The sequence below is a fragment of the Streptococcus oralis subsp. dentisani genome, assembly GCF_002096335.1.
Lineage (GTDB): Bacteria > Bacillota > Bacilli > Lactobacillales > Streptococcaceae > Streptococcus > Streptococcus oralis_Z.
The window spans coordinates 1-115,343 of sequence record NZ_NCUW01000029.1; the positions used below are offsets into that span (position 1 = coordinate 1).

Genomic DNA, 115,343 nt, shown 5'->3' on the forward strand with positions numbered 1-115,343 from the left:
CCTTATCTGCCACAAATCCAGTTACTACTGGTGTACCTTCTTGTGCCAATTCTTTCGTAGCTGGTGTCCATGGAGTGAAAGTCTTTTCTCCAGTAACAGCATTTACCTTACCTGTACGTGTGAAGGTTGCTTCTTGAGTTACTGGGGCTTTCAGAGCTGGACGACCTTCTGGTTTACCATCTGCGTATTGGTACTTGATCGTACGAGTAACCTTGTTGTTCAGCTCAGCTGGATTCGTATTGTCATCCAAGCGAGGAGTTACAACAACTGTCCATGTTTGATCTTGTGTTTTATCTTTATCAAACGTCTGACCATTTGGTTGAGTGAAACCATCACTTACAAGTGTGTAACCAGCTTGTTTCAATTGTTCGATACGAGCTACTGTTGAGTAAGATACTGGTTCACCTGACTTACCAGTCACAGAGTCTGTGTAAAGAGTCTTAACTGGCACACCGTTCTTACCATCTGTTACGTACTTGATAGAGCCGCGTTGCTCATCCAAGTTATACTTGACAACCTCTTTTGAATCAGGAGAAGTAGGAGTTACAGTGATAAGCGGAACTGATGCTCTATCTGGAGTAAATCCTGTAATGCCAGGAGAAGGCACTTCTGGAAGAGTTCCACTTCGTCTGCTCCAAGCGCCTGGAGTTTCAACACCTGTCACTTTGTTCACAGAGACTTGTCTATTAAATGATGCTGGTTGAGTGACAGTAGGAGGAAGCGCTGGACGTCCTTCTGTTACACCATCACCATATTGATATTCAATAGTACGAAGAACTTGTTTTGTCTCGCTTCTTGTCTCAATACGTGGAGTTAGGACAACTTCCCATGTTTGATCTACATTATTATTGCTGTCAAATCTTTGACCTCCAGCTTTAGTAAAGCCGTCGCTAACAAGATCGTACCCTTGTTGCTTGAATTCATTGATTTTATCAGTTGTTGTGTAGTTTACAGGTGTATCTGATTGGCCTGATACGTTATCTGTGTGGAGCGTTTTAGCTGGAACACCGTTTCTACCATCTGTACGGTAAACGATAGTTCCTCGTTGAGTAGCCGGTGCATAGCTTACAATTTCACGCCAGCTTGGATCTGTTGGTGAAACAGAAGCTGAATTTACACGTGGTTTACTTGGTGTAAAGCCTGCTACTTCTGGGCTGTCAACTGCACCCACAGTTTGACGACTTGGTGTCCAATTGCCGTATGTCTTTTGACCAGTCACTGGGTCTTCTGACACTTGACGAGTAAATTGTACTGTTTGCTCAACCGGTTGTGGAAGTGCTGGACGATTTCTAGTCACACCGTCTTCATATTCGTAAGCGACTGTACGAGTAACATCCTTAGTTTCAGTTGTTACTTTCGGATTATTCTTACGGTATGAAACGATTTCACGCCAGCTTGGGTCTGTTGGCGAAACAGAGGCTGAATTTACACGAGTTTTATTTGGTGTAAAGCCTTTAATTGCTGGTGTATCAACCGCATCTACAGTTTGACGACTTGGTGTCCAATTGCCGTATGTCTTTTTACCAGTCGCTGGGTCTTCTGACACTTGACGAGTAAATTGTACATTTTGTTGTACTTCACGTGGAAGAGCTGGACGACCTGAAGTCACACCATCTTCGTATTCGTAAACTACTGTACGAGTGACGTCTTTTGTTTCAGTTGTTACTCTTGGCGCAATCTTGTCATAGTATACTGTTACATCACTTGGGGTAGAACCTGGATTTACTGTAAGCCCTGGAACTGTCGCTACATCTGGTGTATATCCTGGTACATTTAGAGAATCTACAGGCGCAAAATTCTTAGATGAAGGGCTCCATGGACCTGGTCTACCACCTGTCACAGTACGAGTGAACTCAGCTGTTTGAGTGTAAGCTGGCGGAAGTGTCGGTCCTGTCACACCTGGTTTATATTTATAATAAATAGTACGAGTGACTGTCTTCTTTTCTGTCTTCGTATCAGTTGCACCTCTACGATAAACGTAGGTTACAGTACCGTTTGTTCCCCAGTCAGCAAGAGTTCCTGAAGGTGGCAAGCTACCTCTCTTCATTCCAATGAAACCATAGCCAGGGATTGATTTTTGTTCAGTAGTATAAGCCTTACCTTTAAAGGCACCTTGTGGGTAGGTTACTGTACCTTCTGCAAGTTCTCGACCTTGCTCATCTTCATAACGTACATCGACAGAGGCACTTTGATAGAAGTCAAAACGCTTGATTTGGAACTGTTGCAAGTTCTTGTAGTTACCAGTCGTCGCTGTAACCACCATGGACATCAATTGTTCTGGAGTGGAAACTTTCTTCTTCCATTGCTTGATACCAAGATTACTTTCGTAAGAGACAGTTAATTCCTTGGTTACACCGTCATACTGGATAGCAAATCTGTGGAAACGACCATCTAGGTCACTTGAGTCTAGACGTTGAGCACTACCAGCGTCTGTCTCAGCCCACCAGCGCTCATATGTGCCACTAGGTCCGAAGAGACCACGAGCACCAGGAACTTGTTTATGAGTGGTATTTACCCAAGCACCGAACTGTCCCAGACGAGGATCTTCAGCCCAACCATATTGGAAAGAGTCGGTATTGCTAGTGTCAAAACGATTACCTTTTGGCGGTGTGTGGACGTTCCAGAAAGTATCCAGTTTGAAACCATTTGCGTTACGCAAACCACCGATACCAAGGTTACCACCATCAGCACCTAGGTCTGTTGTATTCCCTGTGTGGAAGGCAAAACCGATACCATCGGCACCATAACGTTCCTGCGTCTTGCTACCTAGGTTAACCCCACCAGTCAGCTTAAAGCTTTGGTTCATATTGATCTTACTCTTCAGACTGAAGTTACCTGTCTTAGAGTTTTCATCTGGAGTAAGGGTTACGATACCATCGTATGAATTATAGGTAGCTGAACCATTCAATCTAAAGTAATCAAGGAAGTTTTCCTTTGTTACAGTTGTTTTCCCTGTTTGTGGGTCAAACGAACGGAAGCCGCTTTCTCCAGATTTACGGAAGTCAGCATAACCTTTATCTACTTCGCGTTGAGCAGCAGCCAATGTAGAATTTGCTTCGCTTCGTGCTACAGCAGTTGAATTTTGACCAGCAGTTGCCAAACTAGCAGCCTGACTAGTTGCTTTTTCAATTGAAGACTTGCCAGATTCTGCAGTAGTAGATTCTGCTACAGTTTCAGATGAAGAAGCAGTTGATGCCGCTACAGATGTAGCTTCAGACTTAACTGCAGAAGCAGCTGATTGGCTATTTGCAACTGAAGCTTCAGATACTTGTGAAGTTGCTTCTTTTAAAGCAGCCTCGCTCTTTGAAGCCACTTCTGGTTTCACAGCTTTATCCGCCACTTGGCTAGATGGGGTTTCAGAACTTGCTACAGTTTCTGCGGCTGAAGTAGCATCTGCAGCAGACTTAGAAGTATCTGGACCTGATTTCCCCTCCGATTCTGGTACAGTCTCCTTCTTCTCTGTAGAAGTGCTTGGGGAATCTGTTTTAGCCAGTGTGTTGGCTGCAACAGCGTTCCCGCCCAAGAACATGAAAGCTGCGACGGCTACGGAAGCCACACCTACATTAAACTTACGCACTGAGTATCGAAGTCGTTTCTCAGCACTCGCTCTGTGTAATCTGCGTCGCGCATTTTTATCCATGAACGTTTCTCCTTGTTTTAAATATAGTCCAACCACCTACTATGCAATATTCTAATCATTCGATGTTTTAAACATATAATAATATGTGGTTGTTGATTATAATGCCAAAGTTTTGACATCAAACCATACTCATCATTATACCCGTTTTTTCCCATTATATCAAGAGTTTTGCTATTTTATTTTCCATTGTAACGAAAGTGTAACATCGTGTTGCAAACTTCTAAATGCATGTTTTATACCCAAAAATGCATAATCCTTATTTCTTCAAAAATGACCTGTCTGCTTCTTGCTACAAAAATCGAAAAGAAACGACCTTCCGAGGCAAAAGAAAGCCCAGTCTAGCCACTGGTTAAAGCACTTAACTCTAGCGCTCTTCTCACTTTTGTATACAAAACCGAAACGATCTTCTCCAAAATCACTCTTTTTAATCCAGACATCATGAGCCAACATCTATCTCCAAGGCTTCCGACAGGGGCAATTTATTTCCATTTTTCTAATAATTTAAAATATTTAGACTTTTTGACTGGACTAGAAAAGACTAAAAGAAAAACTCACCCAACAAAAGGTGAGACAAAAACAAGACTGAAGTTCTAAGAATCAAATAGTTTCTTTCTGCAAGGTTTGAATGATAAGGAACCATTTTTTTAATTGATAGTCTGCATTTAGCATGAATAATCTGTGAGGCACAAAATAAATCAACAAGGGTAAGAAGTAGACAATCAAAAAAGGACGTTCTACATCAAGAAAATAATATCTATCCTCTGTTTTTAGTATGCGATATCGAAGGTTTTTTAGCCAAGGGCTCTATTTCAGCTTTTTTAAACATTTATATAATACCTTTCGTAACGTCAAATAAAGCGAGAATTCATCCGTTTTAAAACGTTGATAAAGATTCGTTTTCCTAGCGTAATCTAATCGTACTTGCACTTGCTGAAGAAGGTTTTGCTCCCCTGTTTCCTATAGTAATAGAGTCTCACTCATATTTCTTCTCCTTGTCTTCTACAAATACCACTTTCCCTTGTTCATACTTCCGCACGGCTAACAACCAGCGGATGGGATTGTTTTGGAATAAGAAAAGGTACAACAAGGCAGGAAAGAGACCTATCAATAATGAAAATAAAATTTGTGCGTCAAATTTCTCCTGCTTTATAAATGAATTTATAATATTTAGTATGGTAGCAATTCCTATAAATGCTAAAAATAGAATTACTAACTGTATTATTAGAAAAACTATCATTTTCCCAAACGTCGCTTTTTTCTTGCTGAAATTGTCCCAAATCAGATTTGAATCAACGGCTTTCGCAAACTGTTGAGGACTTGCCCCCTGAACCTGCTTCACTTCTTTATACAAGGCCTCTTCCATCATCCATATAAAGCCAAAGCAGACAAAGAAGTGGGTAGCGATATAAGGCGGAACCATCCAACTACTGTATCGAAAACCTGAAAAAGCTGGTATAGCTACCATTCCCCCTATTAAACCTATGAAGATAAAAACCAACATCAAAGGAATAATAGCCTTATTGGTCTTCCTAGCCCCTTCCGTATTTAACAAGACACTCTTATCGGCTACCAGAGCCTCTTTTGTTCGCGTGTTATAGTAAACGGCCTTATCACCGCTCTGTCCAATAAAAATTATTTTTCTCACCTTTTATCTCTCTTTCATTCCTGCACCAAAGATGATTTTGCCTACTAACAGCTTCGTTAGCTGTCTAGGGCTGTTATTAGTCACATCAAACACCTTTAACATGACCTCTTATAACATCGGCGCAAACAACTGGACAATTTCCTTAATGAGGCTTTGGTACCAACTTGTTTTTATTGTGTGCGGATAGATTTCTCGAGAAACTTTAAAAATCTCTTCGAAGTCCTTCTCAATATCTATGATGGACTGTGTTCTATAAAGTAAAACGGCATTTTCATAGTGGTGAAGCAAGCTGCGATAGTCAAAATTGATGGTTCCCACTGTTGCTGCTTCTCCATCGACAAGCATTTGCTTGCTATGAAGAAATCCGGGACTGTACTCATAAATGCGAACTCCCGCAGATAGCAAATCTGGATAGGCTCCGCGAGTAACCAATTGGATGACCTTCTTATCTGGGATATATGGCGTCACAATTCGCACATCTACCCCTCTCAGAGCTGCATTTTTGATACTTTCAGTCAGATCATAGTCAGCAATCAGATAAGGAGTCGTGATATAGACATAATCTGTAGCTTGATTGATAAGGTTTTGATAGACCGTTTTCCCAACCTGGGATCGGTAGATAGGTTTTGGCCCACTACTATAGGGAATGCAAAGTCCCATCCCATCTTTGGGTTGATTCTCGAGATGGTATTGATCAAAATCACTAATCTCTCCACGGTTGATATACCAAGTGGATAAAAAGAATCTGGTAAAAGCCTTTACAGCCGACCCATCCAACCGAATACCGCTATCCTTCCAATAACCAAAGCGTTCGATATGGTTGATGTACTCATCTGCCAGATTGACACCACCTGTATAGGCAATCTGCCCATCGATAATCATGATTTTACGGTGATCACGGTTGTTATAGGCGACGGTCAAGCGTGGAATCACCTTGTTAAATTTATGGGCTTCAATCCCTCGTCCACGAAGCTGGATGGTATAATCTCCAGGCAGGGTAGCCATACAACCAATGTCATCATAGAGGAGTTTGACTTCTATTCCTTGAGCAGCCTTTTCTTCCAAAATCTCTAAAATGCTGTTCCACATCAAGCCTTCTTCGATGATGTAGTATTCGAGAAAGATAAATTTCTCAGCTTTCTTGAGGTCCTCTAGCATCCGACACCACATACTTTCACCAGAGGCAAAAAATTGTGTATCCGTTCGATCATAGACATCTGCGTTCGTATCCATACTGAGGAGGGATTTGATGACGCCATAAGCAGACTTGTCTTGTTCTTTTAATTCCAAACGGAGGGCTCTGCTATTGTCCTCTCGGTCAACCATTGATTGAAGTTGCTTTAACTGCTTGAGCTCTTTTTTAGATAGACGGCGTTCTCCAAACATGATATAAAGTAGGGGACCAAATACTGGAACAAAGGCTACTAACAGCCATGTCACCTTGCTTTCCGGATTCATAGAACGATTGACAATCGATACAATAGTCGCCAGACTCACCAAAATAACTAGGATAATCCAGAGAATCGGAGCCATTCGACCTAGATAGAGAAACAAACCAAAGACGATAAACAACTCTGCCAACATAATGGTAATACTAAAACCATACTTAGACATGAGTAGTTGCATTTTTCTAGCTGTCATAATCCCCTTCCTTTTCTAACGTTCTCCCTCACCGCTTGATAAACGAATCTTTCTACTAGTATACCTCAGTTCAGGGGGAGATGGCAACCGTTTACTCTTGATACAGCAAACTAGTTTTAAATGCAAATAATTATATAGCTACAATTTCCTGCCCTACATCATGCCAAAAAGAACTACCAAAATGATAGTTCTTTCCAGCATTATTTAACTTCTTTTTCATTTTAAAAATTAGAAGAGTTCTTTGTAGAAGGCAATAGTTTCTTCTAAGGTTGGCATAAATGGATTTCCTGGTGCACAAGCATCGATCAAGGCATTCTTAGAAAGGTAGTCAAAGTCAAAGTCTTTTTCTTGGATACCGAGTTCAGTGAGTTTCTTCGGAATGCCTACTGTTTCAGACAATTTTTCAATCTCAGCGATAGCGTAGGCAGCACATTCTTCATCAGTTTTCCCTTCAACATGAAGACCCAAGGCCTTGGCTACATTGCGGAAAGCTTCTGGTACGCGTTTGGCATTTTCACGTTCTACAACTGGAAGAAGCATGGCACAGCAGACACCGTGCGGTAAATTATACACTGCACCGAGCTGGTGAGCCATTGAGTGAACGTAGCCCAAACCAGCATTGTTAAAGCTCATACCACCGAGGAAGATAGCATTGACCATCGCCTCACGCGCTTCAATATCATGGCCATTTGCTACGGCACGAGGGAGGTACTCCTTGATGAGTTCAATGGCTCCGATAGATAGTTTCTTGGTTACATCATAGGCACCCGGTGTTACCAAGGCTTCGACAGCGTGGGTAAGAGCGTCCATACCTGTTGCTGCTGTCAATCCTTTCGGTTTTGAAAGCATGAGTTCTGGATCATTGACAGAGATGAGGGCCAAGCTGTTCTTATCTACCATTACCATCTTGACTTTGCGTTCTTCGTCAGTAATCACATAGTTGATAGTGATTTCTGCAGAAGTTCCAGCTGTTGTATTGATCGCAACCACTGGCAACCCTTTTTTAGCAGACTTGTGAAGACCTTCGTAGTCCTGCGGTTTTCCACCATTTGTCGCAATGATAGAGATACAACTAGCCGCATCCTGAGGAGATCCTCCCCCAAGACTAATGATGAAGTCACAACCATGCTCTTTCAAAGCAGCTACTCCGTCTGTGACGTTCTTGCAAGTCGGATTTGGCTCCACATCGCTAAAGATCACATATTCGATCCCTTCAGCATCTAATGGTTTTAGAACTTTAGGTAAAATGTCACTGCCTTCGATGAACTTATCTGTTACCAAGAGGGCCTTCTTATACCCCAGTTCCTTAATATACGGACCTACTTCATTTACAACACCTTTACCAATAAGGTTAACTGATGGAACGTAAAATGTAGCCATATGCTTTTCCTCCTGCGCCTCTGCGCTATTTGATTATTTACCATAAGTATACGATCTTAGTACAAGTTTTACAAATATTTGTAAGCGTTTTAAGTAAAAAATCAGTAAAGAAGCACTGGTCACGTTTTAAAACAAAAAAGTTCCAATAAGACGAATTTCATCTCATCGGAACTTTAACTTAATCGTTATTGCTTAGTTAGGACGACTCGGTCAGATGCCTCACGATCCATATCATCGATAATCATTTGATTACCATTAACCGTGTAAATTTTGACATCATCACCGATAATGACACGTTGATTTTCTGGCTCAAAGCTAACTTGCTTGATTTCATTATCTCCATCTGGCTCGACCTCAGTCCAGGTACCAGTTTTACCTGTTACAACAAGAGTGATCTGGTCATTCTCATCTTTTCCAGTATAGGCACCATCGATGTTAGTAGGTTGAGCTACAGCAGTGTCCTGACTTGAGGACGCCTGTGGTTGGCTAGCACTTGTAGTAGCACTAGAAGATGACTCTTGTTGAGTAGAGGATTGCTGAGCAGATTGCTGGGTAGGTGCTTGTGTCTTAGTTCCACAAGCTGCTAGAAGACTAAGAATTGCTAGGGAAGCAATAGAAAGTGTGAATGTTTTTATTTTCATAGCGATTTCCTTTCTTTTATGCCCATATTTTGCTGGAATCGTTTCCAGATATTACCTCCTGTCCCCAGTATAGCAACTTAAACCTAGAAGGTCAACTAATCCCATCGCTTCCTACCAAACTTGCTCGTACTTCCGAGATAAAATAGAGCGAGCCCGTCACGAAAAGCAGGTCCTGGTCATTGGCCTTTCCTTCAAATTCTTTGATAAAATCACCATAAGAAGAAATTAAATCGTAACCTGCCACATCCTTCTCATCCAAAGAACCTTGGTAGTCAAAACCTGTCACCTTAAGTTCCACCTGAGGCAACTGCTCAGATAGATAACCTAACATCCCTTGATAATCTTTGCGTTTAAGGGCACCAAAAAGGATACGGACTTGATAACCTTGTTGGATTTTCTCTTGGATAAACTCTACCAAACGGGTTAAGGCTGGAAGATTGTGAGCCCCATCTAGGTAGATTTGCGGGCGAATCCGTTCCAATCGACCTGCCCAGTGAGTTTCTTGCAAGGCCTGTCTCACAAGCTGTTCATCGACTTTTTCCTCTCTTGACGCCATAAAAAGTAGAAAGCTTTGTAAAGCCAAGGCGGCATTTTCTTGCTGGTAGGCGCCTTCCAAACCGATTTTAAGCTGGGAAAATCTTGCTAGTCTACTTGAAAAATCTCTAGCTTTCAAGGTGAAATCTTGCCCAGCTTGATAAAGGTCTACAGCTAACTCTCTTGCTCTTCTTTGACAGACAAGCTCAGCTTCTGGAGCAAGCTTAGCAATGACTGCCTTCTTTCCAGTCTTGAAAATACCAGCTTTCTGCTCTGCTATTTTCTCCAGACTGTCCCCCAAGGTCTCCTGATGATCTAGGCCAATGGAAGTAACAACTGCAATCTCTCCAGTTACCACATTAGTCGTGTCTAGTAAGCCACCAATTCCCACTTCTAACAGAACTAAGTCCACGCCTTTCTCTCTAAAATAGGCCAAAGCAATCAAGGTCAACAGTTCAAAGAAAGACAATTGATCATGTGTCTCCAAAAGAGCTTTTTCCATCTCCTTGACTTGGTTCGCTATACGGATAAAGTCTTTATCTGCGATCGGTTGTCCATTGATACAGATTCGATCATGGATGCTGATGATATGAGGAGAGGTAAAGGTGCCAACTTTTTTACCATGAGCTACAAACAATTCCCTCATGAAGGCAATAGTTGACCCCTTGCCGTTAGTTCCTGTTACATGGATAATGGGATAAGTCTTCTCAGGATTCCCTAGCAAATCCACTGCTCGCTGCATTCGTCCAAGTCCAGATCTAAAGTTTAAACCAATTCGACTATGGAGCCATTCTTCTACTTCAAACATATATCTCCTTAACAAAAATCCAATCAACTATCGCACCAAAGTATGACTGCAAATAAAAAGCGAGGTCGAGACAAAAATCCCGACCTCTTACCTGGTTAGCTAATCACTAGCTACTATAAATTTCAATGTGGACTAAAAACGTCCGCTGGATGTTCCAACTCTCTCCAATTTCTGGAAATTGGGCTGATACAGTCTCTGAGATTACCTGCGTTTCTAATTTCTAGCGCAGGGCTAAAAACATCCACTGGATGTCTTTACTCCTCCATATAGGTGTTGAAAACTTCTTCAATCATATTCCATTCGTCTTCTGAGTCTTCTGGAATTGGTTGCAATTCGCCCTCTGTTCCGTCTTCATTTTCATTGAATGAGTATGCTTGAATCTCAACTTCACCATTTTCGTCTTCTTCTGCATTAACTGGCACTAGAAGGACATAGTTTTTACCAAATTCTTCCTTACCGTCAATTGTCAAAAGGATTTCAAACAAGGTTTCATTACCTTGGTCATCTACTAGTGTAATCAATTCACGTTCTTCGTGGTTATGGTTATGATCGTGTGACATAGTTTCTCCTCTGTCTTAAAATTTTCTATCTAAATAATTTTGCAAAATCAGCTGGGCAGCTAATTTATCAATGACTTTTTTTCGCTTGTTGCGACTGATGTCTGCCTGCTCAATCAGCATACGCTCGGCTGCAACTGTGGTCAGGCGCTCATCTTGATAGTCTACTGGTAAACCAAAAATCTCTTCTAGTTTTGCTCCGTAGGCTTGACTGGCTTCTACCCGCGGACCGCTGGTATTATTCATATTTTTAGGCAAGCCCACTACAAAGCGTCCCACCTTATAGCTCTCAACCAATTCCTTGATGCGGTCAAAACCAAACTGACCCTGTTCCTCATTGATTTGGATAATTTCAAGGCCCTGAGCTGTAAAACCTAGTGGGTCACTAATGGCAACGCCTACCGTTTTTGAACCAACGTCCAATCCCATAATTCTCATAGATTATAGATCGACTCCTTGTCCTTTAAGGTAATAGCGCACCAATTCTTCAACAATTTCATCACGCTCGTACTTACGGATTTGATTTCGCGCATTGTTGTATCGAGGAACGTAGGCAGGGTCTCCACTCAATACATAACCCACAATCTGATTGATCGGATTGTAGCCTTTTTCATTCAGAGAAGCATAGACGTCTGTCAACGTTTCACTAATTTCCTTCTTATTGGAATCATCCAATTTAAAACGTACAGTTTCTTCAGTAAATCCCATTCTAACACCCTCTTTCCTTAGAATAGTACTATTATAGCATATTTCCTTACGTTCCACAATTAAGTCCGTCTATTTATTTGGATTTTCTATTGTTCTGTCGCTCCATTTGCTATTCTATCTTCGATATATTGGCTTGGTTCATTTTTCAAAAGAGTCTCTAAGCCAATATTCTTTAGATATTCTACTTGCGCCGCCTTTTTGACATCTAAAATTTGAAAATCATAAGTCGTCGTAGTTTCCATCTCTGTCTCGCTGATTAGCTGAGTTTCAACCGTAAAACCTTCTAACTTACGTGCTTCTTGGAGACTTTCATCTTTCTCCTCGGCTTCCGCGAAGGCTTTCTTTGTAGCTTCAAGACCGTGATCAGCGATAAAGGATTTCAACTCCTCACTTAAGGGCCGTGTCTGCCGGATAACCAATTTTAGAAATTGCTTCCCTCTATAAGTAATTGTTTGAGTTTGCTTAACGCCCCCTTCTGACTCAGGGAGAAGTAAGGTCTTGGTTACAACCGTGTTCTTCTCGGCATTATCTAGAACTGGCAGGGTAGACTGGAGTTCTTCTGACGACGTTGTTGAAGCAGCAGTTGTTCCCTTCTTTTGACCACAACCAACAAGTAAAAAAAGGAGGGCAAACGCACTGATTACTATTTTTTTCATATTTCCTCACATGATTTTTAGATAAAAATGAACAAGGCTAGGAGATACCCCAGCCTTGATGTTTATAGAGCTGCACGCAAACGTGCCTCTGCATTTTCTACATTACGGACAGAGCGTGGTAAGAAAGCACGGATATCATCCTCTTTATAGCCGACTTGCAGGCGCTTCTCATCCACAAGAATCGGGCTCTTTAGAATCCGCGGTGTTTCCATGATTAAGTTGAGCACTTCATTGACACTCAAATCTTCGATGTCAACTCCCAAAGCTTTCGCATAGCGGTTTTTTGATGACACAATACTAGCAATTCCATTTTCTGTCTTTGTCAGAATATCAAGTAATTCTTCTCTCGTAATTCCTTCTTTGCCAAGATTTTGTTCTTTATAACTTAACTGGTGGGCATTGAGCCAGGTCTTTGCTTTTTTACAGCTGGTACAACTGGAGACTGTATAAATTTTAATCATGTACCTACCCCTTTCGCTACATGTTACTATCAGTTTAGTCTATTATACCATAAAAAACATCCGACTTGCGACCTATTTTTAAAAAAATTTAACTTTTTTCGCGATTTTCGAACTTTTTTCTTGACAAATCCAATTTATAACCAACTTTTAAATTTTTTGATATACATTCGTTTCACTACTGTAACACTGATCATATAGAGAACGATTATCAAGAGCAAAAAAAGGAAATAAATTGGTTTCAAAGGGATTAAACGAAGGATGCCGGCGATTGAAGAGTAGGGAAGGAAAGTCACAAAACTGGCTGCTAGCAAGGTTGTCCCAAGAACAAACCATGACGGACGACTTTGTAAGAAAGGAAGTTTTGCTGAACGAAGCATATGAATAACCATGGTTTGGGACCACATAGATTCAATGAACCAACCTGTCTGGAACAAAATGATAAAACTAGTTGCCGACTCTGCTCCATGAACATAGGCTTGACCTGTCGCCATTGGAACAATGACAAAATAGAGCAAGATAAAAGTCAAAATATCAAAGACAGAAGAAATTGGCCCCATCCAAATCATAAAACGAGTAATGGACTGAGCTTCCCACTTATGAGGATGCTTCAAAAAGTCTTCATCCACATTATCAAATGGCAAGGCAACACAAGAAAGGTCATAGACTAGGTTTAACACAATCAAGTGAATGGGGGCCATGGGAAGGAAAGGCAAAAAGATACCAGACACCAGTAGAGACAGAATGTTCCCGAAATTAGAGCTGACCGTCATCTTGATATATTTGGTCATGTTGGCATAGACTTTGCGCCCTTCAACCAGCCCTTTTTCAAGCACCATCAAATCCTTATCTAGCAAAATGACATCAGCCGTTTCTTTGGCAATATCTACTGCTGTATCAACAGAAATCCCCACATCTGCTACTTTCATAGAAGGGGCATCATTGATCCCATCTCCCATATAGCCGACACAATGTCCATTGGATTTGATTTGTAAGATGATTCGTGCTTTTTGATCCGGAGAGAGTTTGGCAAAGACAGTCACCTTCTCAACTGCTTGGGCCAACTCTTCGTCCGTCAGGGCGTCAATATCAGAACCCAGCAAGATTTGATCAACGTCTAAACCAACTTTTTCGCATACTGCTTGGGTCACCTTTTCATTGTCCCCCGTCAAGATCTTTGTTTGAACGCCGTGTTCTAACAAAGCTTGAATAGCAGGTGCTGCTGATGGTTTTGGTGGGTCTAAGAAGGCAAGATATCCTGTTAGAATCATCTCTTTTTCATCTTCAACGGAGTAAGCAAAACCTTCTTTTAGACCTGTTTTATAGGCAACTCCCAAGACTCGCAATCCCTGTTGATTGAGTTGATCCACTTCTTTTAAGATTTCCACTCGGATATCATCCGTCAGAGGACTAATATGGCCTTGATATTCCACTTGGGTTGAAATCGCAAGCATCTCCTCTAGGGCACCCTTGGTTACCAAGCTAACAACTTCGTTTTCATCCTTAACGATGACACTCATCCGTCTGCGTTCAAAATCAAAGGGCAATTCATCTATTTTTTGGAAGCTAGTATCCAAATTTTGTAGAATAGCGTGTTCTTTAGCTTCTTTTTCAGTTCTACTGATAATGGCACGGTCCATTAAATTTTTCAATCCCGTTTGAAAATAGGAATTGAGGTAGGCTCGTCTCAACACAGACAAATCCAAATCCCCATGTATATCCAAAGGATATTCAAGGACGATTTCGTCTTGGGTAAGGGTTCCTGTTTTATCCGTACACAGGATATCAATAGCACCTAGGTCTTGTATGGCATTGAGCTTTTTAATAACGACTTTTTCCTTTGCCATGATAATGGAGCCTTTAGCTAGACTGGCCGTGATAATCATGGGAAGCATCTCAGGTGTGAGCCCGACGCCCACACTCAAGGCAAATACGCCAGCTTCTAACCAATCTCCATCTGTCAAACCGTTGGAAAGAAATACGATGGGGACCATAACTAACATCAAACGAATTAAGAGCCAGGAGATGCTGTTCATCTCCCGCTCAAAAGAGGTCGGCTCATCATAGGTATTGAGGGTCTGCTCGATTTCTCCCATCATAGTGTCATCACCGACCGCTAGAATCAAAGCTTTGGCACTTCCTGATATCACATTGGTTCCCATAAAGGCGAGCGCTTCTGCTTCTAGCAGACTATCAAAATTTGACTGATTCATTTTTGACAAGGCTAGTTTTTCAATCGAATCACTTTCACCTGTCAAGCCAGACTGTTGGACAAAGAAATCGCGTGATTCAATCAAAAGGAGGTCTGCTGGAATCATATCCCCAGCACTCAACTTGACCATATCTCCAACGACCAAATCCTCAATCGCGACCTCTAAACTCTGTCCTTCGCGAATAACCGTAGCTGTGTTCACAATCATTTTTGACAGATTTGTCGCAGCTTTGTCGCTCCGTAATTCTTGAACAAAGCGTATGCCACCAGATATTAAAACGAGAACGACGATGATGATAGAGGTTGTCGGATCCTCTTGTCCAGGTTTCGCCAACCAGACATTGGTCACCATGGAAATCATTGCAATGACCAGCAGGATGATGGTAAATGGATTGATAATAGATTCGTAAATCTTTTTGAGGATACTGTCTTCTTGACCCTTGGTGATGGTGTTTTCACCATATAGGTCACGATTTTTCTCAACCTGCTCCTCAGTCAAGCCTGTTAGACTTGTCTTGTAAAAAGATAGAGTTTCTTTTAGAGGTGTGTGAATAGCTGTTGCTAATCTTTCTTTTGTAGTTTTCATTGGTTTCTCCTATCTGTATGAATGATGTGTTTCATACACAGAGACCAATCACTTTATAAGGGCAAAACGACACAAATCAGCGATTGGCTGTGTATGTGCGGTTCTGGGTGATCGTCAATTTGCATCGTCTGTCTCCTTTCCCTGTTCTAAAACAGTAGAAAATCCTGCCATAAAATGGCAGGATTAAAAAACTAATTATCTGTTTTTTCGTTCAAGCTTTAACTCCATAGGGCAATGAAATGAGCTTAGTCTTGGCCTTCGCGACCAGGACTGTTGACCAACGAGTAGTGTCTCCACTGCTTTGCGGTAGTCATCCGTATCCCTATGGTAGCCTCACCTACCGTTTTCGTCTATCAGTATAAACCTTTAAAATATAAAAGTCAACGATTTATCTCGTTTTTTAGATAACAATCAATTCTTTCGGAGCTAGAGTCAATAATTCGCAACCTGTATCTGTAATGAGGATATCATCCTCAATCCGAACGCCATATTTTCCTTCGATATAGATGCCTGGTTCGTCAGTCAAGACCATACCAGTTTTAATGACTTCTTTCGAAGTTTGGCTAAAGTAAGGCTCTTCGTGGATATCAAGTCCGATACCATGGCCGATGCCATGGGTAAAGTAGTCGCCATAGCCTGCCTCGATGATAATATCACGAGGGATTTTGTCAAAGTCACGGAAACCTAAGCCAGCCTTAGCTTGATCAATCAGAGCTTGGTTGGCTTTCAGAACCGTATTGTAAATCTCTGCTTGCTCGTCACTGACATGGCCTAGATAGATGGTCCGTGTCATATCACTGACATATTGGTTGTAGAGACAACCAAAGTCCATGGTCAGGGTTTCACCCTTTTGGATGACCTTGTCACTAGCCACGCCATGTGGCATAGCAGAGCGGTAACCCGAAGCGATGATAAAGTCAAAGGAAGCTCCTGAAGCACCTAGTTGGCGCATACGGGCATCTAAAAAGTTCATGACAGCCTGCTCTGTCGTCTGACCAGGCTTAATAAAGTCCAGCACGTCTAGGAAGGCTTGGTCAGAAATCTGGCAGGCCTTGCGAATAGTCGCGATTTCTTGCTCATCCTTGATCATGCGCAGATTTTCGATAAAGCCTGTCATCGGAACCAACTCATGACCAGCAAACACACTTTCCAGCACCTTGAAGTAAGCATAGGAAATTTCATCGTCAAAACCGATTTTTTGGAGATTATCGTCCGCTATAATTTTAGCAATCTCACCAACTGCATCACGCGTTTCAACAATATCAAATCCTTGAACTACGCCCTTGGCAATCAAGGTATAACGAGAATCCGTCAGAAAAATCCGACGCGACTTGCTGATAAAAACTGTCGCTTCTGTCCCACTGAAACCAGTCAGATAGTAAATATTCTTCAGATTAGTTACTAAGACAGCATCACACTCTGTCTGTTTTAAAGCTACTTCAAATTTTTCAACTCTTGATAACATGAGAGAACCTCCGTAAATGATTTAATTTATTATAGCAAAAAAATATCGAAAATAATACAATCTATATAGTTAGGATTAGATAAAATTGACTTTTGAAAGCGCTTAATGTATAATTTTTGTTAACCAAGAAAGAATGAGGTAACGATATGAATAAAACTGAATTACTGTTACAAAGACTAGATGAGATTGGTCAGTCTCTAAAAGATTCGAAACAAGCACTAGCTTTGCTGGCACTTGGTTCTTGCGGAACAGAAAGAGAACGATTGGATCAGTACTCAGATTTAGACTTCTTTGTTATTGTAAAAGATGGCTACAAGAAGGCCTATATCCAGGACCTAACCTGGTTAAGTAATCTAGAACCAATTGCATTTCACTACCAAAATACAGTGGACGGACATAAAGTTCTATTTGAAGATGATGTTTTTTGTGAATTTGCTGTCTTTGAAGCTCATGAACTAGTAAACATTCCCTTCTCTGAAGGCAAGATTATCTGGAAGGAGATCAGTTTTGATGAAACAATCTGTCAGCCACAAAGACTGCCATCAAAAGAAAACAGAGACCGTGAATGGCTGTTGGGAGAAATTTCATGTAATCTATATTTAGGGCTAGGTCGCTATCAGCGAGGCGAAAAATTAGCTGCTTATGATTTGATCCAAAACAGATCCGTCAAGCTTTGGACTGAACTAATCAGTTTGGAAACAACTTCTAAATCTAATTTTATAGATATCTTTAATACCAACAGACGATTTGAAGAAGGTTATCCAAAGGAAGCCAAGCAATTGCCTCACTTTTTGCAAGGTTACGAACGCATTTCTGAGTCTGCTCAAGCACTCCTAGAATATCTGGATAAATACTATTCTCTTAACCCATTTATAAAAGAAAAAATTCGTAATTTATTATAAAAAAGACTCTGCCTAAAAAAGCAGAGCCTTTTAAATCTTATTTTAACTTTCCTTTTAGATACTGGCCAGTATAGCTAGCAGAGTTTGTAGCAACTTCCTCTGGTGTACCAGTAGCAATAATCGTTCCACCACCGACACCGCCCTCAGGTCCCAAGTCGATGATATGGTCTGCAGTCTTAATGACATCCAGATTGTGCTCGATGACAAGTACTGTATTGCCATCGTCTACAAAACGAGCCAAGACCTTGAGCAAGCGAGCGATATCCTCCGTATGAAGTCCTGTCGTCGGCTCATCCAGAATATAGAATGACTTACCTGTTGAGCGTTTGTGGAGTTCACTAGCCAACTTCATACGCTGGGCTTCTCCCCCTGAAAGGGTTGTAGCTGGTTGTCCTAGCGTTACATAGCCCAACCCTACATCCTTGATAGTCTGGAGTTTGCGTTGAATCTTAGGAATGTGTTGGAAGAATTCCACTGCATCGTTAACGGTCATATCCAAGACTTGCGAGATATTCTTTTCCTTATAGTGAACTTCTAGGGTTTCACTATTGTAGCGGGTTCCGTGGCAGACTTCACAAGCCACGTATACATCTGGCAAGAAGTGCATCTCAATCTTGATAATCCCGTCACCTGAGCAGGCTTCACAGCGACCACCCTTGACGTTGAAACTGAAACGGCCCTTTTTATAACCACGAATCTTAGCTTCGTTTGTCTGAGCAAAGAGATCACGTATATCGTCAAAAACTCCTGTATAGGTAGCTGGGTTGGACCTCGGTGTTCGTCCGATTGGGCTCTGGTCAATATCAATCAGACGATCCACATGCTCAATCCCTGTAATGGTTTTAAACTTCCCAGGTTTGTCTGAATTGCGGTTAAGTTTTTGAGCAATTGCTTTTTTGAGAATACTGTTGATTAGGGTCGATTTCCCTGAACCGGATACCCCCGTCACTGCGATGAATTTCCCTAGTGGGAAGCGAGCTGTGACATTTTGTAAGTTGTTCTCACGCGCTCCTGTCACCTCGATAAAGCGGCCATTTCCGACACGGCGCTCAGCCGGTACTGGAATGGCACGTTTACCTGACAAGTACTGACCTGTGATGGACTTGCTATTGCGAGCCACTTGCTTAGGTGTTCCTGCAGCGACGATTTCCCCACCAAAAACACCAGCACCGGGACCAACGTCAATCAGATAATCCGCCTCGCGCATGGTATCTTCGTCATGTTCTACCACGATGAGAGTATTGCCCAAGTCACGCATTTTTTTCAAGCTGGCAATGAGGCGGTCATTATCCCTCTGGTGAAGACCGATGGACGGCTCATCCAGAATATAGAGAACACCTGATAGGTTGGATCCAATCTGGGTCGCCAAGCGAATGCGCTGACTTTCTCCACCCGAAAGGGTCCCTGCTGAACGTGACAAGGTCAGATAATTAAGGCCCACGTTATTGAGGAAGGTCAAGCGATCCTTTATTTCCTTGAGAATGGGACGAGCAATGATGGCTTCATTTTCAGATAGAGTCAACTGGCTGACTAGTTCCAAGTGATCTGCGATAGACAGGTCCGAAATCTCCCCGATATGTGGCCCTTGCTCACCACCCACACGAACAGACAAGGCCTGATCATTGAGACGATAACCGTGACAAGTTCCGCAGGTCAGTTCATTCATATAGAGACGCATCTGGGTGCGGGTGTAATCACTGTTAGTCTCATGGTAACGACGCTTGATATTATTGACAACTCCCTCAAAAGGAATGTCAATATCGCGCACACCACCAAATTCATTTTCATAGTGGAAATGGAATTCCTTGCCATCCGAGCCGTAGAGAATCAAGTTCTTATCTTCTTCTGACAAGTCCTCAAAGGGCTTATCCATATCCACTCCAAAGGCTGTCATGGCTTGCTCTAGCATGTTTGGATAGTAGTTAGATGAGATAGGATTCCAAGGTGCCAAAGCCCCCTCACGTAGCGTTTTGCTGGCATCTGGCACTACCAAATCAATATCCACCTCTAACTTGATACCCAAACCGTCACACTCACTGCAAGAACCAAAAGGAGCATTGAAGGAGAAGAGACGAGGCTCTAACTCTGGTACGGTAAAACCACAAACTGGACAGGCATAGTGCTCAGAGAAGAGCAATTCAGAGTCGTCCATGGTATCGATAATCACATATCCTTCTGCGATACGAAGGGCGGCCTCAATTGAGTCGAAGAGACGGCTACGAATGCCCTCCTTGATGACAATACGGTCAACCACGACATCGATATTGTGTTGCTTGCTCTTAGACAGCTCAGGCACTTCGGTCACATCATAGACTTCCCCGTCCACACGGACGCGGACATAGCCATCTTTCTGAATCTTTTCAATGACGCTCTTGTGTTGACCTTTTTTCTTGCGGATGACAGGGGCCAAGATTTGCAAGCGTTGACGTTCTGGCAATTCTAAGACCTTATCAACGATTTGCTCTACAGAAGAAGCCTTAATAGCCCCATGTCCGTTGATACAGTAAGGCGTCCCCACACGTGCGTAGAGAAGACGCAGATAATCATTGATTTCAGTCGTCGTCCCAACGGTCGAACGAGGATTTTTACTGGTCGTTTTCTGGTCGATGGAAATAGCTGGGCTGAGGCCGTCAATGGCATCTACATCTGGTTTTTCCATGTTGCCCAAGAACTGACGAGCATAGGCAGACAAACTCTCTACATAGCGCCGTTGTCCCTCCGCATAGAGGGTATCAAAAGCTAGACTGGATTTCCCAGAACCTGACAAGCCCGTTACGACGACTAGCTTGTCTCTTGGAATCTCCACATCAATATTTTTTAGGTTATGGGCACGCGCCCCATGAATCACAATTTTATCTTGCATCTTTGTTCTTTCTAGTCCATTATTGCTTTCCATTATACCAAAAAATGTGAAATTCTATTACCCAAAAATCTGTTTTTATAGTATAATAGTACGGTGCAAAAAACCAAACACTGAATAGTAGGAAAGGATAGGGGATATGAAACAAGTTTTTCTCTCAACAACAACTGAATTTAAAGAGATCGACACGCTTGAACCAGGTACTTGGATCAACCTCGTCAATCCTACACAAAATGAATCACTGGAAATCGCCAACGCCTTTGATATTGACATTGCCGACCTCCGAGCACCGCTCGATGCGGAAGAAATGTCTCGTATTACCATCGAAGATGAATACACTTTGATTATCGTAGACGTTCCAGTCACAGAAGAAAGAAACAACCGCACCTATTACGTAACGATTCCGCTAGGGATTATCATCACCGAGGAAACCATTATCACTACTTGTTTGGAATCCCTCCCTGTTCTTGATGTCTTTATCAATCGTAGGTTGCGTAATTTCTATACCTTCATGCGGTCACGTTTTATCTTTCAACTCCTTTACCGCAATGCCGAACTTTATCTAACTGCCCTTCGTTCCATTGATCGCAAGAGCGAACAAATCGAAAGTCAACTGCATAAATCCACTCGAAATGAAGAATTGATTGAACTCATGGAATTGGAAAAGACCATCGTCTATTTCAAGGCCTCACTAAAAACAAACGAGCGCGTAATCAAGAAATTGACCAGCGCAACCAGCAATATCAAAAAATACTTAGAGGACGAGGACATACTCGAAGATACCCTGATTGAAACCCAACAGGCCATCGAGATGGCAGATATCTATGGAAACGTCCTTCACTCTATGACAGAGACCTTTGCCTCTATCATTTCCAACAACCAGAACAACATCATGAAAACTCTGGCTCTCGTGACCATTGTCATGTCTGTCCCAACCATGATCTTCTCAGCCTACGGGATGAACTTTAAGGATAATGAAATCCCTCTGAACGGTGAGCCACACGCCTTCTGGTTAATCGTCTTTATCGCCTTTGCTATGAGTGTCTCGCTCACTCTCTATCTCATCCATAAAAAATGGTTCTAAGAGGAATCCCTATGTCTCAGATTGATTTACAAAAACTAACTAAAAAAAATAAACATTTTATCCATATTGCCACACAACAGTTTCTCAAAGATGGCAAAACAGAGGCTGAAATTGATGCTATTTTCAACGAAATTATGCCAGAGATTCTTAAAGAACAGTCTAAGGGGGTGCCTGCTCGTACCCTTTACGGAGCACCAACTCAATGGGCTCATAACTTCACTTTGAAGGAACAATATGAAAAAGAGCACCCAAAAGAAAATGATGATCCAAAACTCATGATTATGGACTCAGCCCTTTTCATCACTAGTTTATTTGCGCTCATCAGCGCCCTTACAACAACCATCTCTCCCGATCAGTCTGTCGGCTATGGTTTAATTACTCTATTGTTTGTGGGTATCGTTGGAGGAATTGCCTTTTACTGGATGTACCACTTCATCTATCGCTACTATGGTCCCGATGTAGAGCGTAGCCAACGTCCTCCATTCTGGAAATCAATCCTCGTTATCCTGGCTTCTATGGTCCTTTGGTTGGCAGTGCTCTTTGGAACAAGCTTCCTACCAACCAACCTCAATCCTGTCCTTCCTCCGATTACACTTGCCATCATCGGAGCAGTGCTTCTCGCTCTTCGCTTCTATCTCAAGAAACGTTTCAACATCCGAAGTGCAAGCGCGGGCCCATCACGTTATTAAGAAAAGTGAAAAGCTATGGCATATAGTCAATCTTTAGCTCAGCAGATTCGCAAAATTCTAGCACTTAAACTTCCTCCCCAAATTTTCGAAGAAGAGTTAGAAGAAAAGAAACTGTTTGGTGGCCTGGCCTTTATGATTCGTGGGAAAATGGTCCTTACAGTCAGTTCCAGAAAAGACGAGCTGGTTATGGTGAGAATTGGCAAAGAAATGGAAAAGCAAGTTCTACCCCGAACAGGAGCTCGTACTACATTGATGAGAGGGCGACCTTATCATGGCTATATAGACCTAGATATCGAAGGTCAAAAAGAACTGCCTTACTGGATTGATTTAGCTCTCCCCTATAATCAAGAGTTGACCAAGTAACTCATATCTAGTGAGATTAGAAAAACGAAAAGCAACTGCACAAGCGGTTGCTTTTTTCACTTGCTTTCTTGAGATTCAATAGCACTTCTGAGTCTGATTCTTATAGTTTTCTCTCATCTTTTGTGATAGAATAGGCTCATACTCAATGAAAATCAAAGAGCAAACTAGGAAGCTAGCCGCAGGCTGTACTTGAGTACGGCAAGGCAAAGCTGACGTGGTTTGAATTTGATTTTCGAAGAGTATCAATCTATTTCTAGGAGGATGAGATATGGTTTCTACTATTGGTATTGTTAGTTTGTCTAGCGGTGTTATCGGAGAGGATTTTGTCAAACACGAAGTCGATTTGGGTCTCCAACGTCTCAAGGATTTGGGACTCAATCCTGTCTTTTTGCCCCATTCGCTAAAAGGTTTAGACTTTATCAAGGACCATCCTGAAGCACGTGCAGAGGATTTGATGCAGGCCTTTTCGGATGATAGCATCGACATGATCCTCTGCGCCATCGGTGGGAATGATACCTATCGTTTGCTACCTTATCTTTTTGAAAACGATCAACTTCAAAAGGTTATCAAACCAAAGATTTTTCTTGGCTTCTCGGATACCACTATGAATCACCTTATGTTGCATAAACTAGGGGTCAAGACTTTTTATGGGCAATCCTTTCTAGCAGACATTTGTGAATTAGACAAGGAGATGTTGCCCTACACCCTCCACTACTTTAAAGAACTGATTGAGACTGGAAGAATCTCAGAAATCCGCCCTAGCGACGTTTGGTATGAGGAAAGAACTGACTTCAGTCCCAAAGCTTTGGGAACACCTCGTCTCAGTCATATAAATACAGGTTTTGATTTGTTACAAGGAAATACCCAGTTTGAGGGAGAAATCCTCGGTGGTTGTCTTGAGTCTCTCTACGATATTTTTGACAACTCTCTACACGCAGATAGCACAGACCTCTGCCAAAAGTACAAACTTTTCCCTGACTTATCCGACTGGGAAGGAAAGATTCTCTTGTTAGAAACAAGCGAAGAAAAGCCTGAGCCGGAAAACTTCAAAAAGATGGTACAGGCTTTGAAAGAAACTGGGGTATTTGAGATCATTAGTGGACTCTTGGTCGGAAAACCTATGGATGAAACTTTCTATGACGACTATAAAGAGGCACTATTGGATATCATTGATAACAATATCCCGATTGTCTATAATCTAAATGTCGGCCACGCAACACCAAGAGCCATTGTGCCCTTTGGCGTTCATGCTTATGTGGATGCACAGGACCAAGTCATTCGCTTTGACTATAACAAAAAATAAACAATTTCTCCATTTTTGTGCTTTTGTATTGATTTTCGTTACAATTTGTGTCTGAATTTATTGCATTTCGCTAATTTCTATGATATCCTTTTGAAGGAGGTATATATGACTAAACAAAAAATAAATCAAATTGTCGGTTCAATCGGGGCCTTTATCGGAATTATTGTATTTATCGCCTACATCCCACAAATTTTTGCCAATTTACAAGGCAACAAAGCTCAACCATTCCAGCCTTTATCCGCAGCAGTATCTTGTTTAATTTGGGTTATTTACGGGTGGACAAAAGAACCTAAGAAGGATTGGATACTAATTATTCCAAACTCAGCTGGCGTTGTCTTAGGTGGACTGACATTTCTCACTGCACTATAAAAATTACTAGCATATAATCAAAAAGCTGAGAGGAATTTCTCAGCTTTTTCTATATTCTCAGATAGTTAGACGCTTGGACTCACTAACTTCCGCTTTTCCACTCACAATCATTCTCATGGTCATCAACCAGACCTGCAGCCTGAAGAAAAGACAAAACTGCAACGGGGCCTGTAAACTTGAAGCCTCGTTTTTTGAGATCTTGAGATAACTTTTCAGATAAGGCTGTTTTAGCAGGTGCTAGGTGATAGTCAGGAACATCATTGATGATGGTTTTCCCCTCAACAAAGGACCAGAGATAAGCGTCAAAAGAGTCAAAGGTTTTCTGGATTTGTAAAAATGCTTGGGCGTTGGCACGCGTCGCAAAGAGCTTGGCACGATTTCGGATAATGGCTGGATTCTCTAACAAGGCTTCCAACTCCTCATCTGTCATCTCAGAGATACGATGTGCTTGGTAGTTGTAAAAGACTTCTCGGAATCCTTGACGTTTGTTTAGTACCGTTTCCCAAGACAGACCAGCCTGATAAGTCTCCATACAGAGCAGTTCAAAAAGAGCGCGGTCGTCATGAAGGGGTTGGCCCCACTCTTCATCATGGTAGGCTACATATAATGGATTGGTCATCTTGACCCACGAACAACGTTTTGGCATATTATTCTCCTATTTCACCAACATTTTAAGGGCCGACTTGATATAGTTCTCAGCTGTATCTGTCGTTCCTTCAAAGAATTTCTTGATTTTCTTAAGTTCGGTCGCCTTGTAACCCAGTGCCAACATGGCTTCCATAGCTTCTTCCAGTTCTTGGTTTTCAGCGCTGGTTTGCACTGCCACCTTGGCAGGAAGGTCATCACTAGTCACAACTACCTTGCCTTCCAAGTCTAGCACCATCTGTTGGGCTGTTTTCTTGCCAATTTTAGGGAACTTGGTCAAGTAGGTGATGTTCTTAGTCTCGATCGCCTGAACCAAGCCAGCATTGTCATCGGCAGCGATAATAGCAAGAGCTGATACCGGACCAATCCCAGAGACCGAGATTAGACTAAGAAAGAGTTTCTTCTCATCTTCTGAGCGAAATCCATAGAGCAGATGAGCATCCTCACGGACAACTTGGTGCACATAAATTTGAGTTTCTTGATTGACCTGACCTGAGTAAGCATAGGGATTGGCTACATGCAAGATATATCCGATACCGTTGGTTTCAAGAACGATGTATTTGGCAGTGATTTTGGTAATGATTCCTTTTAGATATTCGTACATAGTTTTTCTCCATTATTTTGCCTATCTAGTATACCATATTTACCCAAGACAGATGGCAACAAAAGGTGCAACCTCTGGTTGACAAATAGTACAGGAGATTGTATTCTCATTATAAGTAAAAATTGTTAGGATAGAGGTAGAAAAAGGAGGATAGAATGATGAAACTCGCAGAAAAACTATTTGAGCTCAGAAAGGAAAAAGGTTGGTCCCAAGAAAAGCTAGCAGAACAAATCAATGTTTCTCGGCAAAGCATCTCCAAATGGGAGTCTGGACAAGTCCTTCCTGAGATCGAAAAAATCATTGAATTAAGCAAGATTTTTCAAGTGACAACTGACTATCTACTTCTGGATGAAAACTCTGAAAAAGGTTCCACAGCAGTGACCTTGGAAGAAGACAAGGACAAATACTATAAAGATGTTAAATCCTTTGGTCTCTGGCAAGTGATTTATATTTTCGTCTTGGCTCTGGCTATCTATCTCTTTTTAGCCGGTTCTAGTTTCCCAGCTGAATTCACTGCCTGGATTTGGCTGACCTTCGTTCTCTTGATTGCGTCTGCAGTTGCTATCAACAAGGCTCTCAAAACCAAACAACGTTATCTTGATAAAGTGATTGGTCTTGAAAAAACTTCAGAAGAAGTCAATAGCAAAAAGTGACGGAGATGGAAGTATCCAACCATCCTTTCTTTTAAAAAAGCACAAGCAACCTTGCTTCACAACTTATACAAAAATTTCCATGATAAAACGCATAATACCAAGGCTTTTGAATACCTGATATTACGCGTTTTTTCTGATTTTAAACACTTTTGATCAGCTTCCCTTACTCAGCATGGGTTGTCTCATTTGCAAAAGAAATAATCGCTTCTTTGAGCTCATCTCCACTGAGTGAACGGAATTCTTCAATCTTTTGATCAATGGCTTCTAGCGGCATCACGTTTACCTTACCAACGAAAATCTTGTCCATAACTTGGTTATCAACCAATTCGGTCGAAACCAAGAGTTCTTCATAGAGTTTTTCACCTGGTCGGATACCGACCTCAACGATTGGAATTTCACTTTCTGTATGCCCACTTAGAAGCACCATTTTCTTGGCTAAGTCATAGATCTTGACTGGTTTGCCCATATCAAGGATAAAGACTTCTCCATCCTTGGCATAAGCGCCAGCATGGATTACTAGACGGCTGGCTTCTGGAATGGTCATGAAGTAACGTGTCATACGGAAGTCTGTCACCGTTACAGGGCCACCTTCAGCAATCTGACGTTCAAAGACAGGAATCACGCTACCACGACTACCGAGAACATTCCCAAAACGAACTGCACAGTAGGTTGATTTGCTACGTTGGTTAAATCCAGTGACAATTAACTCTGCCACGCGCTTGGTTGCGCCCATAACGTTCGGTGGATTGACCGCCTTGTCAGTCGAAATCATGACCATCTTAGGTACTTTGGCTGCATCAACAGCCTTGGCAACATTGTAGGTTCCGAGGATATTGTTCTTGAAGGCTTCTTTTGGATTGCGCTCCATCATCGGAACGTGTTTGTGAGCAGCAGCATGGTAAACAATGGCTGGTTTGTACTGCTCAAACACCTGCAAAAGACGGTCATAGTCCTGAATATCTGCAATAACAGGAACATAATCAATCCCTTGGAATGTACGGATCAATTCATGATAAACGAGATAGATTGAGTTTTCACCATGTCCAAGCAAGACAATACGCTCGGGATTGAAGCGACTAACCTGGCGACAAATCTCCGAACCAATCGAACCACCTGCTCCTGTCACCAAGATAGTCTTACCTGTAAGCTCTGCACCAAGACGGGATTCGTCGAGACGGATTTCCTGACGCCCCAAAAGGTCTGTGATGTCAATTTTCTGGAAACCACTACCTGGTTGGTGAAGTCCCTGAACGACTGTCTCAACCTTGGGCATCTTGTAACATTTGATACCTAGTTTATTACACATCTGCAGGATACGTTCGTACTCTGATGGATCAAGCGAAGGGATGGCTACGATGACGCGCTCGATTTGGTGGCGTTTGGCCAAGTCAGGCAGATTGTCATAAGAGCCCAAAACTGGGATTCCACCAAGTTTTTGCCCTTTTTTCTTTTCATCATTGTCCAAAATCCCTACTAACTCAAGGTCGCTAGTCGGATGTTGGTAGCTGTTCATAAAGAGGGCGCCACCATCACCAGCACCAATCAAGAAAGTACGGCGGTGTTCGCCATCCCCACTTCCCTGCTTGCGCTTAGAATAAATCAACTGCCAAGTGATACGAGGGAGTAAGATGAGAAAAGTACTCAATAAGATAAAGAGTATGATGAACCGGATAGAAAATAGAGGAAGAAAAGCGTAGCAAATTCCATAGGAAAACACACTACTGAGCATCACTCCGAAAAAGATTTTCATAAAATCCGTAATCTTGCTGTAACGACTAATACTCGCATTGAGCCCCCAAAATCCAATCATGATTTGATAGAAGAGGAAGGCCAAACCAGTATAGATAACATAGTCCACAGGCGCTGGGTTAATCAAGCCATAAAAGAGAATGTAGGACACAATGATGGAAACCACCATACTAACAATGTCAAATACACCCCAAAACACCTGTTTTTGCTGTTTATTTAAAATTTCAACCAGATCAATCACGTAATCTGTTAATTTTTTATTCATAGGAATTTACTCCCCCTTAAAAGAATGCAAATAAATATATTGTTATTATAACATTTTTTGGCTGTTTTATCTTTTACAAGCCTACTTATTTTTTCTTAATAATTTCACAAAAATAAACTGACGTACAAAACCTGGACAAAGTGCGACGACCGCCTGAATAGCAATGCTTTTCGCATATTCCATGTAGGAAATTTGGCCTCTTTCAAGCATGCGTTGACGAGCTTGACGATAGAGTTTGAGGTAGCGCAAACCGCCTCGACGCTCAAACATCCCTGCGCCCACACGAACCTTACACAAGATTTGATCCAAGTTTCCAGTCTTAGCTCCTGCGGCAATCATATTGAGCCAGAGAAGGTCATCTTCCATATAAAGCCCATCTTCGTAGTTGCCCGCCTTGAGAACCATATCCTTCTTGAACATGACAGTCATGTGGTTGAAGGCACTTCTCATCCTTTGGTAAGCCACAATATCTGCGTGCTGAGTTGGAACACGACGGTAAGACACAATCTCGTCAGGATTGTCAATAAATTCTGCAATATGTCCACCTAAGAGATCTAGATTTTCCTCTTCCATTAGTTGGACTTGCTTTTCAAAGCGGTCAGCTACCGCTATATCATCTGTATCCATGCGAGCGATGATATCGTACTGACACTGTAACACACCGTATCGAAGAGCCAAACCTAAACCTTGATTTTCTTCTAAGGGGCACCGTTTAACTGGAATCTCTGACTGAGTTTCCACTTCATCTAGCACCTGATAGAGTTCTGGTGTAAGAGGCCCATCCTCTACGAGAACAATCTCACTTGGTTTCAAGGTCTGGTTTTGAACACTTTTGATGGCATCTCTCAAAAATGTCGGATTTTCCTTTACATAGACCGACATTAAGACGCTGATTTTTTGCTTTTCAGACACAGTTTTTCTCCAATTTATAGATTTCCTTCCACTATTTTATCACAAAATTTCCTAGTTTCCTATTTTTATCTCAAATCAAGAAAAATTCTAGTAAAGAAATCTGTCCCTTTTCACTCTATTTTCAGTTAAATCGTTCTAGCTTTCTTAGCAGTCCTCTCCTTGACATTATAAGGAAAAAACCTTAAAATAAGCTGTTATTAAAATCATCTTATCGAGGTTTTTATGAAAAAACGATCACTCTTTTTTGTTCTAGGAATTGTCTTAATCGGGACCGTTTTACGCTCTCCTTTTACTGCTCTGCCAACTATTTTAGGAGATATTGCTCAGGGATTAGGAGTCGAGGTCAGCTCTCTCGGGATTTTAACCAGTCTCCCTCTCTTGATGTTTGCTCTTTTCTCTGCTTTTGCAAGCCGCTTGGCACAAAAAATCGGGTTAGAGCACCTCTTTACTTACTGTCTCCTCCTCTTAACTGTTGGATCTGTCATTCGAATTTTCAATCTTCCCCTTCTCTATCTAGGAACTCTGATCATCGGAGCGAGCATCGCCATTTTCAATGTACTCCTCCCAAGTATGATTCAGGCAAATCAGCCTCAAAAAATCAGTCTCCTAACAACGCTCTATGTCACTGCCATGGGAATTTCGACAGCTATCGCTTCTTATCTTTCTGTCCCTATCACCCAAGCTAGTTCTTGGAAGGGCCTCATCCTCGTTCTCAGCTTTCTCTGTCTGGTCACTCTGCTAGTCTGGTTACCAAATCATCGCCACAACCACCACCTAGAAAGCCAAAAAGAAAAGCAAGTCAAAAAGAATATTCTAAAAAGTAAAGATGTCTGGGCTATCATTATCTTTGGCGGGCTTCAGTCCTTGCTCTTTTATACAAGTATGACCTGGTTGCCAACTATGGCTGTTAGTGCTGGTCTTTCTAATAGTGATGCGGCTCTTCTGGCTTCTATCTTCTCGCTGATTAGCATTCCTTTTTCAATGACTGTTCCAAGTCTGACGACTCATCTGTCAGATGGTCATCGTCGAATCATGCTGGCAATTATCTCTATCGCTGGTATGATGGGAATTGCCATGCTCTTGTATCCAGCCAATAATTTCCTCTACTGGTTAGTCGTCCATCTCTTGATTGGGACATCCTGCAGCGCCCTCTTCCCCTACCTCATGGTTTGCTTCTCACTTAAGACCAGCTCGCCCGAAAAGACTGCGCAACTCTCAGGTCTGGCACAAACAGGGGGCTACATCTTGGCGGCCTTTGGTCCCACCTTGTTTGGTTATAGTTTTGACCTTTTCCAATCTTGGATTCCAGCTGTCCTTGCCCTTCTAGCCATTGATATCATCATGACTATCTCACTCTTTATGGTAGATCGCGCGGATAAGATTCTTTAATTATTCTAAAATACTTCTCAGATATAAACAATGCAAAGCCAGACTCTGTCTGGCTTTTTAGGCTTTTCTATCAAGAAAAAGCGCCATCCATCTGTTAGCAGAAAGATGGCATTTTTGATATAATAAGATGTATAGAAACTAATTCTCATGCGAAAAATAAATTAGTTTATAAGATAGCTACTATTTCAAGCGAGGTACATAGAATGGATGAACAGAAATATAATTTGGAAGAGAGTTTAGCAGAGTTAGATAAGCTCTTTTACTTATCAACCAAGGAGACAGATAAGACTGCCTGTGAAGCTCTAGCAGAAAAAGCAAGAATAATTTATGAACAATATCCTGAATCAGAAGACATTGCGTTGCGGTATGCTGGGATTTTGGTTAATTTATCAACCAAGCAAATTGAGTTGGAAGAACTAGAGACCACTGCTGAAAAATTAGAGAATTTACAGCAAAAATTCCCTGAATCGCATGATATAGTAGAAGCATTGGCCAGGATTTTGTTCAATTTATCAATCAAGCAGACTGAGCTGAAGGAAATCGAAGCTACTGCTGAAAAATTAGAGAAATTGCAGCAAAAATTCCATGAATCGCCTGATATAGCTTTGCCGTATGCTAGGATTTTGGTTAATTTATCAACCAAGCAGACTAAGTTGAAGGAACGGATGACTACTGCCGAAAAATTAGAGAAATTACAGCAAAAATTTCCTGAATCGCATGATATAACAGAAGCATTGGCTATGATTTTGTTCAATTTATCAATCAAGCAGACTGAGTTGAAGGAACTAGTGACTACTGCCGAAAAATTAGAGAAATTGCAGCAAAAATTCCAGGAATCGCCTGATATAGCTTTGCAGTATGCCATGATTTTGTTCAATTTATCAACCGAGCAGACTGAGCTGAAGGAAATCGAAGCTACTGCTAAGAAATTACAGGAATTGCAGCAAAAATTCCCTGAATCACATGATATAGCTTTGCAGTATGCTCAGATTTTGGTTAATTTATCAACCAAGCAGATTGAGTTGAAAGAGCGGGAGGCTACTGTTGAAAAAGTACAAAGCTTGCAACAACAATTCCCTGAATCACATGATATAGCTTTGTATCATGCCATGATTTTGTTCAATTTATCAACCAAGCAAACTGAGTTGAAGGAACTAGAGACTACTGCCAAAAAATTAGAGAAACTGAAGCAAAAATTCCCTGAATCGCCTGATATAGCTTTGCCGTATGCTAGGATTTTGGTTAATTTATCAACCAAGCAAACTAAGTTGAAGGAACTAGAGACTACTGCTGAAAAATTACGAGTCTTACAGCAAAACTTCCCTGAATCGCCTGATATAGCTTTGCCGTATGCCATGATTTTGTTCAATTTATCAACCAAGCAAACTAAGTTGAAGGAACTAGAGACTACTGCTGAAAAATTACGAGTCTTACAGCAAAACTTCCAGAAATCACATGATATAGCTTTGCAGTATGCCATGATTTTGGTTAATTTATCAACCAAGCAAACTAAGTTGAAGGAACTAGAGACTACTGCTGAAAAATTACGAGTCTTACAGCAAAACTTCCAGAAATCACATGATATAGCTTTGCAGTATGCCATGATTTTGTTCAATTTATCAACCGAGCAGACTGAGCTGAATAAACTCGAAGCTACTGCTAAGAAATTACAGAAATTGCATGAACATGAACACTTCCAAGAATCTGAAGAAATCGCTTTTATATACGGCATGTTCTTAGCAATCTTATTTAATCATCAAACAGAGTTGAGTGGACGTCGGCAAACCACAAAAACAATTAAAAAACTCTATAAAAAATTTTCCAAATTTATGATACAAAATTTTGATGATCTATTTTTTAGTAATGATAATGTCTGTGATAGTGAGAAGTACATGCTATTCAACTTTATCCTAAGAGAAGGTCTTTTAAAGAATACTAAATATGCTATTTTACAAAAATGGGCAGAGCGTTATAAAGAAGATTCGAGTGAACTAAAGAACTTGCTATCTATTTATCAACTTGTTCAGAAAATCAAGTATCAACTGGGATTAAAAGACTCAGATAAAAATCAGGTACTTAAATTCGGCCATTACACCAAGGGAAGCACTCTCCAAATTATGTTAGATCAAGAGGAGAATGATAAGAAGGATTTTTCAGTATCTGGGAAAACTCGTTTGTATAATGCTAATTATATGAATGATCCTGAAGAAGGAATCGTCATAGAACAGATATTGGGCTTAGATAGACGTGATGTTTTGGAACCAAGCTCATGGTTCTTAATGAGCTTTACAAACAAAACGGATGATTTGGCCATGTGGTCCCAGTATGGTGACGATGCCAAAGGTGTTTGTCTGGTACTTCGAGAAGATGATTTTTCTAGATTTACTTCCTTTAATGATGTTTCTTGGCGTAAAGAGGCCATCCCCTTAGTAGAGACAATGAATAAGATAGAATCTACTCTCTCGTACGATTTAAAAGGCTCACCAAATGAATTAAATAATATTAAACCAACTGTAGCTGTTAAAGATGAAGGAAAAAGATCGAAATCTGAAAAAAAAGAGAATGTACAAAAAGGGAATAGTGATTATCTCTACCGAATTGCCTATGTTAAGCATATAGAGGAAAATTTAAAACTAGAACGAACTGAACTATTTGAGAAGTCGGAAATAGAAGAATTAGAAAAATTGTTGAATAGTTTAAAAGAAAAACTAGATATCGGTTCAAAAGTCACGGAGGAGAACTATCAAAAAGCGATTTCTGACTGTATCGAAGAAATTCGCTACTTATTTAAATCTGTCGATTACAAATATGAAAACGAACTTCGTATCTTACGCTATGCTAATCTAGACCCAAGTAATAAGGAAATCAAAATTGACAAAACCTCTGGAGTAGGTAAACTTTATATAGAACGAAAAAATTCAATTCAAATCGGTGAAGTCATTTTCGGTCCTAAGTTTCCGAATCCTGAGTACGTGACTCCTTTATTGAAACTTTTGGATAAGAAAATTAAGTATAAGAAATCTATGATAAAATTTAGATAAAGACTGACAATACCCTCTAAACTTCTAGTTTTTACTAGGAGTTTTTTATATATAAAATTTTTACACATATTTCTTGACAGGGCTTTCATATTGAGATACAATATATTTGAAAAGAGTATATATAAAATTTTTATATAATATAAAGGAGGTTTCCCATGTACTTCCCAACATCCTCTGCCTTGATTGAGTTTCTCATCTTGGCTGTACTGGAGCAGGGGGATTCTTATGGTTATGAGATTAGCCAAACCATTAAGCTCATCGCCAATATCAAAGAATCTACGCTCTATCCCATTCTCAAAAAATTGGAAGCCAGTGGCTTTCTGACCACCTACTCTAGAGAGTTTCAGGGGCGTATGCGCAAATACTACTCCTTGACCAATCGGGGCGTAGAGCAGCTCATTACTCTAAAGGAAGAGTGGACGCTCTATACCGACACCGTCAACGGCATCATAGAAGGGAGTATCCGCCATGACAAGAACTGACTATCTGACTCAGTTAGAAACCTATCTCCATAAACTACCTGAAGTCGACCGCATCGAAGCTATGGACTACTTTAAGGAACTATTTGACGATGCAGGTCTAGAGGGCGAAGAAGAGCTCATTGCTAGTCTAGGAACACCAAAAGAAGCGGCTCATGATATCCTCTCTAACATCCTCGATAAAAAAGTCAATGAAGCCCCTGCTCAAAAGAATGACCGCCAACTGCTACACATTGCCCTCTTGGCCTTACTAGCAGCCCCTATCGGAATCCCTGTTGGAATTGCAATTATCTTGACCATTATCGGGCTTTTTATCGCAGCGGCCGCTGTCATTCTAGCCTTCTTTACCGTCTCTGTGACGGGTATTCTGCTGGGCGGACTCTTTATCGTAGAAAGTTTTAGCATCCTAGTAGAAGCTAAATCTGCCTTTATCTTGATTTTCGGGGCTGGTTTACTTGCCATCGGTGCTTCTTCTCTTGTTCTACTAGGCATCTCCTATGTGGCTCGTTTCTTTGGCCTCCTGATCGTCCGCTTGGTACAATGGATTCTTAAAAAAGGAAAGAGAGGTGACAGACATGCGTAAATTGACAAAAGGATTTCTCATTTTTGGCGTGGTTTCTACGATCCTTGGTTTTATCATGATAGTTGCAGGCGCCCAGTCCAATGGTATTCAAAGTTTGCTTGCCATGTCAAAAGACCCCGTCTATGACAATCGTATCGAAGAAGTAACCTTCGGAAGTGAAGTGGAAAAACTTGATTTGACCCTTGAGGACCATAGCCTAACCATCACAGAGTCTGTAGATGACAAGATCCATATCACCTATCATCCTTCGGTGTCTGGTCGTCACGATTTGACTACTGGTATGAGTGACAAAACACTGAGCGTCACTGACAAACAAGCCTCCCAACATCGTTTTCTCGGTTCAGGAATCGAAAGCCTACTTCGTATTGCCAGCAGTTATTCTCACCGTTTTGACGAAGTCATTCTCTCCCTCCCTAAAGGAAGAACTCTGAAAGCAATCACCGTTTCAGCTAATCGTCGACAGACCACTATCATTAATGCTACCCTTGAAAATGCGACCCTCAATACAAACGGATATCTCCTCCGAATTGAAGGAAGTCGTATTAAAAATAGCAAATTCACAACACCTCATATCATCAATATCTTTAAAACAGAACTGACAGATAGTCAGGTTAAGACGGAGGGGGGACACATCTATGCTGAAAATATTCAGGTTCACGGTAAGGTTGAGCTAGACTCTCATAACCACTTAAGACTCTTTCTTTCTAAGACAGAATTCGATCGTATCAATCTAGATATGTCTTCTAAGCATGGCGGTATTTATCATAATGCACAAAGAGAACACCCTCGACAAAGAGAAAATGAACTTACCAACCCCTACAAGACAGACAAAGCAGATGTCAAGGACCTGCTCATTATAAAAGCCAATCAGGATATCTACCTAACTAAGGAAGAAGAATACTCTACTCCACCTAGAAATCATTGACAAAAACGCTTTCATCTGCTAGTCTAAAGATAGAAAATGACCATAAAAAAGGAGGTTCCACCATGACACAAGAATGGTTTGAAAGTGCCGATCTTGAGAAAAAATCACCTCAGACGAAATCGGAAATCCAGCCCGACCAACCAGAGACTTCGGAAACTGTGGAAACTGAACCACAAGCAAGCCAAGAAACTCCGGTCTCACCTAAAGAGTCGGAAAAGCATGAGGAGGAAGCTCCCGAAATGACTGAGGAAACCCAAACCGAGGAAGAGGGAGAAGGGAAAGCTGAAGAGGAACACAAGCAAGAAAACTCTGTAAAAGAGAAAAGCATCCTCAGCAAGGCTTTAGATAGTCCCTATATCCCAGACATTGACCCCCGCAAAACTGCTCGATTCAAAGAAGAAATCGCACTATTTTGGTCTTGGTTGCTGGATGCTATCCAAGAACCAACTACTAGCAAGACTACGGACCAAAAGCATCGTTACAGTGTCTTTGCCCTACTCACCTTGCTATCTTCGATTAATCTTTTCTTTAGTATCTATCATATCAAGCACCTCTACTATGGCTATATGATTTCTATTGCTAATAGTTCTCCTAACCAGCTTCCACCTTTAGATCTCTTTGCTGGACTTTCTATCTTGGTCGCTAGCGCTCTATTTTACTTTTCCATCATTTTGGGAGGCTTTACTGTCCGACGTGTGCTGGATCAGGAGAGTGACTTCACATTCCAAGAAGCCTTTGATCGGTATAGCCGACTCTTTGCTATCCCACTTGTCCTAACAGCTCTAGCAAGTTTCTTTGCACTCTTTGGTGGCTTGCGATTTGCTGGCATCCTCACTCTTCTAAGCCTGGCCATCTTTGCCCTTGCAAATCTCTTTGTGATTAGCAAGCCAAGTAAGACCAATAGCCTCGACCCATTTTATCGTTTCTTACTAGCTGTCTTACTTGATGGCGCTATTCTCTTACCCTTCTTCATTGCAGAGCTCGCACTGACAGTAGACTACCTTCGCATCCTGACATTCTTTTAACCAAAATCCCTGCCATTTGTTAATGACAGGGATTTTTATGCTTACTCTTTTTTAAACAAGGCCTACTCGATGCTTGCCAATTCCTCAAAATCTTTTCCCAGAAAGGGCTGTACTTCCAATTGATTGGCATCTAGTTGATGGTAAAATGCTGTTGGTAGCGACTCTAGGAATTTTTCGTAGTCTAGACGAGCGATGGATTCGTAGTCTTCTGCTTTGGACCCATCACCAGAAATCGTCACTAGGTCAATCTCCCAAACAAGTTCCTTGCCTGCTAGCTGCTCAGTATAGGATGCTGGTACAAAGGGTTCCTTTGGCAAGATTGTCTTGACTCCTTGGGCTAGGTGGTAGATACCGTGCACCATGCCTTGGGCGTCTGGGTAAAATTTTACACTGGCAAGGTAGGCATCAGAGCCTTGAACCTTCTTGACCAGCTCTTCAAAACGTGCCAATCCATCCTCAGCCAAAAAGCTCTCGAGGTATTCCTTATTGAGATAGATAGGGGACAAGAGCCCTTGGCAATAGACTAAACGAGCCGCCTTATCAGCTAGATAATTCTTGATCATTTCTCGGAAATAAGCTTCAAAGTCAAATCCTTCTAGTCCTTCTACTGCCTCCCCCAACTTGCTCGATAGAGCTTGGAGGAGAGTCTCTACAATCTCCCAGTCCGCTCTAGTAAGGAAATCTGGAATCACCACTTGATAGCCTTTTCGACTATCCGCATAGTTCACTTTGAAGAGAAATTGCGACTTACCAACAACCCCACACTCCATGTATTCGAGACGATTGAGGGGCTGACGGAGATAGACGGCATCATAACTATGCGACTCCAAGCCCTCTACCAAGGCCAAGATGGACTTGGCAGTCAAGACCTCCTGTTGTCCTAGAATGCTTTCTTTATTTGGGATAAAAAATGTTTTCGCCATAACTGGCCTCCTTTGAAATCGTTTACATACAGTATACCCTATTTTCCTGAAAGATACAGAAACAAATTTTAGATTTTTAGATAAAAAGCATAGAAAAACAGCCCCTGAAAATTGCTTGACATTCGGCAGACTAAAAGTAATCGGTATTCACACACCCTAGAAATGCAATAAAGACGACCAAAGGAATCGTCTTTATTTTCTGTAAGTAAATTCTATATAGCTTATACTGTCCTTATCTATATTGCTATCCGACTTTAATTTTGTAGCTAACTGCCATGCTTGTTCAAAATATTTTCTAAATACCCCCACCAATTTCTTTCAAAGAATATGGATAAGATGCATAAGATGATGAAACAAAAATAACCTCTTCCTTATCAATTATTACAAATTGAATCTTTGAAAATTTTATTTTTTCTTCCTTATTATCAAAGCATCTATACGAATAATTGGAATCGTAACTTAGATGTTCAAGCATTTCGTCTATATTACGCTTATAACTAAAGGTAAGTATTTCTTTATAATCTCATATATCTTTTTATGATTGTAGATCTTTTTAATTTGCTTATCAATTTAATTGCCTATATGTTCCTTCTTAGCATCATTTCTTCGTATAGGATTTATTTTCATAAAATCTTGCTAATTAAAGTCATAAAATCAATACATATTCTGAGAATATATCTGAATTTCATAGAAAAGCAATGAATAAACTTCTAAGAAAGCAAAAACTCATTCTGAGCTCTTCTTACTTTTTATCCTGCTGTGCCATCTCCTGATTGTAGGCCAAAGCTAGCTTGATCCAGTAAGACAATTCCTTTTGTGCTTCGCCATCTAAATCAATATAGCCATGATAAAGCCTGCCCTTCATCACTGTGACACTGGCACCATTTTTAGGCAGGACCTGCTTTTCCAGTTCCTTACCTATGCGGACCATGACAAGCTCTTGACCTCTCGAACTCACAGTAACGGTCATCTTACCACGGACCATAAAAGCCAAACCACCAAACATCTTCTTCTCTTCTACCTCTTCTTCAAAAACACGAGGAGAAAGTTCAGTAGCTAAAATGGTACGAATCTGTTGAGCCAAAGATTTACTATATGCCATCGCTCTCCCCTACTTCATCATCACATCCCAGCCGATACCAAAACGGTCAATCAAGCGGCCATAAAACTTAGCAAAAGCTTGATTCTCTAGAGCATAGAGAATCCGTCCACCTTCAGCAAGCTTAGCAAAGAGCTCATCGGCTTCTTCTCTACTATCTGGGCTCAGAACCAACCATTGATTGGGCTGAGGGTTGCTAGGAATAGATAGGTCATTAAAAACACCTACATCCTCACCATTCAGGGTTAAGTTTTCCGTATCTAAGGCAATCCAGGCAATCTTATCTCGTTTTTCTGCAGGAAGGTCTGCTGGATCCATCATCTCACTGGCTCGGACAAGTCCCTTTATCTCTGTCTGAAAAAGATCCGCATAGAAACGAAAAGCTTCTTCGGCCTGACCATTAAAACTTAAAAACACGTCTAATTTCATTATTGTTCCTCCAATTGTTTATAACTGAGAATAAATCTCTAGTATCAGTTTATCAATTAGGATAAAAATTTTCTTATTCTCAATTGCGCTTGTTTGGCTAGGGAACGCATGATTAAAACTGGAAGATTAACTGTAATAGGTGGATCACTGGGCAAGGGCCTGCGCATGCTGATTTCCTCTTGATAGATGCTATCGCCTGCAAAAGTGAGAGGCTCATCGCTGCCCCAGCGAAAGTTATGCTTCAAGACATAGTTTTTAGTTAGGCGTAAATCCTCCAGCAATTCACAGGCCAAAAGATAGTAGCGACCATCGGGTACATTTTCAAAAGTAAACTGTCTCTCCTGACTCAGTGCTACTCCGATAACCGGCTCTTCTTTGGGTATTCGGGTTTTGAACAGTCCGACACAGCTAAGGCGTGGTTCATACCCTTCAGGATAAGATAGCGCCACAGTCAGCCTATTGCCACTTTTACAGTCGGGATCCTGATGTAACAAAGCTCCCTTCTCATCCAGCTGTTTTACCATAAAATCATAAGCCTTGGTTGATTCTTGGTAGTATTTTTTAGGCGAAAGTCCAGTATGCCGCTTAAAAGTATTGGAAAAACTGCCTAGACTATCATAACCAGCTTCCATAGAGGTCTCGGTCACATTTTGCCGGCTTTCTACAATCTCCTGAATCCCTTTTTCCATCTTAAGAGCTTCCACATATTGCTTGATAGAAAAACCCATCTTTTTCTTGAAAGTTCTGGATAGATGGAAAGGACTATAATGGAAATGCTCAGCCAAATCGGTCAGACTCAGCTCTTCATCTGCATGCTGACGCAGATAGGCTGCCACTTCTTCCATGATAGCTTTAGACATAGACCTGCTCCTTTCCCATTTATTCAACCCCATTATATCACATCAAAAAGAAAGGACAAAAAATCGAAACCTTAATAATGAAAATCTAAGCTTCAAATAAATAATGAAAAAACTTTAGACGCTTGAAGCATCTAAAGTTTTTGGTATTTACTCTGCGATTACTGAGCTACCACTGTTTCCAAGCTTTCACCGATAGCAGCTAGGCGCTCGATTACTTCTGCTTGTGTCAATTCATTTTCTGAAACATAGCGGTTGCGTGGGTGAACACGGCACTCGTGTGAGCATCCACGAAGGTACTTGTCTTCATTTTCTTCTGATGTCAAGATACGACGGTTACAGAAGGGATTTCCACAGTTGACATAGCGTTCACATGGTGTTCCATCAAACCAGTCTTTCCCTACGATGGTTGGGTTGACATGGTTGATATCAACTGCGATACGCTCGTCAAAGACGTACATTTTTCCATCCCAAAGCTCGCCTTGGACTTCTGGGTCTTTACCGTAAGTTGCGATTCCTCCGTGCAATTGGCCGACATCTTTGTAGCCTTCACGCACCATCCAACCTGAGAATTTCTCACAGCGAACGCCACCTGTACAGTAAACCACGACACGCTTGTCCATGAATTTTTCCTTGTTGTCACGGACCCATTGTGGCAACTCACGGAAGTTGCGGATGTCTGGGCGGATAGCCCCACGGAAATGTCCTAGATCGTACTCGTAATCGTTACGTGTGTCAAGAACCACTGTATCTTCGTCAAGAAGGGCTTCTTTGAACTCTTTTGGAGACAAGTAAGCACCTGTAGTTTCAAGTGGGTTGATGTCGTTGTCGAAGTCGTTGTCTTCCAAACCAAGGTGGACAATCTCTTTCTTGTAGCGAACAAACATCTTCTTGAAGGCTTGTTCATTTTCTTCGTCAATCTTGAACCAGAGGTCTTCCATTCCTGGGAGGCTGTGAACGTAGTCCATGTATTTTTGAGTTGTTTCGTAGTCACCTGAAACGGTTCCGTTGATTCCCTCGTCAGCGACTAGGATACGACCTTTGAGGCCGATTGATTTACAGAAAGCCAAGTGGTCTGCCGCAAATTGCTCTGCGTTTTCAATTGGAGTATAGAGGTAGTAAAGTAAGACACGAATATCTTTTGCCATAAGATTTGTTCTCTTTTCTATTCTTAAATTTTCAGAATTTTTCATTCAACTATACTAGTATACCCACTTGGGAAAACGAATGCAATTTATTTGACCGGAAATTGTAGAGAGACCTGCCACTGCACTTCATCAGTAACCATAGCGAATCGCAGATAATTCTCTCAATTTTTTTATTTACATCCTAAAAATCACTACCTCCCCTAGGAAACTAGGGAAGGCAGTGATCACATTTTTAGGAATTAGGAATGAATACACGAAATCAGTTTGTCTTATGATTTTTTGTTTTTCAAGAATTCGTCGTATTGTTTTTGCATTTCGTTCAATACTTTTTCGTAGGCACCTTCAGATTTCAATTTTTCCATCAATTCTGGAATTGCTTTATCTGGGTCTACAGTACCAGTGTTAATAGCTGTATCGAATTGTTGCATTGTGTTAGAAATTGCTGAGATTTCAGATTTCACACTATCAGTGTTAAAGATGAATCCAAGCGCTGGAGATTCTTTAGCTTCTGCCAATTGTTTCTTAGAATCTGCAATTTGTTGGTCTGTAACGTTTTCGTTGATGTAAAGGATCCAGTTGTTACCAGTGTTCCAACCTGACATGTGAGTGTTTCCTTTATATCCATCAAGGACGCGGACACGGTTTTCTTTACCTTCAACTTTTTCCCAGTTCTTGCCTTCTGGACCGTAAACAAGACCGTTCAAGAGTTCTGGGTTCGTGTTCAAGAGGTTCAACACTTCCATTGATTTTTCTTTGTTCTTAGAGTTGTTTGAGATGACAAAGTTAGCAACTTGTGTTGTTTGGTTTTTCTTGATAAAGTTAGTGATTGGTTTGATTTGGATATCTTTGTTAGCAACACGTGAAAGCAAGCTGTTACCGTAGTCAGCTGGTCCTACTGTTTCTTCACGAACGAACCAAGTATCTTGTTGAAGGTCAAATGAAGTGTCGCTTGTTGCTACGTCTTTTGGAATGTATCCAGCTTCATAGAATTTGTGAAGAGTCTTCAAGTGTTCTTTGAAACGAGGTACTTCGTAACGGTTTACGATCTTAGTAGTGTCTCCTTCAAGGTCGATAACAAATGGAAGTCCATTTGGTACTGGGTAGTCAAAGTTATCAGATGGGATAAAGTTCTTCGTAACCGCAAATGGTACTACGTCTGGAGCTTTTTCTTTGATTTGTTTCAAGACTGGTTCAAGTGTTTCGTATGAAGTGACACCTGAAATGTCAATGCCATATTTGGCAAGAAGAGCGCCGTTGAAGGCAAAGTTTTGAGATGATGCAACGTTAGCTGCAACTGGTACTGCATAGATCTTACCGTTTACAGTGTTCCCTTTGATGTAAGCTGGGTCAAGTGCTTTGTAAAGCTCTGCTCCTTCTTTTTTATACAAATCAGTCAAGTCAGCATAAGCACCTTTTTGAGCATTTACGACATAGTTAGATGCAAATGCGATATCATAATTTTCTCCAGATGATGTGATAACAGACATTTTCTTATCATAGTCACCCCATCCAAGGTATTGGATATCCAATTTAGCACCGACTTTTTCCTCGATGATTTTGTTTGCATTTTCTAGCAATTCATCCAAGTTGTCTGGTTTGTCACCGATTTGGTACATTTTGATAACAGGTTTTTCACCTGAAGCTGAGTCAGCAGCTTTTTTGTTGTTACCTGTAAGGTTTCCACAAGCAGCAAGACCAGCAGCCAAAGCGACTACGCTAGCAGATGCAAAAGCATATTTTTTCCAGTTTTTCATGATAAAAACTCCTTTTTTTATTTTTAAACTTATAAACGATTTAATAATTTGTAACTTCAGTCCACTAAGATGAAGTTGGGAAGGGAGAAACGGTGTTTCTCAGCAAGTGCTATTCTTTCACACCACCGATCGTCAAACCTTTAACAAAGTAGCGTTGGAAGAATGGATAGAGAATCGCGATTGGAAGGGTTGCAACGACAACCATAGCCATACGACCTGTTTCTTTTGGTAGAGCAACTCCCAGTTGACCAGATAGGCCGACTGCTTTTGCGATGTAGTCCATATTTTGCTGGATTTGCATGAGCAAATATTGCAATGGATACAAGTTGTCACTCTTGATATAAAGAAGGGCGTTGAACCAGTCGTTCCAGAAACCAAGAGCTGTCAAAAGCGTGATGGTTGCGATACCTGGAAGTGACAATGGTAAACAGATCTGGAAGAAGATCCGAGCTTCGCTGGCACCATCGATACGAGCGGACTCCAGAATGGCTTCTGGAATGGTCTTCTTGAAGAAGGAACGCATCAAGATGATATTGAATGGTGAAAGGAGCATGGGAACAATCAAGGCCCAAACGGTATCACCAAGTTGAAGCAGGCGAGTGACCACGATATAGCCTGGTACCAAACCAGCATTGAACAACATACTAAGAAGAGCGAAGATCGTAAAGAATCTGCGGTACTTAAAGGTTGTACGTGAGATGGCGTAGGCATAAGTGGTTGTAATGAAGACGTTGGTCACTGTTCCGACTACGGTTACAAAAACTGAGATAAAGAGCGCTTGGAGGATCTTATCTTTAAACTGAGCTAGGAACTGGAATCCATCTACACCAAACTTCGAAGGGAAAAAGCTATATCCATACTGGAGAATGCTCTTTTCGTCTGTCACTGAAATAATGATAACGAAGATAAAGGGCAAGATACAAGAAAGAGCAATCAAACCAGAGATGATACTAAAGAAGATATCCGCTTTCTTACTAAAGGAGTGAATGCCGACATTATCGATTTTTTCTTTTTTAATTTTCTTTTCTGCCATATTCTCCTCCTTTCTAGAATAAAGCTGAGTTTGGATCGACTCGTCTTGCAAGCAAGTTTGATAGGATAACCAGTATCAAACCGACAACGGATTGGTAAAGACCGGCTGCTGAAGCCATACCGATATCTGCTGTCTGAGTCAAACCATTAAAGACATAGACGTCTAGTACGTTGGTTACATTGTAAAGCTGACCAGCATTGTGTGGGATTTGATAGAAGAGACCGAAGTCTGCACGGAAGATATTTCCGACTGCAAGGATGGTCAAGACTGTCACAAGTGGAGTCAACTGAGGAATGGTTACGTTGCGAATACGTTGCCACTTGCTAGCCCCGTCCACTGTTGCTGCTTCGTAGTAGGTTGGGTCAATTCCCATGATTGTCGCATAGTACATGACACTGCTATATCCAAAGCCTTTCCAAATACCTAGGAAAAGGAGAAGGTATGGCCAAATTCCTAAGTCAGCGTAGAAGTTGACTTCCTTCATACCAATGGATGTTAGGAAATGGTTGAAAACCCCTTTGTCAATGTTTAGGAAGGCATCTGTAAAGAAACTGATGATAACCCATGACAGGAAGTAAGGGAACAACATAGACGTTTGGAAAATCTTAACCATTCTCTTAGAGCGAAGCTCGCTGAGGATAATGGCAATCCCTACTGATACAATCAAACCGATAAAGATAAAGCCGAGATTGTAGAGAACGGTATTACGAGTGATGATAAAGGCATCTTTTGAACTAAACAAGAATCTGAAATTATCTAACCCGACCCATTTACTATTCACAATACTATCTATGAAACCATTACTGGTCATATGGTAGTCTTTAAAGGCGACCACATTCCCAAATACTGGAATGTAAAAGAATAGAATCAACCAGAGTGCCCCTGGTAAAACCATCAAGAGAAAGATCCAGTTATCTCTCAAGGTCTTTGAAAACTTTTTCATAATTTCCTCCCTTTTTATTCCTAAAAACTGATTTCATCGAATTTTTAGGTTTGATAACGATTACATTATTAGTATACTCCTATTTGAAGGTCAGGTTAAACTACTAATTATAGAAAAAACTCCACAAATTATTTTATGTGGAGAAGTTTTTTATAAGAAATAGGTTTCACGAGAAACATTCTGACTCGGAAAAGATGCCTTTAGGTCGTATAAATCGTCGAAGCTGTCGCAATGGTGTGCCACTGGTTGGCTGTTGTAGCTGCGAAGTCCTTGTCTCCATAAAAATCGTTGAATGGTAGGATTTCGACTTCTAATTCTTCGATGCGGTCAAGCTGACCTGCCAGATAAGTCTCGATACGACTTTCTGCTCGCTTGATGCGTTGCAAGAGTCCGCCCATACGGATATCAACTGTATCCAAGCCAAATACCTTATTTTCTTTCATCCATTGGTGGCTAAATAGTTTGTGGAAGGTTTCTATCTCACTTCTGAGTTTTGGTAATTCTTCTCTGGCGATTTGCTGCAAGCGGACTTTGTCACCGGCTTTGTAAGCTTCTCGGATGCGTCGTCCCACATCCACTTTACTGCTTAAAATCTGGTTCAACTGAGCCTGAGTTTCAAAGAGATAGGCATAGTTCCCAGCTTTTTCTTTAATGTCAGAGAGAATCTCAGCTGCCTGAGCGAAGTGAGGTTTGTCCTGTTCAGGTGTCATGTGCTGGTCAAGGATTGGGCAAAGAACATCCTGATAAAAGACATAGCGGTTGGGATTGATGCCACTGAGATTGTCTGGTAGATCTGGCAAGAGATTGGCTAGGTCAATCTGCATAAAATCCTCAACCGAAAGACCTGTATTAGTCTTAAAGTGAGCAGACAGACAGTCTAGGTCATTGCGATAGCTGAGTTCTGCCCAAATTTGCAAGCTTGGTAGGATAGAGAACTGGGCTGTTTCCCCACCATTATCCCCCCAACCCGTCACGATGACTTCTTTGATGTCATTGGCACGACAGGCTTTATTGGCCTCTATAGCAATAAGACGGCTGAAATGGTTGTTGGGTGTGAAACCAATCCACTTCCAAGCTCCCCCTGCAAAGGCAATATCTTGGCTAATCTTGTGATGGTTGTGGAAGTTACGGTTGTACTTTTCTTCGCTGTCTTGATAATAATCCCAGTAAACCAAGGTTACACGGTCTTTGAGACGGTCTAGGTAGACACGGGTTTCCTCAGGAATTTCCACATCACGGTCGTACTGGCCATCTGCTGACATGAGTTTGAAGAACATATCGCTCCACATCTGGCAGTGGAAACCATACTTATCAGCGATATCCAGCACACGCTCCAAGTGTTGGCACATGAGGAGACTACGGTCCACAACACCGTTCAGAATTAAGTAACGACCTAAACCAACCAAGTGGGCCTCGTCCATCCCGATATTGACCTTGCGTGTCTGCAGTTTAGACAGAGTGGCAAACATGCCATCAATCAGGTTATAAACCTTTTCTTCGCCGATAAGGAGGATATCCTCAACATCACGGAGTTCCTGCACTTCCTTGACACCCCATTTAACGAAGGCTGACAAATGGGCCAGAGTCTGGATACATGGCACAAAGGTCATGTCAAACTGCTGGGCGTAGGCTTCGATTTCCTGTAACTCTTCAGCCGAGTATGCACCACGGAAATAACCAAAGTAAGGTTGCCCCTCAATCTGGTAAGTGTCTTCCATGTAAAGCTCAAAGGTTGAGTAGCCCATGAGAGCCAAGACCTCAATCATCTGTTTGGCAGAAGCGACATTTAGCACTGCATTTCGGGAACAGTCTGCCATGTAAGCCAAATCTTCATAAGCAGCTTGTTCTTCAATCTCTACCTTATCACCTTCTACTAGAGCTGTTGCTAGAACGGATAAGGCACGGTAGAGTTGGTGCGGTTTGCCATAGGTCAGTTGATAGTGGCCACCCTCACCCTTGATAGAGATAGAGGCTTGGTCAGACTGAGCGACTGCTACCTCTACATCTGCTAGCGAAATATGCTTTTTAAGCAAGTCTAATGCTCGCACTTGTTTGGAACTAAGTCCTGTAAAAATTACCATTGGTTTTCCTCCTGCAGCCAGTTGACAAGGGCACCATAGAGATTGGCATCTGCGTGATAGGTGCAGGCTTGGATAACTGGTGCAACCGTATATTCTTCGTAGGTTTTGACAAATTCATCGACAGCTTTTTTGACGCCTTGGATAAAATCTGGGTTTTGACTGATAGAGCCTCCCAGACTAATGACATCTGGGTCGATGAGATACTGGATATTGAGCAAGCCTTGCGCCAGATTACGGTTCATGCGCTCAATAGCTCCTCGGCAAAGGACATTTCCAGCCGCAGCCTCTTGGTAAATCTTGCGTCCGTCCCAGTCTGATTGACCTGACTTTTCAATCACGTAGCGAACCATGTTTCCTGTAGACGCTAGTTGCGACCAGTTGTTGAGTTTTTCAGCTGGTTCAATGGTTGTCATATAGCCAAACTCACCACCCAAGCCGTGGCGACCTCGGTGAAGTCTGCCATTGATAATCATAGCTCCGCCAATCCCTGTCCCAATCACGACACAGGCTGCATTTTCAAGCTCTGGATGTGCTAGCAGTTCACTAAGTCCAACACAGTTGGCATCATTTTCTAGATGGACAGGTAGCTGATGATGGGCAAGCGCCTCATACCAAGAAAAGCCATGGATGTAGGGCACAGCGCTGATGCCCTCAATCACACCTGTTTCTTGATTGACCGCGCCTGGCACACTCATAGCAATGCCGTTATAATCTTGCTCTGATAGACGTTGGTCTAGCCATGCCAGTAAATCTTCTAGGGTTTCTGGTGTTGGGATACTTGTCTTATCTAGTATTTTCCCATCAGGAGTCAGACTGGCAAACTTAATCCCAGTCCCTCCGACATCAATGGTTGCAATCGTCATATTTTCACCAAAAAAGGGGCGAATCAGTAGTTAATCCTTACTCTTTCGCCCCTCCTTTCTTTTCTTATTCACTTCATTTGAAATTCTTCTCAGCGGGAGTTCCGTCTCCTCATTCTAGAGAAGTTTCAAATCTCTTAAATGTCTTCTTTTTTAATCAATTCTGTACGAATTTCTTGTGGAGCCAATAGTCCTGAATGAACTGGATATGGTCGCTCAAGTAAGTCAAGAATGATTTGTTGGTGTTCAGATATGCGCACATTTTCTTGACTCATATTGTAGTAACGGAGTACATATCCTTCTTCATTTTCCGCTACTTTAAAGGCTGTTGGGCAAACTTGTGGTAAGCTGAGTGCCGCATGACTCAAGAGGCTACCAGTCGCAGCAACACTTCCTTCTTGTTTAGCGACCTGAAGACTAGTGAATGGTGTTTGGAAGGCTTTGGCACGACGGAAAGCTGAGAAGCGTTCTTGTGCTTGGTGGCATTCAAGCGCAAACTCAACTTCAAAATCACGCAAACACTGAGCCTCTGGTGTCGGGAAGTAACCCCAGTCACCTAGCTCACCTGAAGCACGAAGGATGGTCACTGCAATGGTGTCGTCGCCAAGGATTTCATACTCGTGCAATCCTTTGTTGGCTACCGTTACCCCTTTTTCATCGTCATACAGACTAACAAAGGCCTGTTGGTGTTGTGGATTTTCAGGATTTTCCCAAGAAGCAGCTGGTTTGTTTGGTCGTGTTACTACCTCATAGATGCTTTCAGAGTCATTGCTTGGACGTGTGTTATGTGTCTTAACCAAGAGACGGATACGGTGATCCTTGGCTGTGTTAGTAAAGCGAGTCTTGAAACGAATTTGTGGATTGTCAACAAAGACGGTCATCTCTGTTTCCAGAGGAAGGGTTGTCAACTCTTCTGAACGTCCAGCCTCACGCTTCATAAACTCGATGATACCTCTCTGCTCCGCATCCAGTTTTTCGTCTGCACTTACTGAAATTGTCAATTCATGCTTGAGCAAGATCTTGGCAAAACGTGCTGTATTTTCCAAGACTTCATAGCCTTTGAGTTCTGCGTAGATAGGCTCTGTTCCTTTTGGTTGGAAATAGATGTACTCATTTCCGATGTCACCACGGTCTTCAAAGCGAATAACATCTTCATAAGCTTCATGAGTTGTCTTGTCGTAGACTGTGATGTTTTCATCCACACTTACCGTTACAAATGGCGTATCAATCACTCCATTTTGGTAAATACCGTCACGGTGTTCTTGTTCTCCCTCAAGCAATTGGAAGGTTGTCCAAGAAAGTGGTGCCAGATGAACAGGTACTGTCACGCGCACTTGTCGAGCGATACGAGCCTGACGGAACTTGTCTTTTGGCAAATCATACTCAAAATTAGCTCCCAAATCTTCGATTTTCGCTTCTACAGCATGTCCTTCCAAGTCTTCGACACGGTAGCTTGGTAAGGTCAAGGCTGCCATTTTCTTATAACCTTCTGTTGGGTGCAATTCCTTGAAATCACAAGTCGCCACATCAATCACTGTGCTGACAGTATCGACCTTGTCATGCAAGCCAGTGTTGATGACCGTAAAGAGATAGTCGCTTTGAGCTTCCTGGGTTGCAATTTTACCCTTCCACTCATTGAGAAGGTTAGTTTTCACAAAGTTTCCGACTTGGTTAACCTTGGCAAAACGTGTCTCCATCTCGCGGTGAACTTCGTCCACGCTACAGCCACAGATACTATCATGGGGCGCATTTTGTAGAAGGACTTTCCAAGCATAGGTCAACTGGTTCTTGTGGTTATGCCCGCCAGTGATGACAGTCAATGGTTCCACTACTTGCTCCAGCAAGTTACTGTTCTCTTGGAAGGCTTGTTTGAGGTAAATACGGGAAGAAGAAGTGTTGGCAAGTGTGTACCAACCGTCTGTTTCTTGACTGGTCAACTCACCTGTAACCGTTGATAGTTGCTCCGGTAGGGCACTTTCTACTGCGTGGATATAGTCATCAAATGAACTATGCACAAAGGTCACATCTGGGAAGAGTTCATTTGCCACACGAATGGCCTCACTCAGATTTCGCTGTACAGGCTGGTGGTCACATCCGTTCATCATCAACCATTGGTTGGTCGAAGCGTAGTCACGCACGTCTGCCAATTTTTGTTTCCAGAAAGTCAAGGCTTGGTCCTTATCCACTGGAATTTCATTCCCGTTACTGTACCAGTTGGCAAAGAGGATTCCGAGGACACGACTTCCGTCTGCACCCTGCCAGTACATTTCTGAAAACTGGGAAGTGAACTGCTCATCTTCGAGGACTTGGTTGTCAAAGCCAATCGGCTTCACACCACGTCCAAAGGCTGCCACGTGAATACCTGATTTTTGAAGAATTTGAGGAGCTTGCCCCATGTTTCCAAAAGTATCTGGGAAGTAACCAATCTGGGTTGATTTGCCCCATTTTGCACATTCTGCTTGGCCAATCAAGGTATTGCGGACGTTGGCTTCACTTGAGATCAAGTAGTCATCCTGCAAGATGTAGAAGGGGCCAATTTTGAGTTTGCCTTCGTCAATGTAACGTTGGACTTTGCCACGATTTTCAGGGCGAATTTCCAAGTAGTCATCCAGGACAATAGTTTGACCATCCAAGTGGAAGCTCTTAAACTCAGGATCATTTTCAAAAAGATCAAAAAGATTGTCAAATAACTCCACCAACTGCATACGGTGGCTTTCAAAAGGTAAGTACCACTCACGATCCCAGTGACTGTGAGAAATAATATGTACAACAACATTTTCCATGAAGTAAAACCTCATTCTAACTTAAATTTAAAAATATATTTGTGATTCTTTCCTAGAATCAGTTGAGCAAAAGTCTGCTCCTTAGCGGATATCCAAGTAATCCAAGACCAACTCACAGAACATCATGTTGGCCCATGAAAACCATTCACGAGAGTAGAGCGTTGGATCATCTACGTGGAAGCTTTCGTGCATGACACCTGTCCCACCATCACAAGCAACCAGCTGATCCAGCAAGAATTTCTTCTCCGCCTTATCTCTTGTTGTCAAACCTTGGATAGAAAGGGCGATTGGCCAGATATAACGATAGAAGGTATGGGAACTTCCGAGACCGCTAGCGTATGCTCCTTGGTAGAAGTATGGATTTTCAGGACTCAGAATGGTGCGACGAGTAGCTTGATAAACTTCGTCATTAACATCGCAGTAACCAAGATAGGGAGCAGCCAGTAGACTTGGTACATTTGGATCATCCATGATGCTAGCATTTCCTAGACCATCCACTTCAAAGGCGTAAATCTTTTCACCCTTGCTGTTGGTGGTGTAGGCGTAGTTTTCGATGCCCTCTTGGATTTCAGCCTGGAGACGGTTAGCATCAGCAATAATACTCTCACTATCAGCTAGGTCTAGTTCTGCAAAGATTTCTTGCACGTACCCCAAGACTACTACGGCAAACATATTGGACGGAATCAAATAGCTATACTGACAGCAGTCATCACTCGGTCGGAAAGCTGACCAGGTCATCCCTGTCACTGCAAAGTCAGGTCCAAATCCATCATTTACCAAGGTGTCTTCCTTGCGGTCCGTATCACGGACAAAACGATAAGGAGAATTCTTGTGGTCTTGCTCCACTGTCCATAGATGAAGAATTTCCTTGGTCGCTGCGACAAAAGTCTCATCAAACTGACTGGTCTCGCCAGTCTCTTTCCAAAGGAGATAGGCCAGTTGCAAAGGATAGCAAAGCGAGTCCACCTCATACTTGCGTTCCCAAATCCAACCGTTAAGGTCGGTGTGGTCAGTCTCGTGGTGGCCCTTCCAGTTTTCCTCAATGTTAAAGGAGTTGGCATACGGGTCTTTGAGTACTAAGGTCATCTGACGCTTGACCAAACCTGCAATGGTCTGACGCAAGAGAGGATCTTTTTTAGCCACATGCAGGTAGGGTCTAAGTTGGGCTGTCGAATCCCGAAGCCACATGGCAGGAATATCCCCAGTGAGTACAAAAGTTGAGCCATCTTCTAAGATTTCAACCGTATTGTCCAAGGTGTCTGTGTAGCAACGCTCGAAGACATCCACCCACTCCGGATGGTCCTTGGCCCGCTCTGCTACTTCGTCTAACCATTTTCTAACAATTTCTTTCGAATAAATCATCGTGCAGTTTCCTCTTTCAAACAAGTTTCATGTTCAGTATAAAAAAAAACGCCTCCAAAAGATATACACAAACTAAAGGCGTTTTGAAACAAACTTATGAAAAAATTATGTAGAGATTTCCGTTGGAATCGTTTCGTCTATTCTAAAAATCGTAGTCATCATCTAGCATTGCTTCTGCATTTCCCATTAGATATCCCGCACCCACTTGAGAAAAGAAATCATGATTGGCCGTTTCAATCGAAATGCCATTCATGACAATCGGATTCACATCAGACGCTATAATATCCGAAAAGTAACTTTGAAAGCCCATATTTTGTAGCGCTTTATTGGCATTGTATTTAACAAATACCTTTATTTCTTCCGCCAGACCAATAGGCGCATAGACTTCATCCGTATATGCAAACTCATTTTCTAAAAGATCATCTAAAAAACGATACATCCAAGTTATGAACTCATGTTGTTCTGCTTCTGAGAGCTCATCAAAGGTTAAGCGAAACTTATATCCCAGATAAGTCCCATGTACGGATTCGTCCCTAATTACTAATTTGATTAACTCTGCTAGATTAGCTAATTTATTTTGTCCACGATACCAAAGCGGTATGAAAAAGTTGCTATAGTATAGGACTCCTTCTAAAAACACACTCGCAACCATCACCTGTAGAGGGGTTCCATGCTGATACATCTCATTTATCTTTTGGGCTTTATACTGCATTTTAGGATCCTGATTCATCCAATCATATATTTTCTCAATTTCCTTAAAAGTATTTAACGAAATCAATATGGTACCGTATGTCTTAGCATGGATAGATTCCATAAATGTAAAATCACTCAGAACCGCTCTCTCCTTGCGAGTTCGAACGTGCTGTTTAATAGAATACAACCCCTCTTCGGATTGAAGCGTATCGAGCAAAGCCAAGCCTCCAACCGCTTTCTTGACAACCTCTTTCTCCGGATTTGATAGTTGCTTCCAATCAAGCAAGTCATTTGATACTGGAACACGAGTATCAATCCAAAATTGTGCCGTAGCTTTATCCCAAACATAGTCGTCTAACTCATCCTCGACTTCTTTCCAATTCAATGTCCGATGTAACATATAAATCCTCCTCAAAAATCATAGTCATCATCACGTGATTCTTCTATCCTATGAATAGACATCTGCCCGAGAAGCTCGTGCTTTCTCAGTCTGTTCAATACTCGATCAAGCGCAGAGAGAATTTCCCTATCAACTGGGTACCTCTCTTCGACACCGATACTCTCTAACAAACGATTGGCTTCTCTTTGTACAAGGTTCCGCGTCAATTTTTGAATGTCAGCATCTACATAAAGTTCACAAATAATCTTCCCCTCTGTTTCTAAGATTCTATCAATCATTTCAACAGCCCAGGTTTGAAATGAGATTTGGTCAGCTCTATCCATTCTTGCCAAAAGAAGATTGACTTTATGTATCAGATAGTCACAATGCAATGACTCATTCAAGAGAATCATTTTCACCATTTCGCCAAGATTAGTAAAGCCCTTTTGAATCCACAATTTCATCAAAAAGGCAAGTTGACTATACGTCATGATTCCTTCAACACAAGTAGCCATAAAGCGCTTCTGAATCGCATTTTTACTATGATATACCGTGTCGATTCTTTCTAGTCGCTCTACTACTAATTTATGTTGATCTACCCACTCAAATAAGGATGCCACCTCCTGTTCGTCCTCATTAAAGGAGTATAAAATAGTATTATAAGCCTTGGTACTTACCATTTCAGTGAACTGAAGATTGTTTACAATGGCAACCTCCTGTTGTGAGCGTTCACTATGCCGTATAAACTCCTCTGCCTCTAGCGACTGGTAAGTTGATAAATTCGCAAGAAAGATCAGCGAACGATTTAATTCTTGCTTCTCTTCTACCGACAAACGGTTAAAAGCAGGTTTATCATTTTCAATTGGAATTCGATTGTCTAACCAAAATAACGATGTCGCCCTCTCCCACGTAGCGTTATCCAATTCATCCTCAATCTCATTCCAGTTGATTGCTTTGTAGTATAGAAATTTTTTTGACATCTTCTCTCCTTAAATCATACAAGATTCACAGCTATTTACACTGCTAAATTCATCATCCTCTGTATAGGTTCTAACATAATAAAGTGATTTTATCCCTTTTCGCCATGCGTAATTCCGAAGGCGATTCAAGTCACGTGTCGTTAGCATTGTATTTTCCTTAGTTTTCCATTCATATAGTCCCTCAGGTAATTGAGAACGCATAAAGAGAGTCAGACTCATTCCCTGATCAATGTGTTTTTGTGCGACTGCATACACATCAATAATTTTACGCTGATCCATGTTATAAGCAGTCTCATAAAATGGTAAGGTATCATTGGACAGATACGGAGCGGGATAAAAGATCGATCCCACCTTCTTTTCCTGCCGATTTTCTACCAACTGAGTAATTGGGTGAAGAGAAGCGCTCGTTTCGTTGATATAAGAAATAGAACCATTAGGCGCCACTGCTAAACGATTTCGATGGTAGAGACCATCTTTCATGACCTTCTCCCTTAGTACCTTCCAATCTTCTTTCGTTGGAATAGGAATATCCTTAAAAATGGCTGCTATCTTAGGAAATCTAAATACAAAATCCTGCTCTACATATGGTGAAAAGTAACTTCCATCGGCATAGCTCGAATCCGCAAATTCATAAAATGTCTCATGCCGCTCTCTTGCGATTCTATTGCTGGATACTAAAGAATAATAATTCAATGCCAAGAAGTAAGCTTCTGTAAATTCTAGAGATTCTTTTGAACCATACTTGATTTGGTGCAAAGCAAAAGCTGTGTGTAATCCCATCGCTCCCAGTCCTATCGTATGGTAGAGACGATTTCCCTTATTTACTGTAGGCACTTCTTCAACAGACTCTAGATCCGTAACAGTCGTTAAGGCACGAACCATTGTATCAACAGAGGCAGCAAAATCTTCAGATTTTAGTAAATTAACAATATTAGTTGAGCCAAGGTTACAACTAATATCCGTTCCCACCTCATGATAGGACAAATCATCATTCAATACGGATGGAGTCTGTGGTTGCAAAATCTCTGAACAAAGATTACTCATAATGATTTTCCCTTTGACGGGATTCGCGCGATTAGCGACATCGATATTTAGAATATAAGGATAGCCAGACTCTTGTTGCAAGCGGGAAATTTCCTGTTCCAATTCTCTCGCTTGAACAACTGTCTTTTCAATAGCTGGATTTGCAACCAATCGGTCGTATTCAGCCGTGATATCTACGTACGAAAAAGGTTTTCCATAGACTTTTTCAACATGATAAGGATTAAACAGATACATGGGGTGATTTGTTTTAATCAGCTCGTAATACTTATCCGGAACGACCAACCCCAGAGAGAGGGTTTTAACACGAATTTTTTCATCTGCATTCTCCTTCTTTGTCGATAAAAAGGAGAGAATATCCTGATGAAAAACATTCAAGTAAACGACCCCTGCCCCATTTCTCTGTCCTAGCTGATTGCTATAGCTGAAAGAGTCTTCTAGTAGTTTCATTACAGGAAGTACTCCCGAAGAAGCATGTTCAATTCCTTTTATAGGAGAACCACTCGCACGTAGGTTCGATAAATTCACTCCAACCCCACCACCAAGCCTAGAAAGTTGCAAAGCAGAGTTGACCCCACGTCCGATAGATAACATAGAGTCATCGAGATCTATTAGAAAACAAGAAACCATCTCACCACGCCGTTTTTTTCCTGCATTTAAGAATGTGGGGGTCGCTGGTTGGTACCGTTGGGTAATCATTTCCTCCGCAATTTTTGTCGCCAGGTTCTGATCGCCATTTCCTAGATAGAGGGCATTAAGGAACACCCGATCCTCAAACGATTCCAAATAGGTCTTTGAATCATCAGTCTTTAGTGCATATTGATTATAAAATTTATAAGCTCCCATAAAACTCTTAAAGGTAAAATCATGTTCTTTGATTTTTTGATATAAGCCCTCTAAAAAATCACTATCAATCTCACCAGACTCTCCACGGTACAAGCCCACAACCTCTTCATCCACATAATCCTCTTGAATTAAATACTGGAGACGTTCTTTCAGACTTGAAAAATGCATCGTATGAGGTTCAATTTCATTCTTTAAATAGTCTGTTAAGGCCTCTCTATCATAGTAAAGAGGAATTTCACCATCAATTGGAATGTTCACCATATTGTTCAAAACAAAATAATCCTTAGTAGCTGACATCTATTTTTTCCTCCGCTTTCTCAAAACTAGCTAAAATATGTTTGGAGATCCTCTCTACATCTTCATCTGTCCCGCGTAATTCAAAAACATCTATAACAGGAAAGCCAAACTGATCTGCATATTGAAAAGCCGTTAGACAGAATTGCTTATTGAAATTTCGATTACCACTCCCAATAATTCCTAGACAATAACGAAAATTTCCTTGATACTCTAAAAATTTTCGAAGATTTCCCGTCAGAATTTCTTGGAAACCAGTATCAATTCCATTTCCTCCCTCTAGATAAGTTGGTAAAAAACTGACAAAGGGACCATCTACTGTGATTGCCTCCCCTTTTAAATCTTTTACATTCAAAGACTCAACTTCTCTATGATACGTCGCTTTTATATATTGACTGATCCGCTGGACAAAGGAACTCGTATTCCCACTTAAACTAATATAATAAAATCTAATTCTTTGCATGACTTCTCCTTTTTTGATACAATATATTGTGTTTTGCAAAACAACAAACTCTATATATTGTGTTTTTTATTTTACTGTATCTAAATGATAAAAAAATTGATATTCGTCAAGTTTCTATAAATTTATTCAAAATTAGGAGTTTCTATGTCCCAACCATGCTTTTATACAGTCCCTCTTTTTAGCACACTATCATATGATGAACTTCAGGGCATTCATAGTCTGTTTCACCATAAGAAATTTAAAAAGGGCGAGTTGATTTTCTCACCCTTTGACGAAGAAACTTTAATCATTGTTAATAGAGGACAATTTAAGGTCTATCGTCTGACTAATGATGGAATCGAACAATATATCCGTATCGTTGGAAAAGGAAATTACGAAGGAGAAAACTATCTCTTTGGAGAGAATAATCAGGATCTCTACGGGGAAGCCTTGGTCTCTACAGAAATCTGTGTCATTCATAAAAAGGATTTTCAATACCTTCTCCAGAGTTTTCCACATTTTAGTTGGCAACTTCTACGTCTTAATGCCAGAAAAGCAATTCATACAGAAGAACAAGTCACCTTATTAGCCTTTGAAAAAATAGAACAACGCCTTGCTTGCTATCTTATTCACCTTACCGGAAAAAGTAACAATCCTAAACTCACCTTCACTTTGCCAATTTCAGAAAAGGAACTTGCCAGTTACCTTGGAACGAGGCCCGAAACTATTTCGCGAAAATTTAAGATTTTTGAAGAACATCACTATATTCGAAAAGTTCGTCGTACCATTCATATCATAGATGATCAAGCTTTAAGGAATTTATATTGATCTGAAGCTTTTTTGTTCATTTCATGTTATACTATATAAAATATAAAACGTTTACAAAGAGATAATCATGAAACCACTACTTGAAACTATCGATACCCGCTTTGGTACTGCTAGCAAGCAGGCCTTCTCTCGGGGAAATACCCTGCCTTATACAGGCGTGCCTTTTGGGATGAATTATTTTGTGCCCCAGACCAGTGACCAGGAGGGAGCTTGGTTTTTCGATCCGCATCTGCCCATCTTTCAGGGAATTCGATTAACCCACCAGCCCAGCCCTTGGATTGGTGATTATTCTTGGTTGCTCTTAACACCCGTCACAGGCAAGCTTGGGGGAGACAGTCTCTTTCACCGCCAGTCTTCTTATGATATAGATAAAGCTTGCTTCCAGCCTCACCATTTGAAACTCTTTTCTCTGCGCTATCAGATTGAAACCCAGCTCACACCGACTTGCTACGGTGCTTCTATTCGTTTAGAGCAAAAGCAAGGAAAGGCTCTCTCCCTCTATCTTCACGCAGCAGATAAACTGACAGTAAAGCAAGTAGATAAGCAGACTCTGGCCCTAAGACAAGAAGGCAAAACAGAGACCAATAAAAATCCACTGATACTCTTCACCGCCCTACAAATGAATACGGATATTCTTGCTGTCAACCAAGAGAGCGGAGACTGGCGAATTGACCTCGCAGACAGTCATGCTGAGATCCAATTAGCGACTTCTTTTATTTCTCCTTCTCAAGCGCTGCTTAATCTACCTCAAAAGAACTTTGATAGCTGTAAAGTAAGTGCACAAGCGGACTGGGAAGATCTCCTCCATCGTTTTGATGTACTTGAGGCAGGAGAGGCTGACCGAACCCTCTTTGACCACTGCCTCTACAGACTCTTCCTCTTCCCACAGACATTTTATGAGGTGAACGAGTCAGGGCAGGCCATCCACATGGATTTGTCTACTGGTACTGTCAAGCCCGGTGTCCTCTTTAGCAACAATGGTTTCTGGGATACCTTCCGCACTACCTTCCCCCTCTTTGCCCTTATCATACCGGAACACTATCACCGCTTTCTAGAAGGTTTCCTCAATAGCTACCGCGATACTGGATTCCTTCCAAAATGGCTAGCTCCAGATGAACGTGGCATGATGCCCGGTACCCTGCTAGATGGCATTATCGCAGATAGCGCCTGCAAGGACATGGCCCCTGACCTAGAAGCAGAACTGCTCCAAGCCATGCTTGAAACAGCCAGCAAGTCCGACCCTCTCGGCATCAATGGTCGCCACGGACTAGCCCAATACCAAGAACTAGGCTACCTCTCTACCGACCACCACGAAAGCGTCAGCCATACCTTAGACTACGCCTATAGTGACTTTTGTATCGCCAACTGTGCCGAGAAACTTGGTCAGAATAGCATTGCTGAAACTTACAAGGCTACGTCACAAAATTACCGCCATCTATTTGACGCTGAGACAGGCTACATGCGAGCGCGAGACAGTCAAGGAAACTTCCGCCCTGACTTCTCTCCTTATAGTTGGGGACGCGACTACGCCGAATGCTCTGCCATTCAAGCGACTTTAGGCGTCCTCCATGACATCTCAGGTTTGCGCAAGCTCATGGGTGGAAAAGAAACCTTTAGCAACTATCTTTTGAAAACCTGTCAGGACGCTCCTCTCTTTGAGACGACAGGCTATGGTTACGAGATTCATGAAATGAGCGAGATGGCTACCGCTCCTTTTGGGCAAATCGCCATTTCCAACCAGCCTAGCTTCCACATCCCTTATCTCTTCCGCTACAGTGACTACCCCGACTACACTGCCCTTCTCATCAAGACCCTGCGTCAGAAAGCCTTTCACCCAAGCTGGCAAGCCTATCCTGGCGATGAGGACAATGGCAGTCTCTCGGCTTGGTACATCTGGTCAGCTCTTGGTTTTTATCCGACCTGTCCGGGCAAGCCCAGCTACGATCTCGGAATCCCTCTCTTTGGCCACCTCCGTATCTACCTGGCTAAGGAAAATAAATGGCTGGATATCCATGCCGAGCAAAACTACAGCCATTTCAACTTTGTCAAAGAGTGTCACTTGGACAAGACCCCTGTATCTAGCATCCAACACCAAGACCTCTTGAAAGCTGAGCAACTAACCTTCACCCTCAGCTGGCTACCAAATCACTCATAACCAAAAGAACCTTTGCATGGCGCAAAGGTTCTTCTTTTATGAAACTTGGACTTGAAGTTGATCCACAAGCTGACCACCCACCGTTAGGTTCAGATAGAAATCCAAGGTTTTATCTCCTGCAAAATACAAGGTTGGTAGCGTCAGCCTTTTTTCAGTCTCACCAGCTTGAAACGCAAGGACATGAATCTCATCCTGATAAGCGACACCATGCACACCCGTCCCCGGTTGAATTGAAATCTTAGCTTCTAAAGGGCCACTACATTCTCTGCGCTTAACTGTAAAATAGGCATTTTCTCCCTTGGTCACAGCCAGACTTTTTTCTGAGAACTCTATTTGATGAATAGCTTCTTTTCTAGACAAGGTAGGTGTTTTATAGAGTGAAATTTTGGTCAACAAAGGCAAAGCCTGTGCCTCTGTAATGGTCACACGTATCTTCTGCACCTCAACGACCGATCCTCGTAAGAGACGTTTGTGGCCAACAGTATAACCAGATCCAAACTCCTGCCAGACACCATCCAACTCTACCTGAACATGGAAAGCAGCGATGCGTTGCCCCAACTTCAAATCTTCTCTTAACTCAATCACATCAAAAGTTTTAGGTGATCCTAAATCGAGCTCTAATTGGATTGGCAACTCTGCATTACTTGCCCATAAACTAGTTTCCAGTCCATCTGTCAGATATTGACAGGCATAGTCTAGGGATAGAGCAGGGACAGATACCTTGGCTCCCAAAGCCAAATCTTCTCTATAGAGTGCGTCACGGTAGGCTCTAAATTCATACAGTCGCTGGATATCTTTTTCATCAAAGAGCCCATCTTGGTTTGGCGGAATATTGAGCAAGAGAGGTGTTCCCCGCCCTACTGAGTGAAAGTAGATTTCGACCAATTCCTCGAGAGACTTGGGATCCTGATCCTCATGGTAAAACCAACCCGGGCGAAGGGAAACATCTGCCTCACCGATTGAAAACAGCGTACCTAAGGGATCACCGTGCTGTAGGTAATCTAATGCAGTCTCTGTCCCCAGCTGGTCTGGTTTCACCTTTTGCCACAAGGGATCCCCTGCATAGCCCCGTTCATTGCCAATCCAACGAATACTAGTTCCCTCTGTTGAGAATATCAAACAATCCCCTTGTAGGTCATGAATAGTTTCAAACCAAGTCTCAAACTCATAGTTGACCTGCTGGGCCCCTTCTCCTCGTGCACCATCCATCCAAACCTCAGCGAACTTACCAGCATTCCCATATTGAGGATTTGATAAGATTTCCCTCAACTGAGCCAGATAATAGGCATTGTAGTCTGCTTCTCGGTCCACATGATAGTGGGGACTATGGGCATCCCAAGGAGACAAATACACTCCCATATCCATGTCAAACTCAGTTGCAGCTTGGGAAACCTCAAGGAGCAAGTCCCCCTTTCCATCCCTCCAAGGGCTAGCCTTGACCGAATAATCTGTATGTTCTGTCGGATAGAGGACAAAACCATCGTGGTGCTTGACCACCAAAATTAGCTTTTTAAAACCTGTTTCTTTGAGTACTCGAACCCACTCACGCGCATCCAACTGAGTCGGATTAAAGCGTTCAGGCTCCTCCTGACCTGTCCCCCATTCTTGGTCATAAAAGGTATTGGGGCCAAAATGGATAAAGGCAGCTAGTTCATCCTCTAAATAAGACAGCTGCGCCTGACTTGGTAATGGCCCATGTGGTTTTATGTTCGTCATCATCTCATATCTCTTTCTCTTGTTCACAAAGTTATCCACAAGTTGTGGATAGGAAAACATGCCTAAAAACTAGCTTTTACAGAAGCCAACTCTTGGACTTGGAAGCTTTCACCCTAGACATGCCTTTTTTAAATAGCTCTGCGCTAGGGTTTCTACTACCTTTCTAAAAAGTCACTAGTATAGGAGACTATTAGCAGGATACTTCAACACTCAAAGTTGTATATCATTCTTCCTCCGACTTATCCACAGCTTGTGAATAAACTATTGTTCTAGACTGCCCTCTCCTTGACTATAACAAAAAGTAATAGCAGCGTCAATATGACTAAGATTCCTTCCTAAATCCCCTGAAAAGATTCTATAATTTGTACAATCGTAACTTTTGCATTCGCCAGTTAGTTAGAATCACCCAAAGTCTACTAAGTAATGAATGACAGCTTTATCACATTGCGAACAGCACAGCTGTAGTACTATACCGCCCGCAACCTACTCAGATAATCGTTTCAATCAAAAAATCCCGCAAATTTGCGGGATCTTCTCTTGCATCAATGCGCCAACATTTCTTGGGCGATTTCTTGACCAGATAAGTTATCTGGGTAGTAGGTTGGCCAGTTATCCATTTCTTCAAAGAGTGCTTCTTGGCTGATGCCTCCAAAGAAGATATGGAAATGTTCTGCCTTAACTGGAGCGATATTGTGGTCGCTAAACTGAACATACTTGAACTGTCCAGCATCCGCATCGGTCGCTTCAAAGAGAAAGCGCACGCCACGATTGCCTTTCTTATAAGTCAAGATTTTCTTGCCGACGTACTTGTAGGTGAATTTCTTGCTTTGGCCAGCTTGAACAAACTCCATGGTGTTATCCGTGATGTTTATCTTAGTCACATCTGTCTGATAACCTTTCCGATAGTAGGCCTTGTACTCATCTTTGGTCATCTTGCCAGTCAACTTAGCCTTGTAGTCAAAGACTTGATCAAAGGTCCCATTCTCAAGAAAAGGATAGACCGACTGCCAGCTACCAGCATAGTCACTCAAGGTGCGGTCTTTGACATCTGCATCCTCAAAGTAACCGTTATGAACTGTCTTGGTGCTTTCTTCCTTCTCTGGCTCGATTTCTGGTCCTTCTTGGTCTGTTGTCTGCTTGAGAGCCTTGAGGTTTTTCTCCATCACAGAGATATAGTTCTCACCAGCCTTTGTCGCTTCCTCTGTCAGACTTTCTAGCGGATTGAGCACATCTAGTTTGACACCCGTTTCTTTTGAGAGTGTATTGGCAAGAGCTTGAGAGGCATTTTCTTCAAAGTAGATATAAGAAATCTTGTTTTTCTTGATATACTCCGTCAATTCTGCCAAACGAGCAGCTGATGGTTCTGCATCTGGTGAGAGACCTGAGATCGATACTTGCTTGAGGCCGTAGTCCAAGGCAAGGTAGTTAAAGGCAGCATGCTGGGTCACAAAACTCTTTTGTTTAGCTTGAGACAAGCCATCTGTGTAGGCCTTGTCCAAAGCTTGTAATTTTTCGATATAGGCAGCAGCATTCTTCTCAAAGGTCTCTTTTTTTTCAGGATAATCTGCTGACAAGCTGTCTCGGATATGCTCTACTAGCTTAATGGCACGGACTGGTGATAACCAAACATGGGGATCGTAGTCATGATGGTGACCTTCACCACCGTGATCATGGCCTTCCTCTTCTTCATCACCTCCTGGCAGGAGCAACATATCACCTGTCGCCTTGATGGTTTTCACTTTTTTCTTATCCAAGGATTCTAGCAATTTGGGAACCCAGGTTTCCATGTTTTCATTTTCATAGACAAAGGTATCTGCATCTTGGATTTTGGCAACTGCCTTGGCAGATGGCTCATAGTCGTGGGGTTCTGTCCCAGCGCCGATTAAGAGTTCTACATTAGCAGTATCTCCCGCAACTTGCTTGGTAAATTCGTAGACAGGGTAAAAGGTTGTCACGATATTTAGCTTCCCATCTGCCTGTTTTTGATTGGAACAAGCCACTAAAAACAGGGTACATAGACTAGCTAGTAGTAAGCTAAGTTTTTTCATTTTATTCTCCTATTTGATAAAACGTTTCAATAAACTGACTAACAAAAAGACAGCTACAAAGATAATGGTGATACTAGCGCTAGCAGGTGTTTCTGCATAGTAGGAAATATAAAGTCCCGCTACCATTCCCAAAAAGCCAATACCGCTAGCTAGCAACATAACGGATTTGAAGTTTTTCCCCAGACGAAGGGCAATACTAGCTGGCAAGACCATAATCGTCGATACCAAAAGTGCCCCTGCAGCAGGAATCATAAGGGCAATGGCCACCCCTGTCACCATGTTAAAGAGGATAGACATAGTGCGGACAGGTAAGCCATCTACAAAAGCCGTGTCCTCATCAAAAGTCAGGATATACATTGGTCGCAAAAATAAGAAAGTCAAGAGCAAAACGACTGCAGCAATGACAAAGAGGGCAATGACCTGCTCCTGGCTAATGGTCACAATCGAACCAAAGAGGTATTGATCCAGACTCATAGAACTCGAACTTTTCCCCTTACTCATCACGATAAGGGAGACTGCAAGCCCTGTTGACATGAGGATGGCAGTCCCGATTTCCATAAAATTCTTGTAAACCGTACGGAGATACTCCAGAAAAATCGCTGCGATCAAGACAATGACAATGGTCGAAATAGTTGGAGAAATTCCCAAAACTAGACCAAAGGCTACACCAGATAGCGACACGTGGCTCAGTGTATCACTCATGAGACTCTGACGACGTAAGATAAGGAAGGTCCCAAGGACTGGCGAGAAAAGACTCATAGCAATGACAGCCAGAAAGGCCCGCTGCATGAAGTCATAAGATAGTAAACTAAGCATGGTCCACCTCCTGATCGCTCTCGTGAACGTTGAAACAACGCCACGGTGAGTCTTGGTTACGCACTAGGTGAATATTGCGGTCTGCGTAGGCCTTGACCTCCTCAGGATCATGCGTAATCATCAAGACGGCCTTGCCATGATGGTGAGCACTGTGGTGCATGAGTTCGTAAAATTCATTTTTGCTCCCCGCATCCATCCCTGTCGTCGGCTCATCCAAGACAAAGATATCTGGGTCAGAAGCAAACATCCGTGCAATAACTGCCCGTTGTTTTTGTCCACCAGAGAGGGAGCCAATTCGTTTGTCACGGTGTTCCCACATACCAACTGAGTCTAGACTGGCCTTGATATGCTCCTCATCGTGGGCATTCAAACGACGGAACCAGCCCTTTCTCGGATAGCGACCCGACTTGACAAATTCATAAACCGTACTTGGAAAACCAGCATTAAAACTGGCAATCTGCTGGGGAAGATAAGCTATCCTAAGCTTTTTCCCATGAGTGTTTGTCTTTGAGATGGTTACCTTGCCAAATCTTGGCTGCAAGATGCCTAGACTAGCCTTGATCAGCGTCGTCTTGGCAGCTCCATTTTCACCAGTCAGGGTGACAAACTCCCCACTATCAACACTGTAGTTGATGTGCTCGAGGACAGGTTCTTTGTCATAATAGAAAGACAAGTCCTCTACTGTAATATACCGCATTATTTGATTTCTCCTACTAAAGCAGTTAAAAACCGCTGGATGACTTCTTGTTCATTTGGAGTAAACTGATTTGCTACTTGTTCATAGGCTGAGAGTGTGTGCTCATGGTGGTGGTGGTGTTCTGCCGCTACTGGTCGAGCTAGCTCTGTCAGTTGATAAAAAATCACACGCGCATCCTTGGGATCTCTGGATGTCTCTAACATGCCCTCTTTGACCAAAGATTTGATAGCCTTGGTCACTGCCGCCTGACTGACATTAAGGCGACGGGCCAACTCCGAGTTGGTTAGGGATTCTTCTGACAAGAGCATGAGGATGTGTTCCTGAGTATTGGTCAAGGCTACGTCACTTGTGCAATGCCCAATCAGAATTTCATGCTGGTTCTCAGATCTCAGGATCACCTCGTTTAAAAAGTTATCGATTTCCTGTGCAAGCTGTCTCATATGTTACTCCTTCCCTAGCTATCTTTTCGTAAAAAACATAGATAGCCACCGATTCTTTACTGGTTAATTATATCATAAACAAAAAAAGAATCAAGGGAAAAAGGCGTAAAAACGTTTCCCTAGACTCTTCTAGATGTGAAATTTAACCTATTTTAGCTTTGGTTTTCGGCTCGATAAGATACCTGCCAAACCAGCTACCATTCCCATCAAGAGTAAGAAGATGGACTGTTCACTTCCTGTATTTGGGAGAGCTTTTTCTGAGACAACTGCCTTCTTGCTAAATTGACCTGCCACCTCATAAGTCAATGGCACATTTGTAGTCGCATCGTTAGCAGCTGCATTCGTTTGAGGCGTTTCTGCTGGTAGACTGAAGTTTTTAGAATCCACAGAAATCGTCCGTGAGTTCGGATTGATCTTTTCATACTGGGTCAAATCAGCAGTTTTCAGATACTCTTCAAAGGCTGCATCCATAGAAGGACCTTCTTCTCGCGCACCACCTAACATCGTGTAGCCATCGCCACCCGCAGCTAGGAAATCATTGGTTGCAAGATAGTAGGTTTTTGCGAGGTTTAGGAGATCATAACGACCAGTCGTGCGGTTTTTGACCTGGATAGCCAAGACACGTTTCCCTGATGGTAGGTTGGTATCATAGTAGACCTTCACACCTGAAACTTGCAAGAAGCCACCACTTGGCTCTAACAATGGTTGCCCGTTCTCATCCAAGACCTTCTTGCCATCCTTATCGACCTGCAAGATAGATCCGAGTGATTTTTCAAACATATCCAAGACTTGTTGCCCAGTCACTTGGATTTGTGAGATGGTATTTCCAAATGGAAGAACCGCAATGACATTCCCTTTCGTAATCGGTTTGCCTTTTACAATAGTTTCACGCAAGCCACCACCATTTGTCACAGCGATGTCAGTCGGATGGCTAAATCCTGTCCGACCATACTGATAGAGGGAGTCCGCTACGACGTTTCCAAGATTGGTTTCACGAACCCGAACATTTTCACGATCTCCGTTGAGTTCTACAGGGCTGTTTGAAACGACTTCAACAGCATTTTCAGCATCGTATTTTTGTTTAATGTCTTTGACTAGTTTTTCAACTGTTGGATTGGCTGGTAATTTTTTAGCATCAGCAGCCGCAATCTGAGTTGGATTGCCCAAAAGCTGACGTGATTTGTAGATAACCTTTCCAACATTATGAAGGTAGCTTCCTGTTTGGTTATAGGTAACATTGTCTCCATAAGTTGTGGAAGCTACTGTGTGAGAATGTCCATCAATAACCGTCACACGTTTGCCTTTGAGACGAGGATTTTTAGATAGGGCTTCTGCCAAGGTTGAACCACGCCACTCGACTGGAGTTGTAGTATCTACACCCAGATGAGCAAGCACCACATAGTGTTTGTAGTCCTTACCTTCTGCACGCGCCTTGGCTTGAACTTCTTCAATGACCTTATTGACTTCTGATATTGGGTCAGTAAAAGTTACCCCTTTAATGTTTTTAGGGTGGGTTTTAGTAGCTGTTTCAGGTGTTGTCACACCAATCACAACAAACTCATCACCTTCCACAGTCTTATCTTTATCAACGATTGTAGAAGCTTCAAAAAGACGAGCTCCGTTGACATAAGTATTTGAACTGAGTAATGGGAATTTCAAGATTTCCTTGTATTTTTTAACTTCATCAAGGCCAAAGTCAAACTCATGGTTTCCTACTGCCATGGCATCATACTGCATCTGATTGAGAATTTCAGCGCGTGCTTCACCCTTAGTAGAGTTGGAAATCGGTAAACCTTGGAAGGCGTCTCCAGCATCTACGACGAGAGTCGTTTGATTTGATTTCGCACGTTCCTGCTCGATGATAGTCGCTAGCTTAGCATCTCCAATTACTCCCTTTTCCTCTACGATACGACCATGGACATCATTGGTGTGTAAGATAACGGTGTCTTTTTCTTCGCTTTTAGGAGATTCAACAGGAGCTTCCTTTGCTTCCGCCGATTCAGCACTTGTGGGAGTTGCCGCCTCTGTTGTTGGAGTTGCAGGAGTTGCTACAACTGCTGAACTTCCTGCAGGGGCAGCTGCTTCTTCAGCATAGACCTGTCCAGCCAAAAAAGCTGGGGCCAGTAGGGCTGTTGACAAGACGGGTAATAAGAAACGTTTATTCATTTTGAAATCCTTTTCTTTTCTTTTTTTCCTTTATATTATACGATATTTCTAGAAAATTTGAAACCTTTGACTTATTTTCATCTAAAACATTCGCTATTCAAACAAAAAAAGCTTGGGTTCAAATCCCAAACTTTCATCTTGGTTTATTGGAAATCTTTGATGTTTCCATCATAGGTCGCCCAGTCCTTGCTAAAGAAGCGGTCATTCATCTTGTAGTCTGGAGCTGGTTTTGGATCCGTCAAGAAGGGATTGACAACCTTATCAAAAGCCAACCAACCCAACCAACCCAAGTGAATGGTGTCCTTGATAAAGTAAGGTTCTCCTCCTTTTGTAGAAAAGTCAGCAATATTGGTAAAGCCTTGACTTTCTAACTGATAACGAATTTTCTCCACTGCATGCTGATACATTTCTTCACTGAGTTCTGTGTATTCCATCCATTTCTTGTTGACGGGCTGGATAACAAAGAGGACATTAACCTTTGATTTGGCAAATTGATTGAGAACCAGCTGCAAATCATTGTATTCAGACGACTTTAGGAAGTTATAATTTTTTTGATACCCTTCCCATTTTTTTAAGTCTTTTTTGACCTCATACGTGTAGAAATGATTCTCCATCCCCATATCGTTATTGGTCGTATTTGCCTCTGCATCCTTACGGGCAATTTCTTCTAAAGTGTCATAGGAAAACTGATCAGGAAGATCTTTTAAATAGTTTTCTACATGTTCCTTGTACTTGAGTTTCCCCTGAATGGAAAATTGACCAAAAAGAGAGGACTGCTTTTCATTGAATCGTGCAAAGAGGTTGATGATAAGTCGATCAGCATCTGACAAATCCTCTCCTTTTGAAAGCTTTTGAAGGATGCCTTTCAATGCCACACTCGGATTCTGCTTCAACAAACGCGTCGCAGCATGCTTAGCCGAAATGTCCCCAGATTGATTTTCCAAAAAAGCTGTCAACTGATCGCTATTAAAGAATCTCTGAAACGCTGCGGGCTCGTAATCTGTCTCTGTAAACCACTGAGGAGAGATGACAAACACCGCCTGCTTTTCCTCAATCTCTGGCAGAATCTGTTGCAAACCAAAATATTGGTTAAGCGAGGCCGCTCCTGCCTGACCTAGAAAATAAGGGCGGTAGGGACGATTGTATTTTTCTGCTAAAACAGCTGGATGGACACTATCAAATCGAATCCATTCACTTGACCCTAAAAAGGGGACAAAACGCATATTGGGATCCGTAAGGGCCCTCACTTTTTGGCTTCTCTCTTTAAAACTTTCCCTACTGATGGAAGCAGCAGAGTACTTCTCCTCCGTCAGATTATGGCTTGTTGTACTTGGATAAAAAAAGATAAGTAGAAGAACCAAAAATCCAGCAATGAGGATGGGCCCGAAGATCAGCCACAAGCGTTTAAGCATTCTTTAACTCCGTAATACCTTCTACGATTTTATTAGCCGTATTCCAGTCATCACGACCGAACTCCGTCACTGGAACACGAATATCAAAACGATTTTCAATCTCAACAATCAATTCAACCGTCCCCATGCTATCCAAGACACCGGCATCAAAAAGATCTTCATCCATCATGTCAGAAACATCTTCCATAAACAACTCATCAATAATTTCAATAACTTCTGATTTGATATCCATTTTTTATATCCTTCTATTTTTTAAACCATAAATCATTCAAAAATCCAGAAAAGATTAAGAATGAAACCATCACGACATGGAAAGTAACAACCATGCCAAGCAACTGAATCCAGCGATTCTCAGGTAAGGAAGCCTTCCCAGCTTTTTTCCGTTCTTTATTGAGCGCTTTTTTCTTACGAAGCCAAGCGTCATTGATGACCAGCCCAAGCCCATGAAAAAGTCCATAGGCGATATAGTACCAGGTCACACCATGCCAAAATCCCATAATCAGCATATTGAGGATATAGGCCACACTTGAGGTCACATTTCGATTTTTAAAGACCTTCTTTCTGGTCAACACCATAACCATTCTCATAAAGACAAAGTCACGGAACCAGAAAGACAGGCTCATATGCCAACGATTCCAAAATTCCTTTAAATCCCTTGATAAAAAGGGCTTATTAAAGTTGATAGGACTATGAATCCCCATCAAATTGGAGATGGCTAAAGCAAACATAGAGTAGCCCGCAAAGTCAAAGAACAACTCTAAACCAAAGGTATACATCACCGCCAAAGCATAATGATTAAAGAAACCACCTGTCTGCAAGGCTAAATTTTTCAACGGAGGCAATAATGTCTCTCCTAGAATATGGGCCAAGATAAACTTGTAGAGAAAACCTAGCATGATATACTTGACAGCATCTTCTAGCATATCCATCAACTCTTCTCGCTCAGGAATGGTCTCATAATTTTCATTGAAACGTTTAAAACGATCAATGGGACCACTTGAGAAGGTCGGCATAAAGAGAAGAAAACGTAAGAATTGCCAAATCGTTAAATCCTTGATGACACCGTCTCTCAACTCAACGATAACCCCAACTGCACGAAAGGTTAAGTAAGAAATCCCTAAAAAGCCAAACAAAGATTGAGGTCCATGAATAGCAGGAGATATTTTCACAAAGACGATTGGCAATAGAGATAAAAAGCTAACCAGGTAAAATATCCATTTACTATCCCGTCGTTTCCTGTACCTTTTGTAGAAAAATACAAGCAGTACTTGCCAGATAACATAAAGGATAAGAGCGCTTATTTGATTCGTCTTTCCACCGACCAACATGGTGACGATAAAGAAGAGACTAACGAGCACCTCATACCAGGCAAAGCGTTTCTTGAAAAAGAGCCCGATAAATATCGGTAAGGTCGCAGCAATCACGTACAAAAAATAATAAAGATTGCCATAAGGTTCCAAATGAGGTAGCTGTTTATAAAGCTCCATCATCTATTGTTTACCTCATTGATCAAGCCCTTGATGTCAATCTTACCATTAGGCGTTAGTGGCAAACTGTCTCGATAGAGAAACTTAGACGGCATCATATAGGACATCATGATATCTGCCAGATCTTCCTTAATGGCCTTGGTAATATCGATATCACGTTCAAACTGCTCACGCACACCGTCCTTTAGGATGACATAGGCCAGCAGATTTTGTACCTTGTGGTCCTTGTTATAACGTGGGACAGCGACAGCCGACTCGATATAGCGAGATTTATTGAGATTTTGAGAGACATCTTCAAGCTCAATACGATAACCATTAAACTTAATCTGGAAATCCATGCGTCCACCGTAGAGAAGCAAGCCCTCATCTGTCATAGTTCCTACATCCCCTGTGTGGTAGGCTGGAAGACCTTCGAGCTCAAAGAAGGCCTCTGCCGTTTTTTCAGGATTATTCATATAGCCTTTTGAAACAGCTGGACCAGATACGATGATTTCTCCTTGTTCGCCATTTGGCAGTTTCTTACCTTCCTCATCAATGATAAAGGTTGGAGAATCATCTTTTGTATAGCCGATTGGGAGGCGTTTGAGAGTCGACAACATCTCGTCCGTCACGGCAACAGCTGACAGGGCTACTGTCGCTTCTGTTGGGCCGTAAGCATTGATGATACGGGCATTTGGGAAACGCTCGCGCAGTTTTTGAGCTGTTTTGACCGTCAATTCTTCACCATCAAAGTAGAAATGCGTAATGCCTGGCATTTTCTCACTATTGAAATCTTCTGACAACATGGCCATATCTGCAAAGGAAGGCGTTGAGGTCCAGATAGCAATTGGCAATGAAAAGATCGTCGCAAAGAGCTTTTTGAAATCCTGAGTAAGGGCTGAAGGAAGAGCGAAAAGCGTACCACCTAGTGCCAATGTTGGTGCCCAGTACATGACAGACAGGTCAAATGAATAAGGTGGCTGAGCCAGCATTTGTGGACGACTTGGCGTCGCAAATTCCTTGTCCGTAATCATCCAGTTAGTAAAACTGAGGAGATTATCATGGGAAATCTGCACTCCCTTTGGCTTACCAGTCGTACCAGAAGTAAAGATAATGTAGTAGTTATCATCGCCCTTGACTGGATGCGTGATCTCGTAGCTAGAAGCTTGAGCAAAGGCTTCTTGAACCTGAGCTAGATTCAACATCGGTGTAGAAACCTGCTCCAACGGAAAGTCTGAAATGGCAATAATCAAGCTTGGCTCTGCTACTTCTACAATAGCAGAAACTCGTTCCAAGGCCGAATGGCTGTCAATGGGAATGTAGGCATGACCTGACTTAGTCAGCGCTACAAAAGTTGCCAACATTTCATACTCTTGACCACCAAAAACGACGACTGGTGATTTCTCAGGCAAGCCAAGTTGATCAATAGCTGCAGCCAAACTATCCGAATCAACCTTCAGATCACCATAAGTATGCTCTTGCCCCAAAACATTGTAGACGGGATATGTTGGCTGTGTTTGAGCAAAGTGCTCAATCGTTTCAATCATATCTTTTATCGGTTTATTAGACACAGTTCATTTTCTCCTTCAAACTAGAACTCATTATAAATAAAGGTTCCCTGGCTCTGACCAAGGTAACTAAAAAAATAAAGTAAACCAAGTAAGATTACAAAATATAGGACGGTCTGTCCCAAAAACATATACAATTTTCTGTGTTTTCCCATCGTTAGTGTGTTCAATTTTCTATGATTTTTCAAAAAAGCTATGCAACTATGCATTTACTATCTTATCTTCCTAACATTTTACCACTTTATCAACCTTTTTTTCAACTGTTTACCATAACTTAAAAGTTCGTTTTAGCTTATTTTAAGACAAGTTAAAATATTAATAAAAATTGTTTTCAAAAATCTCTTTTCCTCGAAATCCTGACACCCATTATCATACATTAAACAATTAAAGAGATGGCAGCAAACACACGACTCCCCCTTTGGGCATTTTTATGCTAAAATAGTAGCTATGGATAAAATTATTAAAACAATATCAGAAAGTGGTTCTTTTCGTGCTTTCGTTCTTGATAGCACGGAAACCGTCCGCACTGCTCAAGAAAAACATCAAACCCAAGCCAGTTCAACTGTCGCACTTGGTCGTACCCTTATCGCTAGCCAAATTCTCGCAGCCAATGAAAAAGGAAATACCAAGCTAACGATTAAAGTTCTTGGAACGAGCTATCTCGGTGCCATCATCACGGTTGCAGATACCAAGGGAAATGTCAAAGGCTATGTACAAAATCCAGGTGTTGACATTAAAAAGACTGCAACTGGTGAAGTCCTTGTCGGACCTTTTGTCGGAAATGGTCAATTTCTCGTTATCACAGACTACGGTACTGGAAATCCCTACAACTCCATGACTCCTCTCATCTCTGGGGAGATCGGTGAAGACTTGGCCTATTACCTGACAGAAAGCCAACAAACTCCTTCAGCAGTCGGCCTCAATGTCCTTTTAGACAAAGACGACAAGGTCGAAGTTGCCGGTGGTTTTCTTCTCCAAGTTTTGCCAGGAGCCAAGGAAGAGGAGATTGCTCGCTTTGAGAAACGTATCCAAGAAATGCCAGCTATCTCGACACTTCTGGAAAGCGACGACCATATCGAAGCTCTCCTCAAGGCTATCTACGGTGACGAATCCTACAAACGCCTATCTGAAGAAGAAATCCGTTTCCAATGTGACTGCAGCAAAGACCGCTTTTTAAACGTTCTTGCCAGCCTTCCAAATTCAGACCTGGAGGAAATGAAAGAGGAAGACCACGGAGCAGAAATCACTTGTCAATTCTGCCAAACTACTTACAACTTTGATGAAAACGACCTGGAGGAACTCATTCGTGACAAATCTTAATACACCCTTTATGATTGGCAATGTTGAGATTCCCAATCGTACCGTTTTAGCTCCCATGGCTGGTGTAACTAACTCAGCCTTTCGTACCATCGCAAAAGAGCTCGGTGCAGGACTCGTTGTCATGGAAATGGTCTCTGACAAGGGAATCCAATACAATAACGAAAAAACTCTACACATGCTTCATATCGATGAAGGCGAAAACCCAGTTTCTATCCAACTTTTTGGTAGCGATGAAGACAGCCTCGCACGCGCAGCAGAATTCATCCAAGAAAATACTAAGACCGATATCGTCGATATCAACATGGGCTGCCCAGTTAACAAAATCGTGAAGAATGAAGCTGGCGCTATGTGGCTCAAGGACCCAGACAAGATCTACTCTATCATCAACAAGGTCCAATCTGTCCTTGATATCCCCCTCACCGTCAAAATGCGTACGGGATGGTCTGATGCATCCCTAGCCGTGGAGAATGCCCTCGCTGCTGAAGCTGCTGGTGTCTCTGCCCTCGCTATGCATGGCCGTACCCGAGAACAAATGTATACTGGTCACGCTGACCTTGAGACCTTGCACGACGTAGCCCAAGCCCTAACCAAGATTCCATTTATCGCCAACGGTGACATCCGTACGGTCCAAGAAGCCAAACAGCGTATCGAAGAAGTCGGGGCTGACGCTGTTATGATTGGTCGCGCAGCCATGGGAAATCCCTACCTCTTCAACCAGATCAATCACTACTTTGAAACAGGAGAAATTCTTCCTGATTTGACCTTTGAAGACAAGATGAAAATCGCCTACGAACACTTGAAACGCTTGATTAACCTCAAAGGAGAAAACGTCGCAGTTCGTGAATTCCGTGGACTCGCTCCTCACTACCTTCGGGGAACATCTGGTGCAGCCAAACTTCGTGGAGCCATTTCCCAAGCTAGCACCCTAGCAGAAATTGAAGCCCTCTTACAACTAGACAAAGCTTAATACACAAAAAACCGTAACTTACTTGAAGTTTACGGTTTTTTTATCCAAGGAAATCCTAGATACTATTATTGAATCAAGGCAACACTCGAAACTTTACCATCCGCACCTGTTGTAATTTGGATGATTTTTCCTCCACCGATTTTGGCATTATACTTGCCATCATCAAGAGTGTAAGAGTACCCTCTGATAGAATAGCTTTCTTTCTTTCCATCTGCAGTTTCTACTGTGAATTGCCCCCCTGATGAAACCGTAATCGTTTCGCCATTCGCTCCCTTCCAGTTGCCTGCAGCTGCTGAGAAGTCACCATCCACCATGGTTAAAACTCCCTTGTAGCGTTTGTTGTGTTCTGCTTGCTTGTCTTGAAGTTTGCGGTCAGTTGTCGGGTCATAGCTTGACTGGTTAGACTGGGCTTGAGAACCTTGCTGAGTTGACGGAGCCTGAGAAGGGGCTGGTTGACTAGGAGTTGCTTGTTCTTGTCTTGATTCAGGAGCTGGTTTCGCTTGTGATTGATCTGCTGTTGTAGAAGACTGGTCAGAAGATGCTGGAGCTTTTTCAGATGAAGCTGAACTTGAAGATTTTTGAGTCTTGCTTTCTTTGTTAGAAGAAGCTGCCTTAGAACTTGATGATTGGCTTGTCTTGGCAGAGCTGCTGGTTTGAGTGGTTTCGTTTTTATTTCCACAAGCTCCCAGTAGCAAGGTAGAAGCCAATACAGTCGCTGCCATCAATTTGATATAGGTTTTCTTTTTCATATTTCTACTCCTTTGTAACATTTTTGAAATGTTAAGAAATCTTTTTGTAATATAATTGTAACATTAGGCCTTGAATCTGTCAACTATTTAGAGAAACTATTTTAAAAATTGTTTTCTCTACTATTTCTATTCGTAATCGAAACGAAAAAATAGAAAAATTTCCTAGATTAGAGTCATATTTTTTGCATCACTCTTGTGTACTCGCTTGCATTGGACTACAATACTATTGAAATAGGATATAGAAGGTAGGGGGTAGATTCTTATGGCAAACAAGTATTTCAAGTATCTTCCTTGGTTGATTTTGAGAGCTATTAGCTCTTAACAAAAAGCCTCTTACTATTCGCGAACTGCATTTGATGTATTCTATCTGACAATGATCTTTATGATCGTCTATATTGTCTTGTTATTTTTGCATGAGAACTATCTCAAGTATCGATACAAAGACTTCTTTACTCACATGTTGAGCCATTCTAAGAAAGATAGCCATTCATAAAAACAGTCACAACAGAAAAGCAATCTAATAAGGACAAACAAAGAGATCGGGATTTTGGTCCCAACCTCTTTATTTCAATCGATATGTTTTTCTTGGTTTCTTTTTAGGCACTCGTTTGAGTCCAACTTCTTCTACATATTCCCCATATTTTACGAGGAAATTATTGCTGACGATGGGACGACCGGGATTGATGAGATTAACCAGTTCAGTCCCTTCGTAGACAGTGAACTCCTCCTCCAGGAGATAGAGGAAAGTTGGGTTCCAGTCGAGACGGCCTTGGATTCGTTTGATGGACTCTTGGATAATAGCATAATGGTCAAAGGCGAAGGCTTGCTCCTCCAACTCTACTCCCTCAAGGAAGCATTTGCCTGTCTGAAAATCGACATCTACGAAAACGACATCCTTGGCATCGTCTCCTGCTTGAACAAGGTCTAATGCGCGACTAGGCAAATAAACCAAGTGGGCGATGGTCACCGTCCAGCCTCGTGGATCACGACCGGGAGTCGATACAGTCATCAATTGCTCGATTTTTTCTAAAGGAAGATCGAGATTGACTTCTTCTCTCACCTCGCGCTGACAGGCATGTGCAGCATCCTCTCCCTTATCCATAAAGCCTCCAACCAGAGCCAAACAGTTTTGATAAGGGTGAGCCTTGCGACGGATCAGCAAGAGCTTGATCTTTCCTTCGACAAAGCAGTAAGCCACCATATCTACTGTCACACTTGGTTTTTCATATTGAGGGAGTTCCTGCTTGTAGTACCAGCCTAAAAACTCCTCCTGATTGGCATGGATTTCATAATATTCTTTTTCCGTCATCCCTGCTGGAATCTTCGTGTCTCCCATTTTAAGCCTCCTTTCGAACCGCCTTGGTCCATTGGTACCATCCCACTAGACTGTTGAGTGTGTAAACCCAGTACATACCTTGGATATGGATATTTTCACCCCACCAGAGGTAGATACTAAAGAGATTGGTTGCAATCCAGAAAATCCATTGCTCACGATAGAGACGTGTCATCAAGAGCTGACCAACACCATTGGTCGCATCGGTAACACTATCACGGAAAGGGCGAGCACTATGGATACTTTGATAAGCCAAACCCATGCCAATCCAGATAATAGCAGTCAAGGCCAAGTACTTGAGCCAGTCAAGAACAGATAATTTCTTGGCTTCAAAGTGGGATTCTTCTGGTTTTCCTTGGTCATTGATACGATTGGACAACCAAGCATAGAGACCAATCGGCTGCATGACAAAGAAGTAAACGGTCGTCAAGACTTCACCATAAAAAGTCGCATTCATAGCCAAAATTAAATAAATAGCTGAGTTAATAGCCCCAAAGAGATAATTGCTTGCACGCCCTTCTGCTACCAAGATAACACAGACAATCCCAGTCCAAGATGCAAACAAGCTCAGCCAGTCATGGCTTTCTGTATTTTGCGTGAACTCTAAGATTAAGGGAACACTTGACAAGGCGATGAGGTATAACCACTGGAAAAGGCTACGACCAACAAAGAGATCTTTCCAGAGCAAGCGCATGGTTCCTGCAAAACCAATCTTGCGGGCTTCCGCATGGACATTTTTAAAGTTTTCGATAAATTGTGTGATTTTTTCAGTTAGTTTTTTCATAATTTTCTCCTAATCTGCTTGGTAAATGGCATCAATAGCCAGTTTTGCTGCTTCATAATTGCCTAGGTAACCCTCAGCTAGATAAACTAGTGGAATGTTGGTTAAATATCGCTCTCTCATCTGGTCCAAATGCTGGGAAAAACTATGACGAATATGGTCTTCTGCCATTGTCATATCTCTAAACCCGTCATTGACATAGGAGCCAACAGGCTGCACAAAGAGAATCAAGTCCCATTTTTCCTTGGCCAAGATAGAGGCAAAGAGATTGTCAAAGGTTTCTCCTGATAAGTCCCCTTGGTCCTCAGTCTCCATGTAATAGTCATAGTAGCCCTTGGTTACCAATGAATTGGTATCAGCTATCACTAGGCCTCGATTGGCATTACTATCGATTAACTTAGAGGTTTGGTCATACTGTCCCAACAGGAGATAGTAGTAATCCTTTGGAGTCAATTCATCGTCGCGGACATTGTTTTTGATCTGGTACTCACGCGCGTATTCCAGACTAACGGGCGCATCGTAATACCTAGCCAAATCCTTTGCTAAAGTAGTCTTCCCATTGCTGGCACTTCCCATAATCAAGACTTTCTTTGTAAACTGACGTCGGAAGGGTTGAGCGATGTATTTCCAATATTTGCTTGGATTTTCTCGAATCATAGTCGCTGAGATACCAAACTTTCTTTCTTGCAAGACGGTGCCAAATCCACGTTTAGATAGCTCTTGCTGGTAGTCACATTCTCCTACAAAAAAGATCAGTTCTTGCTGGGCTTCATCATAGGAAATCTCCGATAACATCTGATCCAACCACTCCTGCCAGCCCATAGGGTAACGGGGAAGGTTGGTCTCATCTAACTTGCAGACAGAGGTCAACTCATCGTCACGAAAAGCCTCTCTGATATAGCGAAATCTTTTTTGAAGAGTTAAGCCTATCTGCTCCCCTCTGTCTCCCTCATAGCCTGAAACGACTACCCAGACCTGATCACACTGACGCTTTGCTCGCTGGATTAAATCGATATGCCCCTGATGGAGAGGGGCAAAGGTCCCAAATACGACTGCTGTTTTCTTTTTCATACATGCTCGCCTTTTTATAATTTTTTATATTTTTATTTTTCTATGTTTTTATTATATCTTATATTTTCGTTTTGTCAATAGTTTTTTATTATTTTTTATAAAAAGATGATGAAAAAAATCAGGATTGCTCCTGATTCTCCATTTTTAAGCAATATCAAATTTCAATTGTCCAGCTTTTACACCGATTTTGAGAGTCTTGCCTGCTACTAGTTCTCCCTTGAGGAGGAGCTCAGCTAGCTTGTCCTCCACTTCTGTTTGCAGGGTTCTGCGAAGTGGACGGGCTCCCATTTCTGGATTGTAACCGTGACTAGCTAGCAACTTCAGTGCCGAAGCTTGTAGTTTCAAATCGATGCCCTTCTCTGCGAGGCTAGCAATCAATGGTTTAACCATGATCTTGACAATTTCCTGCATGTGGTCGCTATCCAAGCTGTGGAAGACCACCTTTTCATCAATACGGTTGATAAACTCTGGTCGATAAGCTTTTTTCAACTCTTCGAAGATTCGTTTTTCCATATTTTCCTGGTCAAAACGAATGTCTTTCGCGCCAAAGCCGACAGTCTTGTCATCACGAAGAGCCGTCGCACCAAGGTTTGACGTCATGATGATAATGGTATTTGAAAAGTCAACCTTACGACCCTTGCTATCTGTCAAGACACCGTCGTCCAAGACTTGCAAGAGGACATTGAAGATATCTGGATGGGCCTTCTCTACCTCGTCAAAGAGGAGCACTGAGTATGGTTTGTTGCGAACCTTCTCGGTCAACTCCCCACCTTCTTCGTAGCCCACATAGCCCGGAGGAGCTCCATTGAGACGGCTAGCCGCAAATTTCTCCATATATTCACTCATATCAAAGCGGATAAGGGCTGATTCGTCATCAAAGAGGACTTCTGCCAGAGCTTTTGCCAATTCGGTCTTACCGACACCCGTCGGCCCTAGGAACATAAAGGAGCCAATCGGACGCTTGTGACTGCGAATACCTGACTGATTGCGACGAATCGCACGGCTAATACTTGAAACAGCTTGATCTTGACCGATGACACGTTTGTGCAGTTCCGCTTCGAGGTTAAGGTACTTCTTAGCATCTGTTTGCGTCAGCTTTTGGACTGGGATACCTGACAAACGACTCAAGGTGGTCAAAATATCAGATTCTGTCACCAAGTCTTTATAGACAGGCAATTCTTGTTCTTTTGCGATTAGCTGGCCTGCTTGTTTCCACTTGCCATCCATCAAGGCCTTGTCAGCTGGGCTCAAGTCGGATTCGTCCATTCTCACATGCTTGGATTTGTTTTGCACTGTTGCTGCCGCCTCATCCAAGAGGTCGATAGCAGAGTCTGGCAAGTGACGACTGGTCAAATAACGATGCGCCATCTTAACTGCTGTTTCGACAGCTTCATCTGTGATTTGCACACGATGATGTTTCTCATAAGTCGCCTTCAAACCTTGCAAAATGGTCATGCTGTCAGCTAAACTTGGCTCTTCAATCGTCACTTTTGCAAAACGACGAGAAAGGGCTGCATCTTTTTCGATGTGTTTTTGGTACTCTTCCTGAGTGGTTGCACCAACCGTTCTCAAAGTTCCACGTGCCAAGGCTGGCTTCAAGATATTGGCCGCATCCAAAGTCGAGTCAATACCGCTCCCAGATCCCATAATGGTGTGGAGTTCATCGATAAAGAGGATTACTTTGCCATCTTCTTCGATATCCTTGATGATATTGTTCATACGCTCTTCAAAATCTCCACGGAAACGTGTCCCCGCAACAACATTCATCAAATCAAGCTCTAGAACGCGCATCTTGGCCATTTCCGCAGGTACATCTCCACTAGCAATACGCTGGGCAAGTCCAAGTGCCAGAGCTGTTTTCCCGACACCAGCATCTCCAACCAAGACAGGATTGTTCTTGGTCTTCCGACTCAAAATCTGAATCATACGTGAGATTTCTTTGTCACGATCGATAACTGGCTCTAACTTGCCAGAGCGCGCTTGCTCCGTCAGATCATGCGTGTAGTCCTCCAGACCACCACTTGGATTCTGAGGCATGCCCATCATATTAGCCATGGAATTTTGCTTGTCTGCTACCGTGCGATGGCGCTGACGCAAAGCCTTAAGGTCTTCTCTTGTCCAACCAGCACGTTCTTCTAAATTGCGACGAAGAGCAGCAATTCTGACCTGATCTTTCTTGTCTTCATAAGAAAAACCAGCCCTCTCCAAGATACGAGTCGCCAAAGCATTGCCGTCATGCAAAATCGCATAGAGGACATGCTCTGTCCCTAGCACCTTTGCGTGGACCACTGAGGCCACATACTCTGCTTCTGCAAAGAGAACCTCCAAACGATGGGAAAAAGGCAATTCCGTAAAGGTTTCGTCTTGGCTATAGTCCGTTTCAGTCAGTTCCAACGCAACCTCTTCTAAACGGTCCATCTCGTATGGATAATCATTTAGAGTTGCACCTGCCACACTATAACTGTGATTGGACATGGCAATCAATAAATGCCAAGACTCTAGATAACGAGCTCCAAAATGGCTCGCAACCATGTAGGCACTTTCGATACATTCATTCAATGCTTTTGAATAGTTCATCTTACTTCTCTTTTCTATCTACCTCTTGTAATAGCTGTCGGAGCATATTGGCACGGACAGCTGAGGATTCTTCCCCTAGGACACGATCTGTTGCTACTGAAGTCAGCAAGGTCATCTCTTGCTTGGTCATCAAGTCCTGCTCCACCAAAAGTTGGAGAATATCCTCGTAAATCTCCTGACTAACTCGCTCACCAATTGAGTAAAGCAAATCGCGGAGCATCTCATGATGACTGGAAAACTCAATCCGCCCTATGCGAATGTAGCCTCCGCCACCACGCTTGCTCTCAACCAAGTAACCTCTGCTTGCAGTAAAACGTGTCTTGATGACATAGTTGATCTGACTCGGTACAACCTGAAAGGTATCTGCCAACTGGCTCCGCTGCAATTCCACGATACCAGACTGGTCTAAAATCGCCTTAATATAGGCTTCGATATGATCTGATGTATTTTTAAATCTCATAGTAAATCAAACTCCTTCTTTGAACCTTGACTATCTTTGACTATACTATCATTTCACAAGAAATAAGTCAAATTTTTAGGGCTAAGCCCTTGAAAATACTGACTTTCTTTAAAAACATTTAGGCATTAAATCGCCTTAGTTTTTCTTGAAAGTTCCTAAAAAAGTTCACAAAAAAGAGCCCTAAAAAGGGCGTAATATTGATGAGTTCAGCAGGCAAGAAACTAGCATGATCAAACGTGCTTTTTACTATGTCTCCATTTTCCTTAGTAAAGGAAACCTATTCCACCAACAACTCTAATTTTCTCTTAACTTTTAAAATTGTCTCCCAACTCATTCTGTTTTTCTTTTAGTATTTTCTGTTCCTCTTTAATTTCTTCTCGATATTTATCTACAGATTTTTCAAAAATTAAATAACCTATAAATAATAATGTCGGAGTTAAAACTGTTCCCACTACGTTTTCAAATCTTTTTTCATCTAATCCTAATGACTTTGCAATATCAGGACTAAAGTAAATTATAAATCCTGATACTATAGCAATTGCAATAAATGCAAAGGAGACAACTGATGTTCCATTTTCTCTCCGTAATTTCTTCAGTCTGCTTAACATGTCGTACACTCTTTCTATTGCTTTACAAAAAGGACGCTGATAAAGGATAATCTTCACCAACTCCCTATTTTTCTACTTATCTAATCCCAATTCTGCTAATATTTGTCGTTTGTAGGCAATTTTTTGGACGTCCTTGTCCTCGTCTTCAGACCAATCTAGTTTAATTTCTGAAACAATCTGCCCAGGGCGATTGTTCAAGATATAGATGCGGTCGCTGAGATTGAGGGCCTCCTCGATACTGTGGGTAATAATCAAGGTTGTCAGTTGCAACTGTTTGTGAATTTCCCGATACCAAGCATGGAGCTCCATCTTGGTCATTTCATCCAAGGCGCTGAAAGCCTCATCCAAGAGAAAGAGCTTGTGTCCGAAAAGGTAGGTACGGAGCAAGGCCACACGTTGCCGCATCCCACCACTGAGTTCATGAGGATACTTATCCCGTACAGCTGTCAACTGGAAGGTCGCAAGAATTTCATCCGCTCGGGCAATAGCTTCAGCCTTATTAACCTTTTGGATCAAGAGGGGCAGGATGATATTGCCAAGCACCGTCTTGTGCTCCAAGAGTAAATCCTTTTGTAACATATAACTCACGCGCCCCTTGGGATTTTCCTCGCCATCAAGGATAATTCGTCCAGACTGGACCTCTAAAATCCCTGCGATTAGATTAAAGAGGGTAGTTTTTCCAACACCACTGGGACCTAGGATAGAAACCACTTCACCTGACGTCACCTGCAGGTTGATGTCCTCTAAAATCCTTTCCTCGCCATAGGCATAGCTTACGTGTTCTAGTCTAATTTCTGTCATTATTTTACAAATTCGTTGGTGAAGCCCTTGTCTGTCAAGTCTTCTTTGAGGATACCATTTTCTTTATCCCATTTGTAGAAAGCATTCCAACGGTCTGCGTCAAATTGTCCCCATTTTTCCTTGTCGCTTGCGTATTCTTTCGACAAGTATTTTTGAGATTCGATGACAAAGTCACGTTTTTCCTTGAGTTCAGGTGCATTCTTGATGAGAATATCTGCAGCTTCTTCTGGGTGTTCCATAGCGTATTGGTAGCCTTTTTTAATAGCTTGGATGACTTTGCGAGCTTCTTCTTTGTTGTCTTTTAGATAGTCGTTGTTAGCGATGATAACGGGTGAGTAGTAGTCAAACTCCTTGACATAGTCTTTCAAGTACATGAAGTTAGCGTCTACGCCTTGAGATTTAGCAAGGATACCATCCCAACCGTAGTAAATCCAAGCAGTATCAAAGACGCCATTGGCAATCGGTGTGATGGAGTTTGAGTCGTTGTTTGGTACTTTTTCGACCTTCTCAAAGTCTCCGCCTTGTGATTCTACCAAGGTTTTCAACATAGCAAGTTCAGTTGGGTCATTCCAAGTACCGTATTTCTTGCCAACCAAGTCCTTTGGACTGGTGACATTGTCAGATTTACGAGAAATGATTCCTGATGTATTGTGCTCAACGATAGCGGCAACGGCAGTAATGCCTGCTCCTTTTTCCAATTTCTTAGCCATGTAGTCTTGGAAATAGATAGCAAATGGCGCTTTGCCATTAATCACCAAGTCAGATGAGCTTTCTTCAGGTGGCAATTTCAAATCAACATCTACTCCAGCTTCTTTGAAATAACCTTTTTCCTTGGCAACATAAAGCCCTGTGTGGTTGGTATTTGGCGTCCAGTCTAGGATAAAGTCAATCTTTTTGACTTCTGCTTCTTTGTTGTCCTTAGAAGCAGTTCCTTGGCCACAAGCTACCAACACGACAGCTACAAAAGCCGTTACAAGCGTTAAAAACACTTTCCATGTTTTCTTCATTTTTATTTCCTCTTTTCTTTTTCTAAAACATCCTTATCTTAGGGACGTTTCCATTTAATCACATATTTTTCACTAATATCGACCAATTTCATACCGAGAAGGCTGATAATCGACACCAGAATAATAATGGCAAACATAGTATCATACTGAAACAGTTTCTTGGACTGAATCATGTAAACACCTAGTCCTTCAAAGCCTCCCAACCACTCAGATACCACTGTTGTGATAAAGGCGTAGGAGACACTGACCCTCAGACCTGCATAAAAGTAGGGCAGGCTGACAGGGATTTTAAAATGCCACAGGATTTGCCAAGGCTTGGCCCGCATCAGACTAAACAAGGTCAGCATATCCTTGTCACAATGCCTAAAACCGTCCAAGATACTGACGATGATAGGGAAGGTTGTCGTCAGGATAATCAAGACAATCTTGGGCAAAATCCCATAGCCTAGCCACAAGACCAAGATAGGCGCTATGGCAATGGTCGGAATGGTCTGAACAACCACCATCATAGGGTAAATCAAGTCATTGAGCCAAGAGAGACTATCCATGAGCACCGCCATAAGACAGGCAATCAAGACTCCTAAGACTAGACCTAGCAAAGCCACTCTCAAGGTCGCCCAGCTATGGTACCAGAGAAATTCTCTGTCACGCATAAAGGACTGGAGGATCTCAAGAGGAGTTGGCAGGATAAACTTGGGTAAAAGTTTGAATATTCCTGCTAACTGCCAGACCGACAAGACTCCGAGAAATCCCAAAAGACTAATCTGTCGTCTCATCATACTTTTCAAGCTTCTCATCAATACTTAAAATCTCTCCTACATTTATTTTGACATTGGCAAAGACATTATCTGCCTCCTGCCCAGCCACTTCAAGCGCCTCTTTGAGAATACGCATAAGCTCATCAAAATCTCCTTCCAAGACCGTTTCAAAGGGTGTCACCACCATGGTCACGGACTGAGCTTGCAGATAAGCAATCACTTGATCGATAATAGCGATTCGATCAATCCCCTGTGATAGGGGTAAGACTTGCAAGGCAATGCTTGCTTTCATAAAAACCTCCTCTTCTCAGTTTTTCTTTTTGACAAAAAGAAAAACCTTTGCCATATATGGAAAAGGTGCAGAATTCGGCTAAGTATCGTTCCCTACGCTGGCATTACCCAGATCAGGTGCGGTCGAAGTTTAACACTTCCTCTCAGACTGTACACAGACTCCCATATCTTATATGGACATATAGTAACGCAAATACAAGGAAAAGTCAAGGAAACTGTTTACAGAAAAACATGAAAAAGAGTTTGAAGCCAATTGCTCCAAACTCTTTCTTAACTTTCTTATTTAGCCTCGTACCAGGTTGCCCCTTCATTCTCATCAGCGATGAGGGGAACACTGAGTTGGATGGCTTCTTCCATGGTTTGTTTCACTAAAGCTTTGACGGCTGCTAGTTCTGATTTCGGAACCTCAAGGACGATTTCATCATGCACTTGCAAGAGCATCTTGGTCTGATAGCCACCTTCAACTAGAGCTTTGTCTAGCTGAATCATAGCAATTTTGAGAATATCTGCTGCAGATCCCTGGATAGGGGAGTTGATAGCTGTCCGCTCTGCAAAACCACGAATGTTAAAGTTGCGCGAATTAATATCTGGCAACTCGCGGCGACGCTTGAAGAGGGTCTCTACATAGCCCTTATCACGCGCTTCACGTACCACTTCTTCCATATAGTTTTTGATTCCAGGAAAACGTTCAAAATAGGTATCAATGTAGGCTTTGGCCTTCTTACGACTAATACCAAGATTGTTTGCCAAGCCAAAATCTGAAATTCCGTAAACCACTCCAAAGTTGACAGCCTTGGCATTGCGACGGTCATTTGGAGTGACATCCTCAGGGCGTTCAATTCCAAAGACACGCATGGCTGTCGAGGTATGGATATCCGCTCCCTCTTGAAAGGCCTTAATTAAGTGCTCATCTTTAGAGATATGCGCCAAAACTCGCAACTCAATCTGTGAATAGTCAGAGCTGAGTAGGACACTATCCTGCCACTCTGGCACGAAAGCCTTACGAATGAGGCGACCTTGTTCCAACCGAACAGGAATATTTTGCAAGTTTGGATCGACACTAGACAGACGCCCTGTCTGAGTCAAATCCTGCACATAGCGCGTGTGAATCTTGCCATCAGCTAAAATCCAATCCTGCAAACCAATCACATAAGTCGACTGAATCTTAGCAATCTGGCGATAATCTAAAATTTTCTTGACGATTGGGGCAATAGGAGCTAGGCGCTCTAAGACATCCACCGCTGTCGAGTAACCTGTCTTGGTTTTCTTGGTGTACTCTAGAGGAAGACCAAGTTTTTCAAAGAGAAGCACGCCCAACTGCTTAGGCGAGTTGATATTAAACTCCTCACCAGCTAGCTCATAAATCTCTTGAGTCAGTTGCTCAATGACGACCTCATTTTCAGCTTGCATCTCAAGCAGGGTTTCTTTTTTGACCTTGATTCCAGCAATTTCCATCTTGGCAAGGACAAAAGCCAGAGGTTGCTCCATGTCATAGAGAAGGTCTAACTGCCCATGTTCACTGAGTTTTTCAAGTAAAACCGGCTCAGTCTCAGCCAATACAGCAACCTTGCGAGCCAAGTGCTCCAAGAATTTCTCGCGTTCAGGAATGGCCCTCTTGACACCCTTGCCATAGAAAGTCTCATCATCGACCATGTAAGTCTGACCATAAAGACTCGCAATGGTTGAAATTTCATTATTCTCGACAGTAGAGAGAAGGTATTTGGCCAAACGACTGTCAAAAGCAGGGGCCTGCAGGTTCAAGCCCAAGCGATTTAAAAGAACCTTAGCTTTTTTAAAGTCATACACTTTCAGAGGTGTTTTTTCTAGAAATTCCTTGAAAATCGGCTCCTGCAAGAGCTCAAGTTTATCTGTAGCATAGAGCTTGTCTCCACAAGACCATGCAAAGCCAACCAAGTCATCTGTATGGTAATTCTCACCAAAAAGCTCAAAGTGGAAGATGGAGTCTGCGCTCATCATGTCTTGACTGACTTGCTCAACAATAGGGAAATCTAAATTTTCAGGTGCATCCGTCGACGAAACATTTAAAGATTGCTTAAGTTGTTTAAAGCCCATTTCATCGTAGAATTTTCCGAGATTTTCCACATCTGGTCCACTATAGAGCAAATCATCAAGGCCAATCTCAATCGGTGCATTTGTCTCAATTGTCGCCAATGTTTTAGACAGGAAGGCTTGTTCCTTGTCATTGATGAGATTTTCCTTCATCTTAGAAGCCTTCATCCCATCGATATTCTCATAAATACCTTCGAGCGAGCCGTGTTCTAGCAAAAGCTTGATTCCCGTCTTTTCACCGATTTTCGTGACACCAGGGATATTATCAGACTTATCCCCCATAAGAGCCTTAAGATCAATGAACTGAGCTGGTGTGAGTCCCATCTTTTCCATAAGGTAATCTGGTGTAAAGGCCTCAAACTCAGCCACACCTTTCTTGGAAATCTCGACCACTGTATTCTCATCTGTCAACTGGATCAAGTCCTTGTCCCCGCTGACGATGGTCACATCGAAGGAATCTTTCTCAGCCAAACGACCTAGAGTCCCGATGATATCATCCGCCTCATACTGAGGCAGCTCATAGTGGCGAATTCCAAGATGGTCTAACAACTCACGAATGAAGGGAAATTGCTCACGAAACTCATCTGGAGTTTTAGCACGACCACCCTTGTAGTCTGCATACATCTCTGTTCGGAAAGTCGTCTTACCTGCATCAAAAGCTACCAAAACATGACTGGGTTCAACTCGCTCCAAGACATGATTTAACATGAGTTGAAAGCCATAGATGGCATTGGTATGAAGGCCATTAGCATTTTTAAATCGATCAAGTTGCTGATAGAGCGCAAAAAAAGCTCGAAAAGCAACAGAAGATCCATCAATCAATAATAATTTTTTCTTGTCCATACACCCATTATAAAGGAAAGCGGGGAAAAATACCATCGGAAAGAATAGGCAAATAGTCGTGAAGTTCTTTTTTTATATTCTTTCTAGATTCTAGCTCCGTTACTATCTACTCGATAGCCATCCACAGTGGTATTCACTGCTAAAGCCCCCGAAGCATTGACGTAGTAATGCTTTCCTCCTACTTGGAACCACTGACTAGACTTCATAGCCCCTGAACTCTCCAAATAATACCATGTTCCGTTTTCCTTGAGCCATCCTGTCTGCATCTCCCCCGATGCCTTTAGATAGTACCAATGCGAACTATCCTTTACCCAACCTGTTGACATGGTCCCATTGTCTTTAAAGTGATACCAACTGCCGTTTATTTTCTTCCAACCAGTTGCGAGTTTCCCGTTCTCACGGTAATTCCAAATACCGTTTTGCTTCTTCCAACCATTCTCCACCGATTCTGTTTCCGTATGCTGGACGTATCTTCTCGTTCCACTATAGGATAGGTAGCTGAGCCATTTATAACCGTTCTTTTCTACGATTTGGTCGTAGCTAACATTTTCACCAGGATAGTAGTAGTCAATAACTTGTGCTGTACTTGACGGCTGGTTTCGAATAGCAGATTTTTGAGTAAACGTGTGAGTCCCACTAGACGCCAACCCTGACCTGGTAGGATTGCCAGTTCTACCACCATTCCCTACCAAGTCCTTAAAATGGATAAAGCCTGTCATAGAGCTAACTTTTACGCTTCGACGATTGTATTTCTCCCTAACGCCATAGTTATACTCTTCGATTTCAATCGTGTCTCCTGATACATTAGATACCCAGGCCACATGCCCGTAGTAACCTTCTGTAGACCAAGCAATAGATCCAACTTCTGGCTTAGTATCCACACGATAGCCTTCTCGCTTTGCACGATATCCCCATTCATTCGCATTTCCGTAGGCAGGAGGAATCTCAAAGCCATTCACACTACTCAAGCGAAAGGCCGCAAAAGATGTACACTGGCGAGAATACATCCGCCATTGATCGATTTCAACACTACCGTTTTTGTAATGAATCGGATAGTCATCTCCACGCGCTACACTGTCAGCCTGAACCGATTCACCACCAAACAAAAAAGTACTCGTAACGAACAAAGTAGCCAGTCCTACACCCAACTGAGTATATCCACTCTTCTTAACTCCTGATTTTAAAAACGTCATTCATTCTCCTTAATAATATAAATTTCCGAGGTTACCCTCGTTTATACTATTCGGGAGAAAAAGAAAAAAGTGAGCAAAGCTCACTTCATTTTAGGATTCTTGGTCTAGATAGCGAATTAAATTCTTTTCTGTCAAGATATCTGAGTAGGTGAAGGATTCCACATAGACATTGGTTTGTTTGTCTCCCTCAACGTCCCCAAATTCAACGATAAATAGAGACGGATAAACCTCAATTAGCTTACCCAATCTATTTTTTTGGCGCTTACGGCCATTCTCCAAAGTCATTTCAACGACTTGTCCCTCATGTGCCTTGATTTCTTCTTTGATTTTTTTCATCTTGGCTACATCTGTAAATGCATCTGACATCTTATGCCTCCCTCTTTGAGATACTTGAAAATTTATTGTATTCTTTTTGGAAAATCAATTCCACCGTTCCACGAGCTCCACTACGGTTTTTCTCGATGATAACCTCTACCTTGTTATTTGGAATTCCTTCCTCTTCTTCACCCGCACGATCATAGTAGTCGTCACGGTATAGAAAGGCTACGATATCCGCATCCTGCTCGATGGAACCCGATTCACGAATATCAGACAAGACCGGTCTCTTATCCTGACGCTGTTCCACACCACGAGATAACTGACTGAGAGCAATAACTGGAACCTTTAGTTCCTTTGCTAGGATTTTCAACTGACGAGAAATTTCAGAGACTTCTTGTTGCCGATTCTCACGACCAGTCCCTGTGATAAGCTGTAGGTAGTCTATCAAAATCAAGCCTAGATTGCCTGTTTCTTGAGCCAGTTTACGTGAGCGCGAACGAATTTCCGTAATCCGAATCCCTGGCGTATCATCGATATAGATACTCGCGTTGGCTAGGTTCCCTTGAGCAATGGTATATTTTTGCCACTCCTCGTCGGTCAATTGACCAGTACGGATAGAATGAGACTCCACCAAACCTTCTGCTGCCAACATACGGTCTACTAGGCTTTCTGCACCCATTTCCAGTGAAAAAATAGCTACCGTCTTGTCCAACTTGGTTCCAATATTCTGAGCAATGTTCAAAGCAAAGGCTGTTTTACCGACCGCAGGACGAGCTGCTATAATAATCAGTTCCTCCTCATGCAATCCGGTCGTCATATGGTCCAAATCACGATAACCTGTCGCAATACCTGTAATATCAGTTGTTTGTTGTGACCGAACTTCTAGATTCCCAAAGTTGATATTCAGAATATCTCGGATATTCTTGAAACCACTACGATTGGCGTTTTCGCTAACATCAATGAGTCCCTTTTCAGCTTGAGCGATGATTTCATCTACAGGTTTAGAAGCTTCATAGGCTTGGTTGACAGACTCTGTCAACTTGGAAATCAAGCGACGTAGCATAGACTTTTCGGCTACAATTTTAGCATAATACTCTGCATTAGCTGAAGTTGGTACAGAGTTGACAATTTCAACAAGGTAGGACAAGCCACCAATATTTTGCAGTTCTCCTTGGCTATCCAAAATCGTCCGAACTGTCGTCGCATCAATTGCTTCCCCACGATCCGACAAGTCCGCCATCGCTTGGAAAATCAACCGATGAGCATACTTAAAGAAGTCTCGAGAATCAATGTATTCCCGTACAAAAACGAGCTTACTCTCATCTATAAAAATAGCCCCCAGAACAGATTGTTCTGCCAAAATATCCTGAGGTTGAACTCGTAGTTCTTCTACTTCTGCCATCCGACTTTCCTTCCTTTTACAATCTTGTCAAGAAGTTGTAAACTTACCCTTCCTTTACACGAAGATTGATGACACTTGTAACATCTTGATAAATCTTCACTGGTACATCAATCAAACCAACTGCTCGAATTGGTGCTTTTACTTGAATGTGACGTTTGTCAATCTTGATACCAAATTGCTTTTGCAATTCTTCCGCAATCTTCTTGTTAGTGATGGAGCCAAATGTACGACCATCTGGTCCAACCTTTTCAACGAACTCTACAACAGTCTCCTCTGCTTCAAGCTTGGCCTTGATGGCCTTTGCTTCAGCAATCATCTCTGCATGAGCTTTTTCTTCAGATTTTTGTTTTCCACGCAACTCGCCCACTGCTTGAGCAGTTGCTTCCTTGGCCAAATTCTTTTTAATCAGGAAGTTTTGAGCGTAGCCAGTTGGCACTTCCTTGATTTCGCCTTTTTTCCCTTTTCCTTTAACATCTGCTAAAAAGATTACTTTCATTCTTCTTTCTCCTTTTCCTTTAGTTCATCCAAAACAAGTTGAGTCAATTTTTCTCCTGCTTCTGACAGACTCATATTCTCGATTTGCGCAGCAGCTAGATTAAAGTGACCACCGCCACCCAACTCTTCCATAATGCGTTGTACATTGATTTTACTGCGACTTCGAGCTGAGATTGAGATAAATCCTTGTGTATTTTTCGCTAGAACGAAGCTGGCTTCAATACCGGACATGGCCAACATAGCATCGGCAGCCTTACTGATGACAACTGTGTCATAGGTAATCGAGTCCTTAGCTTGGGCAATCAAGACATCTGAACCCAATTTACGACCTTGTAAAATGAGTTCATTTACTTCACGGTACTCTTCAAAATCTGTCGCAGCAATCTCCTGGATAGCAATACTATCGCTTCCACGTGTCCGAAGGTAGCTAGCAACATCAAAGGTTCGACTCGTTACTCGAGATGTAAAGTTTTTGGTATCCAGCATCATACCAGCCATCAGTACACTGGCCTGCATACGACTCAAACGATTCTTCTTAGAATTTTGGAACTGAATCAATTCTGTTACCAACTCACTCGCACTACTTGCTCCACTTTCGATATAGGTGATTACTGCATTCTCTGGAAAATCCTGATCACGTCGATGGTGGTCAATGATGATGGTTTGAGTAAACAAATCATAAAAACCTTTGGACAAGGTCAAAGCCGTCTTCGAATGATCCACTAAAATCAACAACGAACGATTTGTAACTGAGTTCATCGCATTAGCCAAAGGCAAGAGCTTGGTGACACCCTCTTTTTCCAAGAAGTTGATAGCCCGCTCAATATCTGGCGACATTTGATCTGCATCGTAGACTGCATAGCTGTCTTCTGTAATATTGCTCGCAAACAACTGCATACCAACCGCAGACCCCAAGGCATCCATATCTAGATTCTTATGACCAACTACAAATACCTGATCCACACTGCGAATCTTATCTGAAATAGCTGTCATCATGGCTCTCGTACGTGTTCTTGTTCTCTTAACAGAGGCTGCAGAGCCACCACCAAAATAGACAGGATTCTTGGTTTCATCATTCTCCTTGACAACTACTTGGTCCCCGCCACGAACCTCAGCCAAGTTCAAGTTCCTTAAAGCAACTTTCCCTATCTCATCATGATTTCCATCACCATAAGAAAAGCCCATGCTCAAGGTCAATGGCAACTGTCTCTGCTTTGCCTCCTCACGAAAGGCATCAATCACAGAGAATTTATCATTCATCAAGCCCTCAAGAACTGTGTAATCAGTAAATAAATAAAAGCGGTCCATGCCCACACGACGAGAAAACATAGCGTATTTACTAGCAAACTCTGAAACAAAATTTGCCACAAAACTATTAATATGACTGATATCGGAGTCGGAGGTTGCATCTTCCAGATCATCGTAGTTGTCTACCGAGATAACCCCAATCACTGGTCGACTAGTTACCAATTCGACAGTTGCTTCGTATTCCCCTGAAACGTCAAAGAAATACAGGACACCTGAAGTCTTATCCATATGAACGGCATAGCGTGTTTCCCCCAAGGTAGCGTAAGAACCAGGGTTCCCCACAGAAGCCTTTATGATGGTTTGAATCAAGTCAACATCAATTTCGCCTTCTTCAGTCGTTAAAATCAACTCAGCATAAGGATTAAACCATTCGACTTCGCCAGTAGATAAGTCTAATTTCAGAACACCAACCGGCATTTGTTCGAGCAGCGTGTTTAAGCTATCTTCCGCTTGATGATTTACATATTGGATTTGTTCAATTTCGCTCTTTTCATACTGTTTTTTTTGCCAGATGAATAAAAGCAGATAAAGAAGTACAAATAAAAACAAGGCACTGATCGTTACAGCAATATTTTGTGAAAAAATAATCAGCATTGTTAAGGTTCCGAAAGTTGCAATCCCTAGTAGAACCGCAGAAATCGGAGTTAAATTATTTTTTTTCATTCTAAACCTCTTGCGCATTATTATATCACAAAAGCCCTTAAAAAGCGACCTTTAAAAAATGATAAGCCTCCTTTTCCTTATTGATTTTTTATGGTTTTAATGCAAAAAGGAGGATAAGCCCATTATCCTCCTGCACATCTATATACTCTGGTTACTATCACCTAACGTTCCACGATAAGAGCAATTCCCATCCCTCCCCCGATACAGAGAGTAGCTAAACCAGTTTTAGCATCACGTTTCATCATCTCATGTACCAGAGTCACTAGGATACGGCAACCTGAAGCCCCAATTGGGTGACCAAGAGCAATCGCGCCACCATTGACATTGACAATATCTGTGTTAAAGCCAAGTGTTTTCCCAACCGCACAAGCCTGAGCAGCAAAGGCTTCATTTGACTCGATCAAGTCGAGATCATCAACTGTCAAATTGCCTTTTTCAAGAGCTTTACGGGTCGCATAAATCGGTCCACAACCCATAATCTTAGGATCCAAACCTGCACTTGCATACGAACGAATGCGCGCAATGACTGGAAGTCCCAATTCTTCAGCTTTTTCAGCACTCATGACCAAGACAGCCGCCGCTCCGTCATTGATACCTGAGGCATTCCCTGCGGTAACAGAACCGTCTTTTTTGAAAACAGGACGTAGCTTAGACAGACTCTCCAAGCTAGCATCTTTTCTAGGAAATTCATCTGTATCAAAGACGATAGGATCGCCTTTACGTTGAGGAATGACCACCGGAACAATCTCTTCCTTAAAGCGTCCAGATTCTATAGCCGCCACGGCTCGTTTCTGTGACTCCAAAGCAAGCGCATCTTGATCATCACGGCTAATACCATATTCTGCGGCCACATTCTCAGCTGTAATCCCCATATGGTATTCGTTAAAGGCATCAGACAAACCGTCCTTAATCATGGTATCTACTACTTTCGAATCTCCCATACGGCCGCCCCAACGGAAGCTTGGCAAAACATATGGAGCCTGGCTCATGTTTTCTGCACCACCAGCCACGACAATATCTGCATCTCCGCACTGAATCGCTTGAGCAGCTAACTGCACTGCCTTCAAACCGGAACCACAAACCTTATTAATGGTAAAGGCTGGTGTATATTCAGGAAGCCCAGCATGAATACTCATTTGGCGAGCCACGTTTTGGCCTAAACCTGCGCCTAGGACATTCCCCATAATCACTTCATCTACCTGCTCTGGTTTAATATTCGCTTTTTCCAAAGCACTCTTAATTACCAAAGATCCCAAATCAACAGCAGAAACATTCTTCAAACTCCCGCCAAAGGAACCTAAAGGTGTTCGCACCGCCGAAACAATAACTACGTCTTTCATGACTACCTCCATTTGAAACTATAAAATCCAAGATCTAACACTAGAAGAGCTCAACCGAAAACAAAAAGTGATTTACACAAATGTAAACCACTTTTACACAGCTGTCAAGATTTTATGATTCCTTAACTTCTAGCAAACCAACTTCACCATCCTCGCGACGATACAAAACATTTGTTGTTTGATCCTCTACGTCTACATAGATAAAGAAATCATGTCCCAACAAGTCCATTTGAAGAAGCGCTTCTTCCAAATCCATTGGTTTCAAATCAATTTGTTTTGAACGAACCACTTTTGGCTGCACAACATTTGCATCTTCAACTAGAGCATCTGTAAAGAGTTGGCTTGTTGCAACCTTATTTTTATTCTTGCGTTCGATTTTTGTTTTATTTTTTCGAATCTGGCGTTCAATTTTATCTGTTACAAGATCGATAGAACCATACATATCTTGAGAAATATCTTCTGCACGAAGAGTAATTGACCCAAGTGGAATTGTTACTTCAACTTTTGCTGTTTTTTCACGGTAAACTTTCAAGTTGACACGTACATCCAACTCTTGTTCAGGTTGAAAATATTTTTCGATCTTTTCGAGTTTAGAAACTACATAATTGCGAATTGCTTCTGTTACTTCTAGGTTTTCACCACGGATACTATATTTAATCATATAAGTACCTTCTTTCTAAACATTTTTATTTTTCTAACTATATTATAACGCTTTCATTTTCATTTTGCAAATTTTTTCCTCATCTTACAAGGGAAAAAGTTTTGACTTCCAAAACACCTGCCTCTTCAAAAAGTCGCTTCACACGATTGATAGTCGCTCCTGTCGTATAGATGTCATCAATGAGCAAAATCTTCTTAGGAAGAGGGGCTTCCGTTTTGATATAAAATGGAATTTCAGTAGCTAATCTTTCTGAGCGATTCTTAGAAGAACTAGCTTTCTCTTCTCTTTTTCCTAATAAGTCTTTACAAGGAAATCCCGCTGCCTCAATCAAACCTTCAACCTGGTTAAATCCTCTCTCAAGCAATCTTTCAGGACTTAGGGGAATTACTACAAATTCATAGCCTCTATACTTTTTCAACTCATTAGCAAGAACAGGAGCAAAAACCTTTCTAAGCAGAAAATCCCCATCAAACTTATATCGACTAAAGAAGTCTTTCATAGCTTGATTATAGGTAAATATCGCTTTATGGCTAACTTGAATTCCTTCTTTACACCAAAATTTACAATCTTGACACTTTGTTGACAGATCTATTTTCATGCAGTTCGGGCAATGATCCTCACCTATCTTCTCAAAAGCAGAATCACAAGCTGAACAAAGATAGTTGCGCTCATTCTTCAACAACAAGAGATGACTAAAAGTCAAGTCACTCTTTGTGGTCTGTCCACATAATAAACAGTTCATAATCCCGCCTCCTTGTTCATCTGCTTGATTTCCTTGATTGCCTTTTTGATGGATGTATTTAATCCATCATGAAAGAAGAGTAACTCACCAGTCGGTCTATCCATACTGCGCCCAACTCGCCCTCCAATCTGAATCAAACTTGACTTGGTAAAGAGACGATGATTAGCTTCCACTACAAAAACATCGACACAAGGGAAGGTAACTCCACGCTCCAAAATTGTTGTACTGATCAGTATCGTCAACTCTCCATCTCGAAAATCTTGTACCTGCTCTAATCGATTTTCTGTGACAGAGGACACAAAGCCAATTTTTTCATTTGGAAAATGCTCTTGCAGGAGTTCTTTCAACCTCTCACCTTTCTGAATCTCTGATGCAAAAATTAGAAGTGGGTAACCTGTTTTTCTCTGCTTCTTAATGTAGGTCTTTAACCTAGGTGACAACTGACTCTTATCTAAATAACAATTAAAATCCGATAACCAAACTGGCTTTGGAATAATCAATGGATTTCCATGAAACCGTCTTGGCAAGCTCAATCGTTTTAATTCTCCTGTGCGAACCTTCTTATCTAACTCATCTGTAGAAGTCGCTGTAAGGAATATCCTTAACCCCTCCATCTTTACACATTGGTTTACAGCATAGTAAAGCACAGAGTTGTCAACATAAGGAAAGGCATCTACTTCATCCACTATCAGCAAGTCAAAAGCATGATGAAATTTTAACAACTGATGAGTCGTTGCAACAACTAGTGGTGTTCGAAAATAAGGTTCTGACTCACCATGAAGTAGTGCTATGTCGCAAGCAAAGTCATTCTGAAGTCGCTTATACAATTCCAAACACACATCGATTCGAGGACTGGCCAAGCAAACTGCGCCACCATCATCAATCACTTTGGCCACAACTTGGTAAATCATCTCTGTCTTTCCAGCACCTGTCACAGCATGAACTAAAATCGGTTCTTTCTTTTCGACTGCTTGAATCAACCCCTCTGATACCTTCTCCTGAAAAGGTGTTAACTGACCACGCCATTTGAGAACATCTTGCTTAGGAAAATCTTCCTGCGGAAAATAGTATAAAGCTTGATCGCTCCTAACTCGCTTCATCAATAAACACTCCCTACAATAGTAAGCACCTATAGGCAAATGCCATTCTTCTAGAATACTACTATTACAACGTTGACAAAACAGTTTCCCTTTCTCTTTTCTCATTGCTGGTAGTTTCATCGCCACCTGTCGTTCTTCTTTAGTTAATTCTTTCTCAGTAAACAAGCGACCGAGATAGTTTGGATTTACTTTCATACTTCTTTATTCGTAAAAATCTAGCGCTTTAGATAATTTTTTAGTACAATTAAATCATGGAATTTAGAACAATTAAAGAGGACGGGCAAGTCCAAGAAGAAATCAAAAAATCCCGCTTTATCTGTCACGCAAAGCGTGTCTATAGTGAAGAAGAGGCTCGTGACTTTATCACTACCATCAAAAAAGAACACTACAAAGCCACCCATAACTGCTCTGCTTTCATTGTAGGGGAACGCAGTGAAATCAAGCGTACGAGTGATGACGGCGAGCCTAGTGGTACTGCTGGAGTCCCTATGCTTGGCGTCTTAGAAAATCATAATCTTACGAATGTCTGCGTAGTGGTTACCCGCTACTTTGGGGGAATTAAGTTAGGCGCTGGCGGTTTGATTCGCGCTTACGCAGGAAGCGTAGCTTTGGCTGTCAAAGAAATTGGTATTATTGAAATCAAAGAGCAAGCTGGCATAGCCATTCAGATGTCTTACGCTCAATACCAAGAGTACAGTAACTTCCTTAAAGAACATAATCTCATGGAACTCGAGACAACCTTCACAGATCAAATTGATACCATAATTTATGTTGATAAGGAAGAGAAAGAAAATACCAAGGCTGCTCTTGTGGAGTTTTTTAATGGAAAGGTTACTTTAACAGATCAAGGTTTACGAGAAGTTGAAGTTCCTGTAAACTTAGTGTAAACAAAGGAGAACAATATGACATTTGGGAAATTCATTCAAGGACTCGCTGGTAACTTTAGCGAGCAAAACAAAGAAACTCTTATCAAAGAATATGGACAATATCTACTAGAAAATGAAGAAATTCAAAGTGGATATAAACTGATTCGTGACTCAATTATATTTACAAATATCCGTATTATCTTTACAGATAAGCAAGGGGCTACGGGTCGCAAGATGTCTGTTAAATCAATCTTTTTGATGAACATTGTTAACGTTGAAATGGAAACTGCAGGAGTAGGTATAGATGATAGTGAAATTACTATTACTTATTTAGAAAATGTCTTTCTAAAAGCACATAATGAGCATTTTAGTGCTCATAAATTTGAATTTCCTAAGAAAACGGATATTGTTCCACTTTATACCTATTTATTAGAATTGGCTTATCACAATCGACTAAAAATTAATGGCTTAGATCTGTGATATAAAAAAATCCTATCGCTTCGATAGGATTTCTATATTTTACAAATAGCCTTGAGCGCGTTATACTAGTATCATCTTATACAAAGAGGTATATCTATGACTATTTATAACAATATCACTGAACTAATCGGACAAACACCAATTGTTAAACTTAATAATATTGTTCCAGAAGGTGCCGCAGACGTCTATGTTAAGCTAGAAGCTTTTAACCCTGGATCGTCAGTAAAAGACCGTATTGCCCTTAGCATGATTGAAAAGGCTGAGCAGGATGGCATTCTAAAACCCGGTGCTACTATTGTTGAAGCAACGAGTGGAAACACTGGTATCGGTCTTTCATGGGTTGGTGCCGCTAAAGGATATAAAGTTGTTATCGTCATGCCTGAAACGATGAGTGTGGAACGACGTAAGATTATCCAAGCCTATGGTGCTGAACTCGTCCTCACTCCTGGTAGCGAAGGAATGAAAGGGGCTATTGCCAAAGCTCAGGAAATCGCTGCTGAACGTGACGGCTTCCTTCCACTCCAATTTAATAACCCAGCTAACCCAGAAGTGCACGAAAGAACAACAGGAGCTGAAATACTAGCTGCTTTCGGTTCTGATGGACTAGATGCCTTTGTAGGTGGTGTTGGTACCGGTGGAACGATCTCAGGTGTTTCTCATGCATTAAAAGCTGTCAATCCAAACATTCAAGTTTTTGCGGTTGAAGCTGATGAATCCGCAATTTTGTCTGGTGAAAAACCAGGACCTCACAAAATTCAAGGTATCTCAGCTGGATTTATTCCTGAAACACTTGATACAAAAGCCTATGACGGTATTGTCCGTGTAACATCAGATGATGCACTCACACTTGGCCGTGAAATTGGTGGAAAAGAAGGCTTCCTTGTTGGAATTTCTTCAGCTGCAGCGATTTACGGGGCAATTGAGGTTGCTAAGAAATTAGGTACAGGTAAGAAAGTCCTTGCTTTAGCACCAGATAACGGCGAACGTTATCTGTCTACAGCACTCTATGAATTTGAAGTGTAGTCTCCTAAATGCACTTAGCCCTTATTAAAGGGCTTTTTGTTTACTCATTATAGAGGCTACTCTCTAAAACAAAAAAAGGAAGCAAATTGCTTCCTTTTCTTTTAGTTATTCAAGGCTGCTGCCATTGTAGCTGCAACTTCTGCTTCGAAGTCGTTCGCAGCTTTCTCAATTCCTTCACCAACTTCAAAGCGAGCGAACTCAACTACTGAAGCGTTAACTGAATCAAGGTATGCTTCAACTGTCTTGCTGTCGTCCATGATGTAGACTTGTGCTAGAAGTGTGTATGCTTGGTCAACTTTAGTGTTGTCGAGCATGAAGCGGTCCATTTTACCTGGGATGATTTTGTCCCAGATTTTTTCTGGTTTGCCTTCTACAGCCAATTCAGCTTTGATGTCAGCTTCAGCTTGAGCAATTACTTCGTCAGTCAATTGAGCTTTTGATCCATACTTCAAGTGTGGAAGTGCTGGCTTACCAACCATAGCGCGACTTTCGTTATCTTGGTCAATTACATGGTTCAATTGTGCCAACTCATCTTTAACGAATTGTTCGTCCAATTCTTTGTATGAAAGAACTGTTGGTTTCATCGCAGCGATGTGCATTGAAATTTGTTTAGCAAGCGCTTCGTCTCCACCTTCAATAACAGAGATAACACCGATACGGCCACCATTGTGTTGGTATGCTCCAAAGTGTTGTGCATCTGTTTTTTCAAGCAAAGCAAAACGGCGGAATGAGATTTTTTCACCGATTGTAGCTGTTGCAGATACATATGCAGCTTCAAGAGTTTCACCTGAAGGCATTGTCAAAGCAAGAGCTTCTTCGTTGTTAGCTGGTTTTCCTTCAGCGATTACTTTAGCTGTAGCGTTTACCAAGTCAACAAATTGAGCATTTTTCGCAACAAAGTCAGTTTCAGCATTTACTTCAACTACTGCTGCAACGTTACCGTTAACAAATACACCAGTCAAACCTTCTGCAGCAACGCGGTCAGCTTTCTTAGCTGCCTTAGCCATACCTTTTTCACGAAGCAATTCAATCGCTTTTTCGATGTCACCGTCTGTTTCTACAAGCGCTTTTTTAGCGTCCATAACACCGGCACCAGATTTTTCACGCAACTCTTTTACAAGTTTAGCTGTAATTTCTGCCATTTTGATTCTCCTATATTTTTTAAAAATAGGAGAGCCGGGCTAAGCCCCGCCCTCCTAGGTAATTACTATTTATATGAATTAAGCGTTGTCGCCTTCTACAACTTCAACGATTTCTTCTATTGAATCTGCTTGAGCTTCTGAAGCTGCAAATTCTGCTTCAACTGCTGCTGCATCTTCACCTTGACGTCCTTCGATGATAGCGTCAGCCAATTTAGCTGTGATCAATTTAACAGCGCGGATAGCGTCATCGTTAGCTGGGATGATTACATCGATATCATCTGGGTCAGTGTTTGTGTCAACCATCGCTACAACTGGGATTCCCAATTTTTTAGCTTCTTTAACAGCGATTTGCTCTTTATGTGGGTCAACTACGTACATAACATCTGGGATACGAGGCATATCTTCGATACCACCCAAGAATTTTTCAAGACGTGCACGTTGTTTGTTAAGAAGTGCAACTTCTTTCTTAGGAAGAACGTCGAAGATTCCTTCTTCTTCCATACGTTTGATTTCTTTCAAACGAGCGATACGTTTTTGGATAGTTCCCCAGTTAGTAAGAGTTCCACCCAACCAACGGTGGTTGATGTAGTATTGACCTGAACGTTCTGCTTCTTCTTTAACAGCGTCAGCAGCTTGTTTCTTAGTACCAACGAACAATACAACTGCATCGTTTGCAGCTGCATCACGCATGAAGTCATAAGCTTGATCTGCGTATTTTACAGTTTGTTGAAGGTCGATAACGTGGATACCGTTACGCTCAGTGAAGATGTACTTAGCCATCTTAGGGTTCCAGCGACGAGTTTGGTGACCAAAGTGAACACCAGCCTCAAGAAGTTGTTTCATTGAAATTACTGCCATGAGTATTTCTCCTTTTTGTTTTTTTCCTCTTCTTGACTTCGACTCGCAAAACGACCCAAAGGCAACTGTTTCACAATTCATCAAGAATGAGTATTATCGTTTACACGACAAGCTTTATTCTACCACATTTTTGCGATATTTTCAAGTGGTTTTGATATATTTCGGCCTTGCTTTCAATTAAAAATAATAAAAGAGACTCAAATCGAGCCTCTTCGTTTCATTCATTAGTTTGGATAGATGTAAGTAACATAACCTTCAGATGTTGTAGTTGGGTTGAACCAGCCACGTTTGTTACCGATTGTACGATCTCCACCGTAGTTTGATTCTGATACTTGGATACGAGATGATGATGAAACTGCTGTAACAACCGCTACGTGTCCATAACCACCATCATTCCAACATGCAATCGCACCAACTTGTGGAGTTGATCCTGTACGGAATCCTGCTGCAGCTGCACTTGTTGCCCACTGAGCTCCGTTACCCCAGTAGTCTCCAGCCCAAGGTGCCAATGTTTTAGCTCCCCAAGTACATTCACCAGTTGGGTAACTTGATGCATTTGAGCTATATGTTGGACGTTGTCTAGCAGGAGTTGGAGCAGGTGCTGGAGTGTAGCTTGAATCTTCATCATCTGATGTTGATGTCGCTTGCACTTGAGCTGAGAAGCTTGTATTTCCTGAAGCAACTACTGATTGTTGTTGGCTTGTTTGACGTGCTTTGTAAGCTGCTTCTGCTTCAGCTGCTGCTTTTGCTTCTGCTTCTGCAGCTGCTTTTTGTTCTAGCAAAGTAGCTTTTTCGCCTTCCGCAGTAGCTTTCTCAGCAGCAAGGTTCAACTCAGCAACTTTCAACTCAGCTTGCTTAGTTGTCAATGTTTGAGCATCGTCAGCAAGAGTCTGTTGGTTGGCAATTACGGTATTGATAGCTTCGTTATTCGCAACTTGTTTTTCAGCAATTGATTTTTTATCAGCCTTTTGTTGTTCCAACATTTTGTTGTTAGCAGATACAATCTCGCTCATAGCTGCAACACGTGAAATAGCTTCAGTAATTGATTTTGAGTTTACAATTGTGTTGATGTAGCTAGTCGCAGCACCGTTTGTTTGTGCGCTACGAGCTTGTTTTTCCAATGAGTCATTACGAGCAACAATGTTCTTAGAAAGTTCTGTAATTTCTCCTTCAAGTTTCTTAGACTCGGCTTGAAGTGTTTCATTTTCAGCTTGCAAGCTTGCTTGTTGTGTTTGAATAGCTGTAACTTGCGTTTGGATTTCATCTACTTCTTTTTGAGCTTCTTTTTGTTTAGCTGTCAAATCACTAATCTTACTATCTTGAGCAGCAATTTTTTCATCTGTTGTTTCCGCACGGACAGTTGTTAATACCGCAGCTTGAGAAAATAACATTGTACTTAACAAAAGTGACGCTAAGATTTTTTTCTTCATATTCTGTCAATACTCCTTCTATTTAAGACATTACTAGTATACCAAAAAAAGACATAATAAATATTACGCCTTTGTTACATTTATATTTCTTTCTTATAGATAAATTTTTTCAAAAATAAATTGAAAAATCGCCATCCATAAAAAGTTCAGAATCATTGACGGGACAAGGCTATAGACGATGAATACTGGCATGGAATCTACAGTCAGTCCCACAGCAAGAGCCAAAAGATAGCTCCCCATATCAAACAGAAAACTGATCACAATAATGGTCAACATCCTTGTCCAACGATTTGTCAAAATCACGCTGTTAAACTTGTGGAGCGAAGCACCAATCAAGATAAACAAAAGCGTGGCAATTCCAATCAAGTGGAAAAAATAAATATCGTAAACCAAACCCACTATACAACAATAGGCTAGATAGAGATACTCCGACACCTCGATTGTCTCAAATAAGAGAAACAAGAATAGAAAATGACTGGCTAAATGAAAGTGGGGGAAGAAGGATCCCACCAATTGACCAATATGAGCATCAACTAGAACAACAACGGGGAGTAAAAAGAAAATACCAACTTGTTTTAACAGTCTCATTGTTAATTCCCCACTAACTCTACCACATGAAGATTTTTGGTGTCAGCACTCAACTTTACTGTTACCTCTCGTGTTAGATAATCACTGCTGTGCGTTGTGGCAACAACCTCGCCAACAGGAATATCCTTAACATTAAAGTTTCCGAGCCCCCCTGTAGTCACCTTATCTCCCGCGCTAATATCGCTGTTACTATTTAATTGACTGATTTTAAGAAGTTCAGATTCCTTGTCATAACCAACGATAATTCCGTAAATTTCAGTAGAGCCATGCAGGATTTTAACGGAAATCTTGTCGGAATTTTCAGTGTTTGTCAATAGGTTTACAGTTGTTGAATGTTCCTCCACCTTTGAAACACTACCAATTAAGCCCCCGTTTGCAATGGCTAACATATTTTCAGAAGCTCCTTTTGAACTTCCCACATCAATTGTTAATTCTTGCTTCCAAGACACTGGAGCTCGCATAATCACATCTGCTGCTATGGTTTTTGTAGCCTGCAATTTTGACTTCATATCCAGCAACTGACGTAGTTGTTCATTTTCAGTTTTTAAACTTTCTGATTGATTAGACTCCACTTCTAGTTGGTAGAGTTGTTTCTTTAGACTCTCGTTTTCATTATAAGCCTGCGTCAAATGTCCCAAATCTGATTTGAAAGAGTCAAACCACTGAAAGGGTTTTTGAACAATTCTATCTACTAATGAAATTCCATCTCCTAGTTTTGTCACAATAGCACTTGAATAAGTTGTCACTAATAGTACGGAAACTGCCAGAACTGTGACAAAAACGATGATTAGATATTTTGATTTTTTAAAACGGTTCATATTCCTACCTTTTTACTAAAGATCTACTACTGTGATTTTTTTATCAATCTTATAAATCCACTAAGATTTTAAGAAAAATAAGAAACAACCCAGCACCAGAATCACAAGAATCGCCAGTGTATCCTTTTGGCTCCATCTCAACTGTCTATACTGACTTCTGCCCTTTCCTCCCTGATAACCACGCGCTTCCATGGCTATTGCCAATGAATCTGCACGCTTTAAGCTAGTAGCAAAAAGAGGAATTAAAATCGGAATCATAGCCTTTACTTTTTGAACGATACTGCCTTCGCCAAAGTCAACTCCACGGGCTTTTTGAGCATTCATAATCCGCGTTGTGTCATCCATCAAGGTTGGAACAAAACGCAAACTCATTGATAACATGAGACCAATTTCATGAACGGGAACTTTCAAACGTTTCAGAGGCGCTAAAAGAGATTCAACTGCAGCTGCCAAACTCAAAGGCATGGTCGTTAACGTTAGCAAGGTTGAAAAGAAAATAATCAACACAAAACGACAGAAAATAATCCCAGCTTGTTGCAAAGCATAATCCGTTATTCTTATAAAAGAAAACTCAAACAAAACATTTCCACTTGAAATGAAAAAGAGTTGAAATAGAGTCGTAAAAGCAATCAAGAAGAACATGGATTTCAATCCCTGAACAAAAAATGAGAGGGAAACGCCCGACAAAGCGATAAATATACCTGTTGCTACAAAAAGAATGAGATTGGCGAGGGGATTATTAGCCCAAAATACAATCAAAATCAACAGGATCATAGCGAGTAATTTACTACGGGGATCCAAGCGATGAATGATGGAATCTCCTGGTATATATCGCCCTAAAATCATACTATCCATTTAGCGACTCCTTAAACTCCTCTATCTTGATTGGCAGTTTGTTAAAAGCTACACCTCTATCTGCCAAACGTTTACAAAAGGCTGTGATTTTAGGCACACCTAACTGCACATTTTCCATAGAGGCTACATCTTGGAAGACATCACTTGGTTTGCCACTTTTGACCAAGCACCCCTTTTCCATAACGTAAACCTGATCAGCATACTCAGCTACGTCATCCATCAAATGCGTTACCAGAACGATTGTCATTCCAGCATGGTGAAGTTTTTTAAACAGGGTCATCAATTCTTTTCTGCCCAAAGGATCTAGTCCAGCTGTTGGCTCATCCAAAACCAAGACAGTAGGCTCCATCGCTAGCATCCCTGCTATAGCCACACGTCTCATCTGACCACCCGAAAGTTCAAATGGACTCCTCTCAAAGAGTGACTCAGCAATGCCCACCAAGGCTAACTTTTCACGCGCAATTTTCTTGGCTTCCTCCTCAGAAACTCCAAAATTTTGTGGTCCAAACGCAACATCTTTCAAAACAGTCTCTTCGAAAATCTGATTTTCAGCAAATTGAAACACTAGACCGACTTGCTTTCGAATCTGTCGAATTTCTTTATTGGTTGATGTAGGAGTAATGACAGTATCAAAAACTCGAACAGAACCCTTACTTGGTACCAATAGGCCATTTAAAAGCTGTAAAATCGTCGATTTTCCACTACCTGTATGTCCTATCAAAGCTGTATAGGAGCCATCCTCAATCGTCAAGGAAACATCAGTCAAGGCTGATGAAGATAGGGGGGTTCCCTCTTGATAGGTAAAGCTCACATTTTCTAGAGTAATTCCCATAGTTTGTCCTCTAGCTCTCCTTCTGTCAAATAGCCATCCGGCAACTGATAGCCAGTCTCTCTCAAAGATTCTCTCAGTTGATTCGTAAAGGGATCATCTAAGCCTATCTGGTCAAGATCAGCCCGAGAAAAAAGTTCTCTTGGGCTGCTGGTTGACTCCACTTGGCCTTTTTTCATGACCAAGACACGATCACTCATCGCAACTTCTTCCAAGTCATGCGTAATGGAGACGACTGTCATCTGGTAGTCTTTTCGAATCTCTTGAACTGTCTGAATCAGTTCTCTTCGCCCCTCGGGATCCAACATACTTGTAGCCTCGTCCAGAATCAAAATAGCTGGTCTCAAAGCAACAACTCCTGCAATGGCCACCCGTTGTTTTTGTCCACCAGATAAGCGAGCTGGTTCTCTCTTCTTAAAGTCCAGCATACCCACTAACTCCAAGGATTCAGCTACTCTCTTCTTCATTTCTTCACGAGGAAGTCCCTGGTTTTCTAAGCCAAAGGCGACATCATCTTCAACAGTTGCCCCCACAAATTGATTATCTGGATTTTGAAAAACCATACCAATTTGTCGACGCAAGTCCCAAACATTCTCAGAAGACAGCAGTTGGTCATCTATCCAGATTTCTCCAGACTCTGCTTCAAGCAAACCATCAATCAAACGAATAGTTGTTGACTTTCCACTCCCATTATGACCTACAATTGAGAGCCACTCCCCACGTTTCACGTGAAACGAGACATTATTAACATCATAATGATCTTGGTCTTCCTTATAACGAAAAGACAGGTCTTTTACTTCAATAATCGATTTCATTTCGAACCAAACGTCCCTTTGAATACATGAGCGCTACCCTTGAAATAATCATAACCAGAGTAGATAGTAAAAAACAAAGCGATATAAAGCAACAGTTGCCCAATTAAATTCCAATGTAAGAGCAAAAAGATAATCGCAAACATTTGACTAAAGGTTTTGATTTTCCCTGGCATCGCTGCTGCTAGAACTGTCCCTCCTGTCTCAACGAGCAACAGACGTAGACCTGTCACAGCGAGTTCACGGCAGATGATAATAGCAACAACCCAAGCTGGAGCCATACCCAACTCAATCAACATGATAAAAGCTGACATAACCAACAACTTATCAGCCATTGGATCTGCAAACTTTCCAAAGTTGCTAACCACATTCCATTTACGAGCAAGATAGCCATCGAGATAATCTGTTATACTAGCAACTGCAAAGATAATCGCTGCCAGCAGGTGACTGCCTTGTGAATGACCCAAAGTCAAAACAAGAATAAAGAGAGGTATAAAGAGAATTCTACCAATAGTTAATACATTAGGAATTTGTTCTTTTTTCATTGATTTTTCCTTAATCTGTAGTGAATGTAAGTGTTACAGTTCCAGTCTGAGTTGTCAGCTTGGAAGTATCAATCGTTTGATTGTCCACAGTTAAAGCAACTCCCTTCACTACACCCAAAGTAATCGTCACAGGATTTTTCGTCGAAACTGTTGTTTTTGCGTTTTTATTGTCTGCTGACAAGGTCACACCACCTTCAAGGTCACTCCCTGAAACACTAACCCAGCTAGTTGCATCTGAAACTGTTAGCTGAATCGTAGCCGTTTCCTTACTTGATTTATAGTGTGCCTCAATATGATTGCCCTCACCCGAAACCGTAATTTTTGATTCTAGGGTAGAAGATGTGCTAGATGTCTGACTGCTAGAAGATGAACTAGACGAGGTTGTTGAACCAGTTGAGTTCACAACACTATAATTAGCTGAAGAAGGGCGCATTGGTTGAGTCTGGATATAATTCCAAACATAATAGGTCACAAAAATTAAAATCGACAAAGCAAACAGAACGAAGTAAAACAGAGGGAGATAAGACGTTTTTTTCTTATTTGACCGTCTACGACCAGACAAGTCTTCCTCATCAACATCGACCTCTTCATAGGTAATCATGCTTCCCGAATCATAGGCATCCAAAATGATTCGCTCGTCCAATTCAACCGCCCAGGCATATTTTCTTAAAAAAGAACGAGCATAAAATGGACTAGGAAGGCGATCAAAATCATCAGCCTCCATAGCCTCTAATAAATTCATCTGAATATCCGTTTTTGCCTGCAGTTCTTCTATACTCAATCCCTGATTAATTCTGGCTAAACGCAGAACCTCACCAATCGTTTTTTTTCTCATACTTAACATTCCTTCTTAACTAATATTCTTATCTATTTTAGGATGGAAAGATAGTAAAATCAATCAAATCACCATCATCTATCAAACGATGCCCAGCTTCAAGAACATCGTCTAAAGTAATTTCTTGTAAAATTTTTGGTAAATCAAAAATAGTTTCCCCTCTGTCGACTGGTTCATACTGTGTCGCAATAAACTCCAAGGAGTTCATGCTACTAAAAAATTCCCCAAACATCTCACTCTTAACAAGATCCAGATGTTCCTCTGTAAGATCTGAATCTTTCGTGAAGTTGAGAATAGCCTTTCGAAATTGATGCGACAACGAAACAGGTTCCTTGGTATCCATCGTCAACATCACAAAATGAAAGCGACTATTCACTTCTACCTCTAAGGACAGCGAGGCATCCAACTTCCCTGTCTCATATAACTTTTGAAATCGCTCAGAAGTCCAACCAAACATCATCGTAAACAGTAATTTTAGCAAAACATTATAACGGTAGCAATCTTCTTCTGCCACCTCACCTGCTCCTCTAATTCCAACAGCAAGTTTTGGTGAAGAAACTTCCATCCGAAGGCTATCTGTTTCTTTGACAGCTTGTAAAGTAAGCTTCTCCTTCCTTACTACCATTTCCTCCAAGTCCCCAAGTTTCTTTTGCGAAAAATACTTCTCAACCGTATCTACATCAAAATTTCCAACTAAAAACAAAGACATGTTGACAGGTTTGTAAAAGGTTGTAAAGTTATCTTTTAAGTCATTTAGCTGAATATTGTTAATTGATTTTTCACTTCCAACAATATCAGCTGCCAGAGGAGTATTGGGATAAAGATTTGCTAAGGTTGCAAAAAACAGACGCGAATCTGGATCGTCTTGGTACATCTCACGTTCCTGTTGGATAATTTCCTTCTCTCTCTCAACTGACTCTTCTGTAAAATGCGCAACTGTTACCAATTCTTCAAGCAAATCCAAATTTTCTGATAACTGATTTATTGTTGAAAACAAATAACTCGTCTTTGTAAAACTTGTAAAAGCATTGCTATCAGCTCCCAAGCGTGTAAAAGACTCCATAATATCTTCAGCATTTTCTCTCTCAAACAGTTTATGTTCAAGAAAATGTGCAATTCCAGCTGGATAAGACTGTAAACCTTTTTCATATAGTGTAAAGCTTGTATCTACTGATCCAAATTGAACTGTTACAACCCCGTAAACTTCATTAAATTGTTTCTTAGGAAGGAGAGACACTGTCAATCCATTTGATAGACGAGTCTGATAAACCGTCTCCTTTACAGCAGGATAGTATTTTTCTTCAAAGGTAACTGGTGTCATTCTATTCCTTCCATAAAGTATATCGCTTGTAACCGAACACTATTTGCTGCTTTGCAGATAGCTTCTTTGTCAACTTGGTTTAATTTTTCAACCCAACTGTCAAAATCTGATGTGGATTTCCCTAACAGACTATTCAAATAAACTCGCTCGATTAGTGAGGTCTGACTATCTTGCGCAAGCAACAAGGTTCTGCGAATCATCTCCTTGGTCTGTTCAATCTCCAAATCTGTAAAATTACCTTTTTTTAGTTCAAGTAATTGATGATTCATCAATTTTCTGGCTTGATTGCGATTTCCCCGATCAATGCCAGCGTACATCCTCAATTGACCACTAAACAAGTCCAATTGACTGGAGATAGTGTAGGCTAGACCAGCATTTTCCCGAACATTTGTAAAAAGCTTAGAATGAGCAAAACCACCTAATAGACCATTCATTACTACTATGGCCAAATGATGCTTGTCTCCATAGCTCGTAGAACAATGGTAAGCCAATTCCAAAACGGATTGGCCTACATTCTTACGAATCATTCCTTCCCGAAGGACATTTGAATATGGTTGTTGGTACTGAGGCTTGACATCAATTTGACGCCCAGTAAAGGAGAATGACCTCAACCACTCCTTCACTTCTACTTCATTAAAATCACCCAAGAAAAAGAAATCAATTCGATCATTTTTCAGAGCATCTTGAAAACAAGTGTAACTACTTTCTGGGGACTCATTTGAAATACGATTTCGTAAATCACTGTATCTCAATTTAAGACGTTCATCATGGAAGAACAAGCTATCCAACTCCTTATGAGCAAAATAAAATGAATCATCCATATCAGTAGCTAAGCTAGCCAATAATTGTTTTTTTTCAATTTCAAATAAGGCTAACTCAAAAGCACCATCTTGAACTAAGGGGGCAAATAAAGTCTGTTTCACCAATTCCAAAATTCGAGAAGTCAAGACATTTTTCTTACTCAAAAACTCATCCCGCACATAGGTAAAGGTTAAATCAAGAACATGTGCCTGTCCCCTACGATAAGTACTCGTAGAAATATCTGTTCCATACAAACTTGCTAAATATCTACGAAAAACTTGAGATGTTGGGTAAGCTTTATTGGCAGTCTCCAACATACTCGCACTTAACATGCGTCCTGCTACTGTCTCAAGAGATAAGGGAGCAGTAAAACGAACAGTAATTTTATTTGTTTTAAACTGTTTGGATTGAACAAAATGTGCTGAAATACCAGGCACTAACTCCATACCTTACCTCCTTACATATAGAGTTCTATTATACCATGAAAATCAAAATTTTTCTTGTTCTCTTTATAGCTTTAAAGAGTAAAATCGTTTTCATTTTCAGTAATTTTGCTCACTTAATTCTAAGAAATATGGTATAATACCTTAGATTGAGGTAAATTATGGAATACAAATTATTTGAAGAATTTATTACGCTCCAAGCCCTTCTAAAAGAGCTTGGAATTATACAAAGCGGTGGTGCTATTAAATCCTTTTTGATGGAACATCAAGTTTACTTTAATGGTGAATTAGAAACTAGACGTGGGAAAAAAATCCGTATTGGAGATGAAATTGACATCCCTGATTTAAAGATTGACATCACCTTGACACAACCAAGTTTAAAAGAGCAAGAAGAATACCAAGCAGATAAGATTGAAAAAGAGCGGATTGCTAAACTTGTCAAAGAGATGAATAAGGGTGTAAAGAAAGAAAAACAAAAAACTACTTTATCACCTAAAACCAAACAAGCTCCACGTTTTCCAGGAAGATAATCATGTGGCTCCAACATTTAACAATTAAAACCTTTCGAAACTACAAAGAGACAAAAATTGATTTCAATCCAAAATTAAACGTCTTTTTAGGTCAGAATGCACAAGGAAAGACCAATATTCTAGAAGCAATCTATTTCTTGGCCTTAACACGTAGTCATCGTACTCGGACAGATAAAAATCTCATTCATTTTGATGAAGAACAACTCCATCTTTCTGGCTTGCTACAGAAAAAAACAGGTTCTATCCCTCTAGAAATTGATCTAACACCGAAAGGGCGTGTGACTAAAGTCAATCATTTAAAACAAGCTCGCCTCTCAGACTACATCGGACATATGAATGTGGTTCTCTTTGCACCTGAAGATCTCCAGTTAATTAAAGGAGCGCCCTCCGTTCGTCGAAAGTTTATAGATATAGAACTGGGACAAATTAAACCAATCTACTTGTCAGACTTGTCAAACTACAACCATATACTCAAACAAAGAAATACCTACCTAAAATCCAGCCAAAAGATTGACGAAACATTTATGTCGGTCTTAGATGATCAGTTAGTAGAGTATGGTTGTCGCGTCATAAAGCATCGGATAAAATTCATTAAAGACTTAGAAAAATTTGGTCAAAAAAAACACTTAGAAATTTCAAATCAATCAGAAAAGTTGTCAATATTTTATCAATCAACTGTCAACTTCACTAATGAAGAAGTCTTAATGGATTCTTTTAAAATAGCTTTAGAGAAAAGTAGATCAAGAGATTTATTTAAAAAGAATACTAGTGTTGGCCCTCATCGAGATGATATTGCTTTCTATATCAATGGTATGGATGCTAGTTTTGGAAGTCAAGGGCAACATCGTAGTCTTGTACTTTCTATCAAACTAGCAGAGATTGAACTAATGGAAAGTATTACCAACGAGTCTCCAATACTCTTGCTTGACGATGTTATGAGCGAACTTGACAACACACGACAATTAAAATTACTAGAAACTATTTCACAATCTATCCAAACCTTCATCACGACAACAAGTTTAGACCACTTGCAAAACTTGCCAGAAAATCTTAGTATTTTCAACATCCAAAACGGTAAAATATCTGTAAATTAAAATTGACACCTCTGTAAAAAGAACTCCTGAATTTCAGGAGTTCTTTTTTACTTCTTACATGGAGTAGTTTGGCGCCTCATTAGTGATTTGTACATCATGAGGATGGCTTTCTTTCAAACCAGCCCCAGACATTTCAATAAATTGAGCGTTGTCGTGCAATTCTTTAAGGTTAGCTGCACCACAGTAACCCATACCAGAGCGAATACCACCAATCATTTGGAAGACGATATCGGCTGCAGCACCTTTATAGGCAACACGACCTTCAATTCCTTCTGGAACGAGTTTGTTTGCTTCATTAACAGAACCTTGGAAGTAGCGGTCACTTGAACCTTTCTTCATTGCAGCGATTGATCCCATACCACGGTAAGTCTTGAACTTGCGTCCTTGGAAAATTTCAGTTTCACCTGGTGCCTCGTCTGTTCCAGCAAACATGGATCCAAGCATAACTGCATTTCCACCTGCAGCAAGGGCTTTTACAATATCTCCAGAATACTTGATTCCTCCATCAGCAATGATGGTCTTTCCATACTCACGCGCAACTGCTGCAGCATCATAAATTGCTGTCACTTGTGGGACACCCACACCGGCAATCACACGAGTAGTACAGATAGAACCTGGGCCAATCCCAACCTTGACAACATCTACACCTGCTTCATAAAGGGCACGCGCTCCTTCTGCTGTTGCAATATTACCAGCAATCAAAGTGCGATCTGGGAAGTGAGCACGAATTTCAGCAATTTTACGTAGAACTCCAGCAGAATGACCATGTGCAGTATCAATAACAATCGCATCCGCTCCTGCCTCAAAAAGAGCCTCTGCACGTTCAAATGTATCTGAAGTGACACCAACGGCCCCCGCAACTAGCAGACGACCAAACTCATCTTTGGCTGCATTTGGAAACTCAATAACTTTTTCAATATCTTTAATAGTAATCAAGCCAGAAAGACGGCCTTCTTCGTCAACCAAAGGAAGTTTTTCAATACGGTGTTCTTGAAGAATATTTTCAGCCGTTGCAAGATCTGTGCCAACAGGAGCAGTGACAAGATTTTCACTAGTCATGTGATTTGAAATTGGTTGATTATAATCTGAAATGAAGCGAAGATCTCGGTTTGTTAGAATACCAACCAATTTACGATTTTCAAGTGTTTCTACAACTGGAACACCACTGATACGGTAACGTCCCATCAGTTCGTCTGCCTCAGCAATGGTATGTTCTGGAGTCAAGAAGAATGGATCAATAATAACACCATTTTCAGAACGTTTTACCTTGCGAACTTCATCTGCTTGTTGCGCAATTGACATGTTTTTATGGATTACTCCAAGACCACCCGCACGAGCAATGGCGATAGCCATTTGACTTTCTGTGACTGTATCCATGGCGGCTGTAATAATTGGGATATTTAAAGTCAGATTATCTGCCAATTTTGTTGTTAAATCTGTATCATTTGGCAACACATGACTTTCTGCTGGAATGAGCAATACATCATCAAAGGTAAAACCTTTTTTTAAAAATTTAGTATCCCAATTAGACATTGAAGTTTCCTCTTTTCTTTCTTTTTGAGCTTGACTCTTTTTTGTATTGTATCTATCATACCATTCTATGAAAATTTGTCAATTATATTTATGGCAGAAAACATAAAAAACTATCTCTGTAATTCTATAGAAGAGATAGTTTTACGATTCATATTTTATCTATTATTTAAAATAATTTAACCCCATTGCACCCTTAACCTCAGACAGAGTTTGACCTGCAACTTCGCGAGCTTTTTCACTCCCTTTTTGAAGCATATTGTACACTTCACCCATATCCTTAGCAAATTCGATACGGCGCTCACGAATAGGACCAAGTTCGCGTTCAAGTATTTCAAGTAGATAACGTTTTGTCTTCACATCACCAAGACCACCACATTGATAGTGTTCTTTCATCTCTGCAATTTCTTGAGCATCTTCAGGACGACCAAAAACATCTAAATAATGGAAAACCATATTCCCTTCAATCTTGCCTGGATCCTCAACCCGAATATGATTTGGGTCTGTATACATACTCATGATTTTTTTACGCAAGGTATCAGCATCATCAGCTAGATAAATACCATTATTGAGGGATTTAGACATTTTAGCATTTCCATCTAGACCAGGCAAACGTCCTGCTCTCTCATTTTCTGGATAAATACCTTCTGGCTCAACCAAAACATCACAATTATAAGCATTATTAAAGGAACGAACAATTTCACGAGTTTGTTCAATCATTGGTTTTTGGTCTGTTCCTACAGGAACATAATTAGCCTTAAAGGCTGTGATATCTGCTGCCTGAGCGATTGGATAAACCAAAAAACCTGTCGGAATACTTTCCCCAAATCCTTTTTGAGCAATCTCTGTTTTTACTGTCGGATTACGCTCCAAACGAGCTAGTGACACCAAATTCATATAGTACATAGATAGCTCAGCCAACTCTGGGATCTGACTTTGAATAAAGATAGTTGATTTACTTGGATCCAATCCAACTGCTAGGTAATCCAAGGCAACATTCCCAATAGACTCTACAATCATTCGAGGATCTTTGGCGTGATCTGTCAAGGCTTGTTGGTCCGCCAAAAAAACAAACATGTCATACTTATCTTCTTCCTGTAGTAATACTCTATTTTTTAGACTACCAACATAATGTCCAATATGTAGTTTACCTGTTGGACGGTCTCCTGTTAAAATAATGGGTTTCGTCATTTTTTTCTCCTTCGAAATGGTCTCTTCAATTATAGCATTTTTTTGTTAAAATAACAGAAAATTATTTAAATCAAACGACTAACTCTTTGTAAATAAACCTGTAAACTTAATTGACATAAAATTGACAAAGAAAAATTTGAATATTTCTCTCTTTTCTAGTAGAATAAATGTATTACATATTATAGGAGAAAAACATTGCTTACAGTATCTGATGTTTCACTACGTTTTAGTGATCGCAAACTTTTTGATGATGTCAACATCAAATTTACAGAAGGAAATACATATGGATTAATTGGTGCTAACGGTGCTGGGAAGTCTACATTCTTAAAAATTTTAGCTGGTGATATCGAACCTACAACGGGTCACATCTCTCTTGGTCCAGATGAACGTCTCTCTGTTCTTCGTCAAAATCACTTTGACTATGAAGATGAACGTGCAATTGATGTCGTTATCATGGGAAATGA

Annotated in this window: 104 protein-coding genes, 1 pseudogene and 1 riboswitch (1 of these 106 running past the window's edge); of the genes and pseudogenes, 24 read left to right on the forward strand and 81 right to left on the reverse strand. The window is 41.5% G+C overall.

Annotated elements, in window-relative coordinates; translation table 11 throughout:
* The 14 genes from B7709_RS04755 to B7709_RS04825 form a co-directional block, all read right to left on the reverse strand.
* Window positions 1-3,640 (reverse strand): mucin-binding protein (locus B7709_RS04755; RefSeq protein WP_084971920.1); only part of this gene is annotated, 3,640 nt, incomplete at its 3' end.
* A gap of 597 nt (window positions 3,641-4,237) precedes the next feature.
* On the reverse strand, window positions 4,238-4,414 hold the full coding sequence (locus B7709_RS10005; RefSeq protein WP_129326716.1) for a DUF443 family protein: 177 nt from the start codon (window positions 4,412-4,414) through the stop codon (window positions 4,238-4,240).
* 199 nt (window positions 4,415-4,613) lie between these two features.
* Complete coding sequence (locus B7709_RS04770) at window positions 4,614-5,285, reverse strand: hypothetical protein (RefSeq protein ID WP_084971921.1); 672 nt, start codon at window positions 5,283-5,285, stop codon at window positions 4,614-4,616.
* A 108-nt stretch (window positions 5,286-5,393) separates the two neighbouring features.
* On the reverse strand, window positions 5,394-6,926 hold the full coding sequence (cls, locus tag B7709_RS04775) for a cardiolipin synthase (protein WP_084971922.1): 1,533 nt from the start codon (window positions 6,924-6,926) through the stop codon (window positions 5,394-5,396).
* 228 nt (window positions 6,927-7,154) lie between these two features.
* A complete protein-coding gene (locus B7709_RS04780; protein ID WP_084971923.1) occupies window positions 7,155-8,306 on the reverse strand; it encodes an iron-containing alcohol dehydrogenase in 1,152 nt (383 codons plus the stop codon).
* 185 nt (window positions 8,307-8,491) lie between these two features.
* The gene (locus tag B7709_RS04785; RefSeq protein WP_084971924.1) at window positions 8,492-8,947 is read right to left on the reverse strand and encodes an SP_0198 family lipoprotein; all 456 of its coding nucleotides are present in this window, start codon (window positions 8,945-8,947) and stop codon (window positions 8,492-8,494) included.
* Window positions 8,948-9,038: 91 nt separating this feature from the next.
* A complete protein-coding gene (locus B7709_RS04790; protein WP_084971925.1) occupies window positions 9,039-10,289 on the reverse strand; it encodes a bifunctional folylpolyglutamate synthase/dihydrofolate synthase in 1,251 nt (416 codons plus the stop codon).
* Window positions 10,290-10,543: 254 nt separating this feature from the next.
* Complete coding sequence (locus tag B7709_RS04795; protein ID WP_061453945.1) at window positions 10,544-10,849, reverse strand: DUF1292 domain-containing protein; 306 nt, start codon at window positions 10,847-10,849, stop codon at window positions 10,544-10,546.
* A 15-nt stretch (window positions 10,850-10,864) separates the two neighbouring features.
* Window positions 10,865-11,284: a Holliday junction resolvase RuvX gene (ruvX, locus tag B7709_RS04800; protein ID WP_084971926.1), complete on the reverse strand. Its 420-nt coding sequence runs from the start codon at window positions 11,282-11,284 to the stop codon at window positions 10,865-10,867.
* 3 nt (window positions 11,285-11,287) lie between these two features.
* Window positions 11,288-11,554, reverse strand: a complete 267-nt coding sequence (locus tag B7709_RS04805; protein WP_000507060.1) for an IreB family regulatory phosphoprotein — start codon at window positions 11,552-11,554, stop codon at window positions 11,288-11,290.
* 86 nt (window positions 11,555-11,640) lie between these two features.
* Entirely contained in the window at window positions 11,641-12,210 is a 570-nt protein-coding gene (locus tag B7709_RS04810) for an SP0191 family lipoprotein (protein WP_061453943.1), read from the reverse strand.
* A 62-nt stretch (window positions 12,211-12,272) separates the two neighbouring features.
* Window positions 12,273-12,671: a transcriptional regulator Spx gene (gene spx, locus B7709_RS04815; protein WP_061418394.1), complete on the reverse strand. Its 399-nt coding sequence runs from the start codon at window positions 12,669-12,671 to the stop codon at window positions 12,273-12,275.
* A 134-nt stretch (window positions 12,672-12,805) separates the two neighbouring features.
* Entirely contained in the window at window positions 12,806-15,466 is a 2,661-nt protein-coding gene (gene mgtA / locus B7709_RS04820) for a magnesium-translocating P-type ATPase (protein ID WP_084971927.1), read from the reverse strand.
* Window positions 15,467-15,661: 195 nt separating this feature from the next.
* Window positions 15,662-15,813, reverse strand: a riboswitch (M-box (ykoK) riboswitch).
* A 53-nt stretch (window positions 15,814-15,866) separates the two neighbouring features.
* Complete coding sequence (locus tag B7709_RS04825; RefSeq protein WP_084971928.1) at window positions 15,867-16,931, reverse strand: M24 family metallopeptidase; 1,065 nt, start codon at window positions 16,929-16,931, stop codon at window positions 15,867-15,869.
* A 146-nt stretch (window positions 16,932-17,077) separates the two neighbouring features.
* On the opposite strand from B7709_RS04825, the gene B7709_RS04830 reads away from it, so the two are divergent.
* The gene (locus tag B7709_RS04830) at window positions 17,078-17,833 is read left to right on the forward strand and encodes a hypothetical protein (RefSeq protein ID WP_084971929.1); all 756 of its coding nucleotides are present in this window, start codon (window positions 17,078-17,080) and stop codon (window positions 17,831-17,833) included.
* A gap of 37 nt (window positions 17,834-17,870) precedes the next feature.
* Here the strand turns inward: B7709_RS04830 and uvrA are convergent, their stop codons facing one another.
* Entirely contained in the window at window positions 17,871-20,696 is a 2,826-nt protein-coding gene (uvrA, locus tag B7709_RS04835; protein ID WP_084971930.1) for an excinuclease ABC subunit UvrA, read from the reverse strand.
* A gap of 136 nt (window positions 20,697-20,832) precedes the next feature.
* On the opposite strand from uvrA, the gene B7709_RS04840 reads away from it, so the two are divergent.
* From B7709_RS04840 to B7709_RS04860, 5 genes are all read left to right on the forward strand, one after another.
* The gene (locus tag B7709_RS04840; RefSeq protein ID WP_084945715.1) at window positions 20,833-21,777 is read left to right on the forward strand and encodes a magnesium transporter CorA family protein; all 945 of its coding nucleotides are present in this window, start codon (window positions 20,833-20,835) and stop codon (window positions 21,775-21,777) included.
* Window positions 21,778-21,788: 11 nt separating this feature from the next.
* Window positions 21,789-22,466 (forward strand): DUF1129 domain-containing protein, encoded by a 678-nt coding sequence (locus B7709_RS04845; protein WP_084971931.1) that lies wholly within the window; start codon window positions 21,789-21,791, stop codon window positions 22,464-22,466.
* A 15-nt stretch (window positions 22,467-22,481) separates the two neighbouring features.
* The gene (locus B7709_RS04850) at window positions 22,482-22,829 is read left to right on the forward strand and encodes a TfoX/Sxy family protein (RefSeq protein WP_084971932.1); all 348 of its coding nucleotides are present in this window, start codon (window positions 22,482-22,484) and stop codon (window positions 22,827-22,829) included.
* Window positions 22,830-23,097: 268 nt separating this feature from the next.
* A complete protein-coding gene (locus B7709_RS04855) occupies window positions 23,098-24,132 on the forward strand; it encodes a S66 family peptidase (protein WP_084971933.1) in 1,035 nt (344 codons plus the stop codon).
* 105 nt (window positions 24,133-24,237) lie between these two features.
* Window positions 24,238-24,501, forward strand: a complete 264-nt coding sequence (locus tag B7709_RS04860; protein ID WP_000166112.1) for a SemiSWEET family transporter — start codon at window positions 24,238-24,240, stop codon at window positions 24,499-24,501.
* Between the two features lie 82 nt (window positions 24,502-24,583).
* On the opposite strand, the gene B7709_RS04865 is transcribed toward B7709_RS04860, so the two are convergent.
* The gene (locus B7709_RS04865) at window positions 24,584-25,147 is read right to left on the reverse strand and encodes a DNA-3-methyladenine glycosylase I (protein ID WP_084971934.1); all 564 of its coding nucleotides are present in this window, start codon (window positions 25,145-25,147) and stop codon (window positions 24,584-24,586) included.
* A 9-nt stretch (window positions 25,148-25,156) separates the two neighbouring features.
* Entirely contained in the window at window positions 25,157-25,750 is a 594-nt protein-coding gene (ruvA, locus tag B7709_RS04870; protein ID WP_084971935.1) for a Holliday junction branch migration protein RuvA, read from the reverse strand.
* Window positions 25,751-25,905: 155 nt separating this feature from the next.
* Between ruvA and B7709_RS04875 the strand changes: the two genes are divergently transcribed.
* The gene (locus tag B7709_RS04875; RefSeq protein WP_084971936.1) at window positions 25,906-26,403 is read left to right on the forward strand and encodes a helix-turn-helix domain-containing protein; all 498 of its coding nucleotides are present in this window, start codon (window positions 25,906-25,908) and stop codon (window positions 26,401-26,403) included.
* Between the two features lie 163 nt (window positions 26,404-26,566).
* Here the strand turns inward: B7709_RS04875 and B7709_RS04880 are convergent, their stop codons facing one another.
* Together B7709_RS04880 and B7709_RS04885 are read right to left on the reverse strand one after the other, a co-directional pair.
* A complete protein-coding gene (locus B7709_RS04880) occupies window positions 26,567-28,417 on the reverse strand; it encodes a polysaccharide biosynthesis protein (protein ID WP_084971937.1) in 1,851 nt (616 codons plus the stop codon).
* Window positions 28,418-28,498: 81 nt separating this feature from the next.
* The gene (locus B7709_RS04885) at window positions 28,499-29,329 is read right to left on the reverse strand and encodes a glycosyltransferase (RefSeq protein WP_084971938.1); all 831 of its coding nucleotides are present in this window, start codon (window positions 29,327-29,329) and stop codon (window positions 28,499-28,501) included.
* 222 nt (window positions 29,330-29,551) lie between these two features.
* Here B7709_RS04885 and B7709_RS04890 point away from each other — a divergent pair, with 222 nt between their 5' ends.
* From B7709_RS04890 to B7709_RS04915, 6 genes are all read left to right on the forward strand, one after another.
* Window positions 29,552-30,718: a CynX/NimT family MFS transporter gene (locus B7709_RS04890; protein WP_084971939.1), complete on the forward strand. Its 1,167-nt coding sequence runs from the start codon at window positions 29,552-29,554 to the stop codon at window positions 30,716-30,718.
* 203 nt (window positions 30,719-30,921) lie between these two features.
* Window positions 30,922-33,759, forward strand: coding sequence for a tetratricopeptide repeat protein (locus B7709_RS04895; protein ID WP_239822500.1), 2,838 nt, complete (start codon window positions 30,922-30,924; stop codon window positions 33,757-33,759).
* A gap of 155 nt (window positions 33,760-33,914) precedes the next feature.
* The gene (locus tag B7709_RS04900; RefSeq protein ID WP_084852814.1) at window positions 33,915-34,241 is read left to right on the forward strand and encodes a PadR family transcriptional regulator; all 327 of its coding nucleotides are present in this window, start codon (window positions 33,915-33,917) and stop codon (window positions 34,239-34,241) included.
* Window positions 34,228-34,821: a DUF1700 domain-containing protein gene (locus B7709_RS04905; protein ID WP_084971940.1), complete on the forward strand. Its 594-nt coding sequence runs from the start codon at window positions 34,228-34,230 to the stop codon at window positions 34,819-34,821. Before B7709_RS04900 ends, B7709_RS04905 begins: the two co-directional genes overlap by 14 nt.
* Window positions 34,814-35,746, forward strand: a complete 933-nt coding sequence (locus B7709_RS04910) for a DUF4097 family beta strand repeat-containing protein (RefSeq protein WP_084971941.1) — start codon at window positions 34,814-34,816, stop codon at window positions 35,744-35,746. The genes B7709_RS04905 and B7709_RS04910 overlap by 8 nt, the downstream gene beginning before the upstream one ends.
* Window positions 35,747-35,808: 62 nt before the next feature.
* Entirely contained in the window at window positions 35,809-36,771 is a 963-nt protein-coding gene (locus B7709_RS04915; protein ID WP_084971942.1) for a DUF6574 domain-containing protein, read from the forward strand.
* 62 nt (window positions 36,772-36,833) lie between these two features.
* Here the strand turns inward: B7709_RS04915 and B7709_RS04920 are convergent, their stop codons facing one another.
* From B7709_RS04920 to nrdI, 16 genes are all read right to left on the reverse strand, one after another.
* Complete coding sequence (locus tag B7709_RS04920) at window positions 36,834-37,694, reverse strand: DUF4299 family protein (protein WP_084971943.1); 861 nt, start codon at window positions 37,692-37,694, stop codon at window positions 36,834-36,836.
* A gap of 742 nt (window positions 37,695-38,436) precedes the next feature.
* Window positions 38,437-38,796 (reverse strand): TfoX/Sxy family protein, encoded by a 360-nt coding sequence (locus B7709_RS04925; RefSeq protein WP_061453930.1) that lies wholly within the window; start codon window positions 38,794-38,796, stop codon window positions 38,437-38,439.
* A gap of 9 nt (window positions 38,797-38,805) precedes the next feature.
* Window positions 38,806-39,222: a VOC family protein gene (locus tag B7709_RS04930; protein WP_084971944.1), complete on the reverse strand. Its 417-nt coding sequence runs from the start codon at window positions 39,220-39,222 to the stop codon at window positions 38,806-38,808.
* A gap of 56 nt (window positions 39,223-39,278) precedes the next feature.
* Window positions 39,279-40,082, reverse strand: a complete 804-nt coding sequence (locus tag B7709_RS04935; protein ID WP_084971945.1) for a helix-turn-helix transcriptional regulator — start codon at window positions 40,080-40,082, stop codon at window positions 39,279-39,281.
* A 158-nt stretch (window positions 40,083-40,240) separates the two neighbouring features.
* Window positions 40,241-41,227, reverse strand: a complete 987-nt coding sequence (gene trhO / locus B7709_RS04940; protein WP_084971946.1) for an oxygen-dependent tRNA uridine(34) hydroxylase TrhO — start codon at window positions 41,225-41,227, stop codon at window positions 40,241-40,243.
* A gap of 269 nt (window positions 41,228-41,496) precedes the next feature.
* The gene (locus tag B7709_RS04945; protein WP_084971947.1) at window positions 41,497-42,981 is read right to left on the reverse strand and encodes an ABC transporter substrate-binding protein; all 1,485 of its coding nucleotides are present in this window, start codon (window positions 42,979-42,981) and stop codon (window positions 41,497-41,499) included.
* A gap of 109 nt (window positions 42,982-43,090) precedes the next feature.
* Window positions 43,091-44,014, reverse strand: a complete 924-nt coding sequence (locus B7709_RS04950; protein ID WP_000818344.1) for a carbohydrate ABC transporter permease — start codon at window positions 44,012-44,014, stop codon at window positions 43,091-43,093.
* Between the two features lie 13 nt (window positions 44,015-44,027).
* Complete coding sequence (locus B7709_RS04955; RefSeq protein WP_000714584.1) at window positions 44,028-44,957, reverse strand: ABC transporter permease; 930 nt, start codon at window positions 44,955-44,957, stop codon at window positions 44,028-44,030.
* A 200-nt stretch (window positions 44,958-45,157) separates the two neighbouring features.
* A complete protein-coding gene (locus B7709_RS04960; protein ID WP_084971948.1) occupies window positions 45,158-47,038 on the reverse strand; it encodes a beta-N-acetylhexosaminidase in 1,881 nt (626 codons plus the stop codon).
* Window positions 47,032-47,901, reverse strand: coding sequence for an ROK family protein (locus tag B7709_RS04965; RefSeq protein ID WP_084971949.1), 870 nt, complete (start codon window positions 47,899-47,901; stop codon window positions 47,032-47,034). Before B7709_RS04965 ends, B7709_RS04960 begins: the two co-directional genes overlap by 7 nt.
* A 134-nt stretch (window positions 47,902-48,035) precedes the next feature.
* Window positions 48,036-50,681 (reverse strand): alpha-mannosidase, encoded by a 2,646-nt coding sequence (locus tag B7709_RS04970; RefSeq protein WP_084971950.1) that lies wholly within the window; start codon window positions 50,679-50,681, stop codon window positions 48,036-48,038.
* Between the two features lie 81 nt (window positions 50,682-50,762).
* Window positions 50,763-52,043, reverse strand: a complete 1,281-nt coding sequence (locus tag B7709_RS04975; RefSeq protein WP_084971951.1) for a glycoside hydrolase family 125 protein — start codon at window positions 52,041-52,043, stop codon at window positions 50,763-50,765.
* A gap of 142 nt (window positions 52,044-52,185) precedes the next feature.
* Complete coding sequence (gene nrdF / locus B7709_RS04980; protein ID WP_084971952.1) at window positions 52,186-53,136, reverse strand: class 1b ribonucleoside-diphosphate reductase subunit beta; 951 nt, start codon at window positions 53,134-53,136, stop codon at window positions 52,186-52,188.
* A gap of 11 nt (window positions 53,137-53,147) precedes the next feature.
* On the reverse strand, window positions 53,148-54,095 hold the full coding sequence (locus B7709_RS04985) for a ribonucleotide-diphosphate reductase subunit beta (RefSeq protein ID WP_084971953.1): 948 nt from the start codon (window positions 54,093-54,095) through the stop codon (window positions 53,148-53,150).
* 9 nt (window positions 54,096-54,104) lie between these two features.
* On the reverse strand, window positions 54,105-56,279 hold the full coding sequence (gene nrdE, locus B7709_RS04990; RefSeq protein ID WP_084971954.1) for a class 1b ribonucleoside-diphosphate reductase subunit alpha: 2,175 nt from the start codon (window positions 56,277-56,279) through the stop codon (window positions 54,105-54,107).
* Window positions 56,266-56,739, reverse strand: a complete 474-nt coding sequence (gene nrdI, locus B7709_RS04995; protein WP_084971955.1) for a class Ib ribonucleoside-diphosphate reductase assembly flavoprotein NrdI — start codon at window positions 56,737-56,739, stop codon at window positions 56,266-56,268. The genes nrdE and nrdI overlap by 14 nt, the downstream gene beginning before the upstream one ends.
* A 144-nt stretch (window positions 56,740-56,883) precedes the next feature.
* On the opposite strand from nrdI, the gene B7709_RS05000 reads away from it, so the two are divergent.
* Together B7709_RS05000 and B7709_RS05005 are read left to right on the forward strand one after the other, a co-directional pair.
* A complete protein-coding gene (locus tag B7709_RS05000) occupies window positions 56,884-57,546 on the forward strand; it encodes a Crp/Fnr family transcriptional regulator (protein ID WP_084971956.1) in 663 nt (220 codons plus the stop codon).
* 67 nt (window positions 57,547-57,613) lie between these two features.
* The gene (locus B7709_RS05005) at window positions 57,614-59,701 is read left to right on the forward strand and encodes a GH92 family glycosyl hydrolase (RefSeq protein WP_084971957.1); all 2,088 of its coding nucleotides are present in this window, start codon (window positions 57,614-57,616) and stop codon (window positions 59,699-59,701) included.
* 36 nt (window positions 59,702-59,737) lie between these two features.
* Here B7709_RS05005 and B7709_RS05010 read toward each other — a convergent pair whose 3' ends face one another.
* From B7709_RS05010 to B7709_RS05060, 11 genes are all read right to left on the reverse strand, one after another.
* Window positions 59,738-61,417 carry an alpha-L-fucosidase gene (locus B7709_RS05010; RefSeq protein WP_162279166.1) on the reverse strand — a complete coding sequence of 560 codons (1,680 nt, stop codon included), beginning with the start codon at window positions 61,415-61,417 and terminating at the stop codon, window positions 59,738-59,740.
* 542 nt (window positions 61,418-61,959) lie between these two features.
* Complete coding sequence (locus B7709_RS05015; protein WP_084971959.1) at window positions 61,960-63,465, reverse strand: zinc ABC transporter substrate-binding protein AdcA; 1,506 nt, start codon at window positions 63,463-63,465, stop codon at window positions 61,960-61,962.
* Between the two features lie 9 nt (window positions 63,466-63,474).
* The gene (locus tag B7709_RS05020) at window positions 63,475-64,281 is read right to left on the reverse strand and encodes a metal ABC transporter permease (protein WP_084971960.1); all 807 of its coding nucleotides are present in this window, start codon (window positions 64,279-64,281) and stop codon (window positions 63,475-63,477) included.
* Window positions 64,274-64,978, reverse strand: coding sequence for a metal ABC transporter ATP-binding protein (locus tag B7709_RS05025; protein WP_001269480.1), 705 nt, complete (start codon window positions 64,976-64,978; stop codon window positions 64,274-64,276). Before B7709_RS05025 ends, B7709_RS05020 begins: the two co-directional genes overlap by 8 nt.
* A complete protein-coding gene (gene adcR / locus B7709_RS05030; RefSeq protein ID WP_001249325.1) occupies window positions 64,978-65,418 on the reverse strand; it encodes a zinc-dependent transcriptional regulator AdcR in 441 nt (146 codons plus the stop codon). The genes B7709_RS05025 and adcR overlap by 1 nt, the downstream gene beginning before the upstream one ends.
* Before the next feature lie 147 nt (window positions 65,419-65,565).
* A complete protein-coding gene (gene nt5e / locus B7709_RS05035; protein ID WP_084971961.1) occupies window positions 65,566-67,584 on the reverse strand; it encodes a cell surface ecto-5'-nucleotidase Nt5e in 2,019 nt (672 codons plus the stop codon).
* 143 nt (window positions 67,585-67,727) lie between these two features.
* Complete coding sequence (gene dltD / locus B7709_RS05040; RefSeq protein ID WP_084971962.1) at window positions 67,728-68,996, reverse strand: D-alanyl-lipoteichoic acid biosynthesis protein DltD; 1,269 nt, start codon at window positions 68,994-68,996, stop codon at window positions 67,728-67,730.
* Window positions 68,989-69,228 carry a D-alanine--poly(phosphoribitol) ligase subunit DltC gene (gene dltC, locus B7709_RS05045; protein ID WP_000351972.1) on the reverse strand — a complete coding sequence of 80 codons (240 nt, stop codon included), beginning with the start codon at window positions 69,226-69,228 and terminating at the stop codon, window positions 68,989-68,991. The genes dltD and dltC overlap by 8 nt, the downstream gene beginning before the upstream one ends.
* 13 nt (window positions 69,229-69,241) lie before the next feature.
* A complete protein-coding gene (gene dltB / locus B7709_RS05050; RefSeq protein WP_061453913.1) occupies window positions 69,242-70,486 on the reverse strand; it encodes a D-alanyl-lipoteichoic acid biosynthesis protein DltB in 1,245 nt (414 codons plus the stop codon).
* Window positions 70,483-72,033 carry a D-alanine--poly(phosphoribitol) ligase subunit DltA gene (gene dltA / locus B7709_RS05055; protein ID WP_084971963.1) on the reverse strand — a complete coding sequence of 517 codons (1,551 nt, stop codon included), beginning with the start codon at window positions 72,031-72,033 and terminating at the stop codon, window positions 70,483-70,485. Before dltA ends, dltB begins: the two co-directional genes overlap by 4 nt.
* A 20-nt stretch (window positions 72,034-72,053) precedes the next feature.
* Window positions 72,054-72,185 carry a teichoic acid D-Ala incorporation-associated protein DltX gene (locus B7709_RS05060; protein ID WP_025168981.1) on the reverse strand — a complete coding sequence of 44 codons (132 nt, stop codon included), beginning with the start codon at window positions 72,183-72,185 and terminating at the stop codon, window positions 72,054-72,056.
* Window positions 72,186-72,477: 292 nt separating this feature from the next.
* Here B7709_RS05060 and hslO point away from each other — a divergent pair, with 292 nt between their 5' ends.
* Both hslO and dusB read left to right on the forward strand, forming a co-directional pair.
* A complete protein-coding gene (gene hslO, locus B7709_RS05065; RefSeq protein WP_084971964.1) occupies window positions 72,478-73,350 on the forward strand; it encodes an Hsp33 family molecular chaperone HslO in 873 nt (290 codons plus the stop codon).
* Window positions 73,337-74,317 carry a tRNA dihydrouridine synthase DusB gene (gene dusB / locus B7709_RS05070; RefSeq protein WP_162279159.1) on the forward strand — a complete coding sequence of 327 codons (981 nt, stop codon included), beginning with the start codon at window positions 73,337-73,339 and terminating at the stop codon, window positions 74,315-74,317. Before hslO ends, dusB begins: the two co-directional genes overlap by 14 nt.
* A 65-nt stretch (window positions 74,318-74,382) precedes the next feature.
* Here dusB and B7709_RS05075 read toward each other — a convergent pair whose 3' ends face one another.
* Window positions 74,383-75,066: a hypothetical protein gene (locus B7709_RS05075; RefSeq protein ID WP_084971966.1), complete on the reverse strand. Its 684-nt coding sequence runs from the start codon at window positions 75,064-75,066 to the stop codon at window positions 74,383-74,385.
* A 262-nt stretch (window positions 75,067-75,328) separates the two neighbouring features.
* Between B7709_RS05075 and B7709_RS10255 the strand changes: the two are divergent.
* Window positions 75,329-75,559, forward strand: a pseudogene (locus B7709_RS10255) (hypothetical protein).
* Window positions 75,560-75,628: 69 nt separating this feature from the next.
* Here the strand turns inward: B7709_RS10255 and B7709_RS05085 are convergent.
* The 20 genes from B7709_RS05085 to B7709_RS05180 all read right to left on the reverse strand — a co-directional run bounded on the left by B7709_RS05085 (window position 75,629) and on the right by B7709_RS05180 (window position 97,083).
* Entirely contained in the window at window positions 75,629-76,402 is a 774-nt protein-coding gene (locus B7709_RS05085; RefSeq protein WP_084971967.1) for an NUDIX domain-containing protein, read from the reverse strand.
* 1 nt (window position 76,403) lies between these two features.
* Complete coding sequence (pnuC, locus tag B7709_RS05090) at window positions 76,404-77,183, reverse strand: nicotinamide riboside transporter PnuC (protein WP_084971968.1); 780 nt, start codon at window positions 77,181-77,183, stop codon at window positions 76,404-76,406.
* Between the two features lie 9 nt (window positions 77,184-77,192).
* Entirely contained in the window at window positions 77,193-78,251 is a 1,059-nt protein-coding gene (locus B7709_RS05095) for an AAA family ATPase (protein ID WP_084971969.1), read from the reverse strand.
* Between the two features lie 144 nt (window positions 78,252-78,395).
* The gene (locus tag B7709_RS05100) at window positions 78,396-80,828 is read right to left on the reverse strand and encodes an ATP-dependent Clp protease ATP-binding subunit (RefSeq protein WP_084971970.1); all 2,433 of its coding nucleotides are present in this window, start codon (window positions 80,826-80,828) and stop codon (window positions 78,396-78,398) included.
* A 1-nt stretch (window position 80,829) separates the two neighbouring features.
* On the reverse strand, window positions 80,830-81,288 hold the full coding sequence (locus tag B7709_RS05105; RefSeq protein WP_084971971.1) for a CtsR family transcriptional regulator: 459 nt from the start codon (window positions 81,286-81,288) through the stop codon (window positions 80,830-80,832).
* Window positions 81,289-81,593: 305 nt separating this feature from the next.
* Complete coding sequence (locus B7709_RS05110; RefSeq protein ID WP_061418687.1) at window positions 81,594-81,896, reverse strand: hypothetical protein; 303 nt, start codon at window positions 81,894-81,896, stop codon at window positions 81,594-81,596.
* A 72-nt stretch (window positions 81,897-81,968) separates the two neighbouring features.
* Entirely contained in the window at window positions 81,969-82,697 is a 729-nt protein-coding gene (locus B7709_RS05115; RefSeq protein WP_084971972.1) for an ABC transporter ATP-binding protein, read from the reverse strand.
* The gene (locus tag B7709_RS05120) at window positions 82,697-83,704 is read right to left on the reverse strand and encodes an ABC transporter substrate-binding protein (protein WP_084971973.1); all 1,008 of its coding nucleotides are present in this window, start codon (window positions 83,702-83,704) and stop codon (window positions 82,697-82,699) included. The genes B7709_RS05115 and B7709_RS05120 overlap by 1 nt, the downstream gene beginning before the upstream one ends.
* A 38-nt stretch (window positions 83,705-83,742) precedes the next feature.
* On the reverse strand, window positions 83,743-84,501 hold the full coding sequence (locus B7709_RS05125) for an ABC transporter permease (protein WP_162279160.1): 759 nt from the start codon (window positions 84,499-84,501) through the stop codon (window positions 83,743-83,745).
* The gene (locus B7709_RS05130; protein ID WP_084971975.1) at window positions 84,464-84,754 is read right to left on the reverse strand and encodes a thiamine-binding protein; all 291 of its coding nucleotides are present in this window, start codon (window positions 84,752-84,754) and stop codon (window positions 84,464-84,466) included. Before B7709_RS05130 ends, B7709_RS05125 begins: the two co-directional genes overlap by 38 nt.
* 278 nt (window positions 84,755-85,032) lie before the next feature.
* The gene (gene polA / locus B7709_RS05135; protein ID WP_084971976.1) at window positions 85,033-87,666 is read right to left on the reverse strand and encodes a DNA polymerase I; all 2,634 of its coding nucleotides are present in this window, start codon (window positions 87,664-87,666) and stop codon (window positions 85,033-85,035) included.
* An 83-nt stretch (window positions 87,667-87,749) separates the two neighbouring features.
* Window positions 87,750-88,859: an SH3 domain-containing protein gene (locus tag B7709_RS05140; protein WP_084971977.1), complete on the reverse strand. Its 1,110-nt coding sequence runs from the start codon at window positions 88,857-88,859 to the stop codon at window positions 87,750-87,752.
* 90 nt (window positions 88,860-88,949) lie between these two features.
* A complete protein-coding gene (locus tag B7709_RS05145; RefSeq protein ID WP_084971978.1) occupies window positions 88,950-89,225 on the reverse strand; it encodes a Veg family protein in 276 nt (91 codons plus the stop codon).
* Between the two features lies 1 nt (window position 89,226).
* The gene (dnaB, locus tag B7709_RS05150) at window positions 89,227-90,579 is read right to left on the reverse strand and encodes a replicative DNA helicase (protein WP_084971979.1); all 1,353 of its coding nucleotides are present in this window, start codon (window positions 90,577-90,579) and stop codon (window positions 89,227-89,229) included.
* 43 nt (window positions 90,580-90,622) lie between these two features.
* A complete protein-coding gene (rplI, locus tag B7709_RS05155; protein ID WP_000864209.1) occupies window positions 90,623-91,075 on the reverse strand; it encodes a 50S ribosomal protein L9 in 453 nt (150 codons plus the stop codon).
* Window positions 91,072-93,045 (reverse strand): DHH family phosphoesterase, encoded by a 1,974-nt coding sequence (locus B7709_RS05160; protein ID WP_084971980.1) that lies wholly within the window; start codon window positions 93,043-93,045, stop codon window positions 91,072-91,074. The genes rplI and B7709_RS05160 overlap by 4 nt, the downstream gene beginning before the upstream one ends.
* A 161-nt stretch (window positions 93,046-93,206) precedes the next feature.
* Window positions 93,207-94,385, reverse strand: a complete 1,179-nt coding sequence (locus B7709_RS05165; protein WP_084971981.1) for an acetyl-CoA C-acetyltransferase — start codon at window positions 94,383-94,385, stop codon at window positions 93,207-93,209.
* A gap of 112 nt (window positions 94,386-94,497) precedes the next feature.
* Window positions 94,498-95,046 (reverse strand): ribosome hibernation-promoting factor, HPF/YfiA family, encoded by a 549-nt coding sequence (gene hpf, locus B7709_RS05170; protein ID WP_084971982.1) that lies wholly within the window; start codon window positions 95,044-95,046, stop codon window positions 94,498-94,500.
* Window positions 95,047-95,125: 79 nt separating this feature from the next.
* Window positions 95,126-95,788 (reverse strand): ComF family protein, encoded by a 663-nt coding sequence (locus B7709_RS05175; RefSeq protein WP_084971983.1) that lies wholly within the window; start codon window positions 95,786-95,788, stop codon window positions 95,126-95,128.
* Window positions 95,785-97,083: an ATP-dependent helicase ComFA gene (locus B7709_RS05180; protein WP_084971984.1), complete on the reverse strand. Its 1,299-nt coding sequence runs from the start codon at window positions 97,081-97,083 to the stop codon at window positions 95,785-95,787. Before B7709_RS05180 ends, B7709_RS05175 begins: the two co-directional genes overlap by 4 nt.
* 56 nt (window positions 97,084-97,139) lie before the next feature.
* Here B7709_RS05180 and B7709_RS05185 point away from each other — a divergent pair, with 56 nt between their 5' ends.
* The 3 genes from B7709_RS05185 to cysK all read left to right on the forward strand — a co-directional run bounded on the left by B7709_RS05185 (window position 97,140) and on the right by cysK (window position 99,257).
* Complete coding sequence (locus B7709_RS05185; RefSeq protein WP_084971985.1) at window positions 97,140-97,775, forward strand: YigZ family protein; 636 nt, start codon at window positions 97,140-97,142, stop codon at window positions 97,773-97,775.
* 15 nt (window positions 97,776-97,790) lie between these two features.
* A complete protein-coding gene (locus B7709_RS05190) occupies window positions 97,791-98,234 on the forward strand; it encodes a PH domain-containing protein (protein ID WP_084971986.1) in 444 nt (147 codons plus the stop codon).
* 96 nt (window positions 98,235-98,330) lie between these two features.
* Window positions 98,331-99,257, forward strand: coding sequence for a cysteine synthase A (gene cysK, locus B7709_RS05195; RefSeq protein ID WP_084971987.1), 927 nt, complete (start codon window positions 98,331-98,333; stop codon window positions 99,255-99,257).
* A gap of 101 nt (window positions 99,258-99,358) precedes the next feature.
* Here cysK and tsf read toward each other — a convergent pair whose 3' ends face one another.
* The 12 genes from tsf to yfmF all read right to left on the reverse strand — a co-directional run bounded on the left by tsf (window position 99,359) and on the right by yfmF (window position 110,537).
* The gene (tsf, locus tag B7709_RS05200) at window positions 99,359-100,399 is read right to left on the reverse strand and encodes a translation elongation factor Ts (RefSeq protein ID WP_084971988.1); all 1,041 of its coding nucleotides are present in this window, start codon (window positions 100,397-100,399) and stop codon (window positions 99,359-99,361) included.
* Between the two features lie 78 nt (window positions 100,400-100,477).
* A complete protein-coding gene (gene rpsB / locus B7709_RS05205) occupies window positions 100,478-101,257 on the reverse strand; it encodes a 30S ribosomal protein S2 (RefSeq protein ID WP_000268475.1) in 780 nt (259 codons plus the stop codon).
* A gap of 224 nt (window positions 101,258-101,481) precedes the next feature.
* Entirely contained in the window at window positions 101,482-102,687 is a 1,206-nt protein-coding gene (pcsB, locus tag B7709_RS05210) for a peptidoglycan hydrolase PcsB (RefSeq protein ID WP_061453886.1), read from the reverse strand.
* 93 nt (window positions 102,688-102,780) lie between these two features.
* Window positions 102,781-103,275 carry a rod shape-determining protein MreD gene (gene mreD / locus B7709_RS05215; protein ID WP_061453885.1) on the reverse strand — a complete coding sequence of 165 codons (495 nt, stop codon included), beginning with the start codon at window positions 103,273-103,275 and terminating at the stop codon, window positions 102,781-102,783.
* A 2-nt stretch (window positions 103,276-103,277) separates the two neighbouring features.
* Entirely contained in the window at window positions 103,278-104,093 is an 816-nt protein-coding gene (mreC, locus tag B7709_RS05220) for a rod shape-determining protein MreC (RefSeq protein ID WP_084971989.1), read from the reverse strand.
* Window positions 104,094-104,153: 60 nt separating this feature from the next.
* Window positions 104,154-104,948, reverse strand: coding sequence for an energy-coupling factor transporter transmembrane component T family protein (locus tag B7709_RS05225; protein WP_084971990.1), 795 nt, complete (start codon window positions 104,946-104,948; stop codon window positions 104,154-104,156).
* The gene (locus B7709_RS05230; RefSeq protein ID WP_084971991.1) at window positions 104,941-105,780 is read right to left on the reverse strand and encodes an energy-coupling factor transporter ATPase; all 840 of its coding nucleotides are present in this window, start codon (window positions 105,778-105,780) and stop codon (window positions 104,941-104,943) included. Before B7709_RS05230 ends, B7709_RS05225 begins: the two co-directional genes overlap by 8 nt.
* On the reverse strand, window positions 105,765-106,592 hold the full coding sequence (locus B7709_RS05235; RefSeq protein WP_084971992.1) for an energy-coupling factor ABC transporter ATP-binding protein: 828 nt from the start codon (window positions 106,590-106,592) through the stop codon (window positions 105,765-105,767). Before B7709_RS05235 ends, B7709_RS05230 begins: the two co-directional genes overlap by 16 nt.
* Window positions 106,589-107,134 carry a CDP-diacylglycerol--glycerol-3-phosphate 3-phosphatidyltransferase gene (gene pgsA, locus B7709_RS05240; RefSeq protein ID WP_084971993.1) on the reverse strand — a complete coding sequence of 182 codons (546 nt, stop codon included), beginning with the start codon at window positions 107,132-107,134 and terminating at the stop codon, window positions 106,589-106,591. The genes B7709_RS05235 and pgsA overlap by 4 nt, the downstream gene beginning before the upstream one ends.
* Window positions 107,135-107,144: 10 nt before the next feature.
* Window positions 107,145-107,969, reverse strand: coding sequence for a cytoskeleton protein RodZ (rodZ, locus tag B7709_RS05245; RefSeq protein WP_162279161.1), 825 nt, complete (start codon window positions 107,967-107,969; stop codon window positions 107,145-107,147).
* A 37-nt stretch (window positions 107,970-108,006) separates the two neighbouring features.
* Entirely contained in the window at window positions 108,007-109,290 is a 1,284-nt protein-coding gene (gene yfmH, locus B7709_RS05250) for an EF-P 5-aminopentanol modification-associated protein YfmH (RefSeq protein ID WP_084971995.1), read from the reverse strand.
* On the reverse strand, window positions 109,287-110,537 hold the full coding sequence (yfmF, locus tag B7709_RS05255; protein ID WP_084971996.1) for an EF-P 5-aminopentanol modification-associated protein YfmF: 1,251 nt from the start codon (window positions 110,535-110,537) through the stop codon (window positions 109,287-109,289). The genes yfmH and yfmF overlap by 4 nt, the downstream gene beginning before the upstream one ends.
* Window positions 110,538-110,695: 158 nt before the next feature.
* Between yfmF and yaaA the strand changes: the two genes are divergently transcribed.
* A complete protein-coding gene (gene yaaA / locus B7709_RS05260; RefSeq protein WP_084971997.1) occupies window positions 110,696-111,064 on the forward strand; it encodes a S4 domain-containing protein YaaA in 369 nt (122 codons plus the stop codon).
* Between the two features lie 2 nt (window positions 111,065-111,066).
* On the forward strand, window positions 111,067-112,158 hold the full coding sequence (recF, locus tag B7709_RS05265; protein WP_084971998.1) for a DNA replication/repair protein RecF: 1,092 nt from the start codon (window positions 111,067-111,069) through the stop codon (window positions 112,156-112,158).
* 54 nt (window positions 112,159-112,212) lie between these two features.
* Here the strand turns inward: recF and guaB are convergent, their stop codons facing one another.
* Complete coding sequence (gene guaB, locus B7709_RS05270) at window positions 112,213-113,691, reverse strand: IMP dehydrogenase (RefSeq protein ID WP_084971999.1); 1,479 nt, start codon at window positions 113,689-113,691, stop codon at window positions 112,213-112,215.
* Between the two features lie 162 nt (window positions 113,692-113,853).
* Window positions 113,854-114,879 (reverse strand): tryptophan--tRNA ligase, encoded by a 1,026-nt coding sequence (gene trpS / locus B7709_RS05275; RefSeq protein ID WP_084972000.1) that lies wholly within the window; start codon window positions 114,877-114,879, stop codon window positions 113,854-113,856.
* A 195-nt stretch (window positions 114,880-115,074) separates the two neighbouring features.
* On the opposite strand from trpS, the gene B7709_RS05280 reads away from it, so the two are divergent.
* A protein-coding gene (locus B7709_RS05280; RefSeq protein WP_084972001.1) for an ATP-binding cassette domain-containing protein crosses the window boundary here: on the forward strand, window positions 115,075-115,343 show its start. Its footprint extends 1,354 nt past the window's final position; only the first 269 of its 1,623 coding nucleotides appear in the window; the start codon lies at window positions 115,075-115,077; its stop codon lies off the right edge, out of view.

Bases quoted from the DNA above. Each gene is read 5' to 3' on its own strand.
- cls (WP_084971922.1), bottom strand. From the start codon at position 6,926: ATGACAGCTAGAAAAATGCAACTACTCATGTCTAAGTATGGTTTTAGT.
- B7709_RS04780 (WP_084971923.1), bottom strand. From the start codon at position 8,306: ATGGCTACATTTTACGTTCCATCAGTTAACCTTATTGGTAAAGGTGTT.
- B7709_RS04785 (WP_084971924.1), bottom strand. From the start codon at position 8,947: ATGAAAATAAAAACATTCACACTTTCTATTGCTTCCCTAGCAATTCTT.
- B7709_RS04790 (WP_084971925.1), bottom strand. From the start codon at position 10,289: ATGTTTGAAGTAGAAGAATGGCTCCATAGTCGAATTGGTTTAAACTTT.
- B7709_RS04795 (WP_061453945.1), bottom strand. From the start codon at position 10,849: ATGTCACACGATCATAACCATAACCACGAAGAACGTGAATTGATTACA.
- ruvX (WP_084971926.1), bottom strand. From the start codon at position 11,284: ATGAGAATTATGGGATTGGACGTTGGTTCAAAAACGGTAGGCGTTGCC.
- B7709_RS04805 (WP_000507060.1), bottom strand. From the start codon at position 11,554: ATGGGATTTACTGAAGAAACTGTACGTTTTAAATTGGATGATTCCAAT.
- B7709_RS04810 (WP_061453943.1), bottom strand. From the start codon at position 12,210: ATGAAAAAAATAGTAATCAGTGCGTTTGCCCTCCTTTTTTTACTTGTT.
- spx (WP_061418394.1), bottom strand. From the start codon at position 12,671: ATGATTAAAATTTATACAGTCTCCAGTTGTACCAGCTGTAAAAAAGCA.
- mgtA (WP_084971927.1), bottom strand. From the start codon at position 15,466: ATGAAAACTACAAAAGAAAGATTAGCAACAGCTATTCACACACCTCTA.
- B7709_RS04825 (WP_084971928.1), bottom strand. From the start codon at position 16,931: ATGTTATCAAGAGTTGAAAAATTTGAAGTAGCTTTAAAACAGACAGAG.
- B7709_RS04830 (WP_084971929.1), top strand. From the start codon at position 17,078: ATGAATAAAACTGAATTACTGTTACAAAGACTAGATGAGATTGGTCAG.
- uvrA (WP_084971930.1), bottom strand. From the start codon at position 20,696: ATGCAAGATAAAATTGTGATTCATGGGGCGCGTGCCCATAACCTAAAA.
- B7709_RS04840 (WP_084945715.1), top strand. From the start codon at position 20,833: ATGAAACAAGTTTTTCTCTCAACAACAACTGAATTTAAAGAGATCGAC.
- B7709_RS04845 (WP_084971931.1), top strand. From the start codon at position 21,789: ATGTCTCAGATTGATTTACAAAAACTAACTAAAAAAAATAAACATTTT.
- B7709_RS04850 (WP_084971932.1), top strand. From the start codon at position 22,482: ATGGCATATAGTCAATCTTTAGCTCAGCAGATTCGCAAAATTCTAGCA.
- B7709_RS04855 (WP_084971933.1), top strand. From the start codon at position 23,098: ATGGTTTCTACTATTGGTATTGTTAGTTTGTCTAGCGGTGTTATCGGA.
- B7709_RS04860 (WP_000166112.1), top strand. From the start codon at position 24,238: ATGACTAAACAAAAAATAAATCAAATTGTCGGTTCAATCGGGGCCTTT.
- B7709_RS04865 (WP_084971934.1), bottom strand. From the start codon at position 25,147: ATGCCAAAACGTTGTTCGTGGGTCAAGATGACCAATCCATTATATGTA.
- ruvA (WP_084971935.1), bottom strand. From the start codon at position 25,750: ATGTACGAATATCTAAAAGGAATCATTACCAAAATCACTGCCAAATAC.
- B7709_RS04875 (WP_084971936.1), top strand. From the start codon at position 25,906: ATGATGAAACTCGCAGAAAAACTATTTGAGCTCAGAAAGGAAAAAGGT.
- B7709_RS04880 (WP_084971937.1), bottom strand. From the start codon at position 28,417: ATGAATAAAAAATTAACAGATTACGTGATTGATCTGGTTGAAATTTTA.
- B7709_RS04890 (WP_084971939.1), top strand. From the start codon at position 29,552: ATGAAAAAACGATCACTCTTTTTTGTTCTAGGAATTGTCTTAATCGGG.
- B7709_RS04895 (WP_239822500.1), top strand. From the start codon at position 30,922: ATGGATGAACAGAAATATAATTTGGAAGAGAGTTTAGCAGAGTTAGAT.
- B7709_RS04900 (WP_084852814.1), top strand. From the start codon at position 33,915: ATGTACTTCCCAACATCCTCTGCCTTGATTGAGTTTCTCATCTTGGCT.
- B7709_RS04905 (WP_084971940.1), top strand. From the start codon at position 34,228: ATGACAAGAACTGACTATCTGACTCAGTTAGAAACCTATCTCCATAAA.
- B7709_RS04910 (WP_084971941.1), top strand. From the start codon at position 34,814: ATGCGTAAATTGACAAAAGGATTTCTCATTTTTGGCGTGGTTTCTACG.
- B7709_RS04915 (WP_084971942.1), top strand. From the start codon at position 35,809: ATGACACAAGAATGGTTTGAAAGTGCCGATCTTGAGAAAAAATCACCT.
- B7709_RS04920 (WP_084971943.1), bottom strand. From the start codon at position 37,694: ATGGCGAAAACATTTTTTATCCCAAATAAAGAAAGCATTCTAGGACAA.
- B7709_RS04925 (WP_061453930.1), bottom strand. From the start codon at position 38,796: ATGGCATATAGTAAATCTTTGGCTCAACAGATTCGTACCATTTTAGCT.
- B7709_RS04930 (WP_084971944.1), bottom strand. From the start codon at position 39,222: ATGAAATTAGACGTGTTTTTAAGTTTTAATGGTCAGGCCGAAGAAGCT.
- B7709_RS04935 (WP_084971945.1), bottom strand. From the start codon at position 40,082: ATGTCTAAAGCTATCATGGAAGAAGTGGCAGCCTATCTGCGTCAGCAT.
- trhO (WP_084971946.1), bottom strand. From the start codon at position 41,227: ATGGCAAAAGATATTCGTGTCTTACTTTACTACCTCTATACTCCAATT.
- B7709_RS04945 (WP_084971947.1), bottom strand. From the start codon at position 42,981: ATGAAAAACTGGAAAAAATATGCTTTTGCATCTGCTAGCGTAGTCGCT.
- B7709_RS04950 (WP_000818344.1), bottom strand. From the start codon at position 44,014: ATGGCAGAAAAGAAAATTAAAAAAGAAAAAATCGATAATGTCGGCATT.
- B7709_RS04955 (WP_000714584.1), bottom strand. From the start codon at position 44,957: ATGAAAAAGTTTTCAAAGACCTTGAGAGATAACTGGATCTTTCTCTTG.
- B7709_RS04960 (WP_084971948.1), bottom strand. From the start codon at position 47,038: ATGGTAATTTTTACAGGACTTAGTTCCAAACAAGTGCGAGCATTAGAC.
- B7709_RS04965 (WP_084971949.1), bottom strand. From the start codon at position 47,901: ATGACGATTGCAACCATTGATGTCGGAGGGACTGGGATTAAGTTTGCC.
- B7709_RS04970 (WP_084971950.1), bottom strand. From the start codon at position 50,681: ATGGAAAATGTTGTTGTACATATTATTTCTCACAGTCACTGGGATCGT.
- B7709_RS04975 (WP_084971951.1), bottom strand. From the start codon at position 52,043: ATGATTTATTCGAAAGAAATTGTTAGAAAATGGTTAGACGAAGTAGCA.
- nrdF (WP_084971952.1), bottom strand. From the start codon at position 53,136: ATGTTACATCGGACATTGAATTGGAAAGAAGTCGAGGATGAGTTAGAC.
- B7709_RS04985 (WP_084971953.1), bottom strand. From the start codon at position 54,095: ATGTCAAAAAAATTTCTATACTACAAAGCAATCAACTGGAATGAGATT.
- nrdE (WP_084971954.1), bottom strand. From the start codon at position 56,279: ATGTCAGCTACTAAGGATTATTTTGTTTTGAACAATATGGTGAACATT.
- nrdI (WP_084971955.1), bottom strand. From the start codon at position 56,739: ATGCAAAGAATTAGATTTTATTATATTAGTTTAAGTGGGAATACGAGT.
- B7709_RS05000 (WP_084971956.1), top strand. From the start codon at position 56,884: ATGTCCCAACCATGCTTTTATACAGTCCCTCTTTTTAGCACACTATCA.
- B7709_RS05005 (WP_084971957.1), top strand. From the start codon at position 57,614: ATGAAACCACTACTTGAAACTATCGATACCCGCTTTGGTACTGCTAGC.
- B7709_RS05010 (WP_162279166.1), bottom strand. From the start codon at position 61,417: ATGACGAACATAAAACCACATGGGCCATTACCAAGTCAGGCGCAGCTG.
- B7709_RS05015 (WP_084971959.1), bottom strand. From the start codon at position 63,465: ATGAAAAAACTTAGCTTACTACTAGCTAGTCTATGTACCCTGTTTTTA.
- B7709_RS05020 (WP_084971960.1), bottom strand. From the start codon at position 64,281: ATGCTTAGTTTACTATCTTATGACTTCATGCAGCGGGCCTTTCTGGCT.
- B7709_RS05025 (WP_001269480.1), bottom strand. From the start codon at position 64,978: ATGCGGTATATTACAGTAGAGGACTTGTCTTTCTATTATGACAAAGAA.
- adcR (WP_001249325.1), bottom strand. From the start codon at position 65,418: ATGAGACAGCTTGCACAGGAAATCGATAACTTTTTAAACGAGGTGATC.
- nt5e (WP_084971961.1), bottom strand. From the start codon at position 67,584: ATGAATAAACGTTTCTTATTACCCGTCTTGTCAACAGCCCTACTGGCC.
- dltD (WP_084971962.1), bottom strand. From the start codon at position 68,996: ATGCTTAAACGCTTGTGGCTGATCTTCGGGCCCATCCTCATTGCTGGA.
- dltC (WP_000351972.1), bottom strand. From the start codon at position 69,228: ATGGATATCAAATCAGAAGTTATTGAAATTATTGATGAGTTGTTTATG.
- dltB (WP_061453913.1), bottom strand. From the start codon at position 70,486: ATGATGGAGCTTTATAAACAGCTACCTCATTTGGAACCTTATGGCAAT.
- B7709_RS05060 (WP_025168981.1), bottom strand. From the start codon at position 72,185: ATGGGAAAACACAGAAAATTGTATATGTTTTTGGGACAGACCGTCCTA.
- hslO (WP_084971964.1), top strand. From the start codon at position 72,478: ATGGATAAAATTATTAAAACAATATCAGAAAGTGGTTCTTTTCGTGCT.
- B7709_RS05075 (WP_084971966.1), bottom strand. From the start codon at position 75,066: ATGAAAAAGAAAACCTATATCAAATTGATGGCAGCGACTGTATTGGCT.
- B7709_RS05085 (WP_084971967.1), bottom strand. From the start codon at position 76,402: ATGGGAGACACGAAGATTCCAGCAGGGATGACGGAAAAAGAATATTAT.
- pnuC (WP_084971968.1), bottom strand. From the start codon at position 77,183: ATGAAAAAACTAACTGAAAAAATCACACAATTTATCGAAAACTTTAAA.
- B7709_RS05095 (WP_084971969.1), bottom strand. From the start codon at position 78,251: ATGAAAAAGAAAACAGCAGTCGTATTTGGGACCTTTGCCCCTCTCCAT.
- B7709_RS05100 (WP_084971970.1), bottom strand. From the start codon at position 80,828: ATGAACTATTCAAAAGCATTGAATGAATGTATCGAAAGTGCCTACATG.
- B7709_RS05105 (WP_084971971.1), bottom strand. From the start codon at position 81,288: ATGAGATTTAAAAATACATCAGATCATATCGAAGCCTATATTAAGGCG.
- B7709_RS05110 (WP_061418687.1), bottom strand. From the start codon at position 81,896: ATGTTAAGCAGACTGAAGAAATTACGGAGAGAAAATGGAACATCAGTT.
- B7709_RS05115 (WP_084971972.1), bottom strand. From the start codon at position 82,697: ATGACAGAAATTAGACTAGAACACGTAAGCTATGCCTATGGCGAGGAA.
- B7709_RS05120 (WP_084971973.1), bottom strand. From the start codon at position 83,704: ATGAAGAAAACATGGAAAGTGTTTTTAACGCTTGTAACGGCTTTTGTA.
- B7709_RS05125 (WP_162279160.1), bottom strand. From the start codon at position 84,501: ATGAGAAGCTTGAAAAGTATGATGAGACGACAGATTAGTCTTTTGGGA.
- B7709_RS05130 (WP_084971975.1), bottom strand. From the start codon at position 84,754: ATGAAAGCAAGCATTGCCTTGCAAGTCTTACCCCTATCACAGGGGATT.
- polA (WP_084971976.1), bottom strand. From the start codon at position 87,666: ATGGACAAGAAAAAATTATTATTGATTGATGGATCTTCTGTTGCTTTT.
- B7709_RS05140 (WP_084971977.1), bottom strand. From the start codon at position 88,859: ATGACGTTTTTAAAATCAGGAGTTAAGAAGAGTGGATATACTCAGTTG.
- B7709_RS05145 (WP_084971978.1), bottom strand. From the start codon at position 89,225: ATGTCAGATGCATTTACAGATGTAGCCAAGATGAAAAAAATCAAAGAA.
- dnaB (WP_084971979.1), bottom strand. From the start codon at position 90,579: ATGGCAGAAGTAGAAGAACTACGAGTTCAACCTCAGGATATTTTGGCA.
- rplI (WP_000864209.1), bottom strand. From the start codon at position 91,075: ATGAAAGTAATCTTTTTAGCAGATGTTAAAGGAAAAGGGAAAAAAGGC.
- B7709_RS05160 (WP_084971980.1), bottom strand. From the start codon at position 93,045: ATGAAAAAAAATAATTTAACTCCGATTTCTGCGGTTCTACTAGGGATT.
- B7709_RS05165 (WP_084971981.1), bottom strand. From the start codon at position 94,385: ATGAAAGACGTAGTTATTGTTTCGGCGGTGCGAACACCTTTAGGTTCC.
- hpf (WP_084971982.1), bottom strand. From the start codon at position 95,046: ATGATTAAATATAGTATCCGTGGTGAAAACCTAGAAGTAACAGAAGCA.
- B7709_RS05175 (WP_084971983.1), bottom strand. From the start codon at position 95,788: ATGAACTGTTTATTATGTGGACAGACCACAAAGAGTGACTTGACTTTT.
- B7709_RS05180 (WP_084971984.1), bottom strand. From the start codon at position 97,083: ATGAAAGTAAATCCAAACTATCTCGGTCGCTTGTTTACTGAGAAAGAA.
- B7709_RS05185 (WP_084971985.1), top strand. From the start codon at position 97,140: ATGGAATTTAGAACAATTAAAGAGGACGGGCAAGTCCAAGAAGAAATC.
- B7709_RS05190 (WP_084971986.1), top strand. From the start codon at position 97,791: ATGACATTTGGGAAATTCATTCAAGGACTCGCTGGTAACTTTAGCGAG.
- cysK (WP_084971987.1), top strand. From the start codon at position 98,331: ATGACTATTTATAACAATATCACTGAACTAATCGGACAAACACCAATT.
- tsf (WP_084971988.1), bottom strand. From the start codon at position 100,399: ATGGCAGAAATTACAGCTAAACTTGTAAAAGAGTTGCGTGAAAAATCT.
- rpsB (WP_000268475.1), bottom strand. From the start codon at position 101,257: ATGGCAGTAATTTCAATGAAACAACTTCTTGAGGCTGGTGTTCACTTT.
- pcsB (WP_061453886.1), bottom strand. From the start codon at position 102,687: ATGAAGAAAAAAATCTTAGCGTCACTTTTGTTAAGTACAATGTTATTT.
- mreD (WP_061453885.1), bottom strand. From the start codon at position 103,275: ATGAGACTGTTAAAACAAGTTGGTATTTTCTTTTTACTCCCCGTTGTT.
- mreC (WP_084971989.1), bottom strand. From the start codon at position 104,093: ATGAACCGTTTTAAAAAATCAAAATATCTAATCATCGTTTTTGTCACA.
- B7709_RS05225 (WP_084971990.1), bottom strand. From the start codon at position 104,948: ATGGATAGTATGATTTTAGGGCGATATATACCAGGAGATTCCATCATT.
- B7709_RS05230 (WP_084971991.1), bottom strand. From the start codon at position 105,780: ATGGGAATTACTCTAGAAAATGTGAGCTTTACCTATCAAGAGGGAACC.
- B7709_RS05235 (WP_084971992.1), bottom strand. From the start codon at position 106,592: ATGAAATCGATTATTGAAGTAAAAGACCTGTCTTTTCGTTATAAGGAA.
- pgsA (WP_084971993.1), bottom strand. From the start codon at position 107,134: ATGAAAAAAGAACAAATTCCTAATGTATTAACTATTGGTAGAATTCTC.
- rodZ (WP_162279161.1), bottom strand. From the start codon at position 107,969: ATGAGAAAAAAAACGATTGGTGAGGTTCTGCGTTTAGCCAGAATTAAT.
- yfmH (WP_084971995.1), bottom strand. From the start codon at position 109,290: ATGACACCAGTTACCTTTGAAGAAAAATACTATCCTGCTGTAAAGGAG.
- yfmF (WP_084971996.1), bottom strand. From the start codon at position 110,537: ATGGAGTTAGTGCCTGGTATTTCAGCACATTTTGTTCAATCCAAACAG.
- yaaA (WP_084971997.1), top strand. From the start codon at position 110,696: ATGGAATACAAATTATTTGAAGAATTTATTACGCTCCAAGCCCTTCTA.
- recF (WP_084971998.1), top strand. From the start codon at position 111,067: ATGTGGCTCCAACATTTAACAATTAAAACCTTTCGAAACTACAAAGAG.
- guaB (WP_084971999.1), bottom strand. From the start codon at position 113,691: ATGTCTAATTGGGATACTAAATTTTTAAAAAAAGGTTTTACCTTTGAT.
- trpS (WP_084972000.1), bottom strand. From the start codon at position 114,879: ATGACGAAACCCATTATTTTAACAGGAGACCGTCCAACAGGTAAACTA.